The organism is Candidatus Pelagibacter sp. PS_06 (genome assembly GCF_059418045.1).
Genome location: NZ_CM182078.1, coordinates 1,203,162 through 1,318,504 on the forward strand (window position 1 = coordinate 1,203,162; position 115,343 = coordinate 1,318,504).

129 protein-coding genes and 1 tRNA gene (2 of these 130 cut by a window edge) are annotated in these 115,343 nt (G+C 30.0%); 40 read left to right on the forward strand and 90 right to left on the reverse strand.

Annotation, left to right across the window (positions count from 1 at the left end; translation table 11 throughout):
* The 5 genes in view from AC5SLZ_RS06200 to AC5SLZ_RS06220 are tightly spaced (at most 17 nt apart) and all read left to right on the forward strand, a layout consistent with a single transcriptional unit that may run on beyond the window.
* Positions 1-166, forward strand: partial view of a glutamate-5-semialdehyde dehydrogenase gene (locus AC5SLZ_RS06200; RefSeq protein WP_494615432.1) — the end only. 1,085 nt of this gene lie to the left of the window's left edge; 166 of the gene's 1,251 nt are visible here — the last part of the coding sequence; the start codon falls outside the window, past its left edge; its stop codon occupies positions 164-166.
* Positions 167-180: 14 nt separating this feature from the next.
* The gene (locus tag AC5SLZ_RS06205) at positions 181-687 is read left to right on the forward strand and encodes an adenylyltransferase/cytidyltransferase family protein (protein ID WP_034412089.1); all 507 of its coding nucleotides are present in this window, start codon (positions 181-183) and stop codon (positions 685-687) included.
* A gap of 17 nt (positions 688-704) precedes the next feature.
* Positions 705-1,055, forward strand: coding sequence for a ribosome silencing factor (gene rsfS, locus AC5SLZ_RS06210; RefSeq protein ID WP_494615434.1), 351 nt, complete (start codon positions 705-707; stop codon positions 1,053-1,055).
* Positions 1,000-2,190 carry a S41 family peptidase gene (locus AC5SLZ_RS06215; protein ID WP_494615435.1) on the forward strand — a complete coding sequence of 397 codons (1,191 nt, stop codon included), beginning with the start codon at positions 1,000-1,002 and terminating at the stop codon, positions 2,188-2,190. Before rsfS ends, AC5SLZ_RS06215 begins: the two co-directional genes overlap by 56 nt.
* Before the next feature lies 1 nt (position 2,191).
* Positions 2,192-2,668 (forward strand): RNA pyrophosphohydrolase, encoded by a 477-nt coding sequence (locus tag AC5SLZ_RS06220; RefSeq protein WP_494615436.1) that lies wholly within the window; start codon positions 2,192-2,194, stop codon positions 2,666-2,668.
* Here AC5SLZ_RS06220 and atpC read toward each other — a convergent pair.
* The 31 genes from atpC to ffh all read right to left on the reverse strand — a co-directional run bounded on the left by atpC (position 2,661) and on the right by ffh (position 37,478).
* Complete coding sequence (atpC, locus tag AC5SLZ_RS06225) at positions 2,661-3,053, reverse strand: ATP synthase F1 subunit epsilon (protein WP_028035985.1); 393 nt, start codon at positions 3,051-3,053, stop codon at positions 2,661-2,663. The genes AC5SLZ_RS06220 and atpC overlap by 8 nt on opposite strands.
* Entirely contained in the window at positions 3,053-4,471 is a 1,419-nt protein-coding gene (gene atpD, locus AC5SLZ_RS06230; protein WP_028035986.1) for a F0F1 ATP synthase subunit beta, read from the reverse strand. Before atpD ends, atpC begins: the two co-directional genes overlap by 1 nt.
* Positions 4,472-4,473: 2 nt before the next feature.
* Complete coding sequence (locus tag AC5SLZ_RS06235) at positions 4,474-5,349, reverse strand: F0F1 ATP synthase subunit gamma (protein WP_028035987.1); 876 nt, start codon at positions 5,347-5,349, stop codon at positions 4,474-4,476.
* A 6-nt stretch (positions 5,350-5,355) separates the two neighbouring features.
* Positions 5,356-6,891, reverse strand: coding sequence for a F0F1 ATP synthase subunit alpha (atpA, locus tag AC5SLZ_RS06240; RefSeq protein ID WP_271487867.1), 1,536 nt, complete (start codon positions 6,889-6,891; stop codon positions 5,356-5,358).
* Positions 6,892-7,449 (reverse strand): ATP synthase F1 subunit delta, encoded by a 558-nt coding sequence (gene atpH, locus AC5SLZ_RS06245; RefSeq protein WP_028035989.1) that lies wholly within the window; start codon positions 7,447-7,449, stop codon positions 6,892-6,894.
* Between the two features lie 108 nt (positions 7,450-7,557).
* Positions 7,558-9,513, reverse strand: coding sequence for a replication restart helicase PriA (priA, locus tag AC5SLZ_RS06250; protein ID WP_028035990.1), 1,956 nt, complete (start codon positions 9,511-9,513; stop codon positions 7,558-7,560).
* 146 nt (positions 9,514-9,659) lie between these two features.
* On the reverse strand, positions 9,660-10,049 hold the full coding sequence (locus tag AC5SLZ_RS06255; RefSeq protein ID WP_494615440.1) for a hypothetical protein: 390 nt from the start codon (positions 10,047-10,049) through the stop codon (positions 9,660-9,662).
* A gap of 318 nt (positions 10,050-10,367) precedes the next feature.
* Positions 10,368-11,144, reverse strand: coding sequence for a heparin lyase I family protein (locus tag AC5SLZ_RS06260; protein ID WP_494615441.1), 777 nt, complete (start codon positions 11,142-11,144; stop codon positions 10,368-10,370).
* A 240-nt stretch (positions 11,145-11,384) separates the two neighbouring features.
* Positions 11,385-12,785: a dihydrolipoyl dehydrogenase gene (gene lpdA, locus AC5SLZ_RS06265; protein WP_028035992.1), complete on the reverse strand. Its 1,401-nt coding sequence runs from the start codon at positions 12,783-12,785 to the stop codon at positions 11,385-11,387.
* Positions 12,786-14,105, reverse strand: coding sequence for a 2-oxoglutarate dehydrogenase complex dihydrolipoyllysine-residue succinyltransferase (gene odhB / locus AC5SLZ_RS06270; protein WP_494615443.1), 1,320 nt, complete (start codon positions 14,103-14,105; stop codon positions 12,786-12,788).
* A 6-nt stretch (positions 14,106-14,111) separates the two neighbouring features.
* The gene (locus tag AC5SLZ_RS06275) at positions 14,112-17,021 is read right to left on the reverse strand and encodes a 2-oxoglutarate dehydrogenase E1 component (RefSeq protein ID WP_494615445.1); all 2,910 of its coding nucleotides are present in this window, start codon (positions 17,019-17,021) and stop codon (positions 14,112-14,114) included.
* A gap of 34 nt (positions 17,022-17,055) precedes the next feature.
* The gene (sucD, locus tag AC5SLZ_RS06280; protein ID WP_494615446.1) at positions 17,056-17,931 is read right to left on the reverse strand and encodes a succinate--CoA ligase subunit alpha; all 876 of its coding nucleotides are present in this window, start codon (positions 17,929-17,931) and stop codon (positions 17,056-17,058) included.
* A gap of 1 nt (position 17,932) precedes the next feature.
* Positions 17,933-19,093 carry an ADP-forming succinate--CoA ligase subunit beta gene (gene sucC, locus AC5SLZ_RS06285; protein WP_494615448.1) on the reverse strand — a complete coding sequence of 387 codons (1,161 nt, stop codon included), beginning with the start codon at positions 19,091-19,093 and terminating at the stop codon, positions 17,933-17,935.
* A gap of 2 nt (positions 19,094-19,095) precedes the next feature.
* Positions 19,096-20,058, reverse strand: a complete 963-nt coding sequence (mdh, locus tag AC5SLZ_RS06290) for a malate dehydrogenase (protein WP_028035997.1) — start codon at positions 20,056-20,058, stop codon at positions 19,096-19,098.
* A 9-nt stretch (positions 20,059-20,067) separates the two neighbouring features.
* Entirely contained in the window at positions 20,068-21,561 is a 1,494-nt protein-coding gene (locus tag AC5SLZ_RS06295) for a CoA-acylating methylmalonate-semialdehyde dehydrogenase (RefSeq protein ID WP_028035998.1), read from the reverse strand.
* Between the two features lie 39 nt (positions 21,562-21,600).
* Positions 21,601-22,380: a succinate dehydrogenase iron-sulfur subunit gene (locus AC5SLZ_RS06300; RefSeq protein ID WP_028035999.1), complete on the reverse strand. Its 780-nt coding sequence runs from the start codon at positions 22,378-22,380 to the stop codon at positions 21,601-21,603.
* Positions 22,380-24,155, reverse strand: a complete 1,776-nt coding sequence (gene sdhA, locus AC5SLZ_RS06305; RefSeq protein ID WP_028036000.1) for a succinate dehydrogenase flavoprotein subunit — start codon at positions 24,153-24,155, stop codon at positions 22,380-22,382. The genes AC5SLZ_RS06300 and sdhA overlap by 1 nt, the downstream gene beginning before the upstream one ends.
* The gene (sdhD, locus tag AC5SLZ_RS06310; protein WP_494615450.1) at positions 24,155-24,481 is read right to left on the reverse strand and encodes a succinate dehydrogenase, hydrophobic membrane anchor protein; all 327 of its coding nucleotides are present in this window, start codon (positions 24,479-24,481) and stop codon (positions 24,155-24,157) included. Before sdhD ends, sdhA begins: the two co-directional genes overlap by 1 nt.
* 1 nt (position 24,482) lies before the next feature.
* Positions 24,483-24,866, reverse strand: a complete 384-nt coding sequence (sdhC, locus tag AC5SLZ_RS06315; RefSeq protein ID WP_494615452.1) for a succinate dehydrogenase, cytochrome b556 subunit — start codon at positions 24,864-24,866, stop codon at positions 24,483-24,485.
* On the reverse strand, positions 24,856-25,863 hold the full coding sequence (locus AC5SLZ_RS06320; RefSeq protein WP_494615453.1) for an aspartate-semialdehyde dehydrogenase: 1,008 nt from the start codon (positions 25,861-25,863) through the stop codon (positions 24,856-24,858). Before AC5SLZ_RS06320 ends, sdhC begins: the two co-directional genes overlap by 11 nt.
* A gap of 19 nt (positions 25,864-25,882) precedes the next feature.
* Positions 25,883-26,992, reverse strand: a complete 1,110-nt coding sequence (locus tag AC5SLZ_RS06325; protein WP_494615455.1) for a dimethylsulfoniopropionate demethylase — start codon at positions 26,990-26,992, stop codon at positions 25,883-25,885.
* Entirely contained in the window at positions 26,989-27,765 is a 777-nt protein-coding gene (locus AC5SLZ_RS06330) for an alpha/beta fold hydrolase (RefSeq protein ID WP_494615456.1), read from the reverse strand. The genes AC5SLZ_RS06325 and AC5SLZ_RS06330 overlap by 4 nt, the downstream gene beginning before the upstream one ends.
* Positions 27,766-27,773: 8 nt before the next feature.
* Positions 27,774-29,390, reverse strand: a complete 1,617-nt coding sequence (locus AC5SLZ_RS06335) for an acyl-CoA synthetase (protein ID WP_028036006.1) — start codon at positions 29,388-29,390, stop codon at positions 27,774-27,776.
* A gap of 2 nt (positions 29,391-29,392) precedes the next feature.
* Complete coding sequence (locus tag AC5SLZ_RS06340; protein ID WP_494615458.1) at positions 29,393-31,156, reverse strand: acyl-CoA dehydrogenase family protein; 1,764 nt, start codon at positions 31,154-31,156, stop codon at positions 29,393-29,395.
* Between the two features lie 26 nt (positions 31,157-31,182).
* The gene (leuB, locus tag AC5SLZ_RS06345) at positions 31,183-32,289 is read right to left on the reverse strand and encodes a 3-isopropylmalate dehydrogenase (protein ID WP_494615459.1); all 1,107 of its coding nucleotides are present in this window, start codon (positions 32,287-32,289) and stop codon (positions 31,183-31,185) included.
* Positions 32,282-32,887: a 3-isopropylmalate dehydratase small subunit gene (gene leuD, locus AC5SLZ_RS06350; RefSeq protein WP_494615461.1), complete on the reverse strand. Its 606-nt coding sequence runs from the start codon at positions 32,885-32,887 to the stop codon at positions 32,282-32,284. Before leuD ends, leuB begins: the two co-directional genes overlap by 8 nt.
* A complete protein-coding gene (gene leuC / locus AC5SLZ_RS06355; RefSeq protein WP_494615462.1) occupies positions 32,887-34,290 on the reverse strand; it encodes a 3-isopropylmalate dehydratase large subunit in 1,404 nt (467 codons plus the stop codon). The genes leuD and leuC overlap by 1 nt, the downstream gene beginning before the upstream one ends.
* Before the next feature lie 11 nt (positions 34,291-34,301).
* Positions 34,302-34,826, reverse strand: a complete 525-nt coding sequence (gene rplS, locus AC5SLZ_RS06360) for a 50S ribosomal protein L19 (protein WP_494615464.1) — start codon at positions 34,824-34,826, stop codon at positions 34,302-34,304.
* A 16-nt stretch (positions 34,827-34,842) separates the two neighbouring features.
* A complete protein-coding gene (trmD, locus tag AC5SLZ_RS06365; protein WP_494615465.1) occupies positions 34,843-35,529 on the reverse strand; it encodes a tRNA (guanosine(37)-N1)-methyltransferase TrmD in 687 nt (228 codons plus the stop codon).
* A 14-nt stretch (positions 35,530-35,543) separates the two neighbouring features.
* Positions 35,544-36,104 carry a 30S ribosomal protein S16 gene (gene rpsP, locus AC5SLZ_RS06370; RefSeq protein ID WP_494615467.1) on the reverse strand — a complete coding sequence of 187 codons (561 nt, stop codon included), beginning with the start codon at positions 36,102-36,104 and terminating at the stop codon, positions 35,544-35,546.
* Positions 36,105-36,119: 15 nt separating this feature from the next.
* Positions 36,120-37,478, reverse strand: coding sequence for a signal recognition particle protein (gene ffh / locus AC5SLZ_RS06375; protein ID WP_494615469.1), 1,359 nt, complete (start codon positions 37,476-37,478; stop codon positions 36,120-36,122).
* Between the two features lie 161 nt (positions 37,479-37,639).
* Here ffh and dapF point away from each other — a divergent pair, with 161 nt between their 5' ends.
* Together dapF and ftsY are read left to right on the forward strand one after the other, a co-directional pair.
* Positions 37,640-38,464: a diaminopimelate epimerase gene (gene dapF, locus AC5SLZ_RS06380; protein WP_494615471.1), complete on the forward strand. Its 825-nt coding sequence runs from the start codon at positions 37,640-37,642 to the stop codon at positions 38,462-38,464.
* A complete protein-coding gene (gene ftsY / locus AC5SLZ_RS06385; protein WP_494615472.1) occupies positions 38,464-39,381 on the forward strand; it encodes a signal recognition particle-docking protein FtsY in 918 nt (305 codons plus the stop codon). The genes dapF and ftsY overlap by 1 nt, the downstream gene beginning before the upstream one ends.
* On the opposite strand, the gene AC5SLZ_RS06390 is transcribed toward ftsY, so the two are convergent.
* From AC5SLZ_RS06390 to hspQ, 22 genes are all read right to left on the reverse strand, one after another.
* Positions 39,374-39,937: a hypothetical protein gene (locus AC5SLZ_RS06390; RefSeq protein ID WP_494615474.1), complete on the reverse strand. Its 564-nt coding sequence runs from the start codon at positions 39,935-39,937 to the stop codon at positions 39,374-39,376. The two genes, ftsY and AC5SLZ_RS06390, sit on opposite strands and share 8 nt — an antisense overlap.
* A 49-nt stretch (positions 39,938-39,986) precedes the next feature.
* Complete coding sequence (locus AC5SLZ_RS06395; RefSeq protein ID WP_494615476.1) at positions 39,987-40,805, reverse strand: alpha/beta hydrolase; 819 nt, start codon at positions 40,803-40,805, stop codon at positions 39,987-39,989.
* On the reverse strand, positions 40,789-41,634 hold the full coding sequence (locus AC5SLZ_RS06400) for a DMT family transporter (protein ID WP_494615478.1): 846 nt from the start codon (positions 41,632-41,634) through the stop codon (positions 40,789-40,791). The genes AC5SLZ_RS06395 and AC5SLZ_RS06400 overlap by 17 nt, the downstream gene beginning before the upstream one ends.
* A gap of 77 nt (positions 41,635-41,711) precedes the next feature.
* A complete protein-coding gene (locus tag AC5SLZ_RS06405) occupies positions 41,712-41,888 on the reverse strand; it encodes a hypothetical protein (protein WP_028036020.1) in 177 nt (58 codons plus the stop codon).
* Position 41,889: 1 nt separating this feature from the next.
* Complete coding sequence (locus tag AC5SLZ_RS06410) at positions 41,890-43,218, reverse strand: amidase (protein ID WP_028036021.1); 1,329 nt, start codon at positions 43,216-43,218, stop codon at positions 41,890-41,892.
* Between the two features lie 6 nt (positions 43,219-43,224).
* On the reverse strand, positions 43,225-44,586 hold the full coding sequence (locus AC5SLZ_RS06415; RefSeq protein WP_028036022.1) for a TRAP transporter large permease subunit: 1,362 nt from the start codon (positions 44,584-44,586) through the stop codon (positions 43,225-43,227).
* On the reverse strand, positions 44,576-45,160 hold the full coding sequence (locus AC5SLZ_RS06420; protein WP_028036023.1) for a TRAP transporter small permease subunit: 585 nt from the start codon (positions 45,158-45,160) through the stop codon (positions 44,576-44,578). Before AC5SLZ_RS06420 ends, AC5SLZ_RS06415 begins: the two co-directional genes overlap by 11 nt.
* Before the next feature lie 77 nt (positions 45,161-45,237).
* Entirely contained in the window at positions 45,238-46,395 is a 1,158-nt protein-coding gene (locus AC5SLZ_RS06425; protein WP_028036024.1) for a TRAP transporter substrate-binding protein, read from the reverse strand.
* Between the two features lie 216 nt (positions 46,396-46,611).
* Complete coding sequence (locus AC5SLZ_RS06430) at positions 46,612-47,823, reverse strand: MFS transporter (RefSeq protein WP_028036025.1); 1,212 nt, start codon at positions 47,821-47,823, stop codon at positions 46,612-46,614.
* An 11-nt stretch (positions 47,824-47,834) separates the two neighbouring features.
* On the reverse strand, positions 47,835-48,788 hold the full coding sequence (locus AC5SLZ_RS06435; protein ID WP_028036026.1) for a 2-hydroxyacid dehydrogenase: 954 nt from the start codon (positions 48,786-48,788) through the stop codon (positions 47,835-47,837).
* Between the two features lie 2 nt (positions 48,789-48,790).
* Positions 48,791-50,086 carry a glycolate oxidase subunit GlcF gene (gene glcF / locus AC5SLZ_RS06440; RefSeq protein WP_028036027.1) on the reverse strand — a complete coding sequence of 432 codons (1,296 nt, stop codon included), beginning with the start codon at positions 50,084-50,086 and terminating at the stop codon, positions 48,791-48,793.
* Complete coding sequence (locus tag AC5SLZ_RS06445) at positions 50,086-51,354, reverse strand: FAD-binding protein (RefSeq protein ID WP_034412093.1); 1,269 nt, start codon at positions 51,352-51,354, stop codon at positions 50,086-50,088. The genes glcF and AC5SLZ_RS06445 overlap by 1 nt, the downstream gene beginning before the upstream one ends.
* Complete coding sequence (locus AC5SLZ_RS06450; protein WP_494615482.1) at positions 51,320-52,816, reverse strand: FAD-linked oxidase C-terminal domain-containing protein; 1,497 nt, start codon at positions 52,814-52,816, stop codon at positions 51,320-51,322. Before AC5SLZ_RS06450 ends, AC5SLZ_RS06445 begins: the two co-directional genes overlap by 35 nt.
* A gap of 4 nt (positions 52,817-52,820) precedes the next feature.
* On the reverse strand, positions 52,821-53,984 hold the full coding sequence (locus AC5SLZ_RS06455) for a pyridoxal phosphate-dependent aminotransferase (protein ID WP_494615483.1): 1,164 nt from the start codon (positions 53,982-53,984) through the stop codon (positions 52,821-52,823).
* A 20-nt stretch (positions 53,985-54,004) separates the two neighbouring features.
* Positions 54,005-55,156 (reverse strand): alpha-hydroxy acid oxidase, encoded by a 1,152-nt coding sequence (locus AC5SLZ_RS06460; RefSeq protein ID WP_028036031.1) that lies wholly within the window; start codon positions 55,154-55,156, stop codon positions 54,005-54,007.
* Positions 55,157-55,158: 2 nt separating this feature from the next.
* Complete coding sequence (locus tag AC5SLZ_RS06465) at positions 55,159-55,527, reverse strand: cytochrome c-type biogenesis protein (protein WP_028036032.1); 369 nt, start codon at positions 55,525-55,527, stop codon at positions 55,159-55,161.
* Positions 55,524-56,042, reverse strand: coding sequence for a DsbE family thiol:disulfide interchange protein (locus AC5SLZ_RS06470; RefSeq protein WP_494615485.1), 519 nt, complete (start codon positions 56,040-56,042; stop codon positions 55,524-55,526). The genes AC5SLZ_RS06465 and AC5SLZ_RS06470 overlap by 4 nt, the downstream gene beginning before the upstream one ends.
* A complete protein-coding gene (locus AC5SLZ_RS06475) occupies positions 56,039-57,913 on the reverse strand; it encodes a heme lyase CcmF/NrfE family subunit (RefSeq protein WP_494615486.1) in 1,875 nt (624 codons plus the stop codon). The genes AC5SLZ_RS06470 and AC5SLZ_RS06475 overlap by 4 nt, the downstream gene beginning before the upstream one ends.
* Position 57,914: 1 nt before the next feature.
* Positions 57,915-58,334 carry a cytochrome c maturation protein CcmE gene (ccmE, locus tag AC5SLZ_RS06480; RefSeq protein WP_028036035.1) on the reverse strand — a complete coding sequence of 140 codons (420 nt, stop codon included), beginning with the start codon at positions 58,332-58,334 and terminating at the stop codon, positions 57,915-57,917.
* Positions 58,335-58,344: 10 nt separating this feature from the next.
* Positions 58,345-58,551, reverse strand: coding sequence for a heme exporter protein CcmD (locus AC5SLZ_RS06485; protein WP_494615487.1), 207 nt, complete (start codon positions 58,549-58,551; stop codon positions 58,345-58,347).
* Between the two features lie 17 nt (positions 58,552-58,568).
* On the reverse strand, positions 58,569-59,276 hold the full coding sequence (ccmC, locus tag AC5SLZ_RS06490) for a heme ABC transporter permease CcmC (RefSeq protein WP_028036037.1): 708 nt from the start codon (positions 59,274-59,276) through the stop codon (positions 58,569-58,571).
* Between the two features lie 163 nt (positions 59,277-59,439).
* On the reverse strand, positions 59,440-59,760 hold the full coding sequence (gene hspQ, locus AC5SLZ_RS06495; protein WP_023649273.1) for a heat shock protein HspQ: 321 nt from the start codon (positions 59,758-59,760) through the stop codon (positions 59,440-59,442).
* Between the two features lie 87 nt (positions 59,761-59,847).
* Here hspQ and AC5SLZ_RS06500 point away from each other — a divergent pair, with 87 nt between their 5' ends.
* Both AC5SLZ_RS06500 and AC5SLZ_RS06505 read left to right on the forward strand, forming a co-directional pair.
* Complete coding sequence (locus tag AC5SLZ_RS06500; RefSeq protein ID WP_028036038.1) at positions 59,848-60,399, forward strand: septation protein A; 552 nt, start codon at positions 59,848-59,850, stop codon at positions 60,397-60,399.
* The gene (locus AC5SLZ_RS06505; RefSeq protein ID WP_028036039.1) at positions 60,392-60,736 is read left to right on the forward strand and encodes a DUF2794 domain-containing protein; all 345 of its coding nucleotides are present in this window, start codon (positions 60,392-60,394) and stop codon (positions 60,734-60,736) included. Before AC5SLZ_RS06500 ends, AC5SLZ_RS06505 begins: the two co-directional genes overlap by 8 nt.
* A gap of 2 nt (positions 60,737-60,738) precedes the next feature.
* On the opposite strand, the gene AC5SLZ_RS06510 is transcribed toward AC5SLZ_RS06505, so the two are convergent.
* Positions 60,739-61,500, reverse strand: coding sequence for a Bax inhibitor-1/YccA family protein (locus AC5SLZ_RS06510; RefSeq protein WP_494615489.1), 762 nt, complete (start codon positions 61,498-61,500; stop codon positions 60,739-60,741).
* A gap of 84 nt (positions 61,501-61,584) precedes the next feature.
* Here AC5SLZ_RS06510 and AC5SLZ_RS06515 point away from each other — a divergent pair, with 84 nt between their 5' ends.
* Genes AC5SLZ_RS06515 through AC5SLZ_RS06545 form a run of 7 tightly spaced genes read left to right on the forward strand, consistent with a single transcriptional unit; the run spans position 61,585 to position 66,983 of the window.
* Positions 61,585-62,622: an aldo/keto reductase gene (locus AC5SLZ_RS06515; protein ID WP_028036041.1), complete on the forward strand. Its 1,038-nt coding sequence runs from the start codon at positions 61,585-61,587 to the stop codon at positions 62,620-62,622.
* On the forward strand, positions 62,613-63,125 hold the full coding sequence (locus tag AC5SLZ_RS06520) for an invasion associated locus B family protein (protein WP_028036042.1): 513 nt from the start codon (positions 62,613-62,615) through the stop codon (positions 63,123-63,125). Before AC5SLZ_RS06515 ends, AC5SLZ_RS06520 begins: the two co-directional genes overlap by 10 nt.
* A gap of 6 nt (positions 63,126-63,131) precedes the next feature.
* Positions 63,132-64,319 carry an argininosuccinate synthase gene (locus AC5SLZ_RS06525; RefSeq protein WP_028036043.1) on the forward strand — a complete coding sequence of 396 codons (1,188 nt, stop codon included), beginning with the start codon at positions 63,132-63,134 and terminating at the stop codon, positions 64,317-64,319.
* A 4-nt stretch (positions 64,320-64,323) separates the two neighbouring features.
* Positions 64,324-64,941 carry a DsbA family oxidoreductase gene (locus AC5SLZ_RS06530; protein ID WP_028036044.1) on the forward strand — a complete coding sequence of 206 codons (618 nt, stop codon included), beginning with the start codon at positions 64,324-64,326 and terminating at the stop codon, positions 64,939-64,941.
* Between the two features lie 54 nt (positions 64,942-64,995).
* Entirely contained in the window at positions 64,996-65,454 is a 459-nt protein-coding gene (locus AC5SLZ_RS06535; RefSeq protein ID WP_494615491.1) for a hypothetical protein, read from the forward strand.
* A complete protein-coding gene (locus AC5SLZ_RS06540) occupies positions 65,454-65,834 on the forward strand; it encodes a phosphate-starvation-inducible PsiE family protein (protein ID WP_028036046.1) in 381 nt (126 codons plus the stop codon). The genes AC5SLZ_RS06535 and AC5SLZ_RS06540 overlap by 1 nt, the downstream gene beginning before the upstream one ends.
* Before the next feature lie 6 nt (positions 65,835-65,840).
* Positions 65,841-66,983 carry an FAD-binding domain-containing protein gene (locus AC5SLZ_RS06545; RefSeq protein ID WP_028036047.1) on the forward strand — a complete coding sequence of 381 codons (1,143 nt, stop codon included), beginning with the start codon at positions 65,841-65,843 and terminating at the stop codon, positions 66,981-66,983.
* Here the strand turns inward: AC5SLZ_RS06545 and AC5SLZ_RS06550 are convergent.
* Genes AC5SLZ_RS06550 through AC5SLZ_RS06580 form a run of 7 tightly spaced genes read right to left on the reverse strand, consistent with a single transcriptional unit; the run spans position 66,980 to position 70,926 of the window.
* Entirely contained in the window at positions 66,980-67,588 is a 609-nt protein-coding gene (locus AC5SLZ_RS06550) for a MarC family protein (RefSeq protein WP_028036048.1), read from the reverse strand. The two genes, AC5SLZ_RS06545 and AC5SLZ_RS06550, sit on opposite strands and share 4 nt — an antisense overlap.
* A 40-nt stretch (positions 67,589-67,628) precedes the next feature.
* Positions 67,629-67,850, reverse strand: coding sequence for a hypothetical protein (locus AC5SLZ_RS06555; RefSeq protein WP_028036049.1), 222 nt, complete (start codon positions 67,848-67,850; stop codon positions 67,629-67,631).
* Positions 67,850-68,566, reverse strand: coding sequence for a type 1 glutamine amidotransferase (locus tag AC5SLZ_RS06560; protein WP_494615493.1), 717 nt, complete (start codon positions 68,564-68,566; stop codon positions 67,850-67,852). Before AC5SLZ_RS06560 ends, AC5SLZ_RS06555 begins: the two co-directional genes overlap by 1 nt.
* Before the next feature lie 3 nt (positions 68,567-68,569).
* On the reverse strand, positions 68,570-68,986 hold the full coding sequence (locus tag AC5SLZ_RS06565) for a YqaA family protein (RefSeq protein WP_028036051.1): 417 nt from the start codon (positions 68,984-68,986) through the stop codon (positions 68,570-68,572).
* Positions 68,983-69,105, reverse strand: coding sequence for a DUF2256 domain-containing protein (locus AC5SLZ_RS06570; RefSeq protein ID WP_080658516.1), 123 nt, complete (start codon positions 69,103-69,105; stop codon positions 68,983-68,985). The genes AC5SLZ_RS06565 and AC5SLZ_RS06570 overlap by 4 nt, the downstream gene beginning before the upstream one ends.
* A gap of 1 nt (position 69,106) precedes the next feature.
* Positions 69,107-69,436 carry a hypothetical protein gene (locus AC5SLZ_RS06575; protein WP_028036052.1) on the reverse strand — a complete coding sequence of 110 codons (330 nt, stop codon included), beginning with the start codon at positions 69,434-69,436 and terminating at the stop codon, positions 69,107-69,109.
* On the reverse strand, positions 69,436-70,926 hold the full coding sequence (locus AC5SLZ_RS06580) for a cryptochrome/photolyase family protein (RefSeq protein ID WP_494615495.1): 1,491 nt from the start codon (positions 70,924-70,926) through the stop codon (positions 69,436-69,438). The genes AC5SLZ_RS06575 and AC5SLZ_RS06580 overlap by 1 nt, the downstream gene beginning before the upstream one ends.
* Positions 70,927-70,953: 27 nt before the next feature.
* Between AC5SLZ_RS06580 and AC5SLZ_RS06585 the strand changes: the two genes are divergently transcribed.
* The 3 genes from AC5SLZ_RS06585 to AC5SLZ_RS06595 all read left to right on the forward strand — a co-directional run bounded on the left by AC5SLZ_RS06585 (position 70,954) and on the right by AC5SLZ_RS06595 (position 73,803).
* Complete coding sequence (locus AC5SLZ_RS06585; protein WP_028036054.1) at positions 70,954-71,664, forward strand: SDR family oxidoreductase; 711 nt, start codon at positions 70,954-70,956, stop codon at positions 71,662-71,664.
* Positions 71,665-71,799: 135 nt separating this feature from the next.
* A complete protein-coding gene (locus AC5SLZ_RS06590) occupies positions 71,800-72,726 on the forward strand; it encodes a PQQ-dependent sugar dehydrogenase (protein WP_494616230.1) in 927 nt (308 codons plus the stop codon).
* A gap of 33 nt (positions 72,727-72,759) precedes the next feature.
* Positions 72,760-73,803, forward strand: a complete 1,044-nt coding sequence (locus AC5SLZ_RS06595) for an MBL fold metallo-hydrolase (RefSeq protein WP_034412095.1) — start codon at positions 72,760-72,762, stop codon at positions 73,801-73,803.
* Positions 73,804-73,805: 2 nt separating this feature from the next.
* Here AC5SLZ_RS06595 and AC5SLZ_RS06600 read toward each other — a convergent pair whose 3' ends face one another.
* From AC5SLZ_RS06600 to hemC, 7 genes are all read right to left on the reverse strand, one after another.
* A complete protein-coding gene (locus tag AC5SLZ_RS06600) occupies positions 73,806-74,066 on the reverse strand; it encodes an SHOCT domain-containing protein (RefSeq protein WP_028036057.1) in 261 nt (86 codons plus the stop codon).
* A 3-nt stretch (positions 74,067-74,069) separates the two neighbouring features.
* A complete protein-coding gene (locus tag AC5SLZ_RS06605) occupies positions 74,070-74,273 on the reverse strand; it encodes a hypothetical protein (protein ID WP_028036058.1) in 204 nt (67 codons plus the stop codon).
* 81 nt (positions 74,274-74,354) lie between these two features.
* The gene (locus tag AC5SLZ_RS06610; protein ID WP_028036059.1) at positions 74,355-75,200 is read right to left on the reverse strand and encodes a bifunctional 5,10-methylene-tetrahydrofolate dehydrogenase/5,10-methylene-tetrahydrofolate cyclohydrolase; all 846 of its coding nucleotides are present in this window, start codon (positions 75,198-75,200) and stop codon (positions 74,355-74,357) included.
* A gap of 9 nt (positions 75,201-75,209) precedes the next feature.
* Positions 75,210-75,500, reverse strand: coding sequence for a YggT family protein (locus tag AC5SLZ_RS06615; RefSeq protein ID WP_028036060.1), 291 nt, complete (start codon positions 75,498-75,500; stop codon positions 75,210-75,212).
* Complete coding sequence (locus AC5SLZ_RS06620; RefSeq protein WP_028036061.1) at positions 75,497-76,582, reverse strand: mechanosensitive ion channel family protein; 1,086 nt, start codon at positions 76,580-76,582, stop codon at positions 75,497-75,499. Before AC5SLZ_RS06620 ends, AC5SLZ_RS06615 begins: the two co-directional genes overlap by 4 nt.
* Positions 76,583-76,584: 2 nt before the next feature.
* Complete coding sequence (locus tag AC5SLZ_RS06625) at positions 76,585-77,283, reverse strand: uroporphyrinogen-III synthase (RefSeq protein WP_028036062.1); 699 nt, start codon at positions 77,281-77,283, stop codon at positions 76,585-76,587.
* 1 nt (position 77,284) lies between these two features.
* Positions 77,285-78,202, reverse strand: a complete 918-nt coding sequence (gene hemC, locus AC5SLZ_RS06630; RefSeq protein ID WP_028036063.1) for a hydroxymethylbilane synthase — start codon at positions 78,200-78,202, stop codon at positions 77,285-77,287.
* Positions 78,203-78,258: 56 nt separating this feature from the next.
* Between hemC and tsaD the strand changes: the two genes are divergently transcribed.
* Genes tsaD through acs form a run of 3 tightly spaced genes read left to right on the forward strand, consistent with a single transcriptional unit; the run spans position 78,259 to position 81,849 of the window.
* Positions 78,259-79,332 (forward strand): tRNA (adenosine(37)-N6)-threonylcarbamoyltransferase complex transferase subunit TsaD, encoded by a 1,074-nt coding sequence (gene tsaD, locus AC5SLZ_RS06635; protein ID WP_494615499.1) that lies wholly within the window; start codon positions 78,259-78,261, stop codon positions 79,330-79,332.
* The gene (locus AC5SLZ_RS06640; protein ID WP_028036065.1) at positions 79,332-79,745 is read left to right on the forward strand and encodes an EVE domain-containing protein; all 414 of its coding nucleotides are present in this window, start codon (positions 79,332-79,334) and stop codon (positions 79,743-79,745) included. The genes tsaD and AC5SLZ_RS06640 overlap by 1 nt, the downstream gene beginning before the upstream one ends.
* 13 nt (positions 79,746-79,758) lie before the next feature.
* A complete protein-coding gene (gene acs, locus AC5SLZ_RS06645; RefSeq protein ID WP_494615501.1) occupies positions 79,759-81,849 on the forward strand; it encodes an acetate--CoA ligase in 2,091 nt (696 codons plus the stop codon).
* On the opposite strand, the gene AC5SLZ_RS06650 is transcribed toward acs, so the two are convergent.
* Positions 81,846-82,469 (reverse strand): hypothetical protein, encoded by a 624-nt coding sequence (locus tag AC5SLZ_RS06650; RefSeq protein WP_028036067.1) that lies wholly within the window; start codon positions 82,467-82,469, stop codon positions 81,846-81,848. The two genes, acs and AC5SLZ_RS06650, sit on opposite strands and share 4 nt — an antisense overlap.
* Positions 82,470-82,600: 131 nt before the next feature.
* On the opposite strand from AC5SLZ_RS06650, the gene AC5SLZ_RS06655 reads away from it, so the two are divergent.
* From AC5SLZ_RS06655 to purH, 6 genes are all read left to right on the forward strand, one after another.
* Positions 82,601-82,861: a DUF4212 domain-containing protein gene (locus AC5SLZ_RS06655; RefSeq protein ID WP_028036068.1), complete on the forward strand. Its 261-nt coding sequence runs from the start codon at positions 82,601-82,603 to the stop codon at positions 82,859-82,861.
* Positions 82,861-84,669 carry a sodium:solute symporter family protein gene (locus AC5SLZ_RS06660; RefSeq protein ID WP_494615503.1) on the forward strand — a complete coding sequence of 603 codons (1,809 nt, stop codon included), beginning with the start codon at positions 82,861-82,863 and terminating at the stop codon, positions 84,667-84,669. The genes AC5SLZ_RS06655 and AC5SLZ_RS06660 overlap by 1 nt, the downstream gene beginning before the upstream one ends.
* A gap of 78 nt (positions 84,670-84,747) precedes the next feature.
* Positions 84,748-85,104 (forward strand): YggT family protein, encoded by a 357-nt coding sequence (locus tag AC5SLZ_RS06665; protein WP_028036070.1) that lies wholly within the window; start codon positions 84,748-84,750, stop codon positions 85,102-85,104.
* 28 nt (positions 85,105-85,132) lie between these two features.
* On the forward strand, positions 85,133-85,792 hold the full coding sequence (gene rpe, locus AC5SLZ_RS06670) for a ribulose-phosphate 3-epimerase (RefSeq protein ID WP_494615505.1): 660 nt from the start codon (positions 85,133-85,135) through the stop codon (positions 85,790-85,792).
* 4 nt (positions 85,793-85,796) lie between these two features.
* Entirely contained in the window at positions 85,797-87,425 is a 1,629-nt protein-coding gene (locus tag AC5SLZ_RS06675; protein WP_494615506.1) for a heparinase II/III domain-containing protein, read from the forward strand.
* Positions 87,425-88,960 (forward strand): bifunctional phosphoribosylaminoimidazolecarboxamide formyltransferase/IMP cyclohydrolase, encoded by a 1,536-nt coding sequence (gene purH, locus AC5SLZ_RS06680; RefSeq protein WP_494615507.1) that lies wholly within the window; start codon positions 87,425-87,427, stop codon positions 88,958-88,960. Before AC5SLZ_RS06675 ends, purH begins: the two co-directional genes overlap by 1 nt.
* Here purH and AC5SLZ_RS06685 read toward each other — a convergent pair.
* From AC5SLZ_RS06685 to AC5SLZ_RS06700, 4 genes are all read right to left on the reverse strand, one after another.
* A complete protein-coding gene (locus AC5SLZ_RS06685; RefSeq protein WP_494615508.1) occupies positions 88,950-89,294 on the reverse strand; it encodes a 4a-hydroxytetrahydrobiopterin dehydratase in 345 nt (114 codons plus the stop codon). The two genes, purH and AC5SLZ_RS06685, sit on opposite strands and share 11 nt — an antisense overlap.
* A gap of 7 nt (positions 89,295-89,301) precedes the next feature.
* Positions 89,302-90,612 (reverse strand): tetratricopeptide repeat protein, encoded by a 1,311-nt coding sequence (locus AC5SLZ_RS06690; RefSeq protein ID WP_494615510.1) that lies wholly within the window; start codon positions 90,610-90,612, stop codon positions 89,302-89,304.
* Positions 90,613-90,625: 13 nt separating this feature from the next.
* Positions 90,626-90,700, reverse strand: a tRNA-Gly gene (locus AC5SLZ_RS06695).
* Between the two features lie 63 nt (positions 90,701-90,763).
* Complete coding sequence (locus AC5SLZ_RS06700) at positions 90,764-91,615, reverse strand: sulfotransferase domain-containing protein (protein ID WP_494615512.1); 852 nt, start codon at positions 91,613-91,615, stop codon at positions 90,764-90,766.
* Between the two features lie 49 nt (positions 91,616-91,664).
* Between AC5SLZ_RS06700 and AC5SLZ_RS06705 the strand changes: the two genes are divergently transcribed.
* On the forward strand, positions 91,665-92,303 hold the full coding sequence (locus AC5SLZ_RS06705; protein WP_494615514.1) for an LON peptidase substrate-binding domain-containing protein: 639 nt from the start codon (positions 91,665-91,667) through the stop codon (positions 92,301-92,303).
* A gap of 1 nt (position 92,304) precedes the next feature.
* On the opposite strand, the gene AC5SLZ_RS06710 is transcribed toward AC5SLZ_RS06705, so the two are convergent.
* Positions 92,305-93,384: an FAD-dependent monooxygenase gene (locus tag AC5SLZ_RS06710; protein WP_494615515.1), complete on the reverse strand. Its 1,080-nt coding sequence runs from the start codon at positions 93,382-93,384 to the stop codon at positions 92,305-92,307.
* Positions 93,385-93,446: 62 nt separating this feature from the next.
* Here AC5SLZ_RS06710 and AC5SLZ_RS06715 point away from each other — a divergent pair, with 62 nt between their 5' ends.
* Positions 93,447-95,531: a DNA translocase FtsK gene (locus AC5SLZ_RS06715; protein ID WP_494615517.1), complete on the forward strand. Its 2,085-nt coding sequence runs from the start codon at positions 93,447-93,449 to the stop codon at positions 95,529-95,531.
* On the forward strand, positions 95,531-96,076 hold the full coding sequence (locus tag AC5SLZ_RS06720) for a LolA family protein (protein ID WP_494615519.1): 546 nt from the start codon (positions 95,531-95,533) through the stop codon (positions 96,074-96,076). The genes AC5SLZ_RS06715 and AC5SLZ_RS06720 overlap by 1 nt, the downstream gene beginning before the upstream one ends.
* Here the strand turns inward: AC5SLZ_RS06720 and AC5SLZ_RS06725 are convergent.
* From AC5SLZ_RS06725 to hisB, 7 genes are read right to left on the reverse strand one after another with little or no spacing between them, the layout of a single operon-like run.
* Positions 96,073-96,576: a GNAT family N-acetyltransferase gene (locus AC5SLZ_RS06725; RefSeq protein ID WP_494615520.1), complete on the reverse strand. Its 504-nt coding sequence runs from the start codon at positions 96,574-96,576 to the stop codon at positions 96,073-96,075. The two genes, AC5SLZ_RS06720 and AC5SLZ_RS06725, sit on opposite strands and share 4 nt — an antisense overlap.
* Positions 96,573-96,938 carry an HIT domain-containing protein gene (locus tag AC5SLZ_RS06730; RefSeq protein WP_494615521.1) on the reverse strand — a complete coding sequence of 122 codons (366 nt, stop codon included), beginning with the start codon at positions 96,936-96,938 and terminating at the stop codon, positions 96,573-96,575. The genes AC5SLZ_RS06725 and AC5SLZ_RS06730 overlap by 4 nt, the downstream gene beginning before the upstream one ends.
* Entirely contained in the window at positions 96,935-97,207 is a 273-nt protein-coding gene (gene hisE / locus AC5SLZ_RS06735) for a phosphoribosyl-ATP diphosphatase (RefSeq protein ID WP_494615522.1), read from the reverse strand. Before hisE ends, AC5SLZ_RS06730 begins: the two co-directional genes overlap by 4 nt.
* 1 nt (position 97,208) lies before the next feature.
* Positions 97,209-97,964, reverse strand: a complete 756-nt coding sequence (hisF, locus tag AC5SLZ_RS06740) for an imidazole glycerol phosphate synthase subunit HisF (protein ID WP_494615523.1) — start codon at positions 97,962-97,964, stop codon at positions 97,209-97,211.
* Positions 97,957-98,682: a 1-(5-phosphoribosyl)-5-[(5-phosphoribosylamino)methylideneamino]imidazole-4-carboxamide isomerase gene (hisA, locus tag AC5SLZ_RS06745; protein WP_494615525.1), complete on the reverse strand. Its 726-nt coding sequence runs from the start codon at positions 98,680-98,682 to the stop codon at positions 97,957-97,959. Before hisA ends, hisF begins: the two co-directional genes overlap by 8 nt.
* Position 98,683: 1 nt before the next feature.
* On the reverse strand, positions 98,684-99,310 hold the full coding sequence (gene hisH, locus AC5SLZ_RS06750) for an imidazole glycerol phosphate synthase subunit HisH (RefSeq protein WP_494615526.1): 627 nt from the start codon (positions 99,308-99,310) through the stop codon (positions 98,684-98,686).
* Between the two features lie 5 nt (positions 99,311-99,315).
* Positions 99,316-99,906, reverse strand: a complete 591-nt coding sequence (gene hisB, locus AC5SLZ_RS06755; RefSeq protein ID WP_028036086.1) for an imidazoleglycerol-phosphate dehydratase HisB — start codon at positions 99,904-99,906, stop codon at positions 99,316-99,318.
* 89 nt (positions 99,907-99,995) lie between these two features.
* Here hisB and hslV point away from each other — a divergent pair, with 89 nt between their 5' ends.
* Positions 99,996-100,511 carry an ATP-dependent protease subunit HslV gene (hslV, locus tag AC5SLZ_RS06760; RefSeq protein ID WP_023649225.1) on the forward strand — a complete coding sequence of 172 codons (516 nt, stop codon included), beginning with the start codon at positions 99,996-99,998 and terminating at the stop codon, positions 100,509-100,511.
* Positions 100,511-101,884 (forward strand): ATP-dependent protease ATPase subunit HslU, encoded by a 1,374-nt coding sequence (gene hslU / locus AC5SLZ_RS06765; protein WP_494615528.1) that lies wholly within the window; start codon positions 100,511-100,513, stop codon positions 101,882-101,884. The genes hslV and hslU overlap by 1 nt, the downstream gene beginning before the upstream one ends.
* Positions 101,885-101,886: 2 nt before the next feature.
* Here hslU and AC5SLZ_RS06770 read toward each other — a convergent pair whose 3' ends face one another.
* The 3 genes from AC5SLZ_RS06770 to AC5SLZ_RS06780 are packed head-to-tail and all read right to left on the reverse strand — an operon-like array spanning position 101,887 to position 103,712.
* Positions 101,887-102,708, reverse strand: a complete 822-nt coding sequence (locus AC5SLZ_RS06770) for a sulfotransferase domain-containing protein (RefSeq protein WP_494615529.1) — start codon at positions 102,706-102,708, stop codon at positions 101,887-101,889.
* Entirely contained in the window at positions 102,705-103,115 is a 411-nt protein-coding gene (locus AC5SLZ_RS06775) for a Smr/MutS family protein (protein WP_494615531.1), read from the reverse strand. Before AC5SLZ_RS06775 ends, AC5SLZ_RS06770 begins: the two co-directional genes overlap by 4 nt.
* Positions 103,116-103,712, reverse strand: coding sequence for a Tim44/TimA family putative adaptor protein (locus AC5SLZ_RS06780; protein WP_494615532.1), 597 nt, complete (start codon positions 103,710-103,712; stop codon positions 103,116-103,118).
* A gap of 59 nt (positions 103,713-103,771) precedes the next feature.
* Here AC5SLZ_RS06780 and AC5SLZ_RS06785 point away from each other — a divergent pair, with 59 nt between their 5' ends.
* Together AC5SLZ_RS06785 and AC5SLZ_RS06790 are read left to right on the forward strand one after the other, a co-directional pair.
* Positions 103,772-104,203 (forward strand): FxsA family protein, encoded by a 432-nt coding sequence (locus tag AC5SLZ_RS06785; RefSeq protein WP_494615534.1) that lies wholly within the window; start codon positions 103,772-103,774, stop codon positions 104,201-104,203.
* Positions 104,187-104,609: a protein-export chaperone SecB gene (locus AC5SLZ_RS06790; protein ID WP_028036092.1), complete on the forward strand. Its 423-nt coding sequence runs from the start codon at positions 104,187-104,189 to the stop codon at positions 104,607-104,609. The genes AC5SLZ_RS06785 and AC5SLZ_RS06790 overlap by 17 nt, the downstream gene beginning before the upstream one ends.
* On the opposite strand, the gene dnaQ is transcribed toward AC5SLZ_RS06790, so the two are convergent.
* The 5 genes from dnaQ to AC5SLZ_RS06815 are packed head-to-tail and all read right to left on the reverse strand — an operon-like array spanning position 104,606 to position 108,030.
* The gene (dnaQ, locus tag AC5SLZ_RS06795) at positions 104,606-105,268 is read right to left on the reverse strand and encodes a DNA polymerase III subunit epsilon (protein ID WP_494615536.1); all 663 of its coding nucleotides are present in this window, start codon (positions 105,266-105,268) and stop codon (positions 104,606-104,608) included. The two genes, AC5SLZ_RS06790 and dnaQ, sit on opposite strands and share 4 nt — an antisense overlap.
* Positions 105,269-105,838: a dephospho-CoA kinase gene (gene coaE, locus AC5SLZ_RS06800; RefSeq protein ID WP_494615538.1), complete on the reverse strand. Its 570-nt coding sequence runs from the start codon at positions 105,836-105,838 to the stop codon at positions 105,269-105,271.
* On the reverse strand, positions 105,835-106,629 hold the full coding sequence (gene aroE, locus AC5SLZ_RS06805; protein ID WP_494615539.1) for a shikimate dehydrogenase: 795 nt from the start codon (positions 106,627-106,629) through the stop codon (positions 105,835-105,837). The genes coaE and aroE overlap by 4 nt, the downstream gene beginning before the upstream one ends.
* Positions 106,626-107,213 carry a Maf family protein gene (locus AC5SLZ_RS06810; protein WP_494615540.1) on the reverse strand — a complete coding sequence of 196 codons (588 nt, stop codon included), beginning with the start codon at positions 107,211-107,213 and terminating at the stop codon, positions 106,626-106,628. The genes aroE and AC5SLZ_RS06810 overlap by 4 nt, the downstream gene beginning before the upstream one ends.
* A complete protein-coding gene (locus AC5SLZ_RS06815) occupies positions 107,203-108,030 on the reverse strand; it encodes a pyruvate, water dikinase regulatory protein (RefSeq protein WP_494615541.1) in 828 nt (275 codons plus the stop codon). Before AC5SLZ_RS06815 ends, AC5SLZ_RS06810 begins: the two co-directional genes overlap by 11 nt.
* A gap of 270 nt (positions 108,031-108,300) precedes the next feature.
* On the opposite strand from AC5SLZ_RS06815, the gene hemE reads away from it, so the two are divergent.
* The 4 genes from hemE (at position 108,301) to rho (ending at position 112,095) form a co-directional block, all read left to right on the forward strand.
* Complete coding sequence (gene hemE, locus AC5SLZ_RS06820) at positions 108,301-109,302, forward strand: uroporphyrinogen decarboxylase (protein WP_494615543.1); 1,002 nt, start codon at positions 108,301-108,303, stop codon at positions 109,300-109,302.
* On the forward strand, positions 109,302-110,336 hold the full coding sequence (gene hemH, locus AC5SLZ_RS06825; protein WP_494615544.1) for a ferrochelatase: 1,035 nt from the start codon (positions 109,302-109,304) through the stop codon (positions 110,334-110,336). Before hemE ends, hemH begins: the two co-directional genes overlap by 1 nt.
* Positions 110,329-110,763: a protoporphyrinogen oxidase HemJ gene (gene hemJ / locus AC5SLZ_RS06830; RefSeq protein ID WP_494615545.1), complete on the forward strand. Its 435-nt coding sequence runs from the start codon at positions 110,329-110,331 to the stop codon at positions 110,761-110,763. The genes hemH and hemJ overlap by 8 nt, the downstream gene beginning before the upstream one ends.
* 63 nt (positions 110,764-110,826) lie before the next feature.
* A complete protein-coding gene (gene rho, locus AC5SLZ_RS06835) occupies positions 110,827-112,095 on the forward strand; it encodes a transcription termination factor Rho (protein WP_028036101.1) in 1,269 nt (422 codons plus the stop codon).
* Between the two features lie 43 nt (positions 112,096-112,138).
* Here the strand turns inward: rho and AC5SLZ_RS06840 are convergent, their stop codons facing one another.
* Entirely contained in the window at positions 112,139-114,067 is a 1,929-nt protein-coding gene (locus tag AC5SLZ_RS06840) for a tetratricopeptide repeat protein (RefSeq protein WP_494615546.1), read from the reverse strand.
* A gap of 78 nt (positions 114,068-114,145) precedes the next feature.
* On the opposite strand from AC5SLZ_RS06840, the gene mnmE reads away from it, so the two are divergent.
* Positions 114,146-115,343, forward strand: partial view of a tRNA uridine-5-carboxymethylaminomethyl(34) synthesis GTPase MnmE gene (mnmE, locus tag AC5SLZ_RS06845; protein ID WP_494615548.1) — the 5' portion only. It continues 134 nt past the right edge of the window; 1,198 of the gene's 1,332 nt are visible here — the first part of the coding sequence; the start codon lies at positions 114,146-114,148; the stop codon falls past the right edge of the window.

Consider the following 115,343-nt stretch of genomic DNA (forward strand, 5'->3'; position numbering starts at 1 on the left):
TGCAATGCATAACACTTCAACACAATTTGCTGATGGTGGTGAATTTGGTTTTGGTGGTGAAGTAGGTATATCGACAAATACACTTCCCCCGAGAGGCCCAGTTGGTTTAGAACAATTAGTTTCATACAAATATGAAATTTCAAGTAAAGGAAAAATAAGAAAATAAACTAGATATTTAAAATGAAAATTGGAATTTTAGGAGGTTCATTTGATCCAGCTCACAAAGGACATCTAGCAATATCTAAAGAAGCTAGAAAAAGATTTAAACTTGAAAAAATTATTTGGGCAATCACTAAAAAAAATCCACTCAAAGCTGAAAGCAAAACACCAATTTCTAAAAAGATAAAAGATTGCAAAAAAATAATAGGACTAAATTCTTTCATAAAAGTTAAATTTTATGAAAATATTATAAAATCTAATAAGACTATTGATTTAATCAACTATCTTAAAAAAGATAAAAACATTGAAATTTTTTTTTTAATGGGAGCAGATAACTTAATCAGCTTTCATAAGTGGTATAAATCAAAATTAATTTCACAAAAATGTAATATCATTGTATTTGATCGTCATGGTTATAAAAAAAATTCTTTAAAATCAAAGACATTTAAGAGACTCAATAATAAAACACTTACATTTGTAGAGTTTAAAAAAGTCAACATTTCATCTTCTCAATTAAGAAAAATTTGATAGTCTGATTTTAATTAATGGATAAAATTTCAGATCTCAAATCAGTTGTAATAGACACACTGGATCTAAACAAAGCACAAGATATTGTCACTATTGATCTTAAAGATAAAAGCTCAATGGCTGACTATATGATAATTGCAAGTGGCACGTCTTCAAGACACATTCAGTCTTTATCAGAACAAGTTTTAGAAAAGTTAAAGGATAATGGAATTAAAAATTCTAAAATAGAGGGTAAAGAAAGTAATGAGTGGAAACTTGTTGATGGTATTGATTTAATTGTACATATTTTTCATCCAGAAAAAAGAAAGTTTTATGAACTTGAAAAAATTTGGTCTGAACTATTACCAAAAGAAAAAGTCATTATATGAAAAAAATTCAATTTTATTTAATAATTTTTTTATCCTCTTTTTTTTTTCATATTCGATAAATTCAGCTGAAATAGATATTTATAAGAAAATTGATTTATTTGGTGAGGTCCTCGAAAAAATAAATAAAGAATATGTGGATGAAATTAATCAATCTGAAAGTATGGACTCTGCCATCAATGGTCTTCTTCAATCACTTGATCCCTATTCATCTTATATGTCACCAGAGATATTTCAAGAAATGCAAACAGAAACTAGTGGTGAGTTTGGTGGTCTTGGAATTGAAGTCAGCATGGAAGCTGGTGTTGTAAAAGTTATTACTCCCATAGATGATACGCCCGCATCTAAAGCAGGAATTAAAGCTGGGGACTACATTGTAAAAATAGATAACGTTCAGGTGCAAGGAAAGTCATTGAGTGAAGCAGTTGATCTAATGAGAGGTCTAGTGGGTACTGATATTGAACTCACTATAAGACGACGAGGAGTAAAAAAAGCTCTCAATTTAAAAGTAACAAGAGAAATTATTGAAGTTCAATCTGTAAAATCAGATCTTTTGGAAAATAATATTGGGTACATTCGATTAACTTCTTTCAATGATAACAGTAGTGATCAAATCAAAAAACAAATAAAAAAATTAAAAAAAAATGAAAACTTAAAAGCATTCATTTTAGACCTAAGAAATAATCCTGGTGGCTTATTATCTCAAGCAATAAAAATTTCTGACTTTTTTCTACAAAATGGAGAAATAGTATCAACAAAAAGTAGAAGGAAATCAGAAAATAGAAAATGGTTTGCAAGAAAAGGAGATATTACTGAAGGAAAGCCTTTAGTGGTACTAATCAACTATGGTTCTGCATCAGCATCAGAAATAGTTGCAGGAGCGCTCAAAGATCACAAAAGAGCTATTGTGCTCGGCGAAAATAGTTATGGTAAAGGATCAGTACAATCAATAATTCCTCTAAAAAATAAAGGGGCCATAAGACTAACAGTTTCAAAATATTATCTTCCATCTGGAAAATCTATATCTGAAGTTGGGGTAAGACCAGATATTGAAGTAAATGAAGAAGGTGATGATTTTAGAATCAAAACTGATACTGATAATCAACTAAATTACGCAATAAAACTATTAAACGGATAGTATGAATAAAAATTTTGGCGAATTACCGCTAAGAACTGGTGTAGGAATAATTTTATTAAATAATGAGAATAAAGTTTTTGTTGCAAGAAGAATAGATAATGCAAAAAAATTTTGGCAAATGCCTCAAGGAGGTGTTGATGATGGTGAAGATTTCTTAAAAGCAGCCTACAGGGAGCTAGAAGAAGAAACTAGTGTTAAAAGTGTAGAATTAATAAAAGAACTAGATGGCACAATTACCTATGAACTTCCAGATCGTTTACTGGGCATTATTTGGAAAGGTAAATATAAAGGCCAAAAACAAAAGTGGTTTTTAATGAAATTTGTTGGAGATGAAAAAGAGATTAATATTAAAACTAAAAACCCAGAGTTTTTAGATTGGAAATGGATAGATCTTGATCAAATCACAGAGGTTGTAGTAGATTTTAAACTACATGTTTATAAAGAACTTCAAGAAAAAGTTAAACAAATTATTAATTAAGAGATTTTAATACTTCAATTTTTTGATCAACTAAATACTTAGATTGGTCGTTTATTTCAGGATTACTTGCTTCCTCCTCAGCTAATTTTAATAAATCTTGCTGTTTAGATTTATCTAAATCTGTAAGATTAAATATTGAGCTAGTTAGAATTGATAAATTATTATTTTTAAATTCAACAATGCCATCTTCGACATAATAATTTTCAGCACCAGATTTTGATAAAATTTTTATAACCCCAGGTTTTAAAAATGAGATAATAGAAATGTGATCTTTAAGTATTCCCATTTCACCTTCAAATGCAGGTACAACAACTTCTGAAGCATCTTCTTTAACTAAAAAAGATTTTTCTGGGTTTACTATCTCAATTTTAAACTCTTCACTCATTAAGCAGCTGCTTCCTTGGCCATTTTATCAGCTTTTTCTATCGCTTCTTCTATAGTTCCAACCATATAAAAAGCTGCTTCTGGAAGATGATCATAATCACCTTTACAAATCGCAGCAAAACCTTTTATTGTTGAATCTAAATCAACCAGTTTCCCTGGAGATCCAGTAAACACTTCTGCAACAAAGAATGGTTGAGATAAAAATCTCTGTATTTTTCTTGCTCTAGCTACAACTAGCTTATCTTCCTCTGATAATTCATCCATACCTAAAATGGCAATAATATCTTGTAAAGATTTATAAGTTTGTAGAATTTTTTGAACTTCTCTTGCAACTCTATAATGCTCATCACCAACTATTCTAGGGTCCAAAATTCTTGAAGTAGAATCAAGTGGGTCGACTGCAGGATAAATACCAATTTCTGCAATTTGTCTTGAAAGAACGGTAGTTGCATCCAAGTGAGCAAATGAGGTTGCTGGCGCAGGGTCAGTTAAGTCATCGGCTGGTACATAAATCGCCTGTACCGATGTAATTGATCCTTTGTTAGTTGTAGTAATTCTTTCTTGAAGGTTACCCATATCAGTTGCAAGTGTAGGCTGATAACCAACAGCTGACGGTATTCTTCCCAATAGGGCTGACACCTCAGAACCTGCTTGTGTAAATCTGAAAATGTTATCTACGAAAAAAAGAACGTCTTGTCCTTCTTGATCTCTAAAATACTCAGCTACAGTTAATCCTGTAAGAGCTACTCTAGCTCTAGCCCCAGGAGGTTCGTTCATTTGTCCATAAACTAGTGCAGCTTTAGATCCAGCTCCATCTTTCTTGATTACACCTGAATCTATCATCTCATGGTATAAATCATTTCCTTCTCTAGTTCTCTCTCCAACACCTGCAAAAACTGAAAAACCACCATGCGCTTTTGCAACGTTGTTAATTAATTCCATAATTAAAACTGTTTTTCCAACTCCAGCTCCACCAAATAAACCAATTTTACCACCTTTGGCATATGGTGCTAATAAATCAACTACCTTAATTCCAGTAACTAATATTTCTGTTTCTGTTGACTGATCACTAAATTCAGGAGCTGCTCTGTGGATTGGCCACTTTTCTTTTGTTTTAACTTCACCTTTTTCATCGATAGGTTCACCAATAACGTTTATAATTCTTCCTAAAGTTTCTGGTCCAACAGGAACTTGGATGGGTGCTTTAGTGTTTATAACCTCATCACCTCTCTTTAATCCTTCGGTAGCATCCATTGCAATTGTTCTAACTGTAGATTCTCCTAAATGCTGAGCAACCTCTAAAACTAGTCTATTGTCTCCATTTTTACACTCTAATGCTGATAAAATTTCTGGAAGATCTTCATCAAATTTAACGTCTACTACTGCTCCAATGATCTGTGTGATTTTTCCTTTGCTCATAATTATAAACTCTCTGCTCCTGATATGATTTCTATTAGTTCTTTAGTAATTGCTGCCTGACGACTTCTATTATACTCAATAGTAAGCTTGTCAACCATTTCACCTGCGTTTCGGGTTGCATTGTCCATTGCACTCATTCTTGAGCCCTGTTCACTAGCTGAATTCTCTAACATCGCCTTAAATATTTGTGTTGAAATATTTTTTGGCAGTAAATTGCTTAAAATTTCATCCTCATCTGGTTCAAACTCGTAACTATCATCAGATTTATCTTCTTCTGAATTTTCAACATTCAAAGGAATTATTTGTTGAGCTTGAGGAATTTGCGTAATTACATTTTTGAATTGGTTATAAAAAATAGTACAAACATCAAACTCTTCAGCTCCAAATTTTTCAATAACCATTTTACCAACTTTTTCAGCATCAAAATAATTGGCATGTTTAGATTCTTTAAATGAAATATTGGCAATTATCTTATCACCATAAGCTCTTTTAAGTTGATCGTTACCTTTAGAACCCACAGTAATGATCTTTAAATCTTTTCCATCTTCTGCAAGTTTTGCAAAATAGCTTTTGGCTTTTTTAATTATATTTGAATTAAAGCCACCACATAAACCTCTATCAGAAGTCATCACAACACAAAGGTGCACTTTATCATTACCTGATCCAGATAATAATTTTGGAGCATTTTCTTTGTCAGAAATCCCACTAGAAAGATTTAGAATTATATTATTCATTTTTTCTGAATAAGGTCTTCCTTTCTCAGCACTTTCTTGAGCCCTTCTAAGTTTTGCTGCTGCTACCATCTTCATAGCTTTTGTAATTTTTTGTGTAGATTTTACACTAGCTATTCTTTTTTTAAGGTCGTCTAAACTTGCCATAATAAATTAAGATTTAAAGTTTTCCTTTAATTGAGTAATTACTTCGATTAGTAATTTTTCTTTATCGTCTTCAAGTTTACCTGAGCTTTGAATTGAATCAATTATTTCAGGTTTATCTGACTTACATTTTTCAATGATTTTGTTTTCAAATTCAGCAATATCTTTTAATTCAATATCATCCAAATATCCCTTTACTCCACAGAAGACAGAAATAACTTGTTCTGCTACTGTCATTGGTGAATATTGTTTTTGTTTAAGAAGTTCAGTTAATTTTGAACCTCTGTTCAAAAGTTGCTGTGTTGATGCATCTAAATCAGAACCAAATTGAGCAAAAGCAGCCATCTCTCTGTATTGGGCTAATTCCAATTTCATCGATCCAGAAACTTTTTTCATCGCTTTTGTTTGTGCTGAAGAACCAACTCTAGAAACTGATAATCCAACGTTAATCGCTGGTCTAATTCCTTGGTTAAAAAGTTCAGTTTCTAAGAAAATTTGACCATCAGTAATTGAAATCACATTAGTTGGAATAAACGCTGATACGTCACCTCCTTGTGTTTCAATAATTGGAAGGGCAGTTAATGAACCTCCTCCATGCTCATCACTTAACTTAGCAGCTCTTTCTAATAATCTACTATGGAGGTAGAATACATCACCAGGATAAGCTTCACGTCCTGGAGGTCTTCTTAACAATAGAGACATTTGTCTATAAGCAACAGCTTGCTTAGATAAATCATCATAAATAATTAATCCATGCATTCCGTTATCTCTAAAATATTCACCCATTGTACACCCTGTGTAAGGCGCTAAAAACTGAAGTGGCGCTGAGTCAGATGCTGTTGCTGCAACTATTGTCGTGTACTCCATTGCTCCAGCTTCTTCTAATGTTTTTTGAATTTGTCTTACAGTTGATCTTTTTTGACCAATAGCAACATAGATACAATAAAGTTTTTGTTTCTCGTCACCAGACTCGTTAATTTTTTTTTGGTTGATAATTGCATCAATTGCAACTGCAGTTTTACCCGTTTGTCTATCACCAATAATTAATTCACGTTGACCTCTTCCAACTGGAACCAAACTATCGATAGATTTTAGACCTGTTTGCATAGGTTCACTAACTGATTGTCTTGGAATAATTCCAGGAGCTTTAACTTCAACTCTACTTTTTTTAACACTTTTATCTAAAGGTCCTTTACCATCAATGGGATTTCCTAAACCATCAACAACTCTACCTAATAATTCTTTTCCAACTGGAGTATCAACAATGTTTCCAGTTCTTTTTACAGTATCACCTTCTTTGATATTTCTGTCATCGCCAAAAATTACAACACCGACATTTTCACTTTCTAAGTTTAAGGCCATACCTTTAGATCCATCAGCAAACTCAACCATCTCCCCAGCTTGGACATTGTCAAGACCATAAATTCTAGCAATACCATCTCCTACTGATAGTACTTGCCCAACTTCGGTTACTTCTGCTTTATCACCAAAATTTTTAATTTGTTCTTTTAGTATCTTTGTTACTTCTGAAGGATTTATTTCCATTTATGCCTCTATCATTCTGTTTTCGATTTGTTGTAATTTATTTTTAATTGAGGTGTCCACCATAGTACTTCCAACTTGTACTACCAAACCTCCTATTAAACTTTCGTCATGTTTGTAGTTTAATTTTATTTTTGAACTAAAGTTTTTAGTAAGCTCATCTGTGATTTTAGAAATCTCATCACTAGATAGTTCTTTTGCAGACTTTAACTCAGCTTTTAATTCTCCTCTTTTTTTAGAGCATGTTTCAATAAAACTTTTTAAAATTTGCTCTACATAAAAAAAACGTCTTTTAGTAACTAAAAAACCTAAAAAACTTTTTAATAAATTCTCAAATTTATTATCATTTGAAATATTTTCTATAACCTTTAAAAGATTTTCTTGGTTATTTGTAGGGTCTTTAATTAAATTTGAAAAATCTTTACTTGAAGAAATTAAATTTAATATAGATGAGGATTGATTTTCAACTTGTGAAAGAGCATTATTCTCGCTTGCTAGTTCGTACAATGCTAAAGAATATCTTTCAGCTGAAGTTATTGAAAATCCCTTATTTTTACTCAACTTGGTACCTCTGTTATATTGAAGATTATTTTAAAATCACGCTTTAATTAGCATATGACCATTATGTCTTCAAGTAGCACGTTCGTTTAAAAGTCCTTTTTTTAAAGGTTAATTGAAGTTTATTGGATCAACATCAACTGAAAGTTTTATTCCTGATGAAAATTTGTAATTTGGGATAATTTCAGCAATTGAATTCTGTAATTTGAGAGATTTTGAGCCTCTGATTAACATTCTTATTCTAAATTTTCTTTTTAATCTAAAAATTGGTGCACTAACCGGTCCTAATACTCTTGCCTCAATTTTTTTTTCAATAAAGTTTTTAAAATAAAAGGCTTCTTTTTCTAATTTTACTTCATTATCACCTGTTAATATTAGTGAGATAAATCTTTGAAATGGTGGAAGCTTGTTTTGTCTTCTAATATCCAATTCTCTATCAAGAAAAATATCAGGATTACTATTTGTTAAATCAGAAATCATTTTAGTATTAGTATTATAAGTTTGAAAATACACAGTAGCAGGTTTACCTGTTCTTCCTGCGCGTCCAGAAAGTTGATGGTATAACTGTAAATTTTTTTCAGCTCCTCTTAAATCATGTCCTTGTAAAGAAAGATCAATATCAACTACTACAATACAGTTAAGACTTGGAAAATGAAAACCTTTAGAAATTAATTGGGTTCCAACTAAAATTTGAACTTCATTATTAATTATTTTTTCTAATTTATCACTAGAACTTTTTTTATTCATAGTATCACTTGAAAAAATTTCAATTTTTTTTGATGGAAAGTTTTTTTTAACTTCTTCAGATATTCTTTCAACACCTGGGCCACTAAAAATAAATTCACAATCCCCATCTTTAATACAAGCTCTTTTTAAAGAGGATTTAAAACCACAATAATGACACAATAAATTATTCTTTTTTTTATGATAAACTAAATTAATTGAACAATTTGGGCATGAGTAACTATTGAAGCATTTGTTACAAAGTACATGAGGAGAAAATCCTCGTCTATTTAAAAAAAATAATACCTGGTCATTTTTATCAAGATGAAAATTTACTCTCTCGATTATTTTTTTTGAAAGCCAAGATTGTTTTTCTAATTTCGTTTCGTTAAGATTGATTATTTCATAATTTGGTAAAGATGCATTTTGGTAACGTTTTTCTAATTTAGAAATGCTATATTTACCTTTTTGAATGTTTTCATAGGTTTCAATTGATGGAACAGCTGTAATTAAATTGATAGGTATATTTTCAAATGAGGCTCTTGAAATAGCCATATCTCTTGCATTGTAAGTAACACCCTCATCTTGTTTGTAAGATTGATCATGCTCTTCATCAACAATAATTAAACCTAGCTTTTTAAATGGTAAAAATAATGATGATCTAGCACCTATGACAACTTTAATTTCTCCACTTGCAATTCCACTCCAAATAATTTCTTTATTTTTTTTGGTAATACCAGAGTGCCAAACAGCTGGGGTAAAACCAAAAAACTCTATAAATTTTTTTTCAAACTGACCTGTTAAGCCAATCTCAGGTAATAAGATTAACCCCTGAAAACCTTTATTTATAATGTCTTTAAGAGCTTCAAAGTATACCATGGTCTTACCTGAGCCAGTTGTTCCTTGCAGAACATGGACTCTAAATTTTTGATTTGAAATATTCATTTTTTTAAGAGATTTTTTCTGTTCTTCAGAAAGTTTTATTGAATTTTTTTTAATATTTATGTCAAAAATTTTATAAGCATCTTTTTGAAATTTTTCTACAGCATTGCTACTTAGTAAAACCAATTTTAAGGCCATTCCTTTTGGAATTATATTGTATTCTGAAAACCAATTAAGAAATTTTATTGTAGTTTTTTTTAATGGAATAACATCTAATTTTTTTAAAACACTTTTAATCTTAAAATTTCTATTATTTTTTTTTTCAAATTCATCCCAAACTACTCCTGTGATTTTAGATTTACCAAAAGGTACCACCACATAATCTCCTACCTTTAAATTAATATCACTCTCATAAGTAAAAGGATGATTAAATATATTTGGTAAAAGAATCGGTACTTTCATATCATAATAATATGAGAATTTATTAAGAATGATACTTAAAGAGAGCGTTTATTTAAAAATTAGTTAAAGGAGAATAAGGCTACTTTTTTCTATTTAGAATGGTTTAGAAATTCTTTTAAATCAATCTCAAAAATCGATAATCCAAATTAATCAAATAATCCTTTTCCAGTTGAAGATACTGGGATGACAAAACTAGGTGGATAAGTTCTTGATTTATCTGTTATCGCATCTGTTATGCCTAAATCTAAAAAAATAACACTGGCTGCTACCTTTCCACCCTCCATACCACTTGGAATGCTTCCCCAACCGTACATATTATTTGCCGTTTCACAATCAAATTCTAATGCATCATCAGATCTTCTGATCATTGTTGTTGATGGAACATCAACTAAATATTGTGCTCTTTTATTTGATAGTTTGCATTTTCCTGAGCTCCCATCACTAAAAGAAAGTGTTACTGGCACGTTTGCATCATTAACAATAGTACCACATGAGTTTAAAATAATTAGTAATGGTATTAAGATATATTTGAACATACTATATTCATATTTTTATAATTTAATTTTTATCTTGGTCAATTTGTTAATAGAAATTATACATTAAGAGTGTATTGTTCTTTTTTGAACCGCTCTACTTCTATTGATAAACATAACTTCTAAACGCACTGTTTGCTTTCTACTTTCCGCACCATGAATAAACCATTAAACCAAATTTAATTCAAAAGTTTAATTTGTAATTCCAATACATTTACAAATCTATTTCAATTCTTTTTTATGGTCAATTTATAAATGAATTTATATTTCTGAAGCCTGAGGCGTGGCTAAATATTACAATTCTAATAAAATAATTGTTATTTAATATAAATTTTTAATTACATCTTCTCTTGATTTTCCAACTCTAATCTCGTCATAAAAAACTATTTGAGTTGGAAATCGCTGGTTATCTTTTCTCCAAGAATATCTTTTGAGAAAACTTTGATAAACTCCAAACTTAAAAAAATTTGGTTTTCCCTCTGAGGTTATACCACTATATTTATATTTAAGTTCGTTGTTGGCCCATATTTTATAAAAGCCATCTTGGTCTTTTGTAAAATTTGCGTGAATTAGAATATCATTCCATTTACCCTTCATTGACTGAAAATCTAATAATTTTTTCTTTTCAAAAGTTCTACCCCTCATTTGTCTATCCGCAAAATAACCATCATCTCTTAACTGGAACATTAAACTTGGCGGTCTATTTTTTTGATGCACTTGTCCTAAGGCTAATTTTGCAGGAAAAACACTTTTAAAATCATCAGGTAGATAAATTGAATAAGCTATCCAAATTTCTCCTTTGAAGTATTTTCCTGACAGTTCATGTCTTTGACGATCGTTTTTACAGTCATTCCATTTTCCTGGCAGTTTATCTTTTCCACAATCACCAAGTCTTACTTCAAATCTTACTGCCTGTTCTCCATTTCTAACTGGATATCCATCTTTTTTATCTACTATTTTAACTCCATGTTTTTTAAACCCAACTTCTAAACTTTTTTTATAGGAGTTTCCAGAACCTACGTCCTTAGGTAATCCGAAAGAATAGACATTCCCACTCAACAACAAGCTTAAAACGATAATCCCTAAAAGTTTTTTCATGAACCCAGATCCTACCAAACCCCTAATCAGTTGTCTAGGTGATGGAGCTAGTGAAAACAACAATACACTCATCGACCATAGAATCACCATAGGGTTTTTTAGGTTCGCACCATAAAATCACCATTAAATCCAAAGTAAATGTTTTAAAACATAAGTGATTTCAACAATTCTTATTGAACAACAATACAGTAAATCTTTAAATCAGTGGCTATTTTATTAGGTGATAAAAGAACGATAATGTTAAGAGTGTATTGCTCTTTTATCTACTGATAATGCTGCTTCTTTAACAGCTTCTGAAAATGTGGGGTGGGCATGACAAGTTCTTGCAATATCTTCAGAGCTTGCACCAAATTCCATTGCTACACCTATTTCTGCAATAAGTTCTCCTGCATGAGGGCCAATAATGTGTGCACCCAAAACTTTATCAGTAGTTTCATCTGCTAAAATTTTAACAAATCCTTCCGCGTTATCTATAGCTTTTGCTCTAGAGTTTGCCATGAATGAAAACTTACCAATTTTATATTTTGTGTTTAATTCTTTTAATTGTTCTTCTGTTTTACCGATTGATGCTACTTCAGGGGTAGTATAAACAACACCGGGAATTGTATCATAATTTACATGACCTGATTGACCTGCAATATTTTCTGCAACTGCAATTCCTTCATCTTCTGCTTTGTGAGCAAGCATTGGTCCACTTATAACATCACCTATCGCATAAATATTATTAATATTAGTTTTAAATGTATTGTCTGTTTTAACTCTTTTTCTTTCATCCAATTCAACACCAATAGCTTCTAGGTTTAAACCATTAGTATTTGCTTTTCGTCCAACTGAAATAAGTACAACGTCAGAATCAAAATTATTTTTATTACCATCTTTATCAACTGTTGAAACTGTTGCTCCTATTTTATTATATTGGATAGCTTCAACTTTATTTTGCATGTTAAATTTGATGCCTTGTTTTTTCAAAATCTTCATAAATTCTGATGAAATTTCTTTATCCATTCCAGGTGTAATGTGATCTAAAAATTCTACTACTTGCACTTCAGCTCCTAACCTTGACCATACTGAACCCATTTCTAACCCTATGTAACCACCACCCACAACAACCATTTTTTTTGGAACCTTATCTAGTTTTAATGCCCCTGTTGAAGATACAATTACTTTTTCATCAATTTCTATTCCTGGTAGAGATACTGGCACAGAACCAGTTGCTATCACTGTTTTTTCAGCTTCAATGATAGTTTCTTTATTTTTATCGTCTTTAATTAAGATTTCATTTTCAGACTTAAAGCTGCCAGTTCCTCTATAATAAGTTACTTTATTTTTTTTTAATAAAAACTCGACACCTTTAGTAAGTATGGTTACTGCTTTATCCTTACTTTTCATCATTTTTTCAAGATTCAGCTTAACCTCACCAACTTCAATTCCTTTACTAGATAAATTTTGAACTTTATGAAATTCTTCAGATAAGTTGAGTAAGCTTTTCGAGGGTATACATCCAACATTTAAACATGTTCCTCCAAGAGATCCTCTTGATTCAATGCATGCTGTTTTTAGCCCAAGCTGAGCAAGCCTAATAGCACAAACATATCCACCAGGACCTCCCCCGATTACTACTGCTTGAAATTTTTCTGACATTTAAATATCCAAAAACAACCGTCTAGGGTCTTCTAAATTTTCTTTAACCATTTTTAAAAATGAAACTGACTCTTTGCCGTCAATTATTCTATGATCATATGACAAAGCTAAATACATAATGGGTCTAATTTTTATTTCTCCATCAACAACAACAGGTCTTTCAACAATATTATGCATTCCAAGAACACCAGATTGAGGAAGATTAAGAATTGGTGTTGATAACATTGATCCATAAACACCACCATTACTAATTGTAAATGTTCCTCCTTGAAGATCTTCAATAGTTAATTTTCCATCTCTTGCTTTTTCTGAAATTTCTTTAATATTTTTCTCAATGTCAGCAAATGACAATTCATCAGCATCTCTTAATACAGGAACTACTAAACCTTTTTCAGTTCCTACAGCAAAACTTAAGTTATAATAATTTTTATAAATTATTTCATCACCATCTATTTCAGCATTTACAGCTGGAAAATTTTTTAATGCAACAACACATGCTTTAACAAAAAAAGACATAAAACCCAATTTTATTCCATATCGGCTTTGAAAATCTTGCTGATTTTCTTTTCTCATTTCCATTATATTCGTCATATCAACTTCATTAAAAGTAGTTAATAAAGCTGCATTTTCTTGAGCTTGTTTTAATCTCTTAGCTATCGTTTGTCTTAGTCTGGTCATTTTAATTCTTTCTTCTTGACCATACTTTACTTTTCTTTCCGAAGGCTGAGGATTGGCTCCCATTAAATTTATTAGATCACCTTTTAAAACTCTTCCATCTTTTCCTGAACCTTGAACTGAATTAATATCTATTTTGTTTTCTACAACAATTTTTCTAACAGCTGGTGAAAGTGTTTGACTTTCTATGTTAGTTTTAGGTTTTGGTTTTTCTTTTTTAGCTTTTGGAGTTTCTTCTGCTATTACCTCATCAGTTAAAACTAATGGTTCATTTTGATCTTTTTTTTTAATTTCTTCCTCGAAAATTTTTGGTTCTTTTTTTGGTGGGTCTAATTTAATTACATTGTCTTCTTTTTGAACAGGTTTTTCTTTTTTAGGTTCCTTTTTTTTAACTGCCACGGCTGATCCAATTTCTGATACTGTGCCAAGCAATGCTCCTACTTCTACCACTGAACCATCTTTTGAATTTATTTCAGTTAAAATACCTTTTACTGGCGATGGTACTTCAAGATTAACTTTATCTGTTTCAAGTTCCACAATTGGCTCGTCTGCTTCAACTGCATCACCAGTATTTTTTAGCCATTTTGCTACTGTTGCCTCAGTAATACTCTCACCAAGAACAGGAACTACAATTTTTTCACTCATTTCTAATTATTCAAAAACCTTATTAATTATTTCTTGTTGTTGAGAAATGTGCCTCTTCGCATATCCAGTTGCAGGAGATGCATCAGGGCTTCTTCCTATATAAGAAATTTTGTTATTATTAGCCTTAATAGTATCTAATGTCCATTGGATATAATCTCTGACCGAAAACCAAGCACCCATATTTTTAGGCTCTTCCTGGCACCAAAAAAACTTAGCATTTTTAACATATGGTTTAAGCTCTTTCACAAGAGTTTTTGCTGGAAATGGGTAAAGTTGTTCTATTCTAAACAAAATGACATCATCTTTTTTTAATTTTTCTCTAGCTTCTAGTAAATCAAAATAAACTTTTCCTGAACACATAATTACTTTTTTAATTTTTGAACTTTCTTTTAATTTTATAAAACCCTTAGTTTGTGGATCTATTGCATGATCCCAAAGTATTCTATGAAAAGAATTCGACTTACTAAAATCTTCTAAATTTGAAACACAATATTTATTTCTAAGTAGAGATTTTGGAGTCATCATAATCAAGGGCTTTCTAAAATCTCTATGCATTTGTCTTCTTAGAGCATGAAAATAATTTGCAGGAGTTGTACAATTCATAACTTGCATATTATCATTTGAACACAATTGTAAGAATCTTTCTAATCTAGCTGATGAATGTTCTGGACCTTGACCTTCATAACCATGGGGCAGCAGCATTACCAATCCAGAGGCTCTTCTCCATTTTCTCTCTCCTGATGCAATAAATTGATCAATTACAACCTGAGCACCATTTGCAAAATCTCCAAACTGTGCCTCCCATAAGGTAAGGGTATTAGGTTCAACCAAACTATAGCCATACTCGAATCCTAATACTGCTAATTCTGATAAAAAACTATCAACAACTTCAAATTGTTTTTGAGTGTTTGAAATATTATTCAAAGGAACGTATCGACTATTATTTTTTTGATTTCTTAAAACAGAATGTCTTTGACTAAAAGTTCCTCTCCCAGAGTCTTGACCCACTAATCTTACTGGATATCCCTCTTCTAATAATGATCCAAATGCTAAAGCTTCAGCAGTAGACCAATCAATATTTTGTCCTTTTTTAACAGACTCTTTTCTAATATTAAGAATTTTAACTATTGTTTTGTGTAAATTTAATTCTTCAAAAGATGCATTTATTTTTTCTGAAATTTCTAATAGCTTTTTGGTATCTGCACCTGTTACCCCTCTTTTATCTTTTCCTTTTTCTGGTTTATAAGCTGACCATGTCCCTTCAAACCAAGCAATTTTTGGTTTGTAATCTTTTGCGCTTTTAAATTGATCATCAAGCAAATCTTTAAAAGTTTTTATCGAATTTTCTAAACTTTCACTTGATAAAATATTTTCATCTACAAGTTTTTTTCCATAAACTTTTATTGTGGAAGGGTGTGATCTAATTTTTTCATACATCAAAGGTTGGGTAAACGCTGGTTCATCTCCTTCGTTATGACCAAACCTTCTGTAACAAATCAGATCTACAACCACATCTCTATTAAACTTTAATCTAAACTCAGTAGCTATTCTAGCCGCATAAACAACTGCTTCTGGATCATCTCCATTAGCATGAATTATCGGAGCATCAACCATTTTTGCTATGTCAGAAGGATATGGGGAAGATCTTGCAAACCTTGGGCTAGTAGTAAATCCTATCTGATTATTAACTATTATATGAATTGTACCACCAGTATTGTGACCAGGTAGTCCAGACATCGCAAAACATTCAGCTACAACACCTTGTCCAGCAAATGCTGCATCACCATGAATTAAAATTGGTATTACTTTGTTTCTTTGTTTATCTTTGTGAAAATATTGTTTTGCTCTAGTTTGGCCAAGTACCACTGGATTTACAGCCTCTAAGTGTGATGGATTATCGGTTAAACTTACATGTACTGAATTTCCATCAAACTCTCTATTAGATGAAGCACCTAAATGATATTTTACATCTCCTGCACCCTCGTCCGATGAAGTTGCGAACTCTCCGGCAAACTCATTAAATATTCTTTTATATGACTTTTGCAATACGTTGGCTAAAACATTTAGCCTTCCTCTATGAGACATACCTATCTTAACTTCTTTTACTTGTGACTGACCACTAATCTTAATTATCTGTTCCAAAGCAGGTATTAAGCTTTCACCCCCATCTAATCCAAATCTTTTAGTCCCAACATATTTTGTATGAAGAAATTTTTCAAAACCTTCAGCTTGGATTAATTTATTTAAAATTGCTTCTTTACCATTTTTAGTAAAATTTAAATTATCTTCTGATTTTTCAATTCTATCTCTAAACCATTTTCTCTCAGTGGGATTTGATATGTGCATATATTCATAACCAACTGGTCCACAATAAGTTTTTTTTAAAAAACTTAATATATCTTTAATATTTGAATTCTGTTTGTTGATTACTCCACCGAGATAAATATTTTTTAGATAATCATTTTTTTTAAAACCAAAAGACTCTGGATGAAGTTCATCTAGATAATCTGATTTAATTAAATCAAGTGGGTCAAGTTTAGCAATAAGGTGTCCTCGTTGTCTGTATGACCTAATCATTGAAACAGCTTTTATCGAGTCTTCGTTTGATCCAGGTGAATTTAAATTTACACTACCGTTCTGAGAAACAGTGCCGTTGAAATTATGATCCTCTTGATCAATTTTTTTCTGCAGCTCATCAATATCTATTGTATTTTTTTTAGGCCCCCAAGAAGGGCCATTAATTTCTTTTGCAATAATATTTAATTCATCTCCAATTCCTTCAAAATAATCTTTCCAACTATCTGGTAAATCTGCATCTTTATTAACAAATTTAAGGTACATCCGTTCAATAAATGCACTGTTAGATTTGTTTAAAAATGAAGTTTTTTCGTATTCAAGATTTTTTGATGATGACATCTATTTATTTAATATAATCCTCTAATATTATTTTTCAATTCGACAATTTATTAAATAAAGTTTTTCCAATTATTGATGGCGATTTAGCGACAGTAATCCCTGATTCTTCCATTTTTTTAATCTTATCTTCAGCACCACCTTTTCCTCCTGAAATAATGGCTCCTGCATGGCCCATTCTACGTCCTGGGGGAGCTGTAATTCCTGCAATAAAACCAACTATTGGTTTTTTGACTTTGTGATTCTTAACAAATTCTGAAGCTTCTTCTTCTGCTGTGCCACCTATTTCTCCTATCATTAAAATGGACTCTGTTTCTTCATCATTCAAAAATAAATCTAAACAATCAATAAAGTTTGTTCCGTTAATTGGGTCACCTCCAATACCAATACAGGTTGATTGACCCAAGCCATTTTCAGTTGTTTGTGCAACTGCCTCGTAAGTAAGTGTTCCAGATCTTGATACAATTCCAACTGATCCTCTTTTATGAATATTTCCTGGCATAATTCCAATTTTGCATTCATCTGGGGTAATTATTCCTGGGCAATTTGGTCCAATCAATCTACTTTTTGAACCGTTTAATTTTTGTCTTACTTTAAGCATATCCTGAACCGGAATACCTTCTGTAATACAAACAATTAATTCTACAGATGCATCTATTGCTTCTATAATAGCTGCTGCAGCAAATTTTGCAGGCACATAAATCATCGTTGCGTCTGCGCCAACACTATTTTTTGCTTCAACAACACTATTAAAAACAGGACGATCTAAATGCTTTTGACCACCTTTTTTAGGAGTTACTCCACCAACTAAATTGGTTCCATATTTTATTGCTTGTTCAGAGTGAAAAGTACCATGTGCACCTGTAAAACCTTGGCAAATTACTTTTGTATTTTTGTTTACTAAAACAGACATATTATTTTATTGCTTCAACAATTTTTTTTGCTGCATCATCTAGATTTTCAGCTGATATTAATTTTAATCCTGAGTTATCTAATATTTCTTTTCCCTCTTTAAAATTTGTTCCTGCAAGTCTAACAACTAGTGGAACACTAATATTTATTTCTTTTGCTGCATCAACAACTCCTTGAGCAAGAACATCACATCTCATTATTCCTCCAAAAATATTAACTAAAATTCCTTTAACATTTTTGTCTGATAGAATTATCTTTAAAGCAGCTGAAACTTTTTCTTTTGAAGCTCCACCACCTACATCTAAAAAATTAGCTGGCTCTTTTCCATATAATTTAATTATATCCATAGTTGCCATAGCTAATCCTGCTCCATTAACCATGCAGCCAATACTTCCATCCAGTTTTATATAAGCTAAATCATGTTTGCTTGCTTCTATCTCTGTTGGATCTTCTTCATTTAAATCTCTTAGTTCAATAATTTCTGGGTGTCTAAATAAAGCGTTAGAGTCAAAATTTACTTTTGCATCTAAACAAATCATTTTTTCTTCTTTAGTTAAAATTAATGGATTGACTTCAACCATATTTGCATCAGTGTTTATAAACATTTGATAAATTGATTTTATTAGTGAAATTGCTTGTGCTTTTGCACTATCACTTAAGCTAAAGATCTTAACTATCACCTCACAATCTTTATCTGAAATTTCATTATTTATATCAACTTTAGTTGTTATAATTTTTTCAGGTGTACTGCTTGCTACTTCTTCTATATCCATTCCACCTTGATCGCTAGATATAAAGGCTATTTTTGAACTAGCTCTATCAACCAAACAAGATAAATAAAACTCTTTATCTATATTTGAAGACTCTTCTACATATAATCTTTTAACCTCTCTTCCCTCAGGACCTGTTTGATGAGTTACCAATGTTTTTCCCATTAGCTCTTTTGCTGCTTCACTTAACTCCTCAATAGTGTCTATAATTTTTACACCCCCTGCTTTACCTCTTCCTCCAGCATGGATCTGAGCTTTTAAAACATATTTTTTTGTATTTAATGATTTTGCTTTTTCTACTAATTCATCAACAGTGAGGGCAAATACACCCTCTGGGACAGTTGCCCCATATTTCTTTAAAATTTTTTTAGCTTGATGTTCGTGAATATTCATTATTACTTAGAAAGATCAGGATCTATTTTAGATGCCGCATCCCAAAGAGCTTTTACTGCATCAATGGAATGCATAAATTCTTTTTTTTCTTTTTCATCTAAATCAACTTGCTCAATTTTTTCTACTCCATCATTTCCAATAATCACCGGAACACCCGCATAAACATTGCTCACACCATACTCTCCATTTAGCTGAATAGCGCATGGTAGTAATTTTTTTTCATCTTTTAAATATGCTTCTGCCATTTGAACCCCTGATGCTGCAGGCGCATAAAATGCAGATCCTTTTTCTAGATATTTAACTATCTCAGCTCCACCATCTCTGGTTCTTTGATTAATTTCCTCTAATCTTTCTTGAGAAATTTTTCCCTCTTTTACTAAATCAAGTAAAGGTTTTCCTGAAACTTTCGTAAATCTAGGCATTGGTACCATTGTATCTCCATGTCCACCCATTACCATTGCATCTATTTCTTTAACTGGAATATTTAGTTCTAAAGATAAAAATAATTTAAATCTTGAACTATCTAAAATTCCAGCCATACCAACAACCTTGTTAGCTGGTAAACCAGAAAATTTTTGAAATGCCATAACCATTACATCCAAAGGATTAGTAATACATATAACAAAAGCGTTAGGAGCATTTTGTTTAATTCCCTCTGCTACTTGTTTAATAATCTTTAAATTAATGCCTAACAAATCATCTCTACTCATGCCTGGTTTTCTTGGCACTCCAGCAGTAATAATGATTACATCTGAGTCTTTAATGTCTTCATAATTGTCTGTGCCTGAAAATTTTACATTAAAACCATCTACTGATGAAGATTGTGCTATATCAAGCGCTTTTCCTTTTGCTATTCCACTTGCGACATCAAATAAAACTACTTCATCTACCAATTCTTTTGTTCCAATTAGGTGTGCTAAAGTTCCACCTATTTGACCTGCACCAATTAAAGATATTTTACTCATTTTTTTTCCTTATTTCATTGTTGGCATCACAAATTCCGCATTTGAACGGACACCAGATGGCCACCTTGATGTTACTGTTTTTAATTTTGTATAAAATTTTATTCCTTCCATGCCGTGCATTCCACTATCTCCAAATAAAGATCTTTTCCATCCACCAAAACTATGGAACGCCATTGGAACTGGTATTGGAACATTAATACCAACCATACCTACTTGAATTTTATTTGCAAAAGTTCTTCCTGCATCACCGTCTCTTGTGTAAATGCTAACTCCATTTCCATATTCATGATCATTAATTAACTTAACTGCATCTTCAAAAGTTTTTACTCTGACAACTGATAATACTGGACCAAATATCTCTTCTTTATAAATTCTCATATCTTTATTAACATGGTCAAACAAACAACCACCTATATAAAAACCATTTTCATAACCTTGAAGTTTTAAGTTTCTTCCATCTACAACTAGTTTTGCTCCCTCTTCAACACCAAGGTCTACATAGCTTTTAACTTTTTCTAAATGCTCTTTAGTAACTAAAGGTCCCATTTCAGAAGTTTTATCCATGCCTGGACCAACTTTTAAAGCCTCCGCTTTTTTTGATAATCTTGATACCAATTCATCACCAATATCTCCAACAGCTAACGCAACTGATTGGGCCATGCATCTCTCTCCAGCAGAACCATACGCAGCACCCATTAATCCATTTACAGCTCCATCTAAATCACAATCAGGCATAACGACTAAGTGATTTTTAGCTCCCCCTAATGCTTGAACTCTTTTTTCATTTTTAGCTGAATTTTCATAAATATATTTTGCTATAGGTGTTGAGCCTACAAAACTGACTGCTTTAATGTCTTTATTTTCTAAAATTGCATCTACAGACTCTTTATCACCATTGACTACATTAAATACACCATCTGGCAGTCCAGCCTCTGTAAGCAACTCAGCTAATCTCATTGGACATGAGGGATCTTTTTCCGATGGTTTAAGTATAAATGTATTTCCGCATGCAATAGCTATTGGGAACATCCACATTGGAACCATTGCTGGAAAATTGAACGGTGTAATTCCCGCAACAACTCCTAATGATTGTCTCATAGACCAGCTATCTACATTTGTTCCTACATTTTCAGAAAATTCACCTTTTAATAAATTTGGGATTCCACATGCAAACTCAACAACTTCTAATCCTCTAGTCAATGAGCCCCTTGCATCTTCATAAACTTTTCCATGTTCAGAAACTATTAGTTTTGTAAGTTCATCAGAATTTTTTTCTATCAATTCTTTAAATTTAAACATTACCCTCGCTCTTTGGAGAGCAGGTTTTAAAGACCAAGTTTCAAATGCTTTTTTTGCAACCTCGACTGCTAGATCTAAATCTGATTTTGAAGCAAGTCTTACCTCAGACTCTTGTTCTCCAGTCGCAGGGTTAGAAACTTTTGCTTTTCTATCAGAATTACCTGGAATAATTTTTCCACCTACATAGTGTTCGATTAATTTCATGAATAGGGTGTTTTAGATCAAAAATACTTATTAGTCTATTTAAACATTGGCTGTAGCTATCATTTTTTTTAATTCAGCTATTGCTTTTGCAGGATTTAAGCCTTTTGGACATGCACTAGTACAATTTAAAATAGTGTGACATCTATAAAGTTTTAATTCATCGGCAACTTTTTTTAATCTTGCTTTTCTTTCTTCGTCTCTACTATCAACTATCCATCTGTAAGCTTGAAGGAGAACTGCAGGACCTAAATATTTATCACCATTCCACCAGTAACTCGGACAAGATGTTGAGCAACATGCACACATAATACACTCATATGCTCCATCAAGTTTGGCTCTTTCTTCTTTTGACTGAACTATTTCAGCTGTTTCTTTTGTTGAATTATTTTTTAACCAAGGCTCAATTGATTGATATTGCTTGTAAAGGCCATCTAGGTCACCAATCAAATCTCTTTTAACTTTTAAGTGTGGTAAAGGATAAATATCTATATCTCCATCAATTTCTGCGTGTGGTGTAGTACATGCAAGACCATTTTTGCCTCCCATGTTCATAGCGCAAGATCCACAAACTCCATGAGCACAAGATCTACGGTAAGCTAATGTTGGATCAATTTCATTTTTAATTTTATTAAGAATATCTAAAACTTTTGATGGACAATTATTCATGTCCACTTCATAAGTATCTATTCTAGGGTTTTCTCCTGTAGAGGGGTCCCATCTATAGACATTAACTTTTCTTATATTTTTTGAACTAGTTTTATCTTGATAATATTTACCTTTAGTTACTTCAGAATTTTTAGGTAAATTTATTTGAACCATTAATAAACTCTTTCTTGTGGTGGGAAATATTGTACTTCATTTGTTAAAGTTGACTTATGTACCTCTCTATAACCAATCTTTGTATTTTTGCCATCACACCAAGCAAGTGTATGTTGCATAAATTTTTCATCATCTCTTTTAGGATAATCTTCTCGAGCATGTGCTCCTCTGCTTTCTTTTCTATTATACGCAGAGTCTACTGTTACTACTGCTTGTCTAATTAAATTATCAAACTCTAAAGTTTCAACTAAATCAGTATTAAATACTAATGATTTATCTTTTACCGATATAGAGTCTAGTCCATCATAAGTTTTTCTTATTTCATCAACTCCTTCTTTAAGAGTTTTTTCTGTTCTAAAAACTGCACATTTAGATTGCATTGTTTTTTGCATCTCAAGTCTTAATTCAGCTGTACCAGTGTCTCCATCAGCATTTCTAATTTTATCAAATCTATCAATACATTTTTGTGTTTCATTCTCACTAATTTCTTCATGAGGTGTTCCGGGTTTAACTAGCTCAGCAGCTCTCTTTGCTGCTGCTCGACCAAACACTACTAAATCAATAAGAGAATTTGAACCTAATCTATTAGCTCCATGAACTGAAACACAAGCTGCCTCACCAATTGCCATTAGTCCTGGAACTGTTTTTTCAGAGCCATTCACTGTCAATACTTCTCCTTTGTAATTTGTTGGAATACCACCCATATTATAATGAACAGTTGGTACAACTGGAATTGGTTCCTTAGTAACATCAACATTTGCAAATAATCTTGCAGCATCAGTAATACCTGGCAATCTACTTTCAATGATTTCTTTATCTAAATGGCTTAGATTTAAATGAACATGATCTTGATCTTTTCCAACTCCTCTTCCCTCATTAATTTCAATAGACATTGATCTACTTACTACGTCTCTTGATGCTAGATCTTTTGCATTAGGCGCATATCTTTCCATAAATCTCTCACCTTTTGAATTCGTAAGATAACCACCTTCACCTCTGGCTCCTTCTGTTATTAAAGTACCATGACCATATATTCCTGTTGGATGAAATTGTACAAACTCCATATCTTGCAAAGGTAATCCAGCTCTTAACACCATTGCATTTCCATCACCTGTACATGTATGTGCTGATGTTGCTGAATAGTAAACTTTTCCGTAACCCCCTGTTGCAATAATTACTGTATGTGCTCTAAATCTATGAATTGTTCCATCATTTAAATTCCATGCTATTAATCCTTTGCACTCTCCATCTTTCATCAATAAATCTAAAGCAAAATATTCTATAAAAAATTCTGTATTATGTTTTAAAGCTTGTCCATAAAGAGTGTGTAGTATTGCATGACCCGTTCTATCTGCTGCTGCGCAAGTTCTTTGAACTATTCCATTGCCATAATTTTTAGTCATTCCACCAAAAGGTCTTTGATAAATTTTACCTTCTTCAGTCCTACTAAACGGAACACCATATTTTTCCAATTCTATTACTGCTTTCGGAGCTTCTTTGCATAAATACTCAATACTATCTTGATCACCTAACCAATCAGCACCCTTAACAGTGTCATACATGTGCCATCTCCAATCATCTTCACCCATATTTCCTAAAGCTGCTGAAATACCACCTTGGGCAGCAGAAGTGTGACTTCTTGTTGGAAAAACTTTTGAAATACATGCTGTTTTTAATCCAGCCTCACTTAAACCTACGGCAGCTCTTAAACCAGATCCACCTGCTCCAAGAACAACAACATCATATTCATGATCAATAATTTTGTAAGAACTCATTAGTTAAGATTAAATAAAAAAATAATTGTTAATATTGGAATGATTATAGCAGAAATAAATAACAGTCTGTTTGCGACATATTTGATTTTATCATCAGCTATATAGTCTTCAAAAACCTCACTTATGGTTAGTGAAGAAAAAAAATAAGCAAAAATAATAAACAAGATAAATAAAAACTTAGAAGCTGGGGTAGTAAAAAATTTTACGACCTCTAAGTAGTCATTGTCATAAACATTTACAAAATTAATAATAAACCAAAGCATTAAAGGTAATAAAATTACCGATGATATCTTAAGAAATATCCATTTTTTTGTTGCTAAATTCATCTTAAATAAAATTTTTACCTATTAAATAAATTAAAATAGTTAATAAAAATGATCCAAAAATAACCATGAGACCAGATATACGAGTTGTTTGTAATTCAAAACCATAGCCCATATCCATTATTAGATGTCTGACCTCACTTAACATTTGAAAACTAAAAGACCAAACTAATCCCAATACAATAAATTTACCAAAGATAGACTCTAGGAATTGGTCTACAAGATTGTAGTTTGCTTCTCCCAAAACTAATAAAGAAACCCACATACAAATTAGGGTGATTGCAACAATATTAATAATTCCTGTTATTCTGTGAGAAATAGATACTAAAGATGAGATGTGCCATCTATAGATCTGTATATGTGGGGATAGTGGGCTTTTATTTTCCATAAAAATTATTTTTAATTAATGTTTCTGCAATCTCAACTGCATTTAAGGCTGCACCTCTTAAAAGATTATCAGATACAATCCACATATTTAAACCATTAGTTACAGTTTTATCTTCCCTTATTCTTGAAATAAAAGTTTCATCTTCGCCTTCTGCCTCTAAAGGAGTTGAATAACCTCCATCAGTCCGTTCATCAATTACTTTACAACCTTCAAAATTATCTAAAGCTTCTCTAACTTTTTCTAATGTAAATGGTTTTTCAAATTCTATGTTAGCTGACTCTGAGTGTGAAACTAATACAGGTAATCTTACACATGTAGCTGTTAGATCTATATTACTATCTAAAATCTTTTTGGTTTCATTTGTCATTTTAAGCTCTTCTTTTGTATAACCATCATCTGCAAATACATCTATGTGGGGAATTGCATTAAATGCAATTTGTTTTGTAAAGTTTTTAGACTCAACTTTATTATTTTGAAGCACCTGCTTTGTTTGTTCTATCAATTCATCCATAGGAGCTTTTCCACCTCCTGAAACTGATTGATAAGTTGAAACAACTATTCTTTTAATTTTAAATAAATCATGCAACGGCTTTAAAGCTATAACAAGTTGAGCTGTTGAGCAGTTTGGATTTGCAATAATATTTTTCTTTATATTGTTTAAATGATCTGAGTTTACCTGGGGCACTATTAAAGGAACATCGGGGTCCATTCTATAAAAACTTGAATTATCAATTACTAAAGAATGCTTGGCTGCAATTTCAGCAAAGTTTTCTGAAATTTTTCCTCCGGCTGCAAAAAAGGTTATTTTTACTTTCGAAAAATCAAAAGTTTCAAGATCAATTACCTCATGTTCTTTTCCATTAAAATTAATTTTAGATCCAGCACTTCTAGATGAGGCTAGTAAATATAAACTATCTATAGCTAGCTCTTTCTTTTTCAGAACTTCCAATATTTTTCTACCAACATTACCAGTGGCTCCAACGATAGCTATATTCATGATTTTGTTGAAGTTTATACTAAATGAAAGGCAAATCGCAAACGTTTCCGGTACAGATATTACCGTTTATCTCAGCTTTTACGCTTTGAGATACTTCCCAATAAGGTTTTTTCATCATAGCTATTCCTATAACTTTTCCAAAATGTGGGGAATAACACGCTGATCTCAATTCTCCAATAATTTTACCATTATCATCTTTCAGATCTAATGATCCTGACATACTAATTTCTTTAGCATCTAATTTAACACCCATTAGTTTTTTTCTAATTCCATCTAATTTAATTTTTTTAAGTTTTTCTTTTCCTAGGAAATTAATTTCACTATCCAATGAAACATATTGATCAAAACCACACTCTAGAGGGTTATCATTATTATCAAAATCATTTCCATACGAAAGCAACCCACTTTCAATTCTTTCAATTAAATTTGGACAACCTGGTTTTACATTAAATTCTTTTCCTACTTCAAACAAGTGGTCGTACAATTTTTGCCCTGATTGGGTGTCTTGAACATATACTTCGAATCCTCCTTGTTTAGACCAACCTGATCTTGCAATTAAATGTTGTGATCCTTCAAAGTCAAAATAACTAAAGCCAAAAAATTTTAATTCTTTAATTATTTTTCCAAATACTTTTTCCATTAAATCAAAAGATTTTGGTCCTTGAACAGCTATAATATCAACAATTGGCTCAACAATTTTAACATCAAAGTTGTATCCAGAAGCCAAGCCTTTTGCGAAAAAAATTACATCTGAGTCGGCAATTGATATCCACCATTTATCTTCTGCTAACTTTAAAACTACAGGATCATTAACTAAATTTCCTGAGCCATCAATAATTGGACAATAGTAACATCTACCAATTTTTGATTTTGACAAATCTCTACAAGTCATTAATTGAACAAGTTTTGCAGAGTCTTTTCCTTCAATTTCAACTTGTCGTTCGGCTGCAACATCCCAAACTTGAACATCTTTTTTTAGATGTTCATAAGAGTCCTCGATAGATCCAAATGCAGCTGGTAATAACATATGGTTATAAACTGTATAAGCGGTTACACCCTGTTTTTCTATTCTGGAAGTGTAAGGTGTACTTCTGAGTCTTCTAGATTTTGCTATTGAAAAATTTTTCATTTTTGTAAAAATTCCAAGACTTTCTCTCTCATTTCAAAGGCTTTTTCAATCATAATCATGTGACCACACCCATCAATTATATGAGTACTTGAATTATCAACCATGTTTGCAAATTTTTTTCCAACCTCAATGTTAACCATTTTGTCTAGAGCGCCAAAAACAAACATTGTTGGACAATCAATTGTTTTTACGGCATTTGAACCATTCACATAATTATTGCAAGCAACAAGGTCTACTCCTAATATTTCACTAATATCTCTTGGAGATTGGATTATCCTTTTTATAGGGTTTCCACCTATAAATTTTTTTGAGCCCTCATAACACCACTTCATCATTAGTTTTACAGCATCTGTATCCCTATTTTCTGCTAAATCTATTAAGTCTTTATTTACAGGCATTTTATAAGATCCACCTATGAAAACTAATTTTTTCAATCTACTTCTGTATTTATTTGAGTATTCAAGCATCTCCAAACATCCTTGAGAATGACCAACCAAAATAACTTTCTCTAATTTCAATTTTATAAATACTTTTTCTAACCAGTCAGTAATCTCTTCAATTGTGTGTAGGCAAGGACCTTCTGAGTTACCATGTCCAGGTAGATCAATTGATAATACGTTAAAATTTTTGTTTGAAAAAAATTGCTCAACTAAAGACCAAACAATATGTGAAAGGCCACTACCATGAAGAAAAATAATAGTTTCTTTATTATAATCTAATTCTTGTCCAGCATTTGATGCATGAACACTTTTATTTTCTAGTTCGAATATCAAATAATTTCCTAAAACTGTTTTCTTAATTCAAATTTCTGAATTTTTCCTGTAGATGTTTTTGGCAATTCACAGAAAATTACTTTTTTAGGTACTTTAAAACCTGCTAGAGTTTCCTTGCAAAAATCTATTAATTCTTTTTCTGTAACTGGTTTATCTTGTACCATTTCAATAAACGCACATGGAACTTCTCCCCATTTTTCATCTGGTTTAGCGACTACTGCTGCGATAGATACTGACGGATGTTTTGCAAGTGTATTTTCTATTTCAATAGATGAAATATTTTCTCCTCCAGAAATAATAATATCTTTAGATCTATCCTGTATCTTAACGTACCCATCTGGGTGCATGACAGCTAAATCACCAGTATGAAACCAGCCACCAGCCATTGCTTTATCAGTTGCAGCTTTATCCTTAAAGTACCCTTTCATTACAATATTTCCTCTGATCATAATTTCACCAATAGTTTTTCCATCTTTGGGGGCTTCTTTCATTGTCTCTGGATCCATGACTGTAACCCCTTCAGTATTTGGATATCTAACACCTTGTCTTGCTTTAATTTCGTTCTGCTTATCTTCATCAAAACTATTCCACTCATCATTCCAAGAACATTGAGTAACGTGACCATAAGTTTCTGTTAAGCCATAAACATGCATCACCTCAAAACCAAGATCTTTCATTTTCTTAAAAATTATACTGGGTGGAGGAGCTCCTGCTGTTAACACATAAACTTTGTTTTTAAGTTTTTTTCGATCCACTTCTGGTGCTCCTGTAATCATGTTTAGTATAATTGGTGCACCACCAAAATGAGTTACATTATACTTATCTATTAGTTCAAAAATTTTTTTAACATCTATGTTCCTGAGACAAATAGTTCTTCCATTCAACATTGGGATGGTCCATGGATAACACCAACCATTGCAATGAAACATAGGAACAATTGTAAGGAAATTCAACCTATTTGGCATATTCCAAGCAACCGAACTTCCAGTAGACATCAAATATGCACCTCTATGATGGTAAACAACTCCCTTAGGATTTCCTGTTGTTCCTGAGGTATAGCTTAAAGATATAGCCTGCCATTCATCTTCTGGCATTTTCCAGTCATAATTTTCATCACCTGTGTTTAAAAAATCCTCATATTCTAGAGTACCAATTTTTTCTAACTTCGATTGATCTGCATGTTCATCATTTATATCAATGACAATAATTTTTTTATTAATCTTTTCTAAAGCTTTTTTTACTTCTACATGAAGCTGTCTATCTACAACTAATACTTTAGCTTCACTATGATCTAAAATATAGGCAATAGTATTTGCATCTAATCTAACATTGATAGTGTTTAAAACCCCGCCAGTCATTGGAACAGAATAATGTGCCTCAAAAATTTCAGGAGTGTTAAATGCTAAAAATGAAACTGTGTCTCCTTTACTGATTCCAATTTTTGACAATGCGCTCGCAAATTTTACTGACCTTTTATAAACTTCTGACCAAGTATACTTTCTATCTTCGTAAACTATTGCTTCATAGTTAGGGTAAACATCTTTAGCTCTTTCTAAAAATGTTAATGGAGTTAGAGGAATATGATTGGCTTTATTTTTTTCTAAATTTGTATCGTAACTGCTCATAATTAATTGAATTTAAAATTCATAATATTTGAACTTCCAGAAATTGCAGACTTATAATGAAATTCAGTTCTTGGTAGCACTTTATCAAAATAAAATTTCGCTGTGTTTATTTTATCTTCATAAAATTCTTTATTAGTTTCATAATCAGCAAAACTTACTTCTAGTACCTTAATCCATGAATATGCTATTGATACATAGCCAAGTGTTTTTAAATAATCATTTGCAGCTGCACTAACATCATCTTTTTCAATTTTAATTTTATCTTCAATCCAACCCGTAAATTTATATAAAATATCTAAATAGTAATTTAATTCCTTAGTATACGGCTTCACTTTTTCATTTTTACTATCACACTCGTTTTTAACCATATCTAAAAATTTTTGAACAATATTTCCATTTTTATTTGAAAGTTTTCTAAAAACTAAATCAGCTGCTTGAACCGAATTTGTTCCTTCATAAATTGGGGTAATTCTATTATCTCTATATAGCTGTTCAATTCCTTGATCTTTTGTATATCCATATCCTCCATGAATTTGCATAGCATCATTAGTTATTTCCATAGCTAAATCAGTAAATAATGATTTTACAACAGGGGTCATTAGCGAAACATAATCGGAAGCCTCCTGTTTAATTTTATCATCTGGATGATTAAGACTAACCTCTGTTTGTTGTGAGAGCCAAAAACAAAGAGCTCTTTCTCCCTCAATTATAGATTTCATATTTAATAATGATTTTCTTATATCTGCATGTTCAATTATAAAATCTGCTCCATTTGTTGATTTTGTATTATTAGTTTTGCCTTGTTTTCTCTCTTTAGCGTAAGCCAAAGAGTTTTGGTATGCTATCTCTGAAATACCTAAGCCTTGAATGCCAACAACAATTCTCTCTAAATTCATCATTGTAAACATAGCATTAAGTCCTTTGTCTTTTGAGCCAATCATGTAACCTATTGCCTCATCAAAATTTAAAACACATGTGGCTGATCCTTTAATACCCATTTTACTTTCGATAGATCCTGTCGATATTCCATTTCTTTGCCCTATGGTTCCATCTTCATTTACAATAAATTTTGGAACTAAAAATAAACTTATACCTTTCGTTCCAGCTGGAGAGTCTGTTGATCTTGCTAAAACTAAATGAATTATATTTTCAGTTAAATCATGATCACCTGATGTAATAAATATTTTTTGACCACTGATTTTGTGAGTGCCATCAGATTGTTGTGCCGCTTTTGTTTTTAATAATCCCAAATCTGTTCCACAAACTGGCTCCGTTAAACACATCGTACCACTCCATTTTCCCTCGACTATTTTTGGCAAATATTTTTCTTTAATTCCCTCAGGCGCATGATGATTAATACAGTTGTAAGCTCCAATGCTTAGTTCACTATATAATTTAAAAGATAAACTTGCTGACGAAAGCATTTCATCAAAAAATGAACTAACTGTTTTTGGCATACCCTGCCCACCATATTTTGGATCACATGATAATGAAGTCCAGCCATCTTCTATATATTTTTGGTATGCCTCTTTATATCCTGGAGGTGTTCTAACTATACCATTTTCTAAAATAGCAGGATTTTCATCTCCTATCTTCGCAAGAGGTAAGATTAAATTTTGATTAATTTTTGCCGCTTCTTCTAATATATCTTTAACTAGATCTAAACTGACTTCGTTATATTTCTCAAGTTCATTATAGTTTTTGTTATCTCTTAATTTTTCAAAGAGAAATAACATGTCATCAACAGGTGCATTATAACTTGGCATTTGGAAACTTTAGAATAATTCTAGAATTATTGCAATTTTGAAATTATCGCATCACCCATTTCAGAAGTTGATGTCTCTTTCATACCTTCAGATAGAATATCTTTTGTTCTAAGACCATCATTTAGTACGTCTTGTACTGCTTTTTCTAAAGCATTTGCTTCATTATCTAGATCTAATGAATATCTGAGAGCCATTGCAAAACTTAATATTGATGCAATCGGATTTGCTATTCCTTTACCTGCAATATCTGGTGCTGATCCATGAATAGGTTCATACATAGCTCTCATTTCACCATCTTTATTTTTTGCTCCTAATGATGCAGATGGCAGAAGTCCTAAAGACCCTGTAAGCATTGAAGCTTGATCTGAAAGCATGTCACCAAATAAATTGTCTGTCACTATCACGTCAAATTGTTTTGGGTTTCTTAAAAGCTGCATTGCACAATTATCAGCAAGCATATGGCTCAACTCTACATCTTTATATTCTTTATCGTGAAGCTCTTGAACTTCTTCTTTCCAAAGTTGTCCAGCCTCCATAACATTTGATTTTTCACAGGAAGTAACTTTGTTAGATCTTTTTTTAGCTAAATCAAAAGCAACTCTTGCTACCCTAATAATTTCACTAGTTGTATAAGTGTGAGTGTTTATTCCTTTTCTTTCACCATTATCAATTGGCTTAATGCCTCTTGGCTCACCAAAATATATTCCACCTGTTAATTCTCTTACTATCATTATGTCTAATCCTGATACAATTTCTGGCTTTAATGTTGATGCATCAACTAATTGTTCAAAACAAATAGCGGGTCTTAAATTTGCAAATAATTTTAACTCTTTTCTAAGTTTTAATAATGCTCTTTCAGGTTTTTTTGAAAATTCTAAATTATCCCATTTAGGACCTCCAACAGCCCCGAGCATAACCACTTCACTTTCTAAAGCTTTGTAAAATACTTCATCAGTTATAGGTGTCCCATGCTTATCATAAGAACAACCCCCAGCAAGATCTTCATCTATTTCAAAATCTAAAGATTTGTTGTCATTAAACCAGTTAATAATTTTTTTTACTTCACCAATTACTTCTGGACCAATACCATCACCTGGTAATAAAAGTATTTTTCTTTTTTTTACTTTAATCATTAAAAATCCATGGTTTTTTGTTTTTTAAATCTGTTTCAAAGTTTTCAATTTTATTTGACTTTTTTAAAGAAAGGGCAATATCGTCTAACCCTTCGAGCAAGCACTTTTTCTTAAATGGGTCTACATCAAACTTAATTTCGTTATTTCCATAAACTATTTTTTCGTCATTTAAATCAACTGAAATTTCTTCTTTTCTGTTTGCATATTCTGATAGTTCTTTAATTTTTTCTTCCTCTAGAATTATAGGTAAAATTCCATTTTTAAAACAATTGCTATAAAATATATCTGCATAACTAGAACTAATTACACAAGTTATCCCAAAATCTAATAGTGCCCAAGGTGCGTGCTCTCTTGAAGAACCACAACCAAAATTTTTACCTGCTATTAAAATTTTTGATTCATTGTAAGGATTTTGATTTAAAATAAAGTCACTTATTTTTTTACCTTGATCATCATATCTCATTTCAAAGAACAAATTTTTTCCAAGTCCAGTTCTTTTAATTGTCTTTAAAAACTGTTTTGGAATAATCATGTCTGTATCAATATTTACTATCGGTAAATATGCAGGCACACTTTTTAATGTATTAAATTTTTGCATCAGTTTTGATACTTCCTCACATCATCTAGACTTCCGGATATTGCTGCCGCAGCTGCCATACCTGGGCTAACTAAATGAGTTCTGCCACCTCTTCCTTGTCGTCCTTCAAAATTTCTATTTGAAGTAGAAGCGCATCTTTCCTCAGGTTTTAATTTATCAGCATTCATTGCTAAACACATTGAACAACCTGGCTCTCTCCATTCAAAGCCAGAGTTTACAAATATTTTATCTAAACCTTCTTGTTCAGCTTGCTCTTTTACTAAACCAGAGCCCGGAACAACCATTGCATTTACATGTGAAGATATTTTTTTGTCTTTTAAAATTTTAGCGGCTTCTCTTAAGTCTTCTATTCTGCCATTTGTACAACTTCCAATAAATACCTTATCTATTTTAATGTCTTTGGCTGCCATATCTGGTTTTAAACCCATATATTTTAAAGCTCTTTCAATAGAGTTCTTTTTATCTTCATCGCTTTCACTTTGAGGATTAGGAACTTTATCATCTATAGTAATTACATCTTGAGGAGAAGTTCCCCAAGTAATCATTGGTAAAATTTCACCTGCATTTAAGCTCAGCTCTTGATCAAAACTTGCATCCTTATCAGTTTGAAGAGTATTCCAATAGTTTAGAGCTTTTTCCCAATTATCTCCTTTTGGAGACATAGGTTTTCCTTTTAAGTAATTAAATATTTTTTCATCTGGTGCTATTAAGCCTGCTCTTGCCCCACCTTCTATTGTCATATTACAAATAGTCATTCTCTGCTCAACACTTAAGGATCTAATTAAGTCACCAGCATATTCTATGACCGAACCTGTTCCACCAGCTGTTCCGATTTTTCCAATGATTTGAAGTATTACGTCTTTTGATGTCACACCTAAAGGTAGTTGACCATTAACATTTATTCTAAAATTTTTTGCTTTTTTTTGAACTAATGTTTGTGTTGCTAAAACATGTTCGACTTCAGATGTTCCTATTCCAAATGCTAAAGAACCAAATGCACCGTGTGTTGCTGTGTGACTATCACCACAAACTATTACTGTTCCAGGTTGAGTAAAGCCTTGTTCGGGTCCAATTATATGGACTATCCCTTGACGTTTGTCATCCATTCCAAAAAGCTGAACTCCAAATTCTTTGCAATTAGCTTCTAATGTATCAACTTGTATTTTTGATTCTACATCAGCTATTCCTTGAGTTCTATCTGTTGTAGGTACATTGTGATCTGCTACAGCTAAAGTTAAATTTGGGTGTCTAACTTTTCTATTTGAATTTCTTAAACCTTCAAAAGCTTGTGGACTTGTTACTTCATGAACTAAATGTCTATCAACAAATAACAAGGCTGTTCCATCATCTTGCTGATCAACCAAGTGATCATTCCAAATTTTATCGTAAAGAGTAGTGGACATTGAAAAAAAAATTATTTTTTTTCTGAAGAGCTTTCTGATTTTGGTTCTTCTTTTGAGGCCTCTTCTGCTGGAGCTACTTCTACTGCTGGAGCCTCCTCTTTGGTAGCTTCTACAACTGGTGCAACGTTATCCTCTGTTACAGTCTCAGGCTTTGCATCAATATCTATTCCAATTTTCTTTCTTATTTTTTCTGCAATTCTAGCTGATTTACCAGTTCTATCTCTTAAGTAGTAAAGCTTAGCTCTTCTTACTTTTCCTGATCTTATTACTTTAATTGAATCTATAAGTGTTCCATATAATGGAAAAGTTCTTTCAACACCTTCTCCAAAAGAAATTTTTCTAACTGTAAAAGAAGAATTTAAATCTCTACTTTTTTTGGCAATACAAACACCTTCAAAATATTGAATTCTCTCTTTTTTACCTTCGGTAATTCTAACACCAACTTTAACCACGTCTCCTGGATAGAAATCTGGAATTTTTTTCTCTGACAGTATTTTTTTAACGTTATGTTGGTTTATTTCTTCAATTGTTTTCATATCAATGTTTATCAAGTTAATTTTTCTTATATTTTTGCCATAAATCTGGTCTTCGGACGCGTGTTATAGCCTCAGATTGAGATAAACGCCAGTCTTTAATTTTGCTGTGATCACCAGATAATAGTACCTCTGGAACAGCCTTTTCCTCCCAAATTTGAGGTTTTGTGTACTGGGGATACTCTAATAACCCATTTTCAAAACTTTCTTCAACCCTAGAGTTTTCATTACCCAAAACTCCAGGCAAAAGTCTTAGAATACTATCAATCAAAACAAATGTTGCTGTTTCTCCCCCTGATAAAATATAATCTCCAATACTTATTTCCTCTATGTTTCGAGTAGATAACACTCTTTCATCAACTCCTTCGAAATGACCACAAATGAAAGATACTGATTTCTCATTTGACAACTCTCGAGCATAATTTTGATCAAATTTTTTACCTTTTGGTGATAAATAAATTACTCTTTCACCTTCAATTTTATTTTGATCTAAAGATTTTGCTAGAACATCTGCTTTTAAAAGCATTCCAGAACCGCCTCCGTAAGGAGAATCGTCAACTGTTTTGTGTTTGTCTTCAGCTGCATCTCTAATGTTTACAATATTTAAATTCCATAAATTTTTAGATAAAGCTTTTCCATATAGGCCTTTTGATAAAGGCCCAGGAAAAACTTCTGGATAAAGTGTAAACACTTGAGCTTGCCACATAAATAACTTTTGAATTATTTTTGTTCCTCTTTAGGAGCCTCTGCTGCTGGTACTGCTTCTTTAGGAGCCTCTGCTGCTGGTGCTGCTTCTTTAGGAGCCTCTGCTGCTGGTGCTGCTTCTTTAGGAGCCTCTGCTGCTGGTGCTGCTTCTTTAGGAGCCTCTGCTGCTGGTACTGCTTCTTTAGGAGCCTCTGCTGCTGGTGCTGCTTCTTTAGGAGCCTCTGCTGCTGCTGCTTCTTTAGGAGCTGCCGCAGGAGCTTCTTCACCTTCTTTTTTTCTCTCCTTTTTTGGAATAGCTTTTTTAGGATTGTTACCATTTGCAGGCATAGGCATTAATTCATTTTCACCTAAAATTCTTGCAACTCTAGTAGTTGGTTGAGCACCTTGACCTAACCAATATTTAATTCTTTCAGCTTCAAGACCAACTCTCTCTTTTTTGTCTTTAGGAAGTAGAGGATTAAAAAACCCAACTTTTTCAATAAATCTTCCATCTCTTGCAAAACGACTATCTGCTACAACAACCTTATAAACAGGTCGTTTCTTTGTTCCACCTCTTGATAATCTTAGTTTTAACATTTGTTCTCCTTTTTATTATTTTAATTGATTAAATAGCTCTGGCGGTATTCCTTTATCAGACATACCTTTCAGATTTCCTTTTGACATCTTCTTCATCATTTCAGACATCATTTTAAATTGCTTTAGCAATTTATTGATAGTGGCTGGATCTGTGCCAGAGCCATTAGCAATTCTTTTTTTTCTAGAACCATCAATAAGTTTTGGGTTCTCTCTTTCTCTTTTAGTCATCGACAAAATAATAGCTTCATTTTTAGTAATAATACTTTCATCAATTCCAGCTGAATCCATTTGAGATTTCATTTTTGAAACTCCTGGCATGAAAGACATTATTCCCTCAATACCACCCATTTTTTTCATTTGTCTCAACTGAGTTAAATAATCTTGCATAGAAAATTGACCTTTTTTTAAATTTTCTTCTGCTTTTTTAATATTTTCTTCACCTAAATCTTGTGCAGCTTTTTCTACAAGAGATACTATGTCTCCCATTCCAAGAATTCTATTTGCTATTCTATCAGGATGAAATACTTCAAGATTGTCAATTTTTTCACCTATACCTAAAAATTTAATTGGAACATCTGAAACATATTTCATACTAACAGCTGCACCACCTCTTGCATCACCATCTGCTCTTGTTAAAATTATTCCAGAAAGATTTACTGTATTTTTAAATTCTTTTGCAACAGATGCAGCTACCTGTCCTGTTAGTGAGTCTGCAACCAAGAATGTTTCTGTAGGATTTATTACACTTTCAATTTGCTTAATTTCACTCATCATTTGTAAATCAATTTGGGTTCTTCCAGCAGTATCAAATAGAATAATTTCAGCTCCATTTAGGTTTGCTGCACTAATTGCTCTTTGACAAATATCTGTTGGCTGTTGACCTTCAATTATAGGAAGTGTTAAAATATCATTTTGTTCCCCAAGTGATCTAAGTTGCTCTTGTGCGGCAGGTCGATAAATATCGAGACTAACCATCATTACTTTTTTCTTTTTGGTGGTTTCTAGATATTTTGCTAATTTTGCAGTAGTTGTTGTTTTTCCTGAACCCTGAAGTCCAACAAGCATCATTGGAACTGGCGGAACAGCACTAAGATTTATCTCGGTGTTTGACTCACCTAATAGATTGACCAGCTCATCATATACGATTTTTACAACCATATCTCCAGGAGAGGTTGATCTTATAATTTCCTGACCTAGGACTTTTGGTTTAACATTTTCAATAAACTCTTTAGCAACTTCAAGAGTAACATCGGCCTCTAATAAGGCCTGTCTAATCCCTCTTAAACCCTCGTCTACTTGAGCTTCATCAAGTGAAGGAGCCTTTTTTAGAGAAGAAAAGATTTCTTCGAATTTATTTGTTAAATTTTCAAACATAATTATTACGCACAGCAGTAACCGCACTAGTGGGCGAAGCCTCGCTGACTAGTGTCGATCTCTTTGTTTCCAAAGACACCGCAAATTTAATGTTTTTGCGGAAACGGGAACAACCTATAATAGAGGTTCAAAAAGTCAATAAATAAGTTAAATATCTATATATGGATATCAAAGCTTTTAAAATGGATGGTTTAGGTAATGATTTTGTGATTATTGACCAACGAAGTCAAAAATACAATCTAACCAAAAATCAAATAATTAAAATATGTGATCGAGAATTTATTGGATGTGATCAGTTAATATTTATCCAAAAAAGTGATGAAAAAAATGCTGGATTAGAGTTCTATAATTCAGATGGGAGTATTTCTGGTGCTTGTGGAAATGGTACTAGGTGTGTGGCCGACCTTTTGTCAAAAGAAAATAATGATAAAGAAATCTTACTTTGGACCTCTTCAGGCGTATTAAAATCAAAAATTTTAGGTAATAATTTAGTAGAAACTGAAATTGGGATTGCAAAAACCAATTGGGATGAAATTCCATTAAAGAAAAATCTAGATACAAAAAACTTGAACATCAAAATTGTTAATAAAAATAACACTGAACATGTGGGTGGCACTTCAATTAATGTAGGAAATCCTCATGTTATTTTTTTTGTAGATAGTATTGAAGATTATGATTTAAAAAAGATAGGACCTGAAATAGAAAATCATGATTATTTTCCAGAAAAATGTAATGTAACTTTAGCAAAAGTTATTGATAGAAAATTAATTAAAGTTAAGGTTTGGGAAAGAGGTGCTGGACTTACAAAAGCATGTGGAACAGCAGCATGCGCAACAGCTGTAGCAGCAAATATTAATGGACTAACAGATAAAAAAACTGACATTGAATTTGCATTAGGAAAATTATCAATAACAATAGATGAAAACAATAGTATTCATATGAAAGGACCTGTCTCTGATATTAAAAGTATTGAGATTAATATTTAATGGGTATTTTTGATAAATTTAAATCTGGTTTTAAAAAAAGTGCGTCTGCTTTTACATCTGGATTAAGAGATATAGTTGTAAAAAAAGAAATAGATGACAAAACTTTAGATAGAATTGAAGAATATTTAATTCAGTCTGATGTTGGTGTTGTTGCTGCGTCTGAAATTAAAGAGATAATCTCAGATAGTAAAATTGATCCAAAAAATGATATTGCCAATGAAATAAGTGTAATTTTAAAAGAATATATTATTTCTTTAATGAAACCTCTTGAAAACAATTCTTTTTTTCAAAAAAAAGAGAAAATTAACGCTACGTTAGTTTCGGGTGTTAATGGAGTTGGAAAAACAACTACTATTGGAAAAATTAGTAAAATATTAAAAGCAAATGGAAATAAAGTTATGCTTGCTGCATCAGATACTTTTCGAGCTGCAGCAATTGAGCAATTAGAGAATTGGGCAAATAAAGTTGAAGTTGAAATAACAAAATCTTCACAAGGTGCAGATCCAGCATCCGTAGCTTATAAAGCAATAGAAAATTCAATTGCAAATAACTTTACCCAAGTATTGATTGATACTGCCGGAAGATTACAGAATAAAAAAAATTTGATGGAAGAGTATAAAAAAATTGCAAACGTAACAAAAAAAATAGACCCTGAAGCACCTCACGATGTGATTCTAGTCTTAGATGCAACTTCAGGTCAAAATGTAATAAATCAAGTTGAAGAATTTAATAAAATCATCCCAATCACAGGTCTTATAATGACAAAATTAGATGGTACTGCAAAAGGAGGAATTCTTTTAGCAGTAGCTAAAAAATATAAACTTCCAATTATTGCTCTTGGCTTAGGAGAAAAAGAGGATGATCTACAAATTTTTGATGCAGAAAAATTTGCTGATGCTTTTACTCAAATTAGTTAATTAAAGTGCTTGATATTAAAGGCTTATAGAGGCTACACTTATAATTTTCTTTGAAATTATCATGTCCACAATTTTTTGCTATTGATGAAATGATAAAATCAAATTTTCCATTTTTTGGATAAAGTTCTAATTTTTTTTCAATAATATCAAATTTAAAATTGGCATTTAAACTTTTAACGGCACTTATCATTACTAATGTTTTGTTGTCTTTTAAAAGATAATAAGCGAAATCGTCTGGGAATACTGGAAAGTCATATTCTTCAAGAAAATATTTTGCTCTTTTAGGAAACCACTCATAAGAAATTAGCGGAGATGAACTTTTTGTTTTGTAATCATACATATAAAGATCTTTAGGAAAATCATTTATATAATTACTGTTTTCTCCTCTTGCTAATATCGCCTTCTCTCTTGTCTTAAAATATAGTGCAAAATTTTCATTATGTGAGTTCATTTGATCTATATGGAATAAATTATCAACTAGTGATTTATTTTCTTCTGCTACAACAAAGTTTTTAAAAGAAAAAAAAATAATAAATATTAAAAATACTTTCTTCACACACAATATTTAATAAAAGAATTTGTGCTATATTTGTTTAGAATGTGGCTTAATTTAAACTTTTGATAAATTCTTCTAATCTAAATAAAAGCTTTTTATCATATTCCATCATATGATCGTCAAATTTAGTAAAATAAGAATATTTTGGTTGATTAGCAATTTCATAAATCTTTTTACCCATCCAAAAAGGAACAATTTGATCAGCTTCACCATGCATAACTAAAACTGGAATATTAATATTCTTGATCTTTTTTTGATTGTCATACTTATCCTTTAACAAAACAGACACTGGAATATATGGATAAAAGTTTTTTGCAGCTTCAACCATTGATGTAAAAGGTGTCTCAAGTACTAATCCAGCATAATTATTGCTTTGTGCTATCTCAGTTGCAACACCAGTTCCAAGAGACTCTCCATAAAGTATAATATCTTTTTCTTTTAAGCCTAATTTTTTGAGCCACTGAATTGTGCTTCTAGCATCTATATAAAGCCCTTTTTCATTGGGCTTTCCTTTATTACCACTAAAACCCCTCCAAGCTATTATTAAAAAATTAATATCCATATCTTTAAAATGATTTAATTTGTGAATTCTATTTTCAAGTTTTCCAGCATTGCCGTGAAAATAAACAATTGTCTTAAATTTATTTAAATCTTTTTTATGGAACCAACCAAGTAAATTTATTTTATCTGCAGTTATGATCTTAACTTTCTCTACTTCAACTTCCAATTTATCTCCAGAGTAATTATTCTCTAGCGGGTGATACATTAAATTTCGTTGAAAAATAAATAACAGAATTAATACAGATGCATAAACAACAATTATTCCAATAATAAGTTCCAAAAAAAAATTCCTACGTTTTAGTTTCATAATTTTTTTTAGCTAAATAAACACCAAAGAATACTAAAACTGTGCCCAAATAATGAAAAGACTCTAGTTTTTCATTAAAAAACATAAACCCATAAATAGCAGCATAAATTGTGAAGATATAAAGTGTGAAGCCAGTTAAGGATGCTCCTAAACTCTTTTGAGCTTTGGTATAAAGAGTAAATGCAATTATTCCTGGTGATATTGCAGCAAATAAAACCCATAAAAAAAATTGTGGATTAAATATAGTTCTTTTAACAACTGCTTCCTCAATTATATAAAAAGGCAATAAGCTAATTGCTCCAAAAAAGGCAACTAATGTAAATCTTTGAAAAATTGGTAGTTCTGACTTCCAATAAAAAAGGTAGATTGAATAAAGAGCCCAACCAATAGCAGCAGCCAGCATCCATAGGTCGCCAATTGTAAAGTTTAAATTTAATAATAAATTTAAATCTCCTTTAATAATAATTGCAAAAACTCCAATTAAACAAGATATTAGGCCAATAATTTTAATGAGATTTACTTTTTCGTTAAAAAAAATTGCTGAAATTAGAATAATAAATATTGGTGATGAGGTATAAATAATTCCCATATTAGTAACCGTGGTTGTTTCCCCTGCTAAAAATGGAAATGCTCCACAAACACCGCATCCCATTGCACCTAAAAAGAAAAGTTTTTTAAACTCTTTTTTAATTATTTTTGAATTTTTGATTAATAATGAATAGGTAAAAGGTAGAAGTAATAAAACAACCACAGCCCATCTCCAAAATACCAATGAAATTGGAGGAACATACTCAACACCACCTCTTGCAACTATTAAATTAGATGCCATAAAAATAGGTTGAATAAATAACAGAGAGAGAGCTAAAAAATTATTTTTTTTGTTAGACAATTTTTTTTAATTAAAAACTATTTTTTGTCGAAGAATGCTTCGTAGACCATCATAAATATAGCAATAGCCATTAATATATAAACTGGTAACACATCAAAAAAACCTATCATGGTAGAACGTGTCAGAGTTGTTGCTAAACCAATTAAAAAAGAGGCTGCAAGCAAAGAACCAAGTAATGTTGTAAATTTTTGCATTTTATTTATTACATTCCTTTTCTAACCAATTAGCAACACCTAAAAATCTATGATCATCATAACGAGCCCCTACAAGTTGCACTCCTAAAGGCATATCATTTTCACCTTGCAACAATGGTAGTGAGATACATGGGGTGCCAAGATATGACCAAACCTTATTGAATTCTGCCGTACCAGTACTTTTTAAACCTTTGGGAGCTACACCTGGACTAGAAGGTGTTAAAACACCATGATAATCTTCAAATACTTCTTCATAAGAATCGTAACTTCTTTTCATAAAATCTATAGCTTCGGCATACTCTTTGGCAGAATGCTTATTACCTTTTGCAATAGCATCTTGCATATATTTAGATAATTTTTTTTTATATTTTTTGTAATAAAGACTAAAGTTATTTGCTAAATCAGTTTCGTGAATTATCTGATGATATTTATGAACATCTTTGAAGTATGAAGGTGTATCAAAAACTTCAATGTTCTTTTTAAAAGATTTAATAAAATATTCGAATGCTTGTCTGGATTTTTTATCAATTAACTTCCAATGATCTGTTTTGTAAAAGATAAACTTTGGTTCAAACAAAGGCCCTTTTTTTGTTTCACTAAACATATCTTCACTTGAATAATGAATGGTTGCTTTGTCATGATTATCTTTTTTAATCAAAACTTTTGCAAGCAAGGCAACATCTTCAACGGATCTTCCAAATACTCCAATATGATCTAATTTCTCTGATGTTTTTAAAACTCCATTTCTTGAAATTAATCCATATGATGGTTTGTAACCAACCACACCACAATAAGATGCAGGTCTAATAACTGATCCTCCTGTTTGTGAACCTATTGATAATGGGGCCATAAAAGATCCAACAGATGCTGCTGATCCACTTGAAGAACCACCTGGAGTTCTTGAATAATCATGGGGGTTTGTAGTTTTTGAAGGACCAAGGTAAGCAAGTTCAGAAGTAGCTGTTTTGCCCATAATTATTGCTCCTGCAGAAAGAAGTAAGTCTACTATTTCAGCGTTTTGAGAGTAAGACTTACCTTTTCTAATTGGAGTTCCACATTCAGTCGGCATATCAACTGTTCCTATAATATCTTTGAGTGCAACAGGGATTCCATGCAATGGACCTGTTGGCTTTCCTGACCGTCTATGTTGATCAGCCTCTTCTGCTTTTTCAAGTAAAAGTTTTTTATCTAAATGAACCCAAGCTCTTACATCTTTTTCAAATTCATTAATTCTTTCAATATATTTTTGACAAACTTCTACTGATGTCAATTGAGCATCTTTTATTTTAGCGACAATCTCTTCAACTTTTAGCGAAAGTATATCTATCATTTTTATCTAGTCTGCAAATAATGTTTCGGGTAACCATAATGCAATTCCTGGAAACATATACATTAAAAACATAGCAAAAATTACAATAGCTAAGAATGGCATAATTCCTCTAAAAATTTCCATTAATTCTACATTACTTTTTTGAACACCTTTCAAATAATATGCCGACATTGCCATTGGGGGGGTTAAAAAAGATGTTTGCAAGTTAAGCGCTATTAACATTGCAAAAAAATATGGATTAACACCAAATACTTCTAATAAAGGTAAAAATATTGGAACGAAAATAATTAAAATTTCTGTCCACTCTAATGGCCAACCTAAAAGAAATATTATAATTTGAGTTATTACTAAAAACTGCCAAGTTGATATATTAATTGACGTAAAGAAATGCTCAAACACTTCATGGCCACCTAAATAAGAAAATACTGAAGAGAAAGTCCAAGATCCAATAAATAACCACATGATCATCGCAGTAGTTTTTGCAGTTAAAAATACAGATTCTTTAAAGTTTTGCCATTTTAGAGTTTTGTAAAACCAGGATAACAATATTGCTCCAAATGCTCCAGCTGCCGCTGCTTCTGCAGGCGTTGCTATTCCTGCTAAAATAGTTCCAAGAACTAACATTATTAATCCAAATAATGGGACAAAAGAAACTAAAACCTCTTTTAAAATTTCTGCTCTTGGTGGAATATCTTCAGCAGGGGGTTTTGGTGCAATTGAAGGATTTAACCAAGCTCTAGTAACTGCATAAGCAATATAAAGACCAGCTAACATTAAGCCTGGAAATATAGCTGCTGCAAACAATCTTAATGGAGATAATTGTGCAATCACTGAATAGACAATCAACATAATGCTTGGTGGAATTAATATTCCTAAGCATCCACCTGCACATATAATTCCTGATGCAAACTTTTTATCATACCCAGCTTTAACCATTGCTGGCCATGCAAGTAATCCCATTAAAGTAACCACCGCACCAATAATCCCTGTTGCAGTAGAAAATAATGTACATGTTATTAAAGCAGCAACTGCCATTGATGCAGGAAGCCTGTGTGCAGCTAGTCTTATTGCAAAAAATAGTTTTGCAACTATCCCTGCTCTTTCAACAAGGTAGCCCATAAATAAAAATAACGGAACTGCTGTAAGCACATTGTTATCCATTACTGTGTAGGTATTTTGAACAAATAATTGAAATATTCTATTATCAAATATGTGCTCCATCATCGTAGCATCGTAATAAGCAAAATAACCAAACCCGATTCCCATAGCCATTAATGTAAAAGCAATTGGAAAACCTAGAAGCACAGCAAACAAAAATACTCCCATCATTAAAATTGCTACTTCTGGATTTGTAAGACTAAATAACATTTTTTTTATCCTCATCTTGAGCAGCTCTCATAAGCACTTGCTCTGTTTCTTCTGCAACAACAAGTCTTGCTGGCCATTGACCTGTTTGAATACATATAATTGATCTAAATACTTCACTAATGCCCTGAATGATTAATAAGACGCCTGCGGCTGGTATCATTGATTTAACCATATAAATTTGAATTTGTGCTGGGCTGCTCCAACTAGTTTCTTTTATTTTCCATGCAAGAGCTGCATACTCATATCCATAGAAAGCAAGAGCGACAACACCTGGAAAGAAAAATAAAAAATAAAGAACTAGATCTATCCAAGCTTGAGTTCTTTGACTAAATAATCTGTAAATAACATCGCCTCTTACATGCGCTTCGGTTGCAAGGCAATATGCACCAGACATCATAAGGATTGCACCATACATTTGCATACTAAAATCAAAATTCCATAGAGTAGGTGCATTAAAAACATATGCCATCACTACCTCGTATACTGTTCCACCCATTAAAATTACAATACACCATGAAAATGCTTTACCCATTGAGGTACTTAAAGTGTCAGCAAACTTAATGAAAAATTTCATCATATAAAAATATATTAATTTTACTAAAAAAAAAGGGGGTTTTTCAACCCCCCTCTTCTAAACTTATTTAAAGTTAATTAAATTTTAACTTTTGCAATTGGACCAAACTCGTTTTCATAAGCTAATTTGTAGTTCGGTTGATTCATCAACAGATACTTCATTGTTCTTTTAGCGTATGCTTTTTGTGAGTCTACTACCTTCTTAAAGAAAGCATCTTTTGCAGAGAACTCACCAACGATTTTATCCCAGCCTTTTAACTGTTCAGCTAAAATAGCATCAGATGTTTGGTAAACATTTACCTTATGCTCATTCATCAATTTAGCTAAGTCAGTTGAATATCTAACTAGTGCTTTGAAGTAGTTATCTGAGTTTGCAGCATATGCAGCATTTCTCAAGATAGCTTGGTGAGCAGGTGAAAGGCTTTTTAGTCTCTTAGTGTTCATAGGAATTTCAAACATCTCCTGAGATTGGTGGAAACTTCCTAAGTGATAGTGTTTAGAGACATCTTGCATTCCAAACTGTGAGTCTGATGTAGGGTTGTTAAACTCTGCAGCATCAATCAAACCAGTTTTCATAGCTGGTTGAATCTCACCACCTGGTAATTGTCTTACAACCATTCCCATAGCAGTTAAAACGTTAGTCGCTAGACCAACTGTTCTATACTTCATACCTTTAACATCAGATACTTTTGTTACATTCTTTTTAAACCAACCAAATGGTTGAGCTGGCATAGGCATATGAAAGAATCCAGTGTAGTTAAATCCAACACTAGCTACTGCTTCTTCATATAATTTTCTTCCTCCACCATACTCCATCCATCCCATAACTTCTTGAGATGACATTCCGTATGAAGGACCAGTTCCAAAAAGTGAAGCTGCAGCATTTTTTCCATACCAATATGCAGTCACCCAGTGACCCATATCAACTACACCTGAACTTACTGCTTGTCCAATTTCTGAAGTTTTTACAATTGCGCCAACAGGCTGAAGATCAATTTTTAGTTCTCCTCCTGACATATCGCTAACCATTTTTGCGTAATCTCCTGCCATTTCAAAAAAGATGTTAGCGCCAGAAGGCCAAGCTGCTTGCATCTTTAAAGTTAATGGAGCACCAAAAGCTACATTTGGCATTGCTACAGCTGTTGCTGCTGCTGCACCTGTTGCTGCTGCTGCTTTGAAGAACTTACGTCTTGAAGGTGTTTTGTTAGCCTTCAATGATTTCTTTTCTTTAATCATTATTACTCCTATAGTTGTTAATTAACTGCTTAATTTAAGCACAAAATTTAATTAGAGTCTTTCTAAATAGGTGCGCAGATTGGCACTTATAGCCTTATTATACAATCCTAGGTGGTACTATTAAATTAATTTATCATTTTCATATAATATCTCAGTAGCTTCAAGAAAACTTGGTGTATCAAGAACAACTATTTATAAACATCTAAGATAATTCATTTACTTTAATTTCATTATAAAAAATAAGTAAGATAATAAAGATGTTATAAGTACAAATAACATTGCTAATTTAAATGAAATTATTTCTGTAAAGTTTAGACTCATTCCTGCATCAATAATCAATCCAATAATCCATTGCATAAAAAATGCTCCAATAAAAATTAACAAGTTAAAAGAAGTTAGAGCTTTACCTGCATTAGACAAGGAGAACGCCATACCAACCGCTGGCTGAGTTAAAGATAAAAATATAGAACTTACTATAAATATTGCCCAATGAATGGACCCAGCTTTAGGGCCTAAATAAATAATTACCGCAAGTACAATTAAACTTATTGGTGCACCAAATTTTAACAATCTAATTGCATCATTTATATTTTTTGAAAATTTTGGAACGAAGTAACCCCAGCACAAAAATGAAACAAGCATAGCAAAATAAATCAAAAAAAGTCCATTTGCACTCTCTTGTGGAGTATAACCTGAAACTCTTATCATCCACGGTCCAGCCCATAGTGTTTGGATTGCAAACAAACCTCCATAGGTAAAAAAACCCATAGGCACTAAACTTAGAAATAAAGGGTTTGTCCAAACTGTACTTAATCTACTTTCAGCTAATTGTTTATTATCAACACTTTTAGAGTGCCATTTAGGAATAAAGATTATTATTAAAATTATACAAGCCAATGTAAGTAGTGCTAAAGATAAAAATATTGCCCTCCAACCTATAATTGGTAAAAAAAACTGAACAGGTAAACTAGATGAGAGCATTCCTATAGCTCCAACCATTAACATCCATGAATTTGCGCGTTGCTGTGTTTCATCTTGAAACCAAATCCTATAAGCAGTTAAAGGACCCATCAAACATGCGCCAACACCAACACCAATTAATATTCTTGAAATTAAAAGCATCGTTAAGTTTTGAGCTAATGAAAATAAAATTAAGCCAATTATTGATAGAGATAAAAAATAAGAAACTATTTTTCTAGGCCCTTTAGAATCCAATAAATATCCCAATGGAATTTGTACACTTGCAAATCCTAAAAAATATCCTCCCCCAAGAAGTCCTAGCTCACCTGAAGTAAGATTAAATTCTGAAACCAATTCTGGTGAAATGGTTGCTGTAATTGCTCTAAGTAAAGTTGAAATAAAATAGCCTAAAGCAAATACTAAAAATATTGTAATAGCTTTTGATTTAGCTAGTACAGGTTTGTTCATAAATTAAAGATTTAATTTACTTTATTTTTGCAATTACCAGTGTTGAAAAATTCATCAATATTGTCTATTGCCAAATTAGCCATTGCGGTTCTGGTATCTTTAGTAGCACTTCCAAGATGAGGTAAAATAAATGCACTTTTGATTTTTAAATAACCTGGATTTAAATTAGGTTCACCTTTATAGACATCTAAGCCAGCTGCATAAATTTTTCTTCTATTTAATGCATCAATTAATGCTTCATCATCAACAATATCTCCTCGAGCAACATTAGTAATTACCGCTCCTTTTGGAAAATATTCTACTGTCTCTTTATTAATTAAATTGACAGTTTCTTTTGTAGCTGGACAACAAATTGACAAAACATCTGATACTGAAAAAAGACCTTTTAGACTATCATGATAAATAGCACCCTGTTCTTTTTCTTCGTTCAATTTAGAACGATTATGATAATGAATAACCATTCCAAGCGATTTTGCAATTTTTGCAATTTTTTGCCCAATTCTTCCCATTCCTAAAATACCAAGTCTTGTACCTGTTAATTGTTTTCCAATTAAATAATCCGCAGACCATTTCCAATTACTTTCTTTTGCTGCCTCGATTCCTTCAGCTGCCCTTCTACAAGCTCCTAGAATAAGAAGTATTCCAATTTCAGCTGTTGCATCTGATAAAACTTCAGGAGTATTTGTTACAGCAATACCTCTTTTTTTTGCAGCTTCTAGATCTATGTTTCCAAAACCAACTGCGAAGTTTGAAATTACTTTAACTGTCTCTGGAAGTTTATTGATTGTACCCTCATCCATTTTATCTGTTAAAGATGTAAGCACTGCATCACATCCTTGACTAAGTTCAATTAATTTTGTTTGAGAGTAAAGTTCATCGTTTGCATTAAGTTTTGCATCAAAAATATTTGATGCTTTATCTTCACAATCTTTAAGTAACCTTCTTGTAACTAGTATCTTTTTCATAGTTAATTCCTCTGTAACACCTCTGGTTTTGGACCTCCTGTATACCAATCTAGAACTTCGATTGTGTGTACAATTGGAACTTTTGTACCATGGGAAATTTGGGTAATACAACCAATATTTCCTGTAGAAATAAAATCGGGTTTCAAACTTTCAATATTATCTACTTTTTTAGTCAATAATTGTTTAGCTATTTCTGATTGTAAAATATTATAAGTTCCAGCTGAACCACAGCAAATATGACCTTCTGGAATTTCAAGGATTTCATTATTTGTTTTTTCTAAAAGTGCAATTGGTTGCGAATGAACTTTTTGACCATGCTGCATAGAACATGCTGAATGGTATGCAACTTTGTATTTTTTATTTTTTTCCCTGATATCTAACTTTAAACTTTCAAAAATATATTCCGAAATATCTCTAGTTAACTCAGAAATAACTTTTGCTTTTTTACTTAATTCCTTATCATCTCTAAAGATAAATCCATAATCTTTCATTGTAGTTCCACAACCAGAGGTGTTAGATAAAATTGCATCTAAATTGCCTTTTTGATGTTCGTCATACCAAGTATTAATATTATTTTTAAAGTCTTGGTGAGCATCATCCTCTTTTCCTAAATGATGATTTAAAGATCCACAACATCGAATTTTTTTTGGAACTACTACTTCAACACCATGTCTATTAAGTAGTCTAATAGTTGACTCATTAATTTGCGGTGAAATTTCTTTTTGAACACAGCCAGTTAATAGTGCAACTCTTGCAATTCTTTTTTTTCCTTTAACTTTGTAAATTTCTTTGTTTTCAAGTTGTTTTTTGGGAAAATGTGTTGGCATTAAATCCATCATATCTTTTATTTTTGATGGCATTAAAAATTTAAAAGGTTTAATCAATTTTACCAGAAAACTTGATAGTTTAAAAATTTTTGTATTGGGAAGAGTAATTGATAAAAAATGTCTTATTAACTTATCAAAAAAAGATCTTTCATAATTTTTTTCAATATATTTTTTTCCATGATCAATAATATGCATATAGTTTACACCTGCGGGGCATGTCGTCATACAACTATAACATGAAAGACATCTATCAATATGTTTAACAACTTTGTCTGTTGGTTTTTTATTATTTTCCAACATGTCTTTAATTAAATAAATTCTTCCTCTTGGTCCATCAAGCTCATCCCCAAGTAGCTGGTGAGTAGGACATGTTGCATTGCACATACCACAATGAACACATTGTTTAAAAATTTTTTCAGTAGCTAAATTATCTTTATTTTCTAATTGTTTTTTTGAAAAATTTGTTTGCATTAAACTCCTCTATACATCTTTCCTGGGTTTAAAATTCTTTTTGGATCAAAACTTTCTTTAATTTTTTTAGAAATCATTAATCTCACATCATCAACAGTAAAAATGGTTTCATCATAATCATAATCAGGTGAGGTTTTAATAATTGTTAAGTATCCTCCAAATTCTATTGCCATCTTTTTAATCTCTTTTACTTTCATATTTTTTTTTGCTGGGACCTCAATCCAAAACAACGAGCCACACCAATCAATATAATACTTAAATTTGTTATTAATATATTTCATCATTTTTGATCCATTAGAAGGCTCGATAACTATTCTTAACAAATTGTTTTCTGTCTTCTCAAATAGCTCCAGATTATTTATTTTTTTCCAAAATGGATCTGATTGATAGCTATCTAACAAGAAAGTCCTAAAAGTGTTTAATTGCAATTCTTCTGTAAGTGATTTTATTTTTTCGTTAATAGAAATTTTATCTCCTTCAATTCTAAATGCTAAAAATGGACCTTTAAAATCTAAATCATTAAATTTAAATATCTGATCTCTATTTTTTTTATAATTCTTATCCTCTGGCTCGTTAGGAATAAACACAGCTCCCGAAACTTCACTACTTGAGCCTGATATTTGATTAAATAAATCATAAATTTTTTTATGATCTTCAACATCAATTACAATTGTATTAGAAAATTTTTTCTTTGGTAAAACTTTAAGCGTAATTTCAGTTAAGATACTTAATGTTCCAAAAGAACCTGTAATTAATTTTGAAAGATCATAACCAGTCACATTTTTTACAACTGTTCCCCCAGATTTAATAATTTCTCCTTTACCATTAATTCCTTGGAATCCTAAAACATGATCTCTAACACTTCCAACTTTAAATCTTCTTGATCCAGCATAGTTACATGACAAACAACCTGCAACAGTACCTTTGTTGGTTTTTCCATTTTCAATAAAACCTAAATCAATAGGTTCAAAAGCTAACTCTTGATTGTTTTTTTCTAAGGCTTTTTCAACATCTTCTAATGGCGTGCCAGCTTTTACTTTTATATACAATTCCTCAGGAAAATAATCGATGATACCTGATAATTTTGAGAGTGAAATTTTATTTGATGCTTGAGTTTTGTTTCCAATAAAACTTTTAGTATTAGTTCCAACAATTTCTGTGGGAAGATTTTTTTTATAAAATTCTTTAATTAAATTAGATACTTCTTCTTCTGTTTTTGGAAAGTAAGTATTGTTAGAATCTTGGAAGATCTGGGAATTTATTTTCATTTTTGTGGATATGAACCCTTCCTTCCTCTGCGCATTTTCTTAAAATAGGATAAACTTTTCCTGGATTTAATAAATTTTTTTCATCTAATGATTTTTTGATATCTAATTGTTGTTGAATATCTCTGTCATTAAACATTTCACACATTAGTTCTCTTTTTTCTATACCAACTCCATGCTCTCCGGTTATAACTCCACCCAATTTTACACAAAGTTTAAGAATTTCTGCTCCAAACTCTTCCGTTTTTCTTAATTGTTCTTTATCACTTCCATCAAACATTATTAATGGATGCAAGTTTCCATCTCCTGCATGAAAACAATTAGCTACTAATAAATTATATTTTTTAGATAATTTTTTAATTTCTAGTAAAGCCTCTGCAAGTTTTCCTCTTGGTATAACACCATCCATACAATAGTAATCTGGTGCCATTGCTCCACAAGCTGGAAAAGCTGCTTTTCTACCAGCCCAAAATTTTAGTCTCTCTTCCTCATTTTTACTTAATTTAAGACTAGAGCAATTATTTTTTTTTGAAATTTCACTAACTTTTTTCAACAGTTCATTTACTTCTGACTCTGTTCCATCAAGCTCAACTATTAACAATAACTCAGCATCACGAGGATACCCTGCTTTACTAAAATTATCTGTTGCTTCAATTAAAGCTTTATCCATGATTTCCATACCTGCTGGAACAATCCCATTAGATATAATATCTGATGCAGCATTCCCTCCTTCTTCAATTGTTGGAAACCCAATCAATGCTGCTTTAACTACTTGTGGCTTTTTTAAAATTTTAACAGTTACCTCTGTCACAACTCCAAGCAATCCTTCAGATCCACAGATTAAGCCCATTAAATCATAGCCTTCTTGATCCAATGTCTTTCCACCAAATCTACATATAGTTCCGTCCATTAAAACCATCTCAACACCTAAAATATTATTAGTAGTCGTTCCATATTTAAGTGAATGAACTCCACCAGAGTTCTCAGCAACATTACCACCTATAGAGCAAGCTAATTGACTTGATGGATCAGGAGCATAGTAAAATCCTTTATGCTGTACCGCATGAGTTATTCCTAAATTAGTTACACCTGGTTGGGTTACAACACATTTATTCTCATAATCAATATTTAAAATTTTATTGAATTTGCCTAAGCCCAATATGACGGCATCTTGTAATGGTAATGCACCACCTGATAAACCTGTACCAGCACCTCTAGGTATCACTTTAACATTTTCTTTATGACAATACTTTAATATCTGACTAACTTCATTTGTATCTTTTGGTAAAATTACTGATAATGGAGTTTGCGTATAAGCTGCAAGTGCATCCGTTTCATAAGGTTTTACTTCATCGGGATGACTTAACACATTATCTGATCCTGAAATTTTTGATAAATTTTTTACAATTTCTTCTTTGCGCTCAATTATTTTTTTATCAACTTTAGGTAGCGCTAGCTCTGTCATAATCTTAGCCCAGCATTTTTTTAATATTTTCTAATGCATTAGAAATATTATCTTGAGAAGCCGCAAAACTAAATCTCACATAATCTTTAGAAGTTTTACCAAAAGCAGTTCCTGGTACTATCGCAACTCCAGCTTCATGCATTGCTCTTTTACAAAATTCTGAACCATCCATTCCAGTGCCTATTACTTTAGGAAAAGCATAGAATGCTCCGCCAGGCAAACTACATTCTATACCTGGTAAACTATTTAGTCCTTCATGAATTAGTTTTCTTCTTTGAATAAATTTTTCCATCATTTGATTAATAGAGTCGTCTGGTCCATCTAAAGCAGCAATGCCTGCAAACTGAGCGGCTGCATTAACGCACGAGACACTATTAATTAATAATTTATTTACATGTTCAATTAAATTTTCTGGCCAAAAACTCCAGCCTAATCTCCAGCCAGTCATAGAATAAGCCTTACTCCAACCCTCTAAAACAATTAATCTATCTCTTAGTTCTGGGTAATTGAAAAAAGTTGGCATTTCTTTATCATCAAAAATTTGCCGACTATAAATTTCATCACTTAAAATCGTGACGTGTGGGTGTTTTTTTAGTCCTTCAGCTAATTTATCTATTTCAGACTTTTCAACAAAACTTCCAGTTGGATTGTTTGGATTAATCAAAATCAACAATCTAGTTTTGTCCGTTATTAAAGATAAAATTTTATCTGCACTAAATTTTAAATCTTTGTCTTCTGTTAAATCATAAGGAACAGCTGTAGATCCAGTATAATTAATCATAGACTCGTAAATTGGAAATGCTGGTGTTGGATGAATAATTTCTGCTCCAGGCTCTCCAAAGCATTGTATAGCATAGTGCATCGTAGGCTTTCCACCTGGCATAATTGTAATTCTTTCGGCATCTACCTCAGCGTTGTAACGTTTTTTTATCCACCTTGTTACGGCTTGCCTACACTCTAGAATCCCATTAGATAAAACATACCCATGGTGTCCGTCGTCTAAAGCTTTTTTAGCGGCCTCAACTACATGTTTCGGAGTTTTGAAATCAGGCTGACCAAGTCCCAAATGTATCATTGGGTTTCCTGCTGCTTCTAATTTTTTAGCTTCCGCTAAAACACTAAATGCTGATTCTGTTCCCAAACGATTAAGACTTTCTGCTAATTTCATATTCTATTTCTCCTTATAAGTTATTTTCTATAAATTAGTTTTGTTCTATTTAATTCTTTAATATTTTTACACCCCATTAATACCATATTTCGATTTATTTCATCATGCATATTCTGCAAAAGACGTTCAACACCTGGTTGACCTCCTGCACCTAATGAAAATAAGAACATTTTACCAAAGCTACATGCAGTCGCACCAGCAGCTAATGCTTTTAAAACGTGCGTTCCTCTTCTAATTCCTCCATCTAAAATAATTTCAAGCTTATCACCAACTGCATCGGAAATTTCTTTCACTTGATCAAACGGAGATCTTGAGCCATCCAATTGTCTTCCTCCATGATTAGAAATCATGATAGCAGTACAACCAATATCAATTGCTCTTTTTGCATCTTCAACTGACATAACACCTTTTAAAGCAAATGGTTTATTCCATTTTTTTACACAATATTCTGCATCTTTCCAATTCATAGCAGGATCATATTGTTCATTAATATATTCAATTACTGACTTTGCAATATTAGTTCCTTTATCTGTTTTCTTTGCAACATTAGATAATTCAAATTTTTTATGTGTGAAATAATTAAAAACCCATTCAGGTCTCATTGCAAAACTCATTAGGCTTTGAAGTGTGAGTTTTGGAGGAGTGGTAAAACCTGTTCTGTGATCTCTTTCTCTATTTCCAGCAACTAAAGTATCGACAGTCAGACACATTCCATCGTAACCAGATACTCTACATCTTTCAATTAAATCATCCGTGATTGATTGATCTTTATGAACATAAAGTTGAAATAATTTTGGTCCTTTTGAAATATCTGCAATTTCTTCAATTGTGTTGTTAGCCATTGTAGACATACTATAAAAAGTTCCAAACTTTTCAGCTGCACGAGCTGAAGCTTTATCACCATCATGATGATAAAGTCTTTGCATAGCAGTTGGAGATAAAAATATTGGCATATCAATTTTTTTACCAAAAACTGTCGTTGATAAATCTGGTTTGCCAACACTGGCTAATACATTGGGAATTAGGTCACAATCGTTAAAAGCATCAGTATTTCTTTTTAGAGTAGCTTCATCATCAGCACCACCATCAATATAATGAAAGATAGGTGATGGTAATCTTTTTTTTGCTAGTTTTCTAAAATCATTAAAATTATAACAGTCTTTTAAATTCATAATTACTTTCTAATATTTAAAAAAAATTTTTTAAATATTATTGCACCTCCTGTTAAAAATATCAATATGGGCAGCAACCATAATATTAATGTATTTTTGTTTAGTTCAGGATCGTACAAAATCCATTCACCATATTTTATTTTCAAATAATCATAAATTTGATTTTCTGATAATCCTTCATCAAGTCTTTGTTTAACAAGAGTTTTTAAACTATTAGCAAATTCAGAATCTGAATCATAAACAGATTGTCCTTGACAGACTAAACATCGTAAATTTTTTGTTATTTGATTTATTTTCTCTTGATTATCTGCTTTTACAGTATTTAAATTAAATAAGAAAAAAATAATTAAAAATACTTTTAAAATACTCATTTTATTAATTGTTTCATTTCGTTAATTAAATTTTGATTTAAAGGTCCAATATATTTTTTAATAATTTTATTATTATAAATCAAAAATGACTCGGGAACTCCATAAGCTCCCCATTCTATTGCCTTGGTACCATCTAAATCGATAAATATTTTTTTATAGGGATTTCCTAGCTCTTGTAAAAAATTTACAGCATTTTTTTTATTATCTTTATAATTTAATCCAATAATGTTTATTTTATCATTTTGTGCTAACATCATTAATAGAGGATGTTCTTGTCGACATGGCACACACCAGGAAGACCAGATATTTAATAAATAAATTTTATCAGGTTCAAAAAAATCTTCTGATTTTAAGCTAATATCAGAATAAAAATCTTTTGAATTAAATGTTGGTATATTTTTTTTCACGTTTAGGTTGGGGGTATAGATATTTGTATCATCTAAACCTTTATAAAAAATAATAAAAATAATTCCAAAGATTAAGATAACCAAAAAAAGTAATAATTTTTTTTTCATAATCTTCTTTTCAAAAGGCTTGATAAACCTCCTATTGCTATCAGCATTACTGATAACCAAATCCATAACATAAAAGGTTTCTCTTGATACCTAACGTTAAAAAATTTTTGATTCTGAACTAAATTGATTACAATGAACTTATCTTTCATAAGACTTGTTTGGATATCAGCTTCACTGGTTACAATTATTGGTTGATTGTAAATTCTTAGTTCTGGTGAAAATTTATCTATATCTCCGTTTGAATTCTGAATATTAAAGTTTGCTATAATAGATTTGTAGTTTGCTTCTTGTTTTTGATTTAGACTTTCAAAAAATATTTTGGTCTCAGAGTTTTCAAATGTTTCTCCAACTTTTAAATTTGTAATTATTTCACTTGAAAAAATATTATTAAATAAGATGCTTAAAATAAATAAACTAAATCCAAAGTGAGCAATATTTTGAGAAATATTTTTAAGTTTATCAGAAAAAAAATCCCTTGAAGAAATAAAAAATAAATAAAATGCACTCGATACCAAAACAGTATTAATTAAAATATTTTGGTTAAAATTTTTAAGAATTAGGTAAGCCAATAAAATAGAAATGATTAATAAAGTAATTAGATATATTTTGCCTTCTAATTGAGATTTAATCCATTTCAGCCTTGGACCTACAGCCATCATCAACAAAAATGGTATTAAAAATGGGACCAATAATTTATTATAAAACGGAGGCCCAACTGATATTTTTTTAGAAGTTATCACATCAAGAAATATTGGATATACTGTTCCTATAAGTACAACTGATAAAAAATACATCATAAACCAATTATTAATTAAAATTGAAGTTTCTTTACTTAACCAAAAAAATCTATGAGAAACTTTTTGTTCATTTTTATGAAAAAAGAAAAAAACAAACAAAGATAGAAATATTAGAATAAATAAAAAAATTAGAATAAATAATCCTCTTTCTGGATCGTTTGCAAATGTGTGTACTGAATTTAATATACCCGATCTAACTAAAAATGTTCCACACATGCTTAAAGTGAATGTTGCTATTGAAAGAATTATTACCCATGAAGATAAAATTGATTTTCTTTCTAGAACTAGTATGCAATGTAAAAGGGTAGTTAAAGCAAGCCATGGCATTAAAGAAACATTTTCAACTGGATCCCAAAACCAAAAACCTCCCCATCCCAATTCATAGTAAGCCCAAATAGATCCCAACAAAATTCCAAGGGTTAAAAAAAACCAAGAAATGAGTATCCATTTTTTGATATGAGATGCCCATTTTCTAGAAACCAGATTAAGACTTGTTGCCGCTAAAGCAGATGAAAATATAATTGATGAACCAACATAGCCTAAATATAAAATTGGAGGATGTATCGCTAAAGCTGGGTCTTGCAATATTGGATTAAGACCCAAGCCTTCATCTGGAGATGGAAAAAGATAATTGAATGGGTTTGATGTCTCAATTAAAAAAAGGAAAAAACCTATAATTATTATTTGCTGAAATATTAAAGTTAAAAGCTTATATTTTGTAGGTTGATTTTTAGTTTTTAAAATAAAGATAAAAATAAACAGTGTAAGTACAAGCAACCATAATAATAAACTACCCTCATGATTTCCCCAGGTACCAGCTACTTTATAAAAGAAAGGTTTTGTGGTGTGTGAATTATTAAAAACTGTCTCATTACTAAAATCAGATAATACAAAAGAGATAATTAAGCTAAAGAAGCTAACTACAACAAAAAAAAATTGTAAAAATGTAAACGATAAAATATTTATACCTACAGTTTTAGAATTTTGAAAATTTTTAACTGAAGAGAAAACAATAAGCAAACTCACACCCAAGCCTAAAATTAATGAATAATGTCCAATAGTGCTATAAAGCAATTTATTTCTCCCCTAATGCCGCTTTTACTTCTGGTGGCATATAATTTTCATCGTGCTTTGCTAAAATTTTTGAGGCTGAAAAAAAATTTCTATCTTTCAAAGTTCCCTCTGCTACCACTCCTTTTTCTTCTTCAAAAAGATTTGGTATTGCACCTGTATAAGTAACATTTATTTCATTTTTAAAATCTGTAATTATGAAGGTAATTTCATTGGCGTTTACAGAAATAGAATTTTTTTTAACCATACCTCCAATTCTAATTTTATTTTTATTTAACTCTGCAGATGAATTAATTTCAGACGGAGATTGGAAATAAACGACATTTTCTTCAAGTGATTTTAAAATCAAAAAAACAGTTAATATTAAAGTAATTAAAATTATTATAATGAATAAAAATCTTAATTTAACTTTGCGACCATACATGGCTTAAAAGTTAATTATTTGAGGCGTTGGCTAAAATTTCTTTATTAATTCTTTGTGTTTTTGCAGATTTAGCTTTGTCTGTATTAAGTGATCCAAACTTAGCAACAAATTTGTTTTGTTCTTTAACAAATTGAGTTTTTGTAACAAGATACAGAGATGCAAAACTCAAAAGCGTAAATATGAAAGCAGAGAATACATAAATTCCGTATCCGTTCATAAAAAGTAGTTCATTTATCATAGTCTATCTAAGCCTTTATTTTTAATTTTTATCATTTCTGTATTATATTTCATTAAGAAAATTAGCAATGAAAAAAGAGCAAATGCCGCAGTCATTATTAACAAAGGAAAAAGCATAGATGAATGAATTGAACTTTTTGATAAAATATTGATTGATGCTGGTTGATGAAGCGTGTTCCACCAGTCTACTGAGTATTTGATAATAGGAATATTAACTATGCCCAGTATTGTAATAAAAGTTGTGATCTTAAAAACTTTTTCTTCACTTCTGTAAATTCTCCATGAAATTAAATACATTGCATAAAATAATGCTAAGATTAACATTGAAGTAATTCTAGCATCCCATGCCCACCAAGTTCCCCATGTTGGTTTTCCCCAAATAGCCCCTGTAACTAACGCAATAATATTAAAAACAAATCCTGAGGGAGCTAGACTTTTAGAAATTAGAAAAAGGTTTTTATTTTTAAAAACAAATCCACTAATTGATAATAAAGTTATAGATGAAAAAATACCTAGGGAAATCCAAGCTGCTGGAACATGAACATACATAATTCTCACAGCATCACTTTGTTTATAATCTTCAGGGGACAAAATTAGTGCCTCGGTTAACCCCACAGAAAGCACAACAACAAATAAAAATAAAATATATTTTGGGGCTTTAGATGTTATTCGGAAAATTTTATTTGGATGAAAAAGTTTAAACATATTTAATTAATCATGTTTATTATGAAAAGGATTTCCGATCAAGAATGCAGAGGGAGATAATAACTTAAAATTAAAATTTAACATCCTTGATCAGAATATAATGAAATGTTAATGAATTTATATGGCTTTGATTTGAACTAAATGTGTTTGAAAAATGATTGATTTAATTAGACATCTTAAAATAACTAGAGCCTTTTTTACCTGAGAAAATCTCTTCAATTAGAGGATGTTTTATTGGTTCATCAGAGTCATCCATAAGAAGATTTTGTTCTGAAACATAAGCTTCATAAGTTATTTCGTCATTTTCTGCTAACAAATGGTAAAAAGGCTGATCTTTTCTGGGTCTCACATTCTTTGGAATGGATTGATACCATTCTTCGGAATTATTAAATTCAAAATCTACATCATAGATTACACCTCTAAACTCGAAGTGCTTGTGTTTTACAATATCTCCAATAGAGAATTTAGCTTTTTGAATTGGCATAGCTATTAGTATGGGTATTTAAAAATAAAAATCAATGCTTAAAATATTAATGTTTTGTGATGTGGCAAATATGCTAATATCTTTTAAGTGAATAAATCTTTTTTAAAATTTGTTACAGATTTTGGACCATTAGCTATATTTTTTTTCTATTACTACAATAGTGATAAAAATTTATCAGTTGCTATTCCTCCACTTATAGTTGCAACTTTAATTGCGTTAATTGTTGTTTGGTTTTTTGAAAAAAAAATTCCAATGATGCCGCTAATAAGTGGTATCTTAATCACATTTTTTGGTGGACTAACAATTTATTTCAATGATCCTATATTTATTTATGTTAAGCCAACAATTATTAATATTTTGTTTGCTTTAGCTTTATTTTTTGGAAAGTATTTTACCAATGAACCTGTGTTAAAAAAAATTATGGGTAAATCAATTCCATTGACTGATATTGGTTGGGAATTATTAAATAAAAGATGGATGTTTTTTTTCTTTGGTCTAGCGATATTAAATGAATGTATTTGGAGAACGCAAACAGAAGAGTTCTGGGTTAACTTCAAAGTCTGGGGAATGCTGCCAATAACCATTATTTTTACAGGTTTTCAGATTCCATTAATTAACAAACATAAAATTGATGCCTAGTAATTTAAAACTAGTAGTCAATAATCCTCATAAACAAATAGAAGAAAGACAATTTTTTGAAAGAGATGAGCTTAAGATTATTTTAGATTTATATGCAAAAATGGTCTCAGAAGGATCATGGAAAGATTATGGCTTAAGTATCTCAAGTAAACAGGTTAGCTTTAGTGTTTTTAAAAATGCTGCAGAAAATGCTTTATATAAAATTTGTAAAAACTTTAAGCCTAAAAATAAAAATCTTAAATATTTAATAACAGATACCAATGGAAAAATTTTAAAAAACTCTTTTGACCTTAAGTTATTATTAAAGAATACTAATTGGAAAAAATTACAAAAATAAAATTATCTTCTTTGTCCGAACAATCTTAACAACATTATAAATAAGTTTATGAAGTCCAAGTAAAGTGTAAGAGCACCCATCACAGCTTTTTTTCCCATGATCTCACCCGTATCACTTGCGGCATACATATTTTTAATTTTTTGAGTGTCATAAGCAGTTAAACCAACAAAAATTAAAACACCTAAGATTGATATCACAAAATACATCATTGAAGATTTCAAAAATATATTAACTATTGAAGCAATAATTATTCCAATTAAGCCCATCATTAAAAATGAACCTAATTTTGTTAAATCTCTTTTAGTTGTGTAACCATAAATACTCATTGCACCAAAAGTTGCTGAACATATAAAGAAAACTCTTGTTACGCTCATACCAGTGTATACTAATAAAATCGAAGATAATGATAAGCCCATTAATCCCGCAAAAATCCAAAAAGTTATTTGAGCTTTTGAAGCACTCATTTTATTAATTCCAAAACTCATGTAAAAAACTATTCCTAAAGGTGCCAACATAACCAACCATTTTAATCCAGACATATAAATTGCATTACCCACTGATGTTAGACCAACTATAGATCCAGCATCATTTGTCACCACTGACATTTTAAATGTTAGAAGTGCAACTATTCCTGTTAATAAAATTCCAGTTGCCATGTAATTATAAACTTTTAACATATAGGCTCTTAAGCCTTCATCCATTACAACTGTTGACTGTTGAGCTGCTTTAGCTCTATTTAAAATTCTGTTTTTGTTAAATTCCATAATGATTATTATATAATAGTCTTTTACTAATTATTCAAGATACCTTAAAAGATTAAAAATATCGAAATTAAACATAAAACCACTATGAATTATAAAAAATTAGGTAATACCAATCTTAATGTAAGTACAATTTGTCTCGGTACCATGACCTGGGGTGAGCAAAACACTCAAGAAGAGGGTTTTGAACAAATGGATTACGCTTTAGACCAAGGTGTTAATTTTTGGGATACAGCTGAACTATACGCTGTTCCTCCAAGAGAGGAAACTTATGGTCATACTGAAATCATAATTGGTAACTGGTTCAAAAAATCAAAAAAGAGAGACAAGGTTATTCTGGCATCAAAAGTTGCCGGTCCCATGAGAGCTTACTTGAGAGGTGGTGGAAATAATTATGGTATAGATAAGATGACCGAAGCAGTTAATGACAGCTTAAAAAGATTACAAACAGATTATATTGATCTCTACCAACTACACTGGCCTGAAAGAAATACAAACATGTTTGGTCGTCTTGGATATGAACATAAAGAAAATGGTGAATGGAATAAATTTGAAGATGTTCTTGGTAACCTTAAAAAGTTTGTAGATGAAGGAAAAATTAGAGAAATTGGTTTATCAAATGAAACACCATGGGGTGTTTCTAAATATTTAGAGTTATCTAAAGAAAAAGATTTGCCTAGAATGATGTCTATTCAAAATCCTTACAGCTTATTAAATAGAACCTATGAAGTAGGATTGGCGGAAATGTCTATTAGGGATGAAATTGGTCTTTTAGCATACTCACCTTTAGCTAGTGGATATTTATCTGGAAAATATAGAAACAATCAATTGCCTAAAAATTCTAGAATTGAGAGAGATCCTAATTTTTGGACCAGATATGCAAAACCAAATACAGAAAAAGCAGTTGATGCTTATTATGAAATTGCTAAAAAGTATGGTCTCGATTTAACTCAAATGTCTTTAAAATTTTTAGAAATTCAGCCTTTTGTTACCTCTGTTATTATTGGAGCAACTACCATGGAGCAGTTGAAAACAAATATAGAAAGTGTAAACATAAAATTATCTGATGATGTCATTAAAGAAATTAATAACGTTCAAACAATTTATCCAAATCCATGTCCATAATTAAAAAAACTTTATTATTAGTATCAATATTTTTTGTTAGCTACTTCAGCCAAATCACAGCCGAAGAAATAAAAAAAATTGGAAAATATAAGGATTGGGAGGCAATGGTTATAACTGATACAAATGGCAAAGTATGCTTTGCTCAATCATCTCCCATTTTACAAGCTCCAAAATCAAATAAGAGAGATGCAAAATTATTTATTGCTTTTAGGCCTACAGAAAAAATAATTGATGAAGTGAGTGTTACTGGAGGTTATGAATTTAATAAAAATAACTCAGTAGTTGCTCAATCAGGAAAAAATAAATTCAAATTTGATATCAAAGAACAAGGTTTTGCTTGGATCGCTGACACTAAGATAGAGTTCAGAATGATTAAGAGAATGAAAAAAGGATCTCGAATAATGATAACTGGATATAATCAAAAAGGATCTCAAACAATTGATCACTATTCATTACTAGGATTTACTAAAGCTTATAATTCTACAAAAAAAGCTTGTAGTTAAATATAAATGAAATCAAAAAAGAAAATCGTTCTAGCCTATTCTGGGGGTCTTGATACTTCTATAATATTAAAATGGCTTCAAGAAAATTATGATGCAGAAGTAATTTGTTATACAGCAGATGTTGGGCAAGAAATTGATAGAAAAAAAATTATAAATAACGCAAAAAAATTTGGTGTTAAAAATATTATAATAAAAGATTTAAAAGATACATTTGTTAAAGATTATGTGTATCCAATGATCAGAGGTCACGCAATTTATGAAGGTGTTTATTTATTGGGTACATCAATAGCAAGACCACTTATTGCAAAAGATCAAATTAGAGTTGCTAAAAAATTTAAAGCCTATGCAGTTTCACATGGAGCAACTGGAAAAGGGAATGATCAGGTACGATTTGAATTGGGATATCATTACTTTGGACCCAATATAAAAATCATTGCGCCATGGAGAATTTGGAAATTAAAATCTAGAACAGATCTTATCAATTATGCCAAAAAACATAAAATATCTATTCCAAAAGATAAAAAAGGAGCCCCTCCTTTTTCAATAGACGATAATTTATTTCATACTTCAACAGAGGGCAAAGTTTTAGAAAATCCAAAAAATTCAGCACCTGAATTCATATTTCAAAGATCCGTTTCACCTGAAAAAGCACCAAATAAACCAAGCTTTGTAACTATCAATTTTAAAAATGGTGATCCATTTTCAATAAATGGAAAAAAACTATCTCCTGCAAAACTATTGGGGAAACTCAATCAGCTTGGAGGAAAAAATGGAATTGGAAGAGTTGATTTGGTTGAGAATAGATTTATTGGAATAAAATCTAGAGGGGTATACGAAACTCCAGGCGGTACATTGTTAATGTATGCACATAGGGCAATTGAGTCTGTTACTCTTGATAAAGAAACTATGCACAAAAAAGATCAGGTGATGCCAAGATATGCTGAGTTAATTTATAACGGTTATTGGTATTCAAAAGAAAGATTTAAGCTTCAAAAAATTGTAGATCTTAGAAAGAATAAAGTAAATGGATCAGTTAGACTTAAACTTTATAAAGGAAATGTAATTATAGAGTCTAGACAAACAAAAAGTTCTGCATATTCAGTGAAAAAAGTTTCATTTGAGGAAAATAAGACATTTAATAAATCAAATGTTGAAAGATTTATTAATTTTCATAAAAAAAAGCTTCGTTCTTAAATCGATGAAAATAAATGTTTTTGCAGACACTATTTGTGGATGGTGTTTCATTGGACACAGAAATTTGAGTACTGCCTTAAAAAAATTTCCAGAAGTAAAGTTTGATATCAAGCATACTCCATTTCAGCTAAACCCAAATATGCCAACTGAGGGAATTTCTAGAGATAAATATTTAGAAATAAAATTTGGTGGAAAAGATTATGCTGCACCCATGTATGAAAATATGAGATTAAAAGGAAACGCATCTGGTATTAATTTAAATTTAGATAAAATAAAAAAAACTCCAAATACTGTTCTTTCTCATTTATTAATTATTTTAAGTGAACAATTTAATTTACAGAATGAAATTAAAGAAGAAATATATCGGTCATATTTTATTGACGGACTTGATATTGGAGATATCAATATCTTAGTTAATGTTGCTAAGAAAAATAATATTAAAGAATATATTTTCAAAAATTTTATTAATGAAAAAAATATTGAACTTGTAAATTCGAAACTATCTACAGCTAGAGAGAAAAATATCAGTGGTGTTCCTTTTTTTGAGATAGGAAAAGATTTTATTTCAGGCGCTCAAAGCTCAATTCAATTAGAAAACGTTATTAAAGCAAATTTAAACTAGTATTTAGGACAATTTAACAATTGTTATAATTTTAAAAAATTATAACTTAGTTTTATGGAATCACTAAAAAACTGGATGGTAGATGCAGCAAATATCTTGTTCGATGACAACAAGAATGATCTAAGATCTTTGCCAAGATCTGTAAGATTGCAAATTTTGTTAGTTTTAAGTTTTATATGGACAACAGTTTTTAGCTTATATATTTTTTCTTATACAACTTTTGCATTTGGTTGGGCGGGGCTCTATATTGCACATATCGGTTTAATATTTGCAGTATACATGACCTTTAAACATTTTCATAAAGCAGAAGAAAAATCTAGCAGCGTTTTTAAAACTAAAAACTTTGACCCTTTTAAAATAATGGTAATTGTTTTTGTCGTAGTATTCATTTTTGTATTCTCTAAAGGAATTGAGGTATTGACTAGCCCTAATCCTAGCTCTTATTCTATTCCTTATGATGGACCGTCTAAATCGGTATTTGAAAAATGGCTCCCGTTTAGTAAGGATAAATAATGGAAAAAATAGCAAAAAATTTACAACTTGCATTAATGTGTATTATTTTAATTAGTACAGTAATTGCTGTTGGTATGGAAATTAAGAATATGTTTCTTAACCAATCGGTAACATTAGCTGATTTGCTTTTAATGTTTCTATATTTAGAAGTACTGGCAATGGTAAGAGTATTTTGGGATCAACAGTCAATCAGCATAACTCTACCTCTATTAATTGCTATCACGGCCCTTGCTAGATTTATAATACTGCAAGGAAAGGAAATGGACCCAACAGCATTAGTTTATGAGGCTGTTGCAATAGTTCTTATTGCGGCTGCAATTGTAATTCTAAGATTAAGGCACAGTGATAAATTGGGTCTAAAAAGAAAAAAATCTAAATAATTTAGTATGATGTTTGAGGCCTCAAGGGCAAAGGCCGTTGATAAATTAAATAATTTTGTAAAAAAAAATTTAACTGATTATTCTAAACTAAGAAATTTTGATTTCGGACCCAGCAATAAATCAAACATTTCCTGTCTATCTCCATACATAACACACGGAGTAATAAATGAATTAGAAGTAATTGATAAATCTCTTAAGAAATTTTCATTTGCAAAGAATGAAAAGTTTATTCAAGAGGTTTTATGGCGAACTTACTGGAAAGGTTGGCTTGAACTAAGACCAAATGTTTGGTCAGATTATTTAATAGAATTAGATAATGTTATAAATCAATTTAAAAATAATCAAAATTATTTAGATGCTATTGAAGGAAAAACAGACATAGACTGCTTCAATCAATGGGTGGTTGAACTTAAAGAAAACAACTACCTCCATAACCATACTAGAATGTGGTTTGCTAGTATTTGGATATTTACACTAGAATTACCATGGCAGCTAGGTGCAGAATTTTTTATGCAACATCTTTATGATGGTGATGCTGCATCAAATACACTGAGTTGGAGATGGGTAGCTGGGGTTCAAACTCAAGGTAAACATTATCTAGCAAGTGAATGGAATATAAATAAATTTACTAACAATAGATTTAAAAACATAAAACTAAATGAAAATGCCAGACCAATATTCAGTGATAAAACTTATCCAATAAATAAAAAAGAATTTTTAAATTCTGAAATTTTAGAGGGTCAAACTTTATTAGTATTTGAAAATAATATGACTTTTGAATTTTCTGATTTTAAAGAACATAAATTTAAAAAAATTTTGTTAGTCTTAAATAATACAAATAGAGCCATTAGATTAAGTGAAAAAGTATTAAAATTTAAAGCTGATCTTTTAAAAGATCAAAAAGTAAGGTTAGAGGAAAAATCAATTAATTGTGAGATTATTAACATTAGTGATTTAAAGAATATTGTTGAAAATATTTATGCCCTTTATCCAGCTGTCGGTGAAAATTTTGATTTTATTCAAAACAATAATTTAAAAAATATCAAATTTTTATATAGAAAGTTAGACCAGTTTTCTTGGCAATATTGCAATAAAGGTTTTTTTAACTTTAAAAATTATATTCCAAAAATTATTGCTAAATTTAATTAAGCTAAAAAGGTTTTAATACCGTCTAAAATATACTGAACACTTAATCCTACAAGAATAATAGCTACCACTCTTGAGATAACCCCAATTATTTTTTTATTTATTATTTTAGAAAACTTTGAAGCTATAAAAAAGATTATAAAAGTTATAGATAGTACAACTACCAATGAAAACATTCCTACTGTTTGATTTGTAAAATTAGCTCCAATATCTGAAACAGAAACAATTACCGAAGTAATAGCTGCTGGTCCAGCAATAATAGGTGTTGCCAAAGGAAATACACTCACATTATCAGAATTTAAATCTATATCTTCTCCTTTCCTTTGCTGACGCTTGTCAAATAACATCTCTATTGCAATTATTAATAAGATAATTCCTCCTCCTATTGTAAAAGCTGGGTAAGAAATATGTAGATAACTTAACAATGAGCTTCCAAGTAACGCAAAAAATAACAATATGATAGTTGCAATTATAGTTGCGTTAAATGCAACTTTAATTTTTTGTTTTGTCTCCATGTGTTGAGTAATACTCAAAAATAATGGAGTATTTCCTAGTGGGTCAATTACTATAAAATATAGGAAGAAAGTTTGAATAAATATCTCTGACATCAGGTTTATCTATCTCTTTAAAAAGATTTTACAATTTAAATTAAAACCAACGTATCATTCCAATAATACCAGCTGTTGCATAAAAAAATTGCAACAAAAGTATTCCTTTATGGCCTCCTCTATAAGCCCAAATTCCAATTAAAATCGATGATAAAAGTAATAAGCAGAAGCCAAAAAATTCTATTCCAATATTTAATGCAACAAATAATGAGTATAAAATTGCTGTAACAACCCCAGCCCATTCAAAAAATTTATTATTCATTATATTTTTTTAAAATTTTCATAAAGAATTTTGGAATAATTATTCATATCAAGCATATTATCTTTTGCATCATTATCAAATTTTTCTAAAGCACCATCACCTAATTGATCTTCAAGAGCTTTTTTATATTCTGGAACACATCCCCACTCATTGACAGTAGTATCTTTAATTTCTATGTGAAATTGAATTCCATAAGCATGATTTTGATATTTAAAAATTTGGTATTTGGTTATAGGAGATGAAGCTAATAAAGTTATATCTTTATTATTCTCTATCCCTTGAACCTCATAAGAGTGCCATTGCAAACTTTTAATCTGATTTGGAAATTTAGAAAATAATTTATCTTCATCTTTTTTTTTTGAAAAATTGATATCCATAATACCAATTTCTGCTGAATTTGATTTAACTACTTTACCGCCCACTACTTCACCTAATAACTGACAACCGAGACAAAAACCTAAATAAGGTTTTTTTAAATTAACAACAAATTCTTTAATTGCTCTTTTTTCTTCAATTAACCAAGGATATTCTTTTTCCATATAGGTATCCATTGGGCCACCCATACAAAACATTCCGTCAAATTTACTTAGATCTTTTGGAATTTTTTCACCTTCATCTAGCTCTATGGTGGTTAATTTTAAACCATCAGCTAACATTAAATCTTTTATATAACCTGGGTCTTCAATTTTTATGTGTTGCAAAACTATTATATTCATCTCTTAACCAATCAAATAGAAAATAACAAGGTACCTACTTACTTTTCCAATAGCTACTAAAATAATAAAATCCAAAAATCTAACCCTCAATAAACCTGCAACTAAAGTTAGTGGATCACCTATAATAGGCACCCAAGCAAATAATAATGACCATTTACCAAACTTGGTAAACCATTTTGATGACCTTTCTATTTTTGTTTCCTTGAATGGAAACCATTTTTTTGAAGTAAGATTTCTTGAGTAAAATCCTAAAGCCCAGTTAATAATAGATCCCAGAACATTCCCAAAACTAGCAACGATTAGCAAAAATGAATTTTCATAATTTGATGTGGCCATTAACCCCGCTAATGTAAACTCAGATGAAAATGGTAAAATGGTTGCAGCTAATAAAGATACAATGAATAAAGATAAGTAAATCACTTAGAACACTTCTTCGAACAATACTTTACCTTTTCCCAATTTAGCTTCCATTTTTTACGCCAAACGAATGGTCTTTTACAAACAGGACAGATTTTTGAAGGTAGATTTTCTTTTTTCAATTTAAATTTCTTTAAAATTTTCTTTCCATTTTTTTATTGCATCATCCCAATTTGGTATAATCTTATCTTCATACCCATGAACAGAACCAGTTCCAATATATCTAAAATTCTTCATTGCTAATGCGTGATGCTTGCCTTTTAAATAATCTATCATTTTACTCTTATTCTCCCAAGCTGTTAGAGTGTGATGATATCCGTTGATCTTTTTTGCTTCACAAAACAAATTTCCATTTGCTTTTCTTGCTGCGGTAAAACTTGGCATCGAATACCTCATAAATTTTAACATACCAAAAAAACCTCTTACTTTGATGCCTGTAATAGAAATATACATTATACAGTATTCAACTTTATGAATTTATCCGCTTCAGATAAAATTAACTTTTTTCGTTCATCTTTCATTTTATCAAAGATACGGACCATCATTGATAATCTTGGATTTGTTAAAAAAAATTTTCTATTTCGATCAATGAACCTCCAATACAATCCATCCATCGTATTACACCAATCCCCTTTTTTAAAATCCATCATTTTCATAAAATAAGCAGATCCACAGATATAAGGTTTGGTTGCAAAAATTCCACCATCACTGAATAGACCCATCCCATAAACATTTGGAACCATTACCCAGTCAGATGAATCTACAAACATTTCCATAAACCATTTATAAACTATTGTGGGCTTAATTTCACAAAGGTTCATTATGTTAGATAAGATCATTAATCTTTCTATGTGATGAGACCATCCATGATTAACTGCATTTTGAATTGCATGATCCAATGGTGGCAAACCTGTTGTGCCTTCATACCAAGACTTTTTCATTTTTCTTTCATGGTTGAAAAAATTTTTTGTTTCCATTTCATCAGAGTAACCTTGATAAATTCCACGCATGAACTCTCTCCAGCCTATTATTTGACGAATATAACCTTCAAGTGAGTTCATTCTAATTTTGTGTTTTTTATGAAATTCTAAAATTTTTTGAATGATAATTTCAGGGGTTATCAATCCTAAATTAATGTACGGGCTTAATGCACTATGAAATAAAATATTGTCTTTTTGATTAACAGCATCTTCATAATCGCCAAATAAATTTGATTTTTCTTTTATAAAAAAATTTAAAAGTTTAACAACGTCTTCATATTCTGTTGCAAGCCAAAAGTTATTTGTGCTTCCTGGATGATTTTTAAATAATTTTTCAATAATTGGTTTTAGCTTTTTAGTATGACTAGTTTCATTAATTTTTGGAAATTTTGGAATTGAAATATCCTTAGGTAGTTTGTTTCTATTATCTTCATCAAAACTCCATTTACCTCCAATAGGATTTCCATCAGCACCCATTAGAATTCCAGATTTTCTCCTAACTTCTTTGTAGAATGTCGCCATAAAGGGTTTTTTGGATTTTCCCAAATAATTTTTAAATTCATCTCTAGAATTTAAAAACATGGGTGTTTGAACCATATTCCATTTAACTTTTTCTTTTTTTAGGAATTGTGAAATTTTCTTTTCAAAAAATTTATCTTCAATCTCAAAGCTCGTAATTTCAGTTATTTTTTTTTGACTAATTATTTTTTTTAATTTCTTTAAATAGTCATCTTTAAAATCTTTATCTTCTATTTTTAAGTAATCTAATTTAAACCTATTCTTTTTAAGACCATCTGCATATGATCGCATAGAAGATAAGAATAGCAGTATTTTTTGCTTATGATGTTTTTCATAAGTGCATAATCCACTATCTTCAGCCATAAAAAACACATGATCCTTTTTGAAGCGGTCTAAGTATTTTAATGGAAATAATTGATTACCAAGTATAAAAAATAATTTCATAGTTAAATATAACTAATTAAAAAATTTATGTCAGAAAAATATCTAATCTTTGGTGCGACTGGTTCTATTGGTTCAAGTTTAGCTGAACAATTAAAAAATTCTGGAAATGATATCCACTTAATTGCAAGAAATGAAAGTGAGGTAAGTTCTATTGCAGAAAAATTAGGTTGCACATTTACAGTTGCTGATGTTTTAGAAGAAGGTTTTATTGAAAAAGTTAAAGCAGATATTTCTGAGATAAAAGGAATTGCATACTGCGTGGGTTCAATTGACTTAAAACCATTAAGAATGGTTACCGAACAAGATTTTAATAAATGTATGAAATTAAATCTTTATTCAGCTGTAGAAGCTATTAAAGGATATCAAGAAAGTTTAAAAAAAAACAAGGGCTCTATTGTTTTATTTTCAACAGTTGCAGCTCAAAGAGGGTTTACAAACCATGCAATTATTGCATCGGCTAAAGCCGCTGTTGAGGGGTTAACAGTTTCTCTCGCGGCAGAATTTGCCCCAAATATAAGAGTGAATTGTATCGCACCAAGCCTAACAAAATCAAAGATTGCTGAACCAATGCTTAAAAATACTACAATAGCAGAAGGTATTACAAAAGCTCATCCACTAAAAAGATTGGGTGAAGGAAAAGACTCAGCTTCTCTTGCAAAGTTTTTAATTTCTGAAGACAGTTCCTGGATAACAGGTCAAATTATTGCAGTTGACGGTGGTAGATCAAAACTATCTTAAAGTGAGAAAATATTTTTTATTAATTTTTTTTCTTTTTTTTCTTCAGTAAGTTATTCTGACGATTATTCTTTTACTAAAATTACAAAATTAGATGAACCCTGGGGTTCCACATTTATTAATAATGATGAAATAATTATAACTGAAAAAGATGGAAAAATAAAAATAGTTAATATTAAATCAAAAAATATATTTGAAGTTGAGCACAACCTAAATTTTTTAAATATTGGGCAAGGTGGATTATTAGATATTATTTACCAAGATAATAGTGTTTGGGTTTCGTATTCTGAAGATAGAGGTAATGGAAAAACAAGCACTTCAATTGCTAAAGCAGTATTAAATAAAGACGAATTAAATTTTAAAAATATATTTCAAGCAAACCCACCAATAGACTCAGGCTATCATTTTGGCTCTAGGTTAGCAATTAAAGGTAAATATCTTTATGCATCTGCTGGCGAGAGAGGAATGGGAATGATTGCACAAGATCCTACAAAACACCCAGGTAGTATTATAAGAATTCACACTGATGGTAGCATTCCAAAAGATAATCCAAAGTTTGATGGTAAATCAGATTGGTTACCAGAAATTTATCAAATAGGTGTTAGAAACCCACAGGGATTAGCACTATCTCCTTATGATGAAAAAATTTATTTAAGCAATCATGGAGCGAGAGGTGGTGACTGGTTTGGTGAAGCAAAAAAAAGTGAAAACTATGGTTGGAAGATATTAGGATGGGGTGGGAAAAATTATTCAGGTACTAAAATTGGGCCAAAATGGAAACCCGGCTTTACTAAAGCTATTCAATACTGGGTGCCCTCAATTGCTGCAAGCGCGATAACAATTTATAAAGGTAAAGAATTCAGTGAGTGGAATGGACATGCTTTAATTACCTCTCTAAGAGATCAATCATTAAGAAAATTAATATTTAATGACTTGTCAAATGTTAAAGAAGATATCATTTTTAAAAATAAAATTGGAAGAATAAGAGACATACAAGTGCATCCAGATAATGGAAAGATTTACTTTTTAGGAGAAGAAGCTTTATGGCTAATGGAAAAAAACTAACAGCTAAACTAGAGAAAGATTTTAGAATAAATAATGAAAAAATTAATATCTTTTCTACTAATCATTCTTTTTTTTAATATTGAGCTAATTGCAATGGAAAAACGACCTTATCATCATTTGCCAGATGGAACTTTTAGGAATCCTGAAGGATCTCCGGTTAGAGCAAATGATGTAAAATTTTCCTATAGGACATTTATTAAAGAAAAAAAGAAAATTGATATTACTGTTCCAAAAGATCATGTCATCGATAAAAAAATTGTTAAAGAAAATTTAGAGAAATTTAAAGATGATGATTATATTGCTTGGATAGGGCATGCCACATTCTTAATTAAATTAGGTGAAACAACAATTATCACAGATCCAGTTTTTTCAAACAATGCAGGACCTTTGATATTTGGTCCAAAAAGATATGTTGAGCCAGCTATTCAATTAAAAGAAATTCCAAAAACAGATGTATTTCTGCTTACACACAATCATTATGATCACCAAGATATGTCAACTATTAGAGGATTTCCCTATAAAGATGCAAAGGTTTTGCTTCCTCTTAAACTTGGTAAATATTTCAAAAGATACAAAGATGTTAACGAAATGGACTGGTATGATGAAATAAAAATTAATAATGATTTAAAGATTACATTCTTACCTGCAGTCCATTGGTCAAAAAGAAGTCTGACTGATGCTAACAAAACTTTATGGGGTAATTTTTTAATTGAATATAAAAATAAAAAAATATTTTTTGCATGTGATACTGGATACGGAAATATTTATAAAGAACTTGGGAAAAAATACGGTCCAATCGATATTACAATGATTAATATTGGAGCATATGATTTTAGACCGATGTTTGACAAATCTATTTATCACACTACTCCTGAAGAGGCCCTTAATGTTGCGCAAGATTTAAAAAGTAAAAAAGTATTGGGTATGCACTGGGGAACTTTTGTTTTATCTCTTGAGCCTATAATGCAACCTCCTATTCGATTTAAAGAAAATGCTGAAAAATTTGGTTTTAAAAAAGAAGACGCAATAACTTTTAAAATTGGAGAAATTAACTCTATAAAAAAAATATTAGATTAAAATCAGTTATCTAATAATTTTTTTTTTGCTTTTTCAAATTCTTCTTGGGTAAGCACACCACTTTGGTGTAATTCATTTAACTTTGTGATTTCATTACTAAGATTATCGCTATTTGGTTGTCGATCTATTTGTTGCTCTTCTTCAGGTTTTTCAGGTCTATTCTCAACTTTAGCTTTAAAGCCTTTCATAATGGCTGTTCCACCTAAATAAAACACGAACCCAAGAATTGGAATAGCTAAACCAAAAAAAATTATTTTTTCCATAAGTTAATCTTCATCCTCATCACGCCAGCCTTTTTGGTACATTAAATAACCAGCTAAAATTACAGAAAAAGTTCCAGCTATCATACCAAAGTCAAAACCAACTTGTTTACCATAAAAATACCAACCTAACTGGGTTGCTCCAATTGGAACTGCAGTGAGCAGTATCATTATTATTCCAATTCGATATTCATATGGAGGTTTTTTCATTGAGAAACCTTATCAAATAAAAAAAGAAATTAATGAAGTTTTATCAATTTGAGACAATAAAACTTACTAATGAAAAAGTGTTTATTTTTGTGATCTTTTAAAACACTCGACAGTATTTTTTAATAAACATGCTATTGTCATAGGTCCTACTCCACCTGGAACTGGTGTTAAGGCTTTAGCAACTTTAGAAACCTCATCAAATGCAACATCTCCTACTATACCGTTTTCAGTTTTATTGATACCAACATCAATTACAATGGCATCTTTTTTAACCCAATCACCTCTAACAAGTTCTGGAATACCTACTGCTGCAACTATAATATCTGCCTCCAAGCATTCTGCTTTTAAATCTTTCGTTCTTGAATGTGTAATTGTTACTGTACAGTTTTCTTTAAGAAGAAGTTGTGTCATTGGTTTTCCATTTAAATTAGATCTTCCAACTACAACTGCTTTTTTACCACTTAAATTTGGTTCAATCTTTTTAATCATTAAATAACACCCAAGTGGAGTGCAAGGCACAGAACTTTCATATCCTGATGACAAATTTCCCACATTCATAGGATGAAAACCATCCACATCTTTTGAGGGCGTGATTGTTTCAATAACTTTTTGTTTATCAATATGTTTAGGTAATGGAAGTTGAACTAAAATTCCTGAAACAGTTTCATCATTATTTAATTCTTCAATTTTTTCTAATACGGTTTTTTCTTCGACAGAGTCTGGATATCTAATTACTTCAGATTTCAAACCTACTTCGTTGGCAGATTTTTCCTTATTACGAACATAAATTTGGCTCGGAGCCATATCTCCAATTAAAATTACTGTTAAACCTGGGACTTTGTTATATTTAGTTTTTAGTTCAGCTACTTCTTGCTTAAGTTCTTCTCTCAGTTCTGCTGCAGCTTTTTTTCCATCTATTAATATCATTTAATTTCCTTAAAAAATCATTGGTGCAATGTACAGCTTCATACACATTTCAATAAACCAAATCAATAGTAGAAGAATAATTGGCGATATATCTAACGAACCTAAATTAGGTAAAAAACGTCTAATTCTATACAAAATCGGATCAGTTAAACGATAAGTTAGTTCTAGAACAGAATAAACAAATCTGTTTTGAGTATTTAAAACATTAAAAGCAACCAACCAACTTATTAAAACATTTGCTATGACTACGTAGGAGTAAAGTTTTAAAATTTGTAGAACCAGATAAAAAATTGCTATCATTTCTTTTCGATATAAATCGATTGGCTTGGAAAAGCAAAAGAAGCTCCATTTTTTTCAACTATTTGTTTTATTTCAATTGCCAATCTCTCCTTAACTTCAAGAGAGTTGCTCCAACTATTAGAGTCTGTAAAACATCTTACCAATATATCAATTGAACTATCTGAGAATTTTTCAATTCTAACTGCAACGCCTGCTGATTTATCAAAATCTTCGCTGTTGTTTATATAATTTTCTATTTCTTCTCTTACTTTTTTAAGCTGTTCAATAGTTGAGTCGTATTGAAGAGTAATTATCCACCTTATTCTCCAATTAGAAGTTTCACTAACATTTACGACTGCATTTTCAGCAAACTGAAAATTAGGAATGATTGCTAGTGATTTATCAAATTTTCTAATTGAAGTAGATCTAAATCCAATATTTTCAACTGTTCCTTCAATAATTCCTTCGACTAAAATCCAATCTCCAATTTTAAATCTTTTTTCAACTAACACCAAAATTCCAGAAATTAAATTCTTAAATAAATCTTGAGCACCTAATGCAACTGCTACACCAAACAATCCAAGTCCAGCAATAATTGGACCAATTTTTATTCCCCATAACTCTAAAACTGCTGCCAACCCTAATATAAAAATTAAAATTTTTAGAGATTTAATAATCCATCCAATTAGTTCCCTAGTTAAAAGTTTATCTAGTCCACTTAATATGTAAGAAATAGGTTCGATGATTTGATGAATAACCCAAAAAATTAAAATAGTTATTAAAGTTCTATTAATAGTATCTACAACCTCTCGGCCTTCACTTGAAAAAGTCATGTAATAACTTGCAATAAAAAAACCAAGAACTATTGGTAAAAATCTTGCAGGTCCAACCAGAGCATTAACAAAAGTATCATCTAATTTATTGGATGTTCTTTTTGAGATTATTTCTAATTTTTTTATAATAAGCTTGCTAATTAATCCTCTAAAAACTAAAAAAATAAAAAATATCCCAATGCCAATTAATATTTGAAAAATATCAACACCAAGAATTCCTTGTTTCCAAACTGAAAAAAATATGTCTGAAAAATTATTTATTATTTCCATAGCTAAATTTTATATAACAAAAACTCTTCTTCTCCAGGATTAAAAAGAAATATCTTCTTCCACTTAATTTCATTCAATATAGATGAGGTTTTTTCACCAATACACATCAAATTAGTATTCATCCAAAGGCTTTCTGATTGATTTATTTTTATGAAATTTAAGAAACTTAAAGCGCTATTTTGAGAATAAATATAGACCATGTCTGGTATTTTTAGCATTAATTCTTTAACAAAATTATTATCAAATTTTTGATTATAAATAGTTTTATAATTAACTATTCTCTTAACGCTATATCCTTCATTTGTTAATTGTTGATCTAAGTCAACTGAGATCATCTCTCCACTTATATAAATTAGTTGACCATCTTTTTGATTAAAGTTTTGTAAAATTAGCTCTTTTAAATTCTCAACATTTCCCTCTGCAGCTATTACGTTTTGAAAACCAGTACTTCTTGCTTTTTTTTCAGTAGCACTTCCCACACAAAAACATAAAAGATTTTTATCAATATTTTTATGATCTAGATGTCTGACAGCATTTGCACTTGTGAAGATAATGCCTTTATAATCTGAAAAATTAATCTGCTCATAATCTATTTTTTCAATATTCAATAATGGGAGATGAGAAACTTGATGTCCTAATGATTTAAATTTCATAATCATTTCAGAACAATCTTCTAAAGGTCTAGTTAATAAAATATGCATATTATCTTTTATAAGAGTTATTTGATTTTGTTTTTAATATTTGCCCCACATCTTTACCAAGTTCTTCTGCATTTACAATTTTTGAAGATTTTTTTTCATAAAATCTCTGGCTACCGTCTAAAGAAAAAAGCTCTGCTTCTAAAACAATTTCATCTCCTTGAATAATAGAATGAGCCCCCACAGCTGTTTCACAATCACCTTCTAAAACTTTAAGAACATTTCTTTCAGCATGGGCTCTTTGGTATGTTTCTTGGTCATTAATTTTATCTAAAACTGAAATAACTTCTTCATCATCATTTCGACATTGAAGAGAAATTATTCCTTGTCCAGCGCTTGGAATTATTTCTTCAGTTGAAAACACTTCAGTAATTTTATCTTCTATTGTTAAAGATTGAATTCCTGCATAAGATAATATTATTGCATCATACAAACCATCATTAAGTTTTTTAATTCTTGTATCAACATTACCTCTAATAAGTTTACAATTAACATCTGATCTAATTTTTTTAATTTGAAATTCTCTTCTATAAGATGATGTTCCAATTACTGAATCAGATTTTAATTCTTTGAGTTTTTTTTTATCTTTAGTTATTAAAATTTCTCTTGGATCGTTTCTTTTTAAAAAAGTATTTGTTCTTAAACCATCAGTTTCAATCGCTGGCATGTCCTTTAATGCATGAACTGCTATATCAATTTTTTTATCTTGAAGTTCTTTTTCTATATTTGTTGAAAACAAACCTTTTCCACCTACTTCTGATAATCTTATATCTTGAACCTGATCTCCTTTTGTAGTTATTTCTTTAATTACCACATCGTCTTCATTTAAATTTGTATTTTGAATAATCTTATTTTTAGCATTTTGAGCATAGATTAATGCTAACTTACTACCTCTTGATCCAATGATAAATTTTCTCTGCATAAATAAATATATTTCTTACTTGTATTGAGATTGTACAATTAATAAAAACTATTTGAATGAGTAAAAAACCTTTAATTCTTGGAATTGAATCTAGCTGCGATGAAACAGCAGCATCTATAATTACTGAAAATGAGCAAGGAATACCAGTGGTTTTATCAAATGTTGTTTCAAGCCAAGTTGATGTCCACAAAGAATTTGGAGGGGTTGTTCCTGAATTAGCAGCAAGATCTCACATGGAAAAAATTGACTGGATTGTTCAAAAGGCAATTGATGATAGTGGAAGAAAGATTGAAGAAATTGATGCGGTAGCCTCAACTGCTGGCCCAGGGTTGATAGTATGTTTGTCTGTCGGTCTAAGTTTTGGAAAAGCATTTGCTTCTGCTTTGGACAAACCATTTATAGCAGTCAATCATTTAGAGGGTCATGCTCTTAGTCCAAAAATAAATTCAAATCTAGATTATCCATATTTGCTTTTATTAATTTCAGGTGGTCACTCACAATATCTAAATGTTCAAGGGTTAGGCAAATATAAAAGATTAGGAACAACAATTGATGATGCTTTAGGTGAAGCATTTGATAAAACTGCAAAACTTTTAGGAGTTGAATTTCCAGGTGGGCCTCAAATAGAAATATTGGCAGAAAAAGGTGATCCTAATAAATATGATTTACCAAAACCAATTTTTAATAAAGGAGGATGTAACTTATCTTTTGCAGGACTTAAAACAGCAATTTTAAGAATAACAAAAAATATAAAAACAGATCAGGAAAAATTTGATCTTGCTGCTTCTTTTCAAAAAACAGTTGAGCAAATTTTATATAAAAAAACCAAGATTGCATTCTCTGAATTTGAAAAACAAAACAATGTAGAGAAAAAAATATTTGTAGTTGCTGGAGGAGTAGCGGCTAATAAAAAAATAAGATCTATGTTAGTTGATTTATGTGATGAAGAAAATTATCAAAGTATGTTTCCACCAATTGAATTTTGTGGAGACAATGCTGCAATGATTGCTATGGTTGGGTTAGAAAAGTTTAAATTAAAACAATTTGATAATTTAGATCATCCGGCAAAACCAAGATGGCCTTTAGATGAAAATGCTGCTTTTCTTAAAGGAGCAGGAGTACAATTATAATGAAATATTGGCTGATGAAATCAGAACCCGATGTTTGGTCTATTGATCAGCAAAAAAAAGCAGGCGCTAAAGGTGCTCCTTGGGATGGTGTAAGAAATTATCAAGCTGCTAAAAATTTAAAAAATATGAAAAAAGGAGATCTTTGTTTTTTTTATCATTCAAATATTGGAAAAGAGATTGTTGGAATTGTAGAGGTAATCAAGGAAGCATACCTAGACAAAACCGATAAATCAGGGCGTTTTGTAGCGGTTACAGTTAAATTTAAAGATAAATTATCATCTCCAATAACTCTTGAAGATATCAAAAAATCAAAGGAATTAAGCCATTTAGCTCTAATTAAACAAAGCAGATTATCTGTAATGCCTATAGACTCTAAAAGCTGGAAAATATTAAATAACATGAGTAAAATTTAAATATAAAAATTTCATGCCATTAAAAAAAAAGAAAAAAACTAAAGTTAAAAAAAAAGTTATTAAAAAAGTAACTAAAAAAACTAAAGTTAAAAAAAAAGTTATTAAAAAAGTAACTAAAAAAACTAAAGTTAAAAAAAAAATTGTTAGTAAAATTTTTAATGGAAATCCAAAAGAGCTTATTATTAAAACGAAACCTCAGTGGGTTAAAAATAGTTTAGCTTCAAAAGCTAAATATAAAGATAAGTATTTAAAGTCAATTAGAAATAATGATGAGTTTTGGAGAAAAGAAGGAAAAAGAATTACTTGGATAAAACCATACAAAAAAATTAAAGATGTAAAATACAGCTCTAAAGAAGTTAAGATCAAATGGTTTCAAGATGGAACTTTAAACGCTTCTGCAAATTGTATTGATCGACACTTAAAAGATAAAAAAGATAAAACAGCAATAATATGGGTTGGGGACGATCCCAAAGATAGTCAAAAAATATCCTACAAACAACTTCATGAGAAAGTCTCTAAAGCAGCAAATGGCTTAAAAAAATTAGGAATCAAAAAAGGAGACAGGGTTACTATTTATTTAACAATGATTCCTGAGCTCGCAATTTTAATGCTGGCTTGCGTTCGTATTGGTGCAGTTCACTCAATTATTTTTGGTGGATTTTCAGCTGACTCGATTTCTGGAAGAGTAAATGATTGTGAATCTGAATATATAATAACAGCTGATGAAGGTGTTAGAGGAGGAAAAACAATTCCGCTTAAATACACAACAGATGAAGCATTAGAAAAATGTCCAAACGTTAAAAAATGTATTGTTGTTAAACGGACTGGAAATTATGTTTTTTGGAATAATAAAAGAGATGTTTGGTATCACGATTTAATTAAAGATGTTTCAAATGAATGTGAACCTGAAGAAATGAATGCTGAAGATCCTTTATTTATTTTGTATACCTCAGGTTCAACTGGAAAGCCTAAAGGAGTTTTGCATACGACAGGTGGCTATATGGTTTATGCCTCAATGACACATCAATATATTTTTAACTATAAACCCAAAGATATTTATTGGTGTACTGCCGATATTGGTTGGGTCACCGGTCATAGTTATATAATTTATGGTCCACTTGCTAATGGAGCAACTACAGTTATGTTTGAGGGAATACCTAATTATCCAAATTCCTCAAGGTGGTGGAAAATTATTGATAAATATAAAGTAAATACTTTTTACACTGCTCCCACAGCTATAAGAGCACTAATGCGTGAAGGAGATAAACCGGTTAAAAAAACATCAAGAAAATCTTTAAAGTTGTTAGGTACTGTTGGTGAACCGATTAATCCAGAAGCTTGGATGTGGTACTTTAAGACAATAGGAAATTCCAAATGCCCCATTGTTGATACATGGTGGCAGACAGAAACAGGGGGAATAATGATTGCTCCTCAAACTGGTGCTATAGACTTAAAACCTGGATCAGCTACTAAACCATTTTATGGTATAAAGCCTGTACTTGTTGATAAAAAAGGTGTTGAAATTAAAGGTCCGGGAGAAGGCAAACTATGTATTGCTCAATCATGGCCTGGTCAAATGAGAACTGTTTATGGAGATCACCAAAGATTTATTGACACCTATTTCTCTCAGTTTGATGGAAAATATTTTACTGGTGACGGATGTAGAAGAGATAAAGATGGATACTATTGGATAACAGGTCGAGTTGATGATGTAATTATTGTATCAGGTCATAATCTTGGTACTGCTGAAATAGAAAGTGCGTTTGTTGCTCATCCAAAAGTTGCTGAAGCAGCTGTTGTTGGATATCCCCACGACATAAAAGGTAATGGGCTTTATTGTTATGTAACTTTAAATGTGGGTGAGAGAGAATCGGGTGATCTCGAAAGAGATTTAAAATTATGGGTTAGAAAACAAATAGGGCCTCTTGCTACTCCAGATCTAATTCATTTTACTCCAGGGCTTCCAAAAACAAGATCAGGAAAAATAATGAGAAGAATTTTAAGAAAGATTGCACACAACGAACATGGACAATTAGGTGATACAACTACCTTAGCTGACCCAAGTGTAGTTGAGAGTTTAGTTGATAATAGAAAAAATATTTAAAATTCTATTAACTTTTTAAATTCATCTCTAATAATATCCCACTTTAAGATCATAGAATTTAACACAATCTTTCTATCTAAACTCTTAAGCTCTTCAGCTATTGGTGCCCATTTATATAATGATAATGCACTTGGATTAAATGGAAGATCTTTATAATAAATTTCCCAATTTAAATTTTGAAATCTTTCATAAAAACTTTTTTTTGCTTCCTCAACTATGTCAAATGGCATTTTATTAGATATTTCATCATCTAAAATTTTATTAAAAATTTCTTTAGCTTGATTAGTGTCTTGATAATTAAAATTAACTTTTAAATATGAAAAGGTAAAAAAAGTTAAATCTTGAAGTGCTATAGAATAAATATTCCATTTAGCTAGATTAACTGAGGACATGAAAACATCATTATCAAAATGAAGAACGTATCTGGTTCCCATTCGAGTCTTTAAATAACTATACAAAGTAACTTGGGTAACCCATGCAGATTTAGTTTGAATAAAGTGCTCAAGTTCATCTAAATTTTTTATTTTTTTCTTTGGAATGAAAGCTTTAAACAAAGCAAATAAATAAACTTTAAAATCTTTAAATGATAAATCTTTCCAAGATAATTTATATTTTTGCATAAAACCGTTGTTTGAGACAATTATACCTCAAAAAGTAAGTAATTAAGCACCAATTATGAACAATTTTCACCTTTTCAAAACCTCTAGAATGGTTATGGTTTTCACAGTTATAACTAAAAAGAGAGGTATAAATGTCAAACGCAGAAAAACACTGGGAAAAAACCAGGTCACTGTTATTTGTAACATTGGCAATTTGGTTTGTATTCTCAATTGGCATCTTCCTTTTTGCAGCTGAAATGAATGAGGTTACTGGACCTTTCGGATATCCATGGACATATTGGTTTACATGTCAGGGATCTCTAGGAATTTTTGTAATCTTATGTTTCTGGTTTGCAAATAGGCAAGAGAAAATCGATGAAGAATTCGGCTTCAACGAAAGAGGAGATAATTAATGATTAAAGGTAAATTTATAGACAATTTGCCAAAAGTTTATGGAATCTATACTGGAGGATTTATAGGTTTTATAATCTTAATGGCAATTGGTGAGCAGATGGGTATGACTGCTAAAGCAATAGGTGTTGCTTTTGTAGCATTCACGATCTTCATCTATGCTTTAATTGGTTATCTATCAAGAACAGCTCAAGCAGATGCGTATTACGTAGCTGGAAGACAAGTGCCTACTGTATTCAATGGAATGGCAACAGCAGCAGACTGGATGTCTGGTGCTTCATTCGTTGCAATGGCAGGTGGTATTTACTTCAAAGGCTATGGTTATATGGCACTACTTGTTGGTTGGACTGGTGGTTACATATTAGTTGCAACTTTATTAGCACCATACTTAAGAAAATTTGGCTGTTACACAGTTCCAGATTTTGTAGGTACAAGATACGGTGGTAATTTAGCAAGACTATGTGCGGTAATAGTTTTAACTGTTGCTTCGTTCACGTACGTGACTGCACAAATTAATGCTACAGGTACTATTGCTTCTGTTGCTCTAGATATCGACTTCAAATACGCAGTATATATTGGACTTATAAGTATTTTACTTTGTTCAATGCTGGGTGGTATGAGAGCGGTAACTTGGACACAGGTTGCACAATACATAGTGCTAATTATAGCTTACTTACTTCCAATTTTTTGGATCAGTAACAAAATGGGTGCAGGTTTCTTTCCTCACTTTATGTTAGCTGATGAAGTGGCTAGAATTGGTGAGTTGGAACAACAGTTTGGGTTTGTTAAAAACTCTGCTGCTGATCTAGCAACGGTACCTAAAGGGTTAGCTGGAATAACTAAAGCTCACTCTGCAGTAAACGCAACACCTTGGGCATTTATTTCATTAGCATTGGCGATGATGATGGGAACAGCATCATTACCACACGTGATGATGAGATACTTTACTACTCCAAGTGTGAAAGCAGCTAGAAAATCAGTTGGTTGGTCTTTATTCTTTATCTTCCTTCTGTATTCTTCTGCACCAATGTTAGCAACACTATCTAAACTATCGTTGATTGATCCAACTTTATCTACGGGTATTATTGGTAAATCATTTGCTGAAGTTCAAGCATTGGACTGGTTCCAAAACTGGAACAGTGCAAACTTGATGTTCATCAGCGACTTTAACGGTAATGGAACTCTTGAATTAAATGAGTTTTTCATGGGCGGTAAAGCAGTTGTGTTAGCAACACCAGAAATAGCTGGATTACCATATGTAATCTCAGGTCTGGTTGCTGCTGGAGGTATGGCTGCTGCAATGTCAACTGCTGATGGTTTAATTCTAGCAATTGCTAATGCGATCTCTCATGATGTTTATTATAAGATGATAGATCCAAAAGCAGAAACTGCAAAAAGACTTCTTGTTGCAAGGGTATTACTTGTAGTAATTGGTTTTGCTGGAGCAACTATTGCAGCAATGGAAATCCAAGGAATCTTAGGTTCGGTTATCTGGGCTTTTGACTTTGCGATGTCCGGTTTGTTCTTCCCACTTGTACTTGGTGTATGGTGGAAGAGAGCTAACAGAGAAGGTGCTATTGCTGGTATGGTTTTAGGTCTTGCTTCTGCTATTTGGTACCTAGTTTGGGTACGAACTGGAGGAAGTGGGTTCTTAGGACTTACTCAGTTAACATTTGGTATCTTTGGAGCTGGTGTTAGTTTAGTTGCTATGGTTGTTGTGAGTTTAATGACTCAAGCACCAGATAAAGCAACTCAAAAAATGGTTGATGAAGTTCGTATACCAACCGGTAGAACTGTTACTGGTAAGTAGAACTATCAAATCTTAATTTAGAGGGGCGATTAATTTCGCCCCTTTTAATTTAATCTCTTTTCCAATATAAATTTATTAATGTCAGCAAACTTTCATCCTTTGGTCTATTTTGTAGATTACCTTCTAGGAGTAATTATGTGGACTTTAATAGGAAGAGTTGCGATGAATATTTTTCAAAAAGAGGATTCTGAATTCTTTTTTATGAAGATATTTGTAAAATATACCAATCCACTTTTAAAAATATTTAAACCTATAACCCCATCTTTCATTATAGCACCTCTTGTTCCATTATATGTTGCATGGTTCTTTTATATGATTAGATTTTACTTTATGCCTTGGATCTTAGGCTATTCTGTAATGGGTATGCTATCCTTTCCTTTAGAAAGTGAAATTTCCAAACAAATTTATCAATTATTTAATTCAATTAAATTTTAAAAATTGATACTAGTAGGTTTGGCAACTAATGAAAAAAATACAAATTTCACCATCAATATTATCAGCTGACTTCAGTCAATTAGGCAATGAAATCAAAAGACTTGAAGAAGGTGGTGCAGATATGATTCATGTAGATGTTATGGATGGTCATTTTGTTCCAAATCTTACTATAGGGCCACCAGTAATCAAGGCCTTGAGAAAACAGTGCTCTATTCAATTTGATGTTCACTTGATGATATCTCCTGTTCACAAATATATTGAAGCATATTCAAATGCTGGGGCTGACATTATTACAATTCATCCTGAGGCAACAGATAATTTGAGAGAATCAATTTTAAAGATTAAAAACTTAAATAAAAAAGTTGGTGTCTCACTTAATCCAGAATCCAAAATTGATCTAATTATCAACTACCTTGATAAAATAGACTTAGTTTTAGTAATGAGTGTAAATCCAGGATTTGGGGGCCAGAAGTTTATGCCTGAAGTCTTAGATAAGGTTAAACAACTAAAAAAAATTCAATCTGAAAAAAATATGAATTTTGATATTGAAATTGATGGAGGGATTAATTTTGATAATTGTCAATCGGCGATTGAGGCTGGTGCCAACATACTTGTTTCAGGAACAACTGTTTTTAAAAGTAATAATGGAGATATTAAAAAAAATATTGATTTATTAAAATTAAAATAAGTTAATGATCATTAATAATTTTACTAATAACTTTAGCCAATTTTATTTTGATTTAAAAAAAAATTTAAAAGAATTTTATCAAAGCTCTAATTTTTACGATAAAAGAATATCTAAAACCAAAAATATTACTTTTGAATATAAACCAAGTCCATATCTACTATCCTCAATAGTAAAATATCAAAAAAAAAAATATAAAATTGAAGATTTTGCTTTAGAAGAAATTTGGCAAAAAAATCTAAATTATAGAGAGTTTGAAAAATTAAATAATTTTTTTTGGTTCTTTAGTTTAGATCTGAAATCATCAAAAAAAGTAACTCAAACAGTTGTTGATAATTGGATTAACAAAAACAATAAATATAATAAAAAAAGTTGGGATTTTGATATTACTTCTAAAAGAATAATTTCCTGGCTATCCAATCATCAATTAACTTATGAAGATTGTAATGAAGGTTTTAAAAAAAGATTTAATCAAGCCATTCAAAAACAAACAAACCATCTTTTAAATGAAATAAAAAATTTGTCAGAAGTTGAAAATAAAGTTATTGGATGTGCGGCGATTATTTTAACAGGTCTGGCTTATAAAGATCATAATAAATATCTTAATAATGGGCTAAACCTTTTAAAAAAAATAATAAAATCATCAATTAGCAATAATGGTTTTCCTAAATCTAGAAATATAAAACAACTTATTTTTTACTTAAAATATTTTATAATTATTAGGGAGTGGTTTAAAGAGTCACAAAACACAATTCCAGAATATATTGATGAAATAATATATTATCTTGGCCAAAACTATGCTTTCATTTGGCAAAATATTAATCAAGATATTCTATTTAATGGGAATTATATTTCCAATAATAATGAGTTTGATCAATATCTAAAAAGATTTGGATATGCATTTAAAAATGAAAATAAAGAAATTGCAGGTTATGCCATTCTTAAAAATAAAAAAATTATATTAACAATGGATATTGGGGAAAGTCCTAGCAATAATTTTTCAAAATTTTATCAATCAGGAGCTCTTTCATTTGAAATCTTCTCAAATGGTAAAAAACTAATAACAAATTCTGGATACTTTGCTGATAAAGCAAATAAATTATATAAACTCTCAAAAAGCACAGCTTTACAAAGCACTTTATCAATTGAAGATCATTCTTCTTGTGATTATAAAAAATTGAACAAATCAAATATATTGATTAAAGAAGGCATTCAAATAATTAAGAAGAATATTGTATCTGAAGATAATTATTGGAAAATATCAGGATCACATGATGGTTATCTAAAAAAGTTTAAAACCATTCATGAGAGAGAAATAGAATTTTACCCAGAGCAAATGAAATTTATTGGTTTTGATAAATTATTAAGAAAAGATAAATCAAAAGATATTAAATTTGATATAAGATTTCACCTAGATCCAAGCTCAAAAGTAATGAAAACTCAGGATAATAAATCAATTCTAATAGAGCTAGAAGATGAGGGTTGGAAATTTAATAGTGAAAATTTTGATATAAACATTGATAATGGACTATATTTAGGTATTAAAAATTCATACAAAGAAAATCAAAACATATGTATATCAGGAATATGTAAAGAAAAGACTCAAACTATAAAATGGGAAATTACTAAACTGTAATGAAAAAAATAAAAACAGCTCTTATTTCTGTATCAGATAAAAAAAATTTAAAGCCTCTTCTTATATCTTTAAAAAAAAATAATATAAAAATTATTAGTTCAGGTGGCACATATAAAGAAATTAAAAAACTAAAATTTCATTGCTTAGAAGTTTCTGAATTTACAAATTCGCCTGAAATTCTAGAAGGTAGGGTAAAAACTCTTCATCCAAAAATACATGCAGGAATTTTGAACAAGAGAAATAGTAAAGTTCACCTAAAAGACTTAAAAAATAATAATTTTGAAAATATTGATTTAGTAGTTGTAAACTTTTACCCATTTCAAGAAACATTAAAAAATACAAAAAATCACAAAAAAATAATTGAAAACATTGATGTTGGTGGTCCAACAATGGTCAGATCAGCAGCTAAAAATTATCAGGATGTGACTGTTATTACCTCATCAAATCAATATGAAGAACTCATTGAAGAGTTAAAAAAAAATAAAGGCTCAACATCCTTAAAATTTAGAGAGAAATTATCCAGAATTGCCTTTACAGAAACTGCTTATTACGATTCTGTTATTTCTGATTATTTTAATAAAAAAAATAATATAATTTTTCCAAAAAAGAAGGTTTTCCACACTAATCTAATTGAAACTCCACGTTATGGGGAAAACCCACATCAAGAGAGCGGAATATATTCAAAAAATAATTCTTTGAAAATAAATCAGATTCACGGAAAACAGCTTAGTTACAATAATTATAATGATATATTTTCAGCTTTAACTATATCAAAATCGTTACCAAAAAACATTGGCACTGTCATAGTTAAGCATGCTAACCCATGTGGAGTTTCAATAAATAAAAATCCTCTTATAAGTTATAAATCTGCTCTAGCATGTGATCCTATTAGTGCTTTTGGTGGAATTGTTTCATGTAATTTTAAAATAAATAAAAATTTAGTGTCAGAATTAAATAAATTATTTCTTGAAGTGATTATTGCTAATGGCTTCGATAAAGATGCACTAAAATTATTAAAAAGAAAAAAAAATTTAAGATTAATTGATGCTACCAACTATTCTTTTAAAGAAATATTAAGATTTATATCTTCTAATGAGGAATTATTAATACAAACAGAAGATTTAAAAAAGTTTAATAAAAATGATTTTAAAGTTGTTTCTAAAAAAAAACCAACTTCTAAACAAATGAAAGATCTTATTTTTGCATTTAATATTTGTCGATATGTAAAATCTAATGCAATAGTACTAGCAGCAAATGGAACAACAGCAGGAATTGGCTCTGGCCAACCTAGCAGATTGGATAGCTGTCAAATTGCAATAAATAAAATGAAAAAATTTATGAATACAAATAACGAAATCGTTGCAGCATCAGATGCATTTTTTCCATTCGTAGATGGAATTGAAAAATTAGTTCAATCAGGTGTTACCGCTGTTATACAACCCTCAGGATCTATTAGAGACAAAGAGATAATTAAATTTGCAAACGAAACTGAAACAATTTTAGTCTTTTCTAGAACAAGACATTTTAGACATTGATTAACCGATCTATTTTTGCTGCTAAAATGAAGTCATTTTCAGACAATCCTTCTATTGCATGAGTTGTAATTTTAATTTCTGCATATCCCCAACCAAATGATATATCTGGGTGATGCCCCTCATCTTCAGATATTTTGCCAACATTATTGATAAAGTTTTGACTATCTAAAAAGTTTTTAAAATTAAATTTTTTGAATAGAAAAAATATATTATTTTCATTTTTAATAACATCCCAACCATCCACTTTTTTTTGATATTTGTGTATTTCAGATACATCAAAAGGAATTAACCCACCTTCACAAGGCACACATTTTTTTTTAGTTAGATCTGTCATTAATATATTATTTTGCAAATTCTTTTTTACGAAATTCAATCTGATTTATCATTTTTTGATTTATAAATTTAGAGTCTAAAAATTCTATATCAAGATTTTTATAACTTAAATCATTAATATTCTTTGCATAATTCAGCCACTGATTAATTATTAAAAAGTCAGATATTGATAAACCAGAAATAGAATTGTTGAACTTAATAGTATTAAAATTTTTCTTTATAGCTGAATTTTCCTCAATTTTTTCCCAATCTTCATTAAAATTCATGAAATCTTTTTCTTTTTCGTCAATAATTTTAAATTTTGGGAATACATCATAAAATTCTGAGCATCCTCTTTTTATACTAACTTTAACATTTAAAAGGATTTTTAATTTTGTTTTTAGATCCTCTGAAATTTTTTTTGCTTCTTGTAAACTGGAACAATAAATCATTCCTTTATATAAACCAGGAATTTGATTTCTAAATTCAACCATACATTTCCTTTGATTGTTTTTGGATAAATTTAAATCATCAAAAATAAAAAATAATCTTATTAAATCTAAAACATTTTGAGGCTCAATTTGTATTTTAAAACACCCAAAACAAAATTTTGGTATTATGTTAGATGTATTAAATACATTATGATGACTTTCACAATTAAGATCTATGGGATTCCTTCTATAGGCTTGTGTTTCAAAAAATGATAAATCATTAATATTGATTGATTTATTTTTTACGATCTTAAGCGCATTTTTTAAAACATAGTTTAAATTTTCTGATTTTAACAAATCTTTTAAAATAAACTTATTTTGCAATTGTCTTAGATCATTATTTAATCCAACTAATGAATGATTATTGTCAGATTTGAAATAAGTTAACAAAAATATAATACTTTTTGTAGCAACTAAATTATTTTCATCAAATTCAAGTGTTTTAAGATAATTATTTAAAGCTTCATCATACATTCCTAAACTTGCATAAACCAAACCTAGGTTGCTATAACCACTATAATATTTTGGATCTATCTCTATAATTCTTTTAAAATATTTAATTGCATTTTCTTTTTGTCCTTGATTCTGAGACATAATTCCTAGATTATTATAAGAATGAATAAATAATGGTTTTACTTTGATAGCTTCTTTATAATATATTTCAGCTTGCCTAATATCCCTTAGTTGCTCAAAGATAATACCAAGATTATAATATGTGAATACTACAGTAGGATCAATTTTTATAACTCTATTATAGAATTTTATAGCTTCTTGAAAATTTTTTAATTTTTGATTCTTAAAACCTAGCTTAAAGAGTTCTTTAACATTTAAATTTTTATTTTTTATCATTTAAATCTTAAAATGGAGCGGGCAAAGGGGGTCGAACCCTCGACCTTCTCGTTGGCAACGAGACGCTCTACCACTGAGCTATGCCCGCTTATGATATAAACCTGAAAATAGTAGCTTTTTTACAATTAAGCAAGAAACAAATTATATTACACTATTCTAAGTAAGATAATTCTTTTAAATTTTTATCAAAAACTTTATTAAGTTTATTTTTAAGCTCATCATCCAAAATTTTATTCCAATTATTATCTGGTCCTAAAAAGAAAAACGGAATCTGCTTATTGTTTTTTTTTGACTTAACCGATTCTGAGAAACCAAATTTTTTTTCATGAGTTTTAAGCTTATGGAAAGATGTAGAATTTATAGAATTTTTAATCTTTAATTTACTAATTTTTTCTCTATTTTTAATTGTTTTATTAATAAACTCAATTATTTCTGTAAAAACTACATAAGTTTTATCCATCAAATCTTCATATTTGATAATCTTCACTGGTAACTCGTTTTGGGATTTCCAGGATTTATAATTATTTTCCCAAGAACTAATGAATTGAAAATCACCATATTCTTGCAAATTTTCATAATCATGAATAAATTTTTTTGAGTTTAGCATCCATGATAATGCATCTGGGTAATCTAACTCATAATGATTTTTTAAAGAGGTAATCACATTTCTAGGATCTCTTACTATATAAATACATCCAATAGAGTTTTCTTTATTTGTAAATTTTCGTTCATTAATTGATCCAAATACATTGTGAGTTTTAAAAAATCTTAGTTTTTTATCTTCATTAATTTTTTCTTGAGCTTTTAACCAGAATCTAGTGGTATCAATTGTAACCTGTGACAAATAATTAAATCCTTGAAAATGTTTTTTTTCAGGAAATTGGCCAATATTTTTAATTAAATTTTCTTTATATATACCGTCTTTAGAATAGTAATAAGCACTAATTAGTGTTCTCAACCAAGTGTTTCCACTTTTGGGGTATGAAGCTATCCAAAAAATCATATTAATAAATACTATAGATGATTAATAAATTTTTTGTTATTAATATATGATGAAAGATTTTCCAAAAATAATTCCAGTTTTTCCCTTAAGTAATTTTATTATTTTTCCTAAAACGACCGTACCATTAAATATTTTTGAACCAAGATATGTAGATATGATTAATGATAGTATGAAATCAAACAAATTTATTGGAATGATTCAACCAAAGAAAATAATTAATGAAACCACTCCTCCTGTTTTACATAAAATTGGTTGCTTGGGTAAAATAACAAGTTTTAAGGAAACAGAGGATGGAAGATTTATGATTGAATTAAAAGGTTTAATTAGATTTAATCTTATTCAAGAAATTAAATCTAATAAAAAATATAGAGAATATGAAGTTGATTTTAATGATTTTGATAAAGATCTTGATGAGAAAAAAGAACAAATTAAGTTTTCTGACTTAGAATTAATTTTTAAAGATCTTAAATTATTATTTGAAAAAAGAGGTTTTATAATCAATTGGAAAGAGCTAGAAAAACAAAGTTTAGATGAAACTATAAATGCTTTGGCAATGGCCTCACCATTTTCTCTGGAAGAAAAACAAGTATTACTAGAAGCAGAAAATCTCAAAATAAGAAAAAATAAAATAGCAGAGATCTTAAGTACTTATACCTATGACGTTTTTAACAATACAACTATTCAATAAACTAAAATAAAATACCTCTATCAGCAATCTTAGTAAACATTTTATTAATAAGCGGGTAATTACCAATAATTTTAACTGACTTGCTTAAAAGATTTGACTTCATTTTTCTCTCAAAATTAAAGAATTCATGAATTAGATCTATTCCATTTGAAAAAATAAAATTCTTATGCTTTATTTGTTTTTGGAATTCAGAGTTTACAGAGCCATCTAAAGACAGACCTACATCGATCCTTTTTTTAATAATATCTAAAAGAATTTTAATATCTCTAATAGTCATATTGAAACCTTGGCCTGCCAACGGATGTACCTTATGCAGCAAATCACCAAATGCTAATATATTTTTATGGTAATAAGATCTCAGGTTTAATGACTTTAACTCAAAACTATTAATTTTTTCTATATCCCTAATTTTATACTTTAAATTATTATTTTTTATCAATTGTTCTATATATTCTTTTTTTTGATTTTTAGAATTATGGATGGAATAGACCACAGAAGTCTTTTTATTCGAAATTGGTAAAAAAGCTAAAGGTCCATTTTTTGTAAAAATTTGAAGAGCACTATCATTTATGATTTGATCATGTTTAATAATAGTAGTGAAGGCCATACTATCATACTTTTTAATAATTTTTTTATTAAAATATCGATTTGAAATAAAATTAGAATGATCACAATTAATTATTAGTTCATATCTATTTAACAAGAAGGACTTTTTTTTATTATAAAATTTAGATTTAAAAAATTTATTTTTTGATAAATCTTTCTCTAACAACTCATATAATTTCTGATTTTTTAGAATTGAAAAAAGTTGATCTTTATTTGCTTGAAAGTTTATTAGATTTTCTTTTTTTAAATTTTCTGAAAAAATTTCGATTTTTTTTAACTTCCAAATAATTTTTTCAATATTAATGATATTCCTGTTAAAAAAATTGATATTATTTTTTGAAATGCCAATGGTCCTTGGGTCATTTATTTTATAATTTTTTTTATCGGAAAATAAATCAACATCAATTTCACAATTAACAAGAGCCTTAGCCAAAGTTAATGCTGTTAATCCATTACCAAGTATACAAACTGTCATAATATTTTTAATTTTAACAATAAAAATTAGATGATACAAAGTGATAAAATTGATTCATTTATATGAATATTAAAAAAACATCTGATTTATTACTTAATTTTGCTATTAAAAGACTGGCAGAAATATTTGGGATTTTAGTTTCTTTGACAGGTCTAATGTTGTTTTTATCACTAATAACATACTCTCCCAATGATCCAAATTTCATTTTTCCTGAAAATACAAAGATTGAGAATTTGATGGGTTTCCAAGGAAGTTTTATATCTGATTTATTTTTTCAGTCAGTTGGGATAATAGCTTATTTGATTCCACTTACATTTTTAGTTACAGGAATTAATATTTTAAGATCTAAAGATTTTTTTTTATTTATTGAAAATAATTTTTTTACAATTTTATATTTGATATTTGGAGCACTTTTTTTTGGTTACTATTATTCTGACACATATTCTCTATACATAAATGGTAACAGTGGGTTTGTTGGTGAATACTTAAATAAATCATTTCTTGGATCTACAATATCAATTAATGAAAATATTTTTTTTTATATTTTAATTTTAATTACTATAATTTTTTTTCTTATTAGTGTTAATTTTAATCCAAAGAAATTTTTTGAATTTATTAAAAAAACTTACGATTTGATTAATAAAAGAAATACTAAAAATTATACTGATAAAAGTGAAATAATTAATGAATACATTCCCCAAGATGAAATTAAAAACCTTATTCAAGAGGATTTACCTTTTATAAAAAGTGAAAATAAATCTGAGTTAAAAATAAAATTCAAATTACCAGGTCTTGATTTATTGAAAATTCCAACAAAAAAAGAGAGGGAGAATTTTGAAAAAAATGAAGACCATGATCCAGAATTTTTGGAAAAAATATTAATGGATTTTGGTGTTAATGGAAATATTAAAAAAGTTAGTCATGGTCCTGTGGTTACTCTTAATGAGTTTGAGCCTGCTGCTGGAGTTAAAGTTTCTAAAATAATAAATTTATCAGACGACATAGCAAGAAATACAAGCTCAGAGTCTGCAAGAATAGCCACTATACCTGGAAGCAATACTGTTGGAATAGAACTTCCAAACAACATAAGAGAAAATGTTTATTTGAGTGAAATTTTGGCTAATTCAGACTTCAAGAAAAGAGAAATTAAATTACCAATTGCGCTCGGTAAAAATATATCTGGTAAACCAGTTGTTGGTGACTTAACTTCTATGCCTCATCTTCTCATTGCAGGAACTACTGGTTCTGGAAAATCAGTTTGTATTAATACAATTATTTTATCTCTTCTTTATCGACATACTCCTGAGAATTGTAAATTTATTTTAATTGATCCTAAGATGTTAGAGCTGTCAACATACGAAGGAATTCCCCATTTACTTTGTCCTGTAATTACAGAAGCTAAAAAAGCAGCTTCAGTTCTAGGTTGGGTAGTTAAAGAAATGGAAAGTAGATACAAATTAATGACAAAAGAAGGAGTGAGAAATATTGATGGTTATAACAAAAAACATAAACTTCCTATGCCTTATATAGTTGTTGTGGTTGATGAGATGTCTGACCTAATGTTGGTTGCAGGTAAAGAAATCGAAAACTACATACAAAAATTATCTCAAATGGCTAGAGCTGCTGGAATTCACATTATAATGGCTACTCAAAGACCAAGTGTTGATGTTATTACCGGTACTATTAAAGCCAATTTTCCTACCAGAATATCTTTTCAAGTTACTTCAAAAATAGATAGCAGAACTATTCTTGGAGAACAAGGGGCAGAACAGTTGTTGGGTAAGGGAGATATGCTTTACATGTCATCTGCTAATAAAATAGTAAGAATACACGCACCATTTGTATCTGATGATGAAATTGAAAAAGTTAATAAATCTCTAAGAACCCAAGCTGAACCAGATTATATAGATGAAATATTAAACTTTGCAGACGAAAAAGAAATGGGAGATAGTCAAAGTCAAGGTGATAAAGATGAGTTGTATCAACAAGCATTAGAAATTATTCGATCAGAAGGTAAAGCCTCAACATCCTTCTTACAAAGGAAACTTCAAATTGGTTACAATAGAGCAGCTAGAATTATTGATATGATGGAAGCTGATGGAATTGTAAGTAAAGCAAATCATGTTGGCAAAAGAGATGTGCTTTAATGTTTAAACACTTAATAATTTATATTTTTTTTATTTTAATTTCAAATGTGCAAGCAAGCAATAAAGATAAAATAATAGAAAATCTAAAAAATACTAAAAATTTAAATTTTAATTTTGAACAAAACGTAAATGGAAAAGTAGAAAATGGAAATTGTACGATTAAATATCCAAAGAAAATTTACTGTAAATATCAAAAGAATAATAAAATCATTGTTTCTAACGGTAAATCACTAGTAATTAAAACCAAAACTAGCTTTTATAGATACCCCTTAAATAAGACACCACTAAATTCTATATTAGATAAAAAATTTTTAATCAGAAAAATAGTAAATTTAAAAGAAAAAATGTTAGATAAAACTTATATAAATTTTGAGATAGAAGAACAAAACAGTAAAATAAATATATTTTTTAATGATAAAACATTTAATTTAGCAGGGTGGCAAACAAAAGATATTTATCAAAATATAAGTGTTACTCATATTTCTTCAATTCACGTGAATCAAAAAATTGATAAAGATTTATTTAATGTTCCTACGCAAAACTAAATTTTTATAGTTTCAGTTTTAAATATTTTCATTCCTCTAGCGATATAATTATTTAAAGCATTTTCGTGATCTAGAGAACACGTATGAACCCAAACTCTATGAATACCATCTATAAAAGATTTTTGGATTGCTTGAGACAATAGATATGATCCAAGTTTTTTATTTTGAAATTCTTCTAACAATCCAAAATAAGCAATCTCTACTTCTTTTTTTTCAATATGAATTATTAATTCAAAGAAACCAACTAAATCATCTTTAAATTTTAAAACATATGTTTTAACTTTTTTGCTAGAAACATAATCTATCCATTGAGTTTCTGTCCAAACTAAACGATCAATCCAATTATGTTTTTTTCCAATATTTTTATAAAAAAATTTATTTAATTGAAAATTAATTGGATTAAGTAAATTTATGGAATAATCTTTATTTGGTTCAATCACCTTATTTAGATCATGAATTGAATTTATTTCTAAATAATTTCTTTGAACCTCTTGTGTCACTCAACCATTTTTCCAATTTTTTCACCTCCAAATAAATGAAAGTGTAAGTGTGGGACCTCTTGACCACCGTTATCGCCTATATTGGTTAATGCTCTATAGCCTTTACCTACTTCCGTTGAAAGACCCAGCTTTTTGGCTACAATATTTATACCTTTAATCAATCCAGCGATTTCTTCTTGGGTCGCATTTAAACTAAAATCATCTAGATCAACATATTTTCCTTTGGGAATGACAAGAGCATGTATTTTTTTTTGTGGATTAATATCGTTAAATGATAAAATAAAATCATCTTCATAAATTTTATTACAAGGTATCTCTCCTCTTAAAATTTTTGCAAAGATATTACTATCATCATAACTCATTTTTTTCTTTTTTCTAATTCCTTCATTACTTCTTCAATTTTTACATCATTTGCCTCTAAGTACATTAATAAATGATAAAATACATCTGCTGCTTCATGTATTTTATTTGTATCTTCATCTATAGCTTCTATTAATTCATCAACTTCCTCTAATACTTTTGCTTTACTTAAGGGTTTATCTGTAAGTAACTTATTTGTATAAGACCCTTCTACAGGTATTAACTTTCTTTCTCGTGCAAGTTTTATTAAATTTTCTAATGTACTAAGCATTTTAAATTCTAACAGGTATTCCCTTTGAGTCCAAATATTCCTTAGCCTCTTTTACTGAATGCTTTCCATAGTGAAATATAGATGCTGCTAAAACAGCGCTTGCGTTTCCTAATTTTATTCCATCAACTAAATGATCTAAATTACCAACCCCACCAGATGCAATAATAGGAATATTTACTTTAGATGATATTTTCGACATTAATTCTAAATCATAACCAACTTGGGTGCCATCTCTGTCCATTGAAGTTACTAATAGCTCCCCCGCCCCACTACCTTCCATTTTTTTTGCAAATTCTACTGCATTAATTCCTGTATTGTTTCTTCCACCGTGAGTATAAATTTCCCAATTATCAGAGTTTTTTTTTGCATCTATTGCAACAACAATGCATTGCGAACCAAATTTTCTAGAACTTTCTACTACTACTTCTGAATTTTGAACTGCCGCAGTATTAATTGACACCTTATCTGCACCACAGTTTAAAAGTTTATTAATATCATCAACACTTTTAACTCCTCCTCCAACTGTCAAAGGGACAAAACATTTTTTAGAAGTTTTTTCTACAACATCATAAATGGTGTCTCTATTTTCATTTGAGGCAGTAATGTCTAGAAAACAAATTTCATCTGCTCCACCATCAGAATAAATTCTAGCTTGCTCAACTGGATTACCTGCATCCTTTAAGTCTATAAAATTTATTCCTTTGACTACACGACCATTTTTAACGTCTAGACAAGGTATTATTCTATTTTTAAGCATCTAATTCCTTAACCAAATCCTCTAATTTAATATCACCATCATATATAGCTTTGCCAACTATAATCCCCTCGATATTCTTATTATTTAGCTCCTTTGCTTTTTTAATATCATCAATAGATGAAACACCTCCCGAAATAATCACTGGGCAATTTGCTGTTTCAGCGACTTTAGATGTTTCTTCAAAATTAGGGCTTTGTTTCATGCCATCTCGATTAATATCAGTATAAATTAATCTGCTAGCACCAAAATTATTGACTTCTCTTAAATAATCTAAAGTTAATTGATTAGAATTTTCTTTCCATCCTGACACAGATAAATATCCATCTTTAGCATCTAAACCTAAGGCAATTTTATTTGAGAACTTTTCACAAGATTCTTTTAAAAAGTTTTTATCTTTTATGGCAGCACTACCTAAAATTACTTTTTCAACACCCACATCCGTGTATTTTTGAATACTATCAATACTTCTAATTCCTCCACCAACTTCTATTTTTAAGTCAAATTTACTAGCTATCTCCTCAATAATATCCAGATTTAGTGTTTCACCAGTTAAAGCTCCATCTAAATCAACAATATGTAAATTTTTAAAACCATATTCCTTATATTTTGCAGCTTGTTCAACTGGTGACACTTCGTATTCAGTTTTGTTATCAAAGTTTCCTTTGATTAATCTTACACATTTTTTATCTTTTATGTCTATCGCTGGAAATATTTTCATTTTATATGTTTATAAAATTATCAATTATTTTAAGTCCAATTTTATCACTCTTCTCTGGATGAAACTGGGTTCCAAAAATGTTTTCTTTTTCTACAGAACAAACAATATTTGACGAATAATCTGTTGTTGCAGATATAACTCTTTTATCCTGGGGAATAAATTCATAGCTATGCACAAAATACATGTGAGAGTTATTTTCTATATCTTTTAAAATTTTACTATTCTTATGTATATTAAGCTGATTCCAACCAATATGAGGAAGCTTGAATTTTCCATTTTGGTTGTTAATTTTGACTACCTTACCCGATATCCACCCTAAACCTTTTGTTTCTATTTCTTCGTATCCAACATCTGCAAACATTTGTAATCCAACACAAATACCTAGGAGTGGTTTTTTATTATTAATTGCAACTTCATTCAAAGTATCTGTCAAGCCATTGATGCTATTTAAAGCATCAACACAGCTTTTAAATGAACCTTGGCCTGGCAATACTACCTTGTCACTAGATTTAATTTTATTTAGATCTGAAGTAACTTCGATGTTTACTTTGTCTTTTGCGACTTCGTTAAACGAATTTATTACCGAGCTTATATTGCCCGAATTATAATCAACAATTGTGACGTTCATTAAACTTATAATGAGCCTTTAGTAGATGGAATACTTTTTTTACTTCTAGGATCCATCTCTAATGCTTCTCTCAAAGATCTTGCTAATGCTTTATAGCAAGATTCGATGATGTGGTGACTATTGTCTCCATAAATATTTTCAACATGCATTGTAATGCCAGCTGATTGTGAAAATGCCTGGAACCATTCTTTAAATAGTTCGGTATCCATCTCACCAAGTTTCTCAACTTTTAATTTTACTTTCCAAATTAAATAAGGTCTATTTGAAACATCTATTGCAACTCTAGTTAAAGTCTCGTCCATTGGAATAACTCTGTGAGCATATCTTTTAATCCCAATAAATTTTTTTGCAGCTTTTTTTAAAGCTTCACCAATTGCTATTCCTGTATCTTCTGTTGTATGATGAAGATCAATGTGAGTATCACCTTTTGCTTTTACTTTTAAATCGATAAGAGAATGTTTTGATAATTGCTCAAGCATATGATCTAAAAAACCTATACCAGTATCAATTTGGTATTTACCTTTTCCGTCAATATTCACCTCAACACTAATACTGGTTTCTTTTGTTTTTCTGGATACTTTTCCTTTTCTAGCCATATATTTTAGAGGTATACATACATAATCCTTCTATATCAATATCAGTATGAACACTTGAAGTATTAAAAATAATCACCATTTATTAAACCATGACAACAATTGTACTAGTTAGAAAAAATAATGAAGTAGTGGTAGCTGGAGATGGACAGGTAAGTATGGGTAATACTGTGGTTAAAAGTACTGCTTCAAAAATTAGAAAAATTGAAAAAAGGGATGTAGTAGCAGGCTTTGCAGGGTCAACAGCGGATGCACTTACTTTATTTGAGAGATTAGAGGCTAAAATTGAAAAACATGCAGGCAACCTATCAAGAGCTGCTGTTGAGTTAGCAAAAGATTGGAGAACTGATAAATATTTAAGAAGATTAGAGGCTTTAATGGCCATAGGTGATAAAGATAATAGTTATATAATTTCTGGAACAGGGGATGTTTTGGAACCTGAGGGAGATGTCATTGGAATAGGTTCGGGTGGAAATTATGCATTAGCTGCTGGAAAAGTTCTGATGGAAACAGATAAAAGTGCGGAGGAAATTGCAAAAAAAGCAATTAAGGTAGCTTCTGAAATTTGTGTATTTACAAATGATAATATTAAGGTTCTAAAAATATAATGGAAAAAACTAACGTAACTCCTTTAGTTCCAAAAGATAAAAAAGATAAGGAAGAAAATTCTCTAGTAAGTTCACTTTCTCCAAGAGAAATAGTTTCTGAATTAGATAGATTTGTAGTTGGACAAAACAAAGCAAAAAAGGCTGTTGCTGTCGCTTTAAGAAACAGATGGAGAAGACAAGCAATAAAAGGAGAAATGAAAAATGAAGTTTTGCCAAAAAATATTTTAATGATTGGACCAACTGGTGTTGGTAAAACAGAAATTTCTAGAAGGTTATCAAAATTGGCGGAAGCACCGTTTGTTAAAGTTGAAGCCACAAGATTTACTGAAGTTGGATACGTTGGAAGAGATGTTGAACAAATAGTAAGGGATTTAATTGAAATAGCTATTGGTATGGAAAAAGTTAAAATGAGAAAAGAAGTCCATGCTCAAGCACAAAAATCTGCTGAAGAAAAAGTCTTAGATGCTTTGGTTGGTAAAAAAGCTAGTTTAGCAACAAGAGAAAGTTTTAGAAAAAGATTAAGAAATGGTGATTTAGATAACAATGAAATAGAAATTGCTGTGAGTGATACAGGATCAAATAACACTTCTTTTGAAATTCCTGGAATGCCTGGAGCTAATGTTGGAATGATCAACATTGGAGAAATGATTGGTAAATCTATGGGCAACAAAGAAAAAAAGAAAAAAATGACTGTAAAAGAATCACATGAAATTTTAATTAATGATGAGTCTGATAAATTAATTGAGCAGGATAAAATTGTTAAAGCCGCAAAGCTATCAACAGAAAATAATGGTATAGTTTTTTTAGATGAAATTGATAAAATTTCTGCAAGAACTGACCGAGTTGGTGGAGATGTGTCTCGCGAGGGTGTTCAAAGAGACCTATTACCTTTGATAGAAGGCACAACAGTTAATACTAAGCATGGACCTATTAAGACTGATCATATCTTATTTATAGCATCGGGTGCTTTCCAACTTGCAAAACCTTCGGACTTACTTCCTGAATTACAAGGTAGGTTACCTATAAGAGTTGAGCTAGAAGCATTAACTAGTGATGATTTTAAAAGAATACTAAGAGAGCCAGATTTTAGTTTAATTAAACAATATGTTGCATTATTGAAAACTGAAAATGTTGAGCTTGAATTCTCAGATGATGGGATTGATACAATTGCAAATATCGCATCCGAAGTAAATGCAACAGTAGAAAATATTGGTGCCAGAAGATTACATACAATAATTGAAAAAATTTTAGACGAAATAAGTTTCACAGCAACTGATCGCTCTGGAGAAAAAATTATTATTGATAAAGAATATATTAATAAAAATTTAGATAATTTGGTAAAAGATACAGATCTTTCAAAATTTATATTATAAATTTATAAGTAGCCAAGTTCTTCCATTTCTAATTTAAAAGTTTTTTCCAATTTTTTTACAACTTTAACATCTAAATTTTTTTTCCAATTATTTTTAGGTCCTAAATAGAAAAAAGGTATCTTTTTACCAGTTTTTTCATCTACCCAACTCTCGCTAAAACCTTTTTCTTTTTCTAAATTTTGCATATTTTCAAAACTTGTTGTTTTAATTACGTTTTCAAATTTTTTTTTATCTAATTCAAAATTAGATTTATTAATTCTATAAATAAATTTTAACACATTTAGAAAAGTTAAATCTGGATTAGCGATTAGATCTTCATATTTTATAAGAAGGTACTTTTCATATTCCTTAAATATTTTCCAACTATGATAATTGACAGCCCAATTATTTGTCCAAACTAACCCATCCCCTGTTCCTTTTATCATAAAATCTGCTGATTCTTCTAATGTTAAGCTTTTGAATTTGGATAAAGATGTTACGATATTTCTTGGGTCTCTAACAATATAAATTGCCCCTAGAGTATTATCGAAATTTGTAAAAGGATAATTTTTATTGAAGTTAAAAAGAAAACTATGAGTTTTTAAAAATTGAATTGCATTTTTTTTATTGAACGCGTCTTGAGCTTTAATGTAATTTTTAATTGTCTCATTTTGATTTGTTATATCAATTCCCATCTCTAAAAAAAAGCCACCATGAGGAAATTGTTTTATATTTTTAATTAAGTTAAAATTATAATTTCCATCTTTAGAAAATATGTATGCTGCTAACATTGATCTTAGCAATGTATTCCCACTTTTAGGATATGAAGCAAGCCAGATAATCATTTTTTTTTTAAATATATATAAAATGCTCCAGCACCACCATCTTCTATTTCTGCGTCTTTAATTTCTATAATTTTTTTCATTATTTCTTTGTTTCCTTTTATAAATTCAGGAACTGAATATTTTAAGATACTCAGGTCTTTTGAAACATATGGGTTTTTTTGATTGTTCGAATGAAGACCTTTTCCTGTAACGATTATTAATTTATTTATTTTATCTTCGTAAGATCTAATAATAAAGTCTTCGATAGATTTGTTAGCTTCTTCAAGAGATTGTCCGTGTAAATCTAGAGATTTTATTTTTAAAATTTTATTTTCTTTAAATTTATGGTCTTTATTTGGGAGTTTATCTTCACTGGAGATAAAATTTTCCCAATCTTTTTTATCTTTGTCTGAAATTTTATTTGTCAATTAAGTTAAGGTGCCAACTAATTGCCAATTAGGGTTAGCTGACGTAGTATCTCTTGAAAAAACCCACGTATCATAAATTTTTTTAATTTTTTCAGGATCACCAGAAATAATTTTTTTATTTTTATCTTTTATACAAGTAATAACCTCAGCTATAAAACTTACAGTCACATTTAAAATTTTATCTACTTTCTTATGTTCTTTAATATCTGCCGAATTTATGCCTATAAATGTAATTTCTGCATAATGTCCTCGGGAACTTCTTTCTTTTAGAGCTTCGTTAAATTGATTATAGATATCTTTATTAAGCAATGGTTTGCTCGTGGTTATTTTATTATCATTATCACTAAAATCAGTGATTATAGTCTCATAAGCAATTCTAGCTCCTTTTAAAAATTCTTTTTGCGCTTCTTCATCAAAAATATTGACTTGTTTTGGAGCTTGCTTAACAACTGCTTCTTTTAAAATTTTGTCAAATTGTGCTGGGGCTTTTCCCTCAAACCCAGTTCTTTTACCAAGAATTCCTCTTAATCTTAAAAAAATAAAACCAGCTATCATTGCAAGAAGAATAATATCTATGTATTCGAAACTGTAATTCATATTTATTATAATAATTACTATGTTGATTAATTTCAACTAGCAATTTAGATTATGGACAAATGAACTCAATTTTATTATCCATTATTTTAATTCCTGTTATTGAAATATTTCTTCTAATAAAAATTGGTTCTCAAATTGGCGCAATTACTACAATTTTACTTATATTCACTACTGCAATTGTTGGGGTCTACTATGCAAAGTATGAGGGTTTAAATACTCTTAAATCTGGGTTTGAACAGATAAGTAGAAATAAAGCACCAACATATGAGATGATTGCAGGGGCTGCAATTGCTTTCGCTGCTCTTTTATTGATCATCCCTGGCTTTGCAACAGATGTTATTGGGTTTTTAATAATATTTCCTCTTTCTAGAAATTTTTTATTGAAAAAATTTTTTAGTAAATTTAAAAATAAAGAAAGAGAAACAAGAAAAAACAGTTTCATTGATGGAGACTTTGAAGATATAGAGGATCAAGATGACAAAAAATTATAAAATCCTAGGTAATTATATTAAAGATATGTCCAGTGAAACTCCTGATATTGAAACTCACATTTTTGTAAAAGATTATATTTCAAAATATCAACTTAACATTGATATAACTTCTAAAGCACTAAAGAATAAAATGATTGAAGTAAATACAATTTTAAAGTTTGAAGATAAACAAGAAAATAAAAAAAAATCCTATTTTGAAATAAATTACTCAACTATTGTGGAAATCAATGATGAAATAAAAGAAAAAAAAGATCTCGAAAAGATAATACTGTGTGATGTTCAAATTGAGATTTATCCTAAGTTAGAAAAATCATTTTTAAATTTGTTACATAATTCAGGATATCCAGATGTAAAATTTGAGAAAAAAATTGATTTTGATCAACTTTATAGTCAAAGATTAAATTAAAAGAAATTTTTTTTTAAATTGTTTTTTAAATACTCTTTATGTTTTTTTAATTCTTCAGCTGTTGGTGAAATTACTTTTTTAAAATAATTTACCACTGTATTGTTTCTTTGATTAATTGTTGTTTCATCTGTTTGAAAATTTAATTTTGGTTCCTTTTGATCTATTAAATTAATATAAACTTTAGCTAACAAATCACAGTCAATTAATGCAGTATGGTGGGTTCTTTTTGAATTATCTACTCTATATCTCTTACAAAGAGCATCTAAACTTACTGGTGATCCAGGAAATTTATCTCTTGCTAAAATTAGGGTATCAATAATCTCATTATCAATTTTTTTTTTTCCAATAATGGCCAATTCATTATTTAAATGACCCAAATCAAAATCAGCATTGTGAATAATAAGTCTCTTATTTTTTATAAAATCAATAAATTGCTCACCAATATCACTAAATTTTTTTTGCTTGGCCAAAAATTCATCATTATATCCATGAACTTCTAATGCCTTTTCTGAAACTTTTCTTTCTGGGTTTAAATAACAGTGGAACTTATTATTTGTCGGTATTAAATCTTCAAGTTCTATACAGCCAATTTCAACGATACGATGTCCCTCTTTTATTGATATACCCGTTGTTTCCGTATCTAATACTATTTCTTTCATTTATATAATTTCTTTTAAAATATTGTTTATACCATCATTAATAGATTTTTTAGTAAAGTTATTTTTAATAACAAAGTTAGATTTCTTCTTTTTATAACTAGTTGGATATTGAATAGCTTTAAATTTTTTTAAAAGTTTTTGATTAAAATTTTTTCTTTTTTTTAATCTTTTTAAAATACTAGATTTTTTAGATTGCACATAAACCAATATATCTTTTTTATCATTAATTTTATTCTCTAAAAATAATGGAATATCTAAAATTACAATTTTTTTATTTTTATTTTTTTTAATAAAATTATTCATTTTTTTTCTTATTTCTAAATGAACAATTTTAACTATTTTATTTAGATTGTTATTTTTAGCTAGAATTGCATTAGAGATTTCTGTTTTTTTAATTGGAAATGAGCAAATGTATTCTGGTAGTTTTGCTTTTAACTTATTAAAAATGTTTTTGTTTTTTTTATATAATTGGGCAACCTCATAATCAGCATTAAAAACAGGATAACCAAAATTCTGTGCAACATAACTCTTGCCAGAACCTATATCCCCTAAAATTCCAATTTTAATCATTTTTCTAAAAGTTTCATAACATTTTCATCTATATCAGGTTCAAATCCATGCCAAATTTTAAAAGCTAAATAGGCCTGATAAACAAACATTAATTTCCCATTTAAAGTTGTGTTGCCTAATTTTCTTCCAATCTTTAAAAAATTTGTCTCACTAGGATTATAAATAACATCATAAAATAATTTATTTCCAGAGGTTGATGAAAAATTAAGATTAATGTTGTCCTCTTTTTTTAATCCCAAACTTGTAGCATTAATAATTATATCAAAATTTGAGGTTTCCCCCCACTCTAATATTTCTATATTTTTAAAAAGTTTTTTTAAGTTTTCTGCTTTTTCTTTTGTTCTGTTACATATTTTTATCTTTGAAACATTCATTTTAGTTAAAGCAAAAATTATCGAGGGAACCACCCCTCCTGCTCCCAAAATTAAAACTTCTTTGTTATCAAAATTGTATTCTGATTTTTTTATACTAGTTTCAAATCCAAATATATCCGTATTATGCCCTGTTAATTTGTTATTTTTGAGATAGATAGTGTTAACAGATTTTGTATTTTGAGCTTCAGTACTTAGCTCTTCCAAATAAGGAATAACAGCCTTTTTAAATGGTACTGTAACATTGATACCATTAATTTTTTTATCTTTTACCTTTGCAATAAGATTCTCTAATTCATCCTCATTTAATTTTTGTTTTTCATAAATTGCATCAATACCATTACTCTTAATCCAATAATTGTGTAAAAGAGGAGATAACGAGTGTTCAATTGGATTTCCTATCACTAAAAATTTTTTCATTGGTAATGGTTTAAATATTCTTTAATTTTAATAACAGGCAGCCCCATTATAGTATCTTTGTCTCCAACAATATCTGAGAATAAATTTCTTCCTTCACCTTCAATTTGATATACATTATAAGCATATAGAGTTTCATCTGGTATCTTTGATAAATAATTTATCAGATATTCTTCTGAAAAACTTTTCATAGTTAATTCGGCTTTGTCAGTATAATTCCAAATCATTGACCCATTTTTCGAAATACAGACTGAGCTTATTAAATTATGTTTTTTCCCATTTAGCTTTTTTAAAATTATTAAAGCCTCCCCTCTAGTCTCAGGCTTAGATATTAGCTCCCCCCCCAAATCTATCACGCTATCAGCTCCTAAGACCATTTTGTCTTTTTGACTTGAGCTAACCTTGTTAGCTTTCAGCTCAGCTAAATTTTTTGAAATAATTTCTGGTAAGGCCAAATCACGAATAAGTGCTTCTTTAACTAGATCTTCATCTACGTTTGATGGTTGAACATCACATCTTATTTGATGTTTGTCTAATATTTCTTTTCTAACTTTACTCTTAGAAGCAAGAATAATTTTATTTGACATTGTTTAGGTATATTTCGTGTATTTTTATTATTGATGCAGCTGTTTCTTCAACTGATTTTCTCGTTACATCTATTGTTGGCCATCTGTATTTTTGAAAAGTTTTTTTTGCATCTATAATTTCTTTCTTAATATTTTCAATACTTGTATAGTTTGTGTTTTCAGTTTCCTTTAAAGAATTCATTCTGTTTTTTCTTAAATCAACCAGACGTTCTGGCTCAGTGTTTAAACCAATAACACAAGTTATTTGTGGGTTTTCTTTTAATTTATTAGGCAAAGAATTTTCATTTACCAAAGGTATATTTGATGTTTTAAATCCTTTATTTGCAAGATAAATTGATGTTGGTGTTTTGCTTGTTCTACTTACGCCCACCAAAATAATATCTGATTTTTCTATATCATTTAATAAATTGCCATCATCATGGTTCATTGTAAACTGGATGGCTTCTATTCTATCATAATATTCTTCATTAAGTACGTGTTGACCGCTCGGTTCATGAGATGCCTTTTGATTGAGAATTTTAGAAAAATTTAAAATTAAGTTTCCTAAAACGCCAAAACAAGGTATTTTTTTTTCTTCACTTGCGTTAGCTAAACATTTGGCTAAACCATTATCTACAATTGTATAAAGTATTACCGAGTTTTCGATTTTTTTGGCATCTTCTAAAATTTTAAGAATTTGATTTTCTGTTCGAGTGAAAGAATAAGAATGCACTTTGTATTCAATGTTTTTAAATTGAGCTTTCAGTGCTAGGAAGATTCGATCTAATGTCTCTCCTGTTGAGTCAGATATAAGATAAATTTGATATGTACTACTCATGAATAAATTGTTAGTAAATTTGTATTATTTTACTAAAATTACACAATTTAAATATTGATTAATTATTATTGTAAAATAAGGGTTTTATTAACATTAATAAAAATATGAATAAAATTATACAATTTATTGAATAAAAATTTAAAAAGCTTCAATTTAATCAATATTATTAATTATTAATTGTTATTAAGTTGTTAATAAAATGTTAAAAAATACTTATCTTCAATATTCACAACACATAATACTAATACAATAAATAAATATATATTTAATATGACTCCTCTACACGAAGTAATAATAAATAAAAATACAAAGATAAATCCAATCTGGATAATGAGACAGGCTGGAAGATATCTGCCTGAATTTAGAGATATAAGAAAATTAAATCCCAACTTTATAAATTTATGTTTAAATGAAAATTTATCCTCAGAAATTACCTTACAACCTTTAAAAAGATTTAATTTAGATGCTGCAATAATTTTTTCAGATATCTTAATGTTGCCATATGGGTTAAATCAAAAAGTTGAATTTGAGAAAGGTTTTGGTCCAAAACTTGGTGAGTTGAATATAAATGAAATGTCAAAATTAGATGAAATTGATTTTGTCCAAAAGGTTTACCCAGTTTATAAAACAATCAATAAAGTAAGCACACATGAAATTACGAAAGGTAAAAACACAATAGGTTTTGTTGGAGCTCCTTGGACTTTATTGGTGTATATTATTAATCAACAATCTCCTAAAAAAAAACTAAAAGAGAATTTTTTTAAAGATAATTTTCTAATAAATAGGATTTTATTAATTTTAGAAAAGTTTCTAAAAATACATATTAAAAACCAAATTGATAACGGCGCAGATATAATACAAATTTTTGATAGTTGGGCAGGTTTATTAGAAGAAAAAGATTTACCTAACTATGTTTACTCTCCAACTTTAAATATTGTTAATTATGTTAAATCTTTAAATACACCGGTTATTTGTTTTCCTAGAGAGATTAAAAATTATAAAGAATTCTGTGAGATTGTTAAACCAGATGCTGTAGGTATTGATTATAATATTGATCCAAAAAAAATTTTAAGAGATATTAAGATACCAGTTCAAGGAGGACTTGATCCTAAAATATTACTTTCTGATAAAGAAACATTAAAAAAAGAAGCAACTAAATACTTAGATCTATTTAAAGATCATCCTTATATTTTTAATTTGGGTCATGGTGTTTTACCCGAAACAGATCCTAATATGTTTGAGTTTTTAGTTAACACTGTAAAAAGCTATTAATGAAAAAGGCGGTAATTCTTTTTAATTTAGGGGGACCTGACAAATTAGAAAATGTGGAACCATTTTTATTCAATCTTTTTAATGATCCTGCGATATTGAATATACCTACTATTTTTAGATATCCTTTAGCTAAATTAATTTCTAATAGAAGGGCACCAACTGCAAAAAAAATATACCAAGAACTTGGTGGTTCTTCTCCTATTTTAAAATTAACAGAAGAACAATCTAATGCTCTTGAGTTAGAACTTAATAATAATGATCAGAATTCAGAGTATGAATGCTTTGTTGTAATGAGGTGTTGGCACCCAAGAGCTGAGGAAGTTGTAAAAAAGGTTAGAAATTTTAATCCGGATGAAATTATATTAATGCCTTTATACCCACAATATTCTGCTGCTACATCGGGATCTTCAATTAAAGAATGGAAAGATATTTGTAAAAAAAACAATCTTAAAATTAAAACAAGCACAATCTGCTGCTATCCAACAGATGACAATTTTATATTGGCACATAAAGAAGAAATTTTAAAAAAAATAAACAATTTAGAAAATTTTAAACTAATATTTTCTGCTCACGGTTTACCAGAAAAAAATATTATAAAAGGTGATCCCTATCAGTGGCAAGTAGAACAATCGGTTAATAAAATTGTTAATTCTTTAAAAATTAAAGATTTAGATTGGATATTAAGCTACCAAAGTCGTGTTGGACCCTTAAAATGGATTGGTCCATCTACAGAAGATGTAATTATAGAAAATTCAAAGTTAGAGAAACATATTGTGCTAGTCCCAATAGCATTTGTATCTGAGCATTCAGAAACTTTAGTAGAATTAGATATAGAATATAAAGAATTGGCTGATAAAAATGGATGTAAATATTATACTAGAGTACCAGCGTTAGGAGTAAATGAAAATTATATAAAAGCGATGTCCAATTTAATTATTAAAAAACAGAATTATAATTTTGATGGAAAACTTTTTCCTCCAAAAATAAGATGTCCCAATCAATTTACTAAATGTCCATGCTTAAATCGTGAATAGTTATTTATTATTTAAAAGCTTACATTTGATAGCTGTAGTCTCGTGGATGGCTGGTCTTTTATATCTTCCAAGAATTTTTGTTTACCATGTTGAGAACAAAGAAAAAAAAGAAGTTACAGACATTTTTGAAGTAATGGAAAAAAAGCTTTTCTATTACATCATGCGACCTGCGATGATTTTCACTTGGATTTTTGGTTTAATTTTAATTTATTTAAATGGGATTGAAATATTCTCTCAACTTTGGATGCAAATAAAAATTATTCTAATTATTTTGTTATCGGCCTATAATGATTACCTAGGAAAATGCCTTGTATCTTTAAAAAATGATTTAAACACCAAATCTTCAAAATTTTTTAGGATCATTAACGAAGTTCCTACAATAATACTTATTTTTACAGTATTTCTAGTGATTTTTAAGCCAATCTAAGGTTGAAATTTCACTTGTAACATGTATATTGATTTTTCCTATCAATCCTCAATAATTTAAATCATGAACATCCAAGAATTGAAATTAAAATCCTCTGAACAACTTATTACACAAGCCGAAGAACTTGGTATTGAGAATGCTAGCACCTTAAGAAAACAAGAAATTCTTTTTGCTATCTTAAAAAAAGTTGCAGAGAAAGAAGAAATTACTGGAGCGGGTGTTTTACAGTTATTACAAGATGGATTTGGTTTTTTAAGAGCAATGGAGTCAAACTATTTGCCAGGACCAGATGATATTTATGTTAGCCCAAGTCAAATTAGAAAATTTGGTTTAAGAACCGGAGATACTGTAGAAGGACCAGTTAGAGCCCCAAAAGAAGGCGAAAGATATTTTGCATTACTTCAAGTTAGTAAAATTAATTTTGAAGAACCAGAAAAGGCAAGACACAAAATTGCATTCGAAAACCTAACTCCATTATATCCAGATGAACAAATGGTTATGGAAGTAGAGACAACGAAAATTGAAAAAAAACCTGATTTAACCCCAAGACTAATCGACCTTGTAAGTCCAATTGGAAAAGGTCAAAGATCAATAATTATTTCTCCACCAAAAGCTGGTAAGACAATGATCTTACAAAGTATAGCAAATTCAATTGCTAAAAATTATCCAAAAAGTTATTTGATGGTTTTATTGATCGATGAAAGACCAGAAGAAGTTACCGATATGCAAAGATCTGTAAAAGGAGAAGTAATTAGTTCTACCTTTGATGAGCCAGCACAAAGACACGTTGCTGTAGCCGAAATGGTTATTGAAAAAGCAAAAAGATTAACAGAAAATAAAAAAGACGTAGTTATTTTACTGGACTCAATTACAAGATTGGGAAGAGCTTACAATGCTGTTATTCCTAGTTCTGGTAAAGTTTTAACTGGTGGTGTGGATGCGAATGCACTTCAAAGACCAAAAAGATTTTTTGGAGCAGCAAGAAATATTGAAGAAGGTGGATCTTTAACAATTATCTCAACTGCATTAATCGATACTGGTAGCAGAATGGATGAAGTAATTTTTGAAGAATTCAAAGGAACAGGAAATAGCGAAACTGTCCTTGATAGAAAAATAGCTGACAAAAGAATTTATCCCGCAATTGATATAACGAAATCTGGAACAAGAAGAGAAGAATTATTATTTGATAAAAATGACCTACAAAAAATGAATGTTCTTCGAAGAATAATTGCTCCAATGGGGACTATGGATGCAATCGAATTTATCAATTCAAAATTAAAAGACACTAAAAACAATGCAGAGTTTTTTAATTCTATGAATAAACCTGCTTAGAAAATATTATTCTGTTTAAGATTAGTTATTAAAAATAAAATAATTAATTTATTATTTTCTTATAGATTTTCTCTAAATCTTTAGTGAAAACTTTACTATCAAACAATTTACTTAAGTTTTTCTCCTGAGCTAAGTGGTTTTTTAAAATTTCAATCTCTTCATAGTTTTTTGCTAGAGATATAGCTTTTGTTTCATAGTCTTTTAAATTTGAGACAATCAAGTTTTCTAGACCAACGTTTGTCAAAATACTGCTAGCAACTCTTGAAGGAAAAGATTTCCCTTTTAAAGTTAAAATAGGAATTCCCGCTCTAATGGCTTCGCTAGCAGTTGTATGAGCATTGTAAGGAAACGTATCAAGAAATAAGTCTATTAATTCAAGTCTTTTTAAATGTTCTTTAACTAGAACCTTTTCAGCAAAAATTATCCTTTCTTTATTTACTCCTTGTATCTCAGCCTCCTTTAACAAATTTCTTCTCCCTAATTCTTTATCTTGTAATAGCCACAAAACACTAGACTCACATTTTTTTAAAATGTTCATCCAACTTTCAAAAATTAAAGGAGTTATTTTGTAACTGTTATTGAAGCATCCAAAAATAAATTTATCTTCAGGTAGGCCAAAATCTTTTTTATTTAAATTTTTATTAGAAATTTCAATTTTTTCCTGATTTGCTTGATAGCAGTTCGGCAAATATATTACTTTTTCTGAAAAATATTTTTTATTTTCCTCGGGTATAACAATTTTATCTGCAATGATATAATCAAAGCATTTTGTTCCCATTGTGCCAGGGTAACCTAAATAGTTTATTTGCTTGGTGGCTAGCTTGTTAAAGAAAATACTGTATCTAGCATTGAATGTAAGGCCAGTTAAGTTAACAGCAATATCTAATTTAAGTTTTTTGCTTAATGATTTTATTTCAATGTCTGACATGTTGGATGCATCAATAAATTTATCAAAATATTTTTTAACTCTTTCAGTCCATCCATCTTTTGAAGGACCAATACTAAATCCATAAATTTCAAATTCAGATTTATTGTGATTTTTGAAAACATCTAACATTAAATGCATTACTGGATGATTATGAAATTCAGCTGAAAAATATCCAATGATTATTTTATCACTTTTAAATTTAATTTCCTGCTTTGTTGTAACTAAATTATTATTATCTAAATAAAGTTCTGTGATAATTTTTTGTTGCTCTGGGTCATCAATTAGTGACATGTGAGGAAAAGGGTAGATTGTTTTTTTTTGGTTTTTTATATCATTTTTTATAACTTCTATTTCACTATTGTAATCTTTCCAATCATTCAAAATCATTTTAGCATGCAACTTTTTTCCTTTAATGTAATTAAAATTTTTATTTATTCTTAAAACATTATCGTAATCCTCAATCGCTTTTTCAAATTGATTTAAGTAAGATTCTAGTAGATCACCCCTATTACTATAAGCTTCAGCAAAATTTTGATTTAACTTTATAGCTTGGGTATAAGATTTGTGGGCAGTATTATATTTTTTTAATTTTCTGTATAAATTTCCCAAATTATTATAAATTTTAAAATCATTTGGTCTTAATCTAATACAAATTTCAAAATATTTTATTGACTCATTGAATTCAGAAATTTCTTTTAAAGCTACTGCTTTATTTAAGTTAGCATCAAAATAATTTTGTCTTAAAGATAATGCTTTATCATAATCTTTGATAGCTTTTAGATAATTACCTTCTTCTGCAAAAATTATTCCTCTACCATTATAGCTTTCTGGAAAATTACTATTAATTTTAAGCGATTTATTTATAAAATCTTTTCCTTTCTGGTAATCATTTAATTGCACGCATGTAGTGGCTAGAAGAAATAGCAAGTTGCTATTGTTTGAATTTTTTTTCAATAATTGTAAATATATTACTTGAGCATTTTTAATTTCCCCATTTATGTGAAGTTTTTTAGCTTCATCGAATAATAGTTCGTCTGATTTCATAATATTTTTAAAATTGTATTAACTAACAAATTTATAATATTTATTCGTTCATGTAAGGTGTATATTTATAAAATATTTATGACTATTTATGCATTATCAAGCGGTCCAGGAGTATCCGGAATTGCTGTTATAAGAATTTCAGGACAAGAAACGTCTAAAGCAATTGAATTATTAACTGGTAAAAGTGTTCCTAAACCAAGGGTAGCAACGCTCAGAAATATAAACAAAGTCCATACTTCTGAGCTAATTGATGAAGGTATAATACTGTGGTTTCCAGGCCCTGAGAGCTACACAGGTGAAGATATGGCTGAAATACAGGTACATGGAAGCAAGGCTGTAATCGACGCTATTCATGCTTCTATTTCAGATATTCAAAATTGTCGTTTAGCAGAACCAGGCGAGTTCACAAAACTTGCCTTTCAAAATGGAAAAATAAACTTACTTAAGGCCGAGAGTATTGCAGATTTAATCTCCTCGGAAACAGAAATTCAAAGACAGCAAGCAATTAAAATAATGAATGGAAAATCTGCTGATCAATTTAATCTTCTAAGAGAAAAACTTTTAAAAATTTTATCAAATGTTGAAGCTAAAATAGATTTTCCAGATGAAGATTTACCAAATAATATTTTAAAAGAAATTAAAAAAAACTCAGATGAAGTTTTAATTAACATTCAAAAAATTTTAAACGATCAAAAAGTTGGAGAAAGAATTAGAGAGGGTTTTAAGATTGCAATTCTCGGACCCACTAATGCTGGAAAATCTAGCCTCTTAAATTATTTATCAAACAGAGATGTTGCAATAGTTTCAGAGATTGCAGGGACGACAAGAGACGTAATAGAAACGCATCTTAATATTGATGGTTATCCCGTAATAGTTTCTGACACCGCAGGTATAAGAGAGTCTAAAAATGAAATTGAAAAAAAAGGTATTAAATTATCTTTAAGTAGGGCTGAAGAAGCAGATTTGAAGTTGGTTGTTGTTGATGCAAAAAACACCGACTTTACTGATGTTTTAAAGGGTTTGTTAGATGAAAATGCAATCTTAGTAATAAATAAATCGGATCTCTTAGATGGAGAAATTGATTCTGAAATCAAAAAATTAAATCATGTATTAATTTCGATCAAAGAAAATCTAAACATAGATGAATTAATTTTAAAAATAAAAAATAATTTAAAAAATAAATTTATAACAAATGATGATATTTTAATTACAAGAGAACGACACAGACAACATTTAAAACAATGTTCAGAGCATCTCAATAATTTTAATAAAAAAA

Coding starts and splice junctions, on each gene's coding strand:
- AC5SLZ_RS06550 (WP_028036048.1), bottom strand. CDS start 67,588: ATGTCAGAGATATTTATTCAAACTTTCTTCCTATATTTTATAGTAATT.
- AC5SLZ_RS06665 (WP_028036070.1), top strand. CDS start 84,748: ATGTCAGCAAACTTTCATCCTTTGGTCTATTTTGTAGATTACCTTCTA.
- dapF (WP_494615471.1), top strand. CDS start 37,640: ATGGATATCAAAGCTTTTAAAATGGATGGTTTAGGTAATGATTTTGTG.
- AC5SLZ_RS06690 (WP_494615510.1), bottom strand. CDS start 90,612: ATGATAAAAAATAAAAATTTAAATGTTAAAGAACTCTTTAAGCTAGGT.
- AC5SLZ_RS06515 (WP_028036041.1), top strand. CDS start 61,585: ATGAATTATAAAAAATTAGGTAATACCAATCTTAATGTAAGTACAATT.
- AC5SLZ_RS06625 (WP_028036062.1), bottom strand. CDS start 77,283: ATGCATATTTTATTAACTAGACCTTTAGAAGATTGTTCTGAAATGATT.
- AC5SLZ_RS06465 (WP_028036032.1), bottom strand. CDS start 55,527: ATGAGTATTTTAAAAGTATTTTTAATTATTTTTTTCTTATTTAATTTA.
- AC5SLZ_RS06520 (WP_028036042.1), top strand. CDS start 62,613: ATGTCCATAATTAAAAAAACTTTATTATTAGTATCAATATTTTTTGTT.
- AC5SLZ_RS06460 (WP_028036031.1), bottom strand. CDS start 55,156: ATGAATTTAAAAGACTGTTATAATTTTAATGATTTTAGAAAACTAGCA.
- hisE (WP_494615522.1), bottom strand. CDS start 97,207: ATGCTTAGTACATTAGAAAATTTAATAAAACTTGCACGAGAAAGAAAG.
- hemE (WP_494615543.1), top strand. CDS start 108,301: ATGACTCCTCTACACGAAGTAATAATAAATAAAAATACAAAGATAAAT.
- hisB (WP_028036086.1), bottom strand. CDS start 99,906: ATGGCTAGAAAAGGAAAAGTATCCAGAAAAACAAAAGAAACCAGTATT.
- trmD (WP_494615465.1), bottom strand. CDS start 35,529: ATGTGGCAAGCTCAAGTGTTTACACTTTATCCAGAAGTTTTTCCTGGG.
- AC5SLZ_RS06650 (WP_028036067.1), bottom strand. CDS start 82,469: ATGCAAAAATATAAATTATCTTGGAAAGATTTATCATTTAAAGATTTT.
- priA (WP_028035990.1), bottom strand. CDS start 9,513: ATGAAAGTACCGATTCTTTTACCAAATATATTTAATCATCCTTTTACT.
- AC5SLZ_RS06615 (WP_028036060.1), bottom strand. CDS start 75,500: ATGATAGCAATTTTTTATCTGGTTCTACAAATTTTAAAACTTTACTCC.
- AC5SLZ_RS06430 (WP_028036025.1), bottom strand. CDS start 47,823: ATGAACAAACCTGTACTAGCTAAATCAAAAGCTATTACAATATTTTTA.
- sdhA (WP_028036000.1), bottom strand. CDS start 24,155: ATGAGTTCTTACAAAATTATTGATCATGAATATGATGTTGTTGTTCTT.
- leuB (WP_494615459.1), bottom strand. CDS start 32,289: ATGATTAAAGTAAAAAAAAGAAAAATACTTTTATTACCAGGTGATGGT.
- AC5SLZ_RS06715 (WP_494615517.1), top strand. CDS start 93,447: ATGAATATTAAAAAAACATCTGATTTATTACTTAATTTTGCTATTAAA.
- AC5SLZ_RS06685 (WP_494615508.1), bottom strand. CDS start 89,294: ATGACAGATCTAACTAAAAAAAAATGTGTGCCTTGTGAAGGTGGGTTA.
- AC5SLZ_RS06450 (WP_494615482.1), bottom strand. CDS start 52,816: ATGACAGAGCTAGCGCTACCTAAAGTTGATAAAAAAATAATTGAGCGC.
- AC5SLZ_RS06610 (WP_028036059.1), bottom strand. CDS start 75,200: ATGATATTAATAGATGGAAAAAAAGCTGCAGCAGAACTGAGAGAAGAA.
- AC5SLZ_RS06470 (WP_494615485.1), bottom strand. CDS start 56,042: ATGAAAAAAAAATTATTACTTTTTTTGGTTATCTTAATCTTTGGAATT.
- ftsY (WP_494615472.1), top strand. CDS start 38,464: ATGGGTATTTTTGATAAATTTAAATCTGGTTTTAAAAAAAGTGCGTCT.
- AC5SLZ_RS06320 (WP_494615453.1), bottom strand. CDS start 25,863: ATGAATATAGCTATCGTTGGAGCCACTGGTAATGTTGGTAGAAAAATA.
- mdh (WP_028035997.1), bottom strand. CDS start 20,058: ATGAGTAAAATATCTTTAATTGGTGCAGGTCAAATAGGTGGAACTTTA.
- hslU (WP_494615528.1), top strand. CDS start 100,511: ATGGAAAAAACTAACGTAACTCCTTTAGTTCCAAAAGATAAAAAAGAT.
- AC5SLZ_RS06535 (WP_494615491.1), top strand. CDS start 64,996: ATGGAATCACTAAAAAACTGGATGGTAGATGCAGCAAATATCTTGTTC.
- rsfS (WP_494615434.1), top strand. CDS start 705: ATGGATAAAATTTCAGATCTCAAATCAGTTGTAATAGACACACTGGAT.
- AC5SLZ_RS06780 (WP_494615532.1), bottom strand. CDS start 103,712: ATGAATTACAGTTTCGAATACATAGATATTATTCTTCTTGCAATGATA.
- AC5SLZ_RS06540 (WP_028036046.1), top strand. CDS start 65,454: ATGGAAAAAATAGCAAAAAATTTACAACTTGCATTAATGTGTATTATT.
- sucD (WP_494615446.1), bottom strand. CDS start 17,931: ATGTCTGTTTTAGTAAACAAAAATACAAAAGTAATTTGCCAAGGTTTT.
- AC5SLZ_RS06705 (WP_494615514.1), top strand. CDS start 91,665: ATGAAAGATTTTCCAAAAATAATTCCAGTTTTTCCCTTAAGTAATTTT.
- atpD (WP_028035986.1), bottom strand. CDS start 4,471: ATGAGCAAAGGAAAAATCACACAGATCATTGGAGCAGTAGTAGACGTT.
- AC5SLZ_RS06455 (WP_494615483.1), bottom strand. CDS start 53,984: ATGAAATTAGCAGAAAGTCTTAATCGTTTGGGAACAGAATCAGCATTT.
- AC5SLZ_RS06640 (WP_028036065.1), top strand. CDS start 79,332: ATGAAATATTGGCTGATGAAATCAGAACCCGATGTTTGGTCTATTGAT.
- hemC (WP_028036063.1), bottom strand. CDS start 78,202: ATGCAGAGAAAATTTATCATTGGATCAAGAGGTAGTAAGTTAGCATTA.
- hemH (WP_494615544.1), top strand. CDS start 109,302: ATGAAAAAGGCGGTAATTCTTTTTAATTTAGGGGGACCTGACAAATTA.
- AC5SLZ_RS06425 (WP_028036024.1), bottom strand. CDS start 46,395: ATGATTAAAGAAAAGAAATCATTGAAGGCTAACAAAACACCTTCAAGA.
- AC5SLZ_RS06595 (WP_034412095.1), top strand. CDS start 72,760: ATGAAAAAATTAATATCTTTTCTACTAATCATTCTTTTTTTTAATATT.
- AC5SLZ_RS06335 (WP_028036006.1), bottom strand. CDS start 29,390: ATGAGCAGTTACGATACAAATTTAGAAAAAAATAAAGCCAATCATATT.
- AC5SLZ_RS06525 (WP_028036043.1), top strand. CDS start 63,132: ATGAAATCAAAAAAGAAAATCGTTCTAGCCTATTCTGGGGGTCTTGAT.
- tsaD (WP_494615499.1), top strand. CDS start 78,259: ATGAGTAAAAAACCTTTAATTCTTGGAATTGAATCTAGCTGCGATGAA.
- rplS (WP_494615464.1), bottom strand. CDS start 34,826: ATGAAAACAATTGAAGAAATAAACCAACATAACGTTAAAAAAATACTG.
- AC5SLZ_RS06790 (WP_028036092.1), top strand. CDS start 104,187: ATGACAAAAAATTATAAAATCCTAGGTAATTATATTAAAGATATGTCC.
- sdhD (WP_494615450.1), bottom strand. CDS start 24,481: ATGAATTTAGCAACAAAAAAATGGATATTTCTTAAGATATCATCGGTA.
- AC5SLZ_RS06710 (WP_494615515.1), bottom strand. CDS start 93,384: ATGACAGTTTGTATACTTGGTAATGGATTAACAGCATTAACTTTGGCT.
- AC5SLZ_RS06810 (WP_494615540.1), bottom strand. CDS start 107,213: ATGTCAAATAAAATTATTCTTGCTTCTAAGAGTAAAGTTAGAAAAGAA.
- rpe (WP_494615505.1), top strand. CDS start 85,133: ATGAAAAAAATACAAATTTCACCATCAATATTATCAGCTGACTTCAGT.
- hisA (WP_494615525.1), bottom strand. CDS start 98,682: ATGAAAATATTTCCAGCGATAGACATAAAAGATAAAAAATGTGTAAGA.
- AC5SLZ_RS06605 (WP_028036058.1), bottom strand. CDS start 74,273: ATGAAAAAACCTCCATATGAATATCGAATTGGAATAATAATGATACTG.
- ccmC (WP_028036037.1), bottom strand. CDS start 59,276: ATGTTTAAACTTTTTCATCCAAATAAAATTTTCCGAATAACATCTAAA.
- AC5SLZ_RS06530 (WP_028036044.1), top strand. CDS start 64,324: ATGAAAATAAATGTTTTTGCAGACACTATTTGTGGATGGTGTTTCATT.
- hslV (WP_023649225.1), top strand. CDS start 99,996: ATGACAACAATTGTACTAGTTAGAAAAAATAATGAAGTAGTGGTAGCT.
- atpC (WP_028035985.1), bottom strand. CDS start 3,053: ATGAGTGAAGAGTTTAAAATTGAGATAGTAAACCCAGAAAAATCTTTT.
- AC5SLZ_RS06555 (WP_028036049.1), bottom strand. CDS start 67,850: ATGAATAATAAATTTTTTGAATGGGCTGGGGTTGTTACAGCAATTTTA.
- hspQ (WP_023649273.1), bottom strand. CDS start 59,760: ATGCCAATTCAAAAAGCTAAATTCTCTATTGGAGATATTGTAAAACAC.
- AC5SLZ_RS06600 (WP_028036057.1), bottom strand. CDS start 74,066: ATGGAAAAAATAATTTTTTTTGGTTTAGCTATTCCAATTCTTGGGTTC.
- AC5SLZ_RS06255 (WP_494615440.1), bottom strand. CDS start 10,049: ATGTTCAAATATATCTTAATACCATTACTAATTATTTTAAACTCATGT.
- AC5SLZ_RS06420 (WP_028036023.1), bottom strand. CDS start 45,160: ATGAAATTTTTCATTAAGTTTGCTGACACTTTAAGTACCTCAATGGGT.
- aroE (WP_494615539.1), bottom strand. CDS start 106,629: ATGAAAAAATTTTTAGTGATAGGAAATCCAATTGAACACTCGTTATCT.
- AC5SLZ_RS06395 (WP_494615476.1), bottom strand. CDS start 40,805: ATGAAACTAAAACGTAGGAATTTTTTTTTGGAACTTATTATTGGAATA.
- purH (WP_494615507.1), top strand. CDS start 87,425: ATGAAAAAAATAAAAACAGCTCTTATTTCTGTATCAGATAAAAAAAAT.
- dnaQ (WP_494615536.1), bottom strand. CDS start 105,268: ATGAAAGAAATAGTATTAGATACGGAAACAACGGGTATATCAATAAAA.
- AC5SLZ_RS06235 (WP_028035987.1), bottom strand. CDS start 5,349: ATGGCAAGTTTAGACGACCTTAAAAAAAGAATAGCTAGTGTAAAATCT.
- AC5SLZ_RS06295 (WP_028035998.1), bottom strand. CDS start 21,561: ATGAAATTAATCGAACACTATGTAGGTGGAAAAATTATTCCAGGTAAT.
- AC5SLZ_RS06785 (WP_494615534.1), top strand. CDS start 103,772: ATGAACTCAATTTTATTATCCATTATTTTAATTCCTGTTATTGAAATA.
- leuC (WP_494615462.1), bottom strand. CDS start 34,290: ATGTCCACTACTCTTTACGATAAAATTTGGAATGATCACTTGGTTGAT.
- AC5SLZ_RS06325 (WP_494615455.1), bottom strand. CDS start 26,992: ATGAAAAATTTTTCAATAGCAAAATCTAGAAGACTCAGAAGTACACCT.
- AC5SLZ_RS06445 (WP_034412093.1), bottom strand. CDS start 51,354: ATGAAAATAAATTCCCAGATCTTCCAAGATTCTAACAATACTTACTTT.
- sdhC (WP_494615452.1), bottom strand. CDS start 24,866: ATGGAAAATAAAAGCCCACTATCCCCACATATACAGATCTATAGATGG.
- AC5SLZ_RS06220 (WP_494615436.1), top strand. CDS start 2,192: ATGAATAAAAATTTTGGCGAATTACCGCTAAGAACTGGTGTAGGAATA.
- AC5SLZ_RS06215 (WP_494615435.1), top strand. CDS start 1,000: ATGAACTTGAAAAAATTTGGTCTGAACTATTACCAAAAGAAAAAGTCA.
- AC5SLZ_RS06620 (WP_028036061.1), bottom strand. CDS start 76,582: ATGGAAATAATAAATAATTTTTCAGACATATTTTTTTCAGTTTGGAAA.
- AC5SLZ_RS06205 (WP_034412089.1), top strand. CDS start 181: ATGAAAATTGGAATTTTAGGAGGTTCATTTGATCCAGCTCACAAAGGA.
- AC5SLZ_RS06400 (WP_494615478.1), bottom strand. CDS start 41,634: ATGGCATCTAATTTAATAGTTGCAAGAGGTGGTGTTGAGTATGTTCCT.
- AC5SLZ_RS06275 (WP_494615445.1), bottom strand. CDS start 17,021: ATGTCATCATCAAAAAATCTTGAATACGAAAAAACTTCATTTTTAAAC.
- acs (WP_494615501.1), top strand. CDS start 79,759: ATGCCATTAAAAAAAAAGAAAAAAACTAAAGTTAAAAAAAAAGTTATT.
- AC5SLZ_RS06260 (WP_494615441.1), bottom strand. CDS start 11,144: ATGAAAAAACTTTTAGGGATTATCGTTTTAAGCTTGTTGTTGAGTGGG.
- AC5SLZ_RS06415 (WP_028036022.1), bottom strand. CDS start 44,586: ATGTTATTTAGTCTTACAAATCCAGAAGTAGCAATTTTAATGATGGGA.
- hisF (WP_494615523.1), bottom strand. CDS start 97,964: ATGCTTAAAAATAGAATAATACCTTGTCTAGACGTTAAAAATGGTCGT.
- glcF (WP_028036027.1), bottom strand. CDS start 50,086: ATGCAAACAAATTTTTCAAAAAAACAATTAGAAAATAAAGATAATTTA.
- AC5SLZ_RS06730 (WP_494615521.1), bottom strand. CDS start 96,938: ATGAGTTATGATGATAGTAATATCTTTGCAAAAATTTTAAGAGGAGAG.
- AC5SLZ_RS06405 (WP_028036020.1), bottom strand. CDS start 41,888: ATGCAAAAATTTACAACATTACTTGGTTCTTTGCTTGCAGCCTCTTTT.
- AC5SLZ_RS06700 (WP_494615512.1), bottom strand. CDS start 91,615: ATGATTTTTTGGATAGCTTCATACCCCAAAAGTGGAAACACTTGGTTG.
- AC5SLZ_RS06575 (WP_028036052.1), bottom strand. CDS start 69,436: ATGTATATTTCTATTACAGGCATCAAAGTAAGAGGTTTTTTTGGTATG.
- AC5SLZ_RS06435 (WP_028036026.1), bottom strand. CDS start 48,788: ATGAAAAAGATACTAGTTACAAGAAGGTTACTTAAAGATTGTGAAGAT.
- AC5SLZ_RS06720 (WP_494615519.1), top strand. CDS start 95,531: ATGTTTAAACACTTAATAATTTATATTTTTTTTATTTTAATTTCAAAT.
- hisH (WP_494615526.1), bottom strand. CDS start 99,310: ATGAACGTCACAATTGTTGATTATAATTCGGGCAATATAAGCTCGGTA.
- AC5SLZ_RS06510 (WP_494615489.1), bottom strand. CDS start 61,500: ATGGAATTTAACAAAAACAGAATTTTAAATAGAGCTAAAGCAGCTCAA.
- AC5SLZ_RS06300 (WP_028035999.1), bottom strand. CDS start 22,380: ATGGTTCAAATAAATTTACCTAAAAATTCTGAAGTAACTAAAGGTAAA.
- odhB (WP_494615443.1), bottom strand. CDS start 14,105: ATGAGTGAAAAAATTGTAGTTCCTGTTCTTGGTGAGAGTATTACTGAG.
- coaE (WP_494615538.1), bottom strand. CDS start 105,838: ATGATTAAAATTGGAATTTTAGGGGATATAGGTTCTGGCAAGAGTTAT.
- AC5SLZ_RS06655 (WP_028036068.1), top strand. CDS start 82,601: ATGTCAAACGCAGAAAAACACTGGGAAAAAACCAGGTCACTGTTATTT.
- AC5SLZ_RS06485 (WP_494615487.1), bottom strand. CDS start 58,551: ATGAACGGATACGGAATTTATGTATTCTCTGCTTTCATATTTACGCTT.
- AC5SLZ_RS06580 (WP_494615495.1), bottom strand. CDS start 70,926: ATGAAATTATTTTTTATACTTGGTAATCAATTATTTCCATTAAAATAC.
- AC5SLZ_RS06840 (WP_494615546.1), bottom strand. CDS start 114,067: ATGAAATCAGACGAACTATTATTCGATGAAGCTAAAAAACTTCACATA.
- lpdA (WP_028035992.1), bottom strand. CDS start 12,785: ATGTCAGAAAAATTTCAAGCAGTAGTAATCGGGGGAGGTCCTGGTGGA.
- AC5SLZ_RS06770 (WP_494615529.1), bottom strand. CDS start 102,708: ATGATTATCTGGCTTGCTTCATATCCTAAAAGTGGGAATACATTGCTA.
- AC5SLZ_RS06560 (WP_494615493.1), bottom strand. CDS start 68,566: ATGAATATAATAGTTTTGCAACACATAAAAATTGAAGACCCAGGTTAT.
- AC5SLZ_RS06660 (WP_494615503.1), top strand. CDS start 82,861: ATGATTAAAGGTAAATTTATAGACAATTTGCCAAAAGTTTATGGAATC.
- rho (WP_028036101.1), top strand. CDS start 110,827: ATGAACATCCAAGAATTGAAATTAAAATCCTCTGAACAACTTATTACA.
- AC5SLZ_RS06410 (WP_028036021.1), bottom strand. CDS start 43,218: ATGATAGATATACTTTCGCTAAAAGTTGAAGAGATTGTCGCTAAAATA.
- rpsP (WP_494615467.1), bottom strand. CDS start 36,104: ATGTTAAAACTAAGATTATCAAGAGGTGGAACAAAGAAACGACCTGTT.
- atpA (WP_271487867.1), bottom strand. CDS start 6,891: ATGGAAATAAATCCTTCAGAAGTAACAAAGATACTAAAAGAACAAATT.
- AC5SLZ_RS06340 (WP_494615458.1), bottom strand. CDS start 31,156: ATGCCAAGTTATAATGCACCTGTTGATGACATGTTATTTCTCTTTGAA.
- AC5SLZ_RS06545 (WP_028036047.1), top strand. CDS start 65,841: ATGATGTTTGAGGCCTCAAGGGCAAAGGCCGTTGATAAATTAAATAAT.
- AC5SLZ_RS06585 (WP_028036054.1), top strand. CDS start 70,954: ATGTCAGAAAAATATCTAATCTTTGGTGCGACTGGTTCTATTGGTTCA.
- AC5SLZ_RS06815 (WP_494615541.1), bottom strand. CDS start 108,030: ATGAGTAGTACATATCAAATTTATCTTATATCTGACTCAACAGGAGAG.
- AC5SLZ_RS06505 (WP_028036039.1), top strand. CDS start 60,392: ATGCCTAGTAATTTAAAACTAGTAGTCAATAATCCTCATAAACAAATA.
- ffh (WP_494615469.1), bottom strand. CDS start 37,478: ATGTTTGAAAATTTAACAAATAAATTCGAAGAAATCTTTTCTTCTCTA.
- ccmE (WP_028036035.1), bottom strand. CDS start 58,334: ATGTATGGTCGCAAAGTTAAATTAAGATTTTTATTCATTATAATAATT.
- sucC (WP_494615448.1), bottom strand. CDS start 19,093: ATGAATATTCACGAACATCAAGCTAAAAAAATTTTAAAGAAATATGGG.
- leuD (WP_494615461.1), bottom strand. CDS start 32,887: ATGCAAAAATTTAATACATTAAAAAGTGTGCCTGCATATTTACCGATA.
- AC5SLZ_RS06675 (WP_494615506.1), top strand. CDS start 85,797: ATGATCATTAATAATTTTACTAATAACTTTAGCCAATTTTATTTTGAT.